The sequence below is a fragment of the Kordiimonas sp. genome, assembly GCF_048264555.1.
GTDB lineage: Bacteria > Pseudomonadota > Alphaproteobacteria > Sphingomonadales > Kordiimonadaceae > Kordiimonas.
In genome coordinates this window covers 1-93,068 of record NZ_JBLXCX010000009.1, presented here as the reverse complement: position 1 = coordinate 93,068, position 93,068 = coordinate 1, and the positions used below count along the sequence as shown (strand labels likewise).

Sequence of the window (93,068 nt, the reverse complement as noted above, 5' to 3'; positions counted from 1 at the left end):
AATGTTGATTCTTTTCTAGTCCTGCCTGCCGTCCACTCAAGCGAACAGCTAAAAAAACGGCGGGCTGTTTCCAGCCCGCCGCCAAGTCAATCAATCCCGAACACCACACGGGATAGACGACTGCTATTCCAAGCCGCCGTCGTTCACGTCGAGCGACGATCCGCCACTGTGCAGCGATCGTTCGAGAACGGCGTTGATCGGATCGCCGTAGGTTCGGGCGATCTCAAGCATGGTTTCCTTCGGGAGCATGATCGCTTTCCCGTCGTCGCCCTTGATCGTCGAGATAGTGGCTTTCGCAAACTCAGTTCCTCTCGAATTGGTCTTGCGTGCCAATCCGATCGAATACGCCAATCGGCGGTAGTCGACACCTTGCTTTCGACACAAACCGTTGAGGAACTTTGTAACGTCACCGAGCGAACCGGAGCCGATGGTCAGCCAGATCGGGAACATTTCGTGTTCCGTCAGCATGAACAGGAATCGGCTTTCCTTCATCCGCTTGCCGACGCCGTTCCTGCCAGAGTCCCATTGTGCATAACTGAGATTTTCGAGCAAATAAGCGTCGCGGCCTTCATCGTCTTTCACCTTGCACTTTTCAAACTCTTTCGGGTCGAGTTCCCCAAAATCCATCGACGCGGGATCGCCGGTCAAATATCCGTATCGCATCGATTTGCCAGCAGGCGAACCGGCGACCAGTACAGGTTTTTCACCGGCCACAGAATCATCGCTCTTGAATAGCACGGCTCGCGATGCATAGCACGCGATGAAGCCGTCAACCGTTTCGACGTGTTTGCTCTCCAGTTCCGATTCGATCGACCACTGAAGATCCTTCGGCAGTTTTCCAGACGGTGCCTTCGCCTGGGTGAACATCGACAACCCCATTTCGTCGTCGTCTTCAGCCATCGCGATGTCATGTACTTCGCTCTGTGTCGACAACATCGGCGCAATGTCGATGATCGCGGACGGCAGATCATCAACCGCCGCTGCGGTCGCAATTTCGTTGCCTTTTGTGGTAGCCAGTTCTTTCTTTTCGGCAGTAGCCATTTGCAAATTCCTTGCATGAAAAATGTGGCGATCATTAAAGCCGGATCGCGAAGCGGCTTACCCGTTTGCTTGCGGGTGTTTCGTTAAATGCCGAATCGCTCCGGCTGTGTTTCGTCTTTCTTTGGCGACTTTGTTTCAATCAGTTTTTCAATGAAGTGAATCGCTTTCTCAAGATCCTGAATTCCGCCCTTATCTTCCCACCGGGTCAGGTACTTGATTGCGTTGCCTTCAAAAAAACCCAAGTTGTTCGCGGCGACATAATCCCAGGGCTGAATACCTCTGTCTTTGTAATGGTCGCCGCCGTGCTGGCGATCGTTTGCGTTAGACACCCTTCCGCCCCTCCGAATACAGATCCCAAGTGCGACCGAACCGCTGTGCAATCAGCGTCGCGACGGCGTCGGCGTAGACGCGGATTTCTTCTTGCGCATCGCTCGCCTGCCGAAGCGTCAGGAACCCTAGCCAGTTGCGGAGGTTTGCGCTTGCTCGCATCCGTGTATATCGAGCAACTGGCATCGGAAGCCGTGCAAGTTCTTTCGGTATGCCGATCGCTATCCCGTCGTCGTAAACTTCCTGTGCGTGCCGGTAGACAGATTCGAGGCTGTATAGCCAATCTTCTGCCTCGTCTTCTGTGAGGAACTTCCCGTTCCCTTGTGCCTGCTTGTTTTTCGTCGGCGTGTTCGCCCCTTCGATCAGCCTTTCGATTGTCGGCATGTAGTTTTCGTTTGGCAGCGGAACGTACCTTGCGCTCATTTCCGCGTAACTTTGCGTTCGGTGCCTCATCCACTCGCGAACGACAAAGATCGGCAACTTCACTTCCACGATCAGCCCCGCCATTTCAAACGGTGTTGCGTGTCGATGCCGGTAGAGGTGTGACAACAAACGTTCGTCACCCGGCTTGTCTTTTGTTCCCCAGCCAAGGAAACCCTTATCGACTGACATCCGGGCGGCTTCGATAACACGTTCGTCGCTCCCCCACCCTTCGACTAGCGACACGTAGCCGCTATCAAGCAGTTCGATCTTGGGAGTTTCTTCGCGTCGGCTGAACATTCGCCGCAATCCACTGAAGGCACCCGTGAGCCCCACCAATCCACAAGCACTCATCGCGACGCCTTTCGCTTCGATACTGAAACTTCCGTCCAAACCTTGACATGCTCCCGCAGCGGCGAAGGAATCGCCGACAGATCCAGTTCACCGTCGTCGGTTTCTTCGATCAATTCACCGAGAATCGATTTCACGCGGGAATGGTGAATCGATTCCTTTGTTTCGATGACGTCTTCAAAACCGGCACGCCGGAACAGTTCAACCGTTTGTGCGGTTCCGCCAGTGACCGACGGGTGACGTTTCGTGACCAGCGAGTAGGTGAACCCTTCCCGCTTTTCAGATTCCTTGCACATCAGCGACCACGATTCGGCCACGTCGGCGACAAGTTTCTTTTCTTTCCGCTTCGCGTCGTCGACCAACGCTTTGACCGCACCATCAAGCCGCTCCATATACTCGCGATGGGCGATCAGGCGTTCTAATTCGTCTTGTGAAGCACAAAACGCAGGCGGCTGCGGTAAATCAGAAGGTTCGGCACGTTCGCCGAACTTCACCGAATCGGTGATATCGTTTTGCATGGTGTTTTCCTTTCGTGGCTCACAACGCTTATTGCAATGGGCGTTGCGTTTCAAAGTGTAAACTAGCCCCGTGGCGCGTCAACCGCAGCCGTAGCAATTTCGATCATAAATCTTTTTCTGCCGCCGCTTTCGCAGTGGTTCTTTCTTTTTACGGTTGATCTTTTTGTTGGGGTGTTTGTTGTAACACGTAACAATTCGCGACTCTTGCACGATGTATATTGTGCCTGTCGCGTCGTCGATGAATTTTTGGGAGTCGCCGCCGCACGAAATCAACCGGGACCGCAGCACTGCTTTCTCGACTTCGTGCCTCTTATCGCACTTAGGATCTACCCGCTGCCGATACCGGTAGAACGCGTGATCCGTCACAGTCAGAATTCGTCGCATCGGTATCCTTCCCCGAAAGTTCAAAGTATCGCGTCAGTTCATCCAGTACGCTCTGTTTCTCTCGCAATGCCGACGCCACGCGGACGTCGACAGTTCCGGTTGCGAGAATCCGGTAGATCGTCGTGTTACTTGTTTGCCCCGGTCGGTAGTTGCGAGCTATCGTTTGTTCGTAGTCGCCGGGGCTGAATGGAAGGTTCAAGAATATCCCGATCGGGGATCTGGTCAAATCGATGCCGCTTCCGCCGCTCTTGATCTGAACCGCCATTGCATCGAGGTGGTCAGGAAATTTGCCGTGCTTCGTCAGCGTCTTCTCGTTTCCGCTCACTTCGCCGTGACGTCTGCCACACTTCTCGAAAATCTCACGCGCCGCTTCGACTTCGCTACTGAATTCGCAATAAACTGTCACCGGTTGGTCGGTCGATTCGATCAGGTCTTGCAACACCTTGAGTTTAGAATCGTCGATTCGCAAGACCGCCCCATCGTCAGAAACGACGTTGCCCGATGCGATCTGCCGAAGTCGGATCGTTCGCGTTAGAACGTTCTCGATCGACAGCGTTTCACTTTCATTCAGTTGCGCAATCGACTCCCGTTTCATCTGGTTATAGATCTTCATCGCCTGGTCGCTGAGCCTTACCGGAATATCAACGATCGATAGCGGCGGCAGATTCAGTGACTCCGTTTCATGGCATCTGTGCGTGAACTTCGCCATGATTTTCCCAAGCTTTTCCTGGTTGCGGAACCTCACGGGCTTGTTGTAAACGGGGTCTAATTCGGCGTATTCGGCCTGGAATGCTGACCAGACCGTTCCGAAGTAGGCTGGATCAAGGAACCGAGCGATGCCGAAGATATCGAGCGGACTATTCGGCGTCGGCGTGCCGCTCAATGCGTACTTCCACCGCGATTGCAAAGCCAGTTTCGCGGACCACTTGCTCACGTTGGTGCTGTGCCCCTTTACCTTCTGGGCTTCATCACAGACCGCCATGAATCGCGAGCCTGTGCAATCAACGATAGCCTTGCCAAGATCGCCAACCCATGCAGATTCGTAATTGACAATCACGATGCGGCATTCGTTGCTTGGCTGGCTATCGCTCCAAAACTGCCGCACGAATTCCGCTTTCCCCGCCGACGTTCGCTTGGCATATTCGCCATCCAGCCGAAGTGTGCGGACGTGGTAGCCGTCGCCGTGATCTTCGGCAAGCATCGCGTCACGAACTTTTGCGGCATCTCGCTTCCGGTTGCTCACGATTTGCGGATCATCCAGGATCTTCCCAGCGTTCCACCACTTTTCAAGTTCGCCGACCCACACGCCGATCACCGCCTGCGGGCACATAATCAGCACGCGACTGGGCCGCTTCGCTAAAATCGTTGCGATCAGTTGAAACGTTTTACCCAGACCCATCCGGTGGTCTAGTAACCCGTCGGCACGCGTCGAAATAAAACCGACGCCATCAACTTGATTCTGTCGAAGCCGTTCAAACTCGACCGGAACCGCTGGCGTGTCGTTCTCGGCAACTTCCGCCATCTTCGCTAGCCGGTCGCACAACTTCGTGCCAACTTCCGCCAGCATCGCCGCCGACTGCGGCGTAGCATCAAACGAAAACGTGTTTTTTACGTGTCGCGTTCCCGGTAGCGTGCGAAGAAAAGCACGGTGCGTGAACGTGTCGCCGGTAACGACGGCACGGGGGAATTTTACGATTTGTGCGGATAGATCCATCTTTGCGGTGTTCCTTTTGTGGGAGGTTCAGCCTATCGCGATTCGGTTCTATTGCAACGGGCGTTGCGTTAGAACAAAAAGGCATCGCCGCTGAAATCCACTGTGGGCGGTTGCAAAGATGCCTTTTTGCTGATTCTGTCGTTTGCTGCGACGGTTTCAGTTTACACGCTACGCGGAATGAGTCAAGCAGTTATTGCTTGCTCCCAAACCCGATACTCCGAAGTCAGCCCGTCAAGCAGCTTGATATTGCACTTTCGCTGCGTCGAAACGATCGCGACCGCTTCATCTATCGGCCTGCCATGAAGTTCCGTCGCCATTTTTGCAACGGTCAAGCTGAGTCGCCGCCAACTCTTTTCGTCTAGCGTTGTTTCGGTCGATGGCCGAACGCGGCGACGATACCGGAACCACTTGCAGTGTTCGTTGATGAGAATCCGAAATTCTTTCGGCTTCAGAGAGAACCCGCAAAGCGTTTCCGCGTTGCGGCGGGCCTGGGTTAGATTCCGCCGATCATACCACCAAGCGAAATCGGAATCGCAGACAACTTTAGTCGCTCGTTCCTTCTGATCTGCGGTTAGTTCGCCGACGCGGAACCATTTGCAGTGTTCGCGGCGGAGTCGCCGCAAATCAGTTGTGGTCAGTTTCACCCACGTCATGTTATAGATACGATCGACCGCACTAGCAGCACTGCATCGCTGCAAATACAGTTCTTTCTCGATCGTTTTTAACGCTTCGGCTGCATATTCGATCTGTTCTTCCGTCAGCCGCTTACCAGCCCTTGTCTTTGTCGCCATCGCTTCGCCCTCCTTAAATGTACAATCGGTCCAAACGGTTCCGATTGTACATCTGGAATGATCTATTGCAATGGCTTTTGCGTTACGATTCGCGTGGCCGACCAAGCACCAACCCTTCGGTTGCAGCCTGCCGCGTTTCACGCCTGCGTATTTTGGCGACGGTCGACCGGGTAACGCTGAACGCTCTTGCCGTCACTGCATCCGAATCGACGCCTACGTAAATCGTAGCAACGTCAGATTCGGAAAGTTTCGTTTTTGCGTTCCGATCGCCGGTGGCGTAATAGCCTGTTCGTTTGGTCATGCCGTCACCTCGGTCGGCGTGGCGTCGCCGCGACCAAGGAATCCGCCGATAACGTCACACGCTTGCTGTGTGCGAGTGAATCGCGGATCAATATATCGCTGCGTCGTTCGGCGGTATTGGTGATCCAGAACCTCCTGCGCATCGAGCCCCGCCGCGTGTGCGACGCTGCCGGTGGTGCGGCGGATTTTGTGGAACTTGTCACGGCGTCCGCTTGGCAGATTTGCCTCTTTCAAGAGCTTGCCAAAGAGCGTCCACAGGTAGCCGTCACAGTACGGCCACGGGAACACATCTTTCCTTGAATAGCCTCGCATATTTTCGAGTTCTGCGGTTGTCTCTGCGTTCAGCCGGTAGAGTCGATCGCGGTGCTTGCCTTTTCGCGACTCGGCAGGGACTTTGACCCATTCGCCATAGAACCAATCCCACTTGGCTGTTCTGACCGCCGTGATCCGTTCGCCGGTATCGAGACATAACAATATGATCGCTCGCCACCACAACGAACGTGGCACTTCGCCGATCTTTCCCTGTTGCGAATCGACCGCTTTTAACAGTCGGTCGAATTCTTCGGGCAGCCAAGCTTCAGGCGTTCGTTCGGGTTCGACAAGTTGCGGCACGTTGGGCCAACTGTCGACCATGCCAAGCCGCGACGCGTGACGCCACAGAGTTAGAAGTTGGCTGCGATCTTTGTTTGCCGTCGCTTTGCTCCGTCCCGCGTCAAGTACTGTTTGCATGTGTCGCGTAACGTTCACGTCGGTAAGGTGCGGAAGTCTTGCGACGGTTCCGAGGGTCTTGCCGAACGACCGGATACTAAGTCTATAGAGTCTGGTTGTCTCGGATGATTTGCCTAGCAATCGCTGCGGCCGGTAATAGTCTGAAAAGAAATCGATAATCTTCATCACGGTGTGCTCCTTTTTGAACACAAAAGGTTAGGTCACATCCGTGCGTTCGTCTCCTTATTCTGGAACGCGTTTTTTACCGCATTAGGTAATGAAACACGCGTTGCGAAATGGGTCACGTTGTGTCAGTTATCGAGCTTAGACCGGGCGTTTTTAGAGTCGAGTGGATTATCCTCCACTCGACATTCGCACCGTCCTGTAACCGCGAGGCCAGGGGAGTTTTTCAAGCAATTTTAGCCTTTTGTGGTGCTTGAAATACTTTTGCTCCGGTGCGGTGTCGATTTTGTAAACAGGTGACTACCGCAGTCGACGGTAGCTTAGCTGCGGGGCGCAGTCAAGTTTCCGTTTTTTATTTAATGCAATGCCCGTTTCAATCAGTTAAGGTGGACAGAATGGTTACAAAGGCGAAGAACACTATCGACGAACGCGTTTACACCCTTTCCGAACTGGCAAAGGATTTTGGCGTCAATCGCACAACGGTCTGGCGGTGGTGCGACCGCGAAGGCATCGGTCGGCAAATATTCCCGTCGAATGTGACGGTTCTAACGAAAGCAGAGGCCGAAAAGGTGCGAGGGCTGATCTACGACGGCCCCGGCAATCCGTGCCGCGATCGCGGGAAGGTTGGCAAAGTCAAAGCCCGGTCTGGCCGTCGCATCATCGCCGACGCGAAACCTACCGGCAGTCGCAAGCCGAAATAAAAACGCATCAAATCTTTGCCCAACGGCTAGTATGTAATTGCAGCGTGCTGGCAATTTACAAAACGAGAGGGACAATGCGTTATACCGCAACAGAAGTTGGGAAGATCATGGGGCGAACCACCGGAACAGTTATCCGGTGGGCGAGAGACAACGATATCGGCGTTTGGGAAGAGGGCGAAATCCAAGCCAAGATTGTTCGCAAGTCGGACATTCCGAAAATCGCCGAACACGTCGGAGCCGAAGCACCCGCCGAAATCATCGAGCATGACAACCGGCACTCTGTCGACTACCTCGCACCGAAGGGTTACGTCACGATCTCGCAAGTCCGCCGCACCCTAGGTACGGCGGTTCGCGTTCGCCAAGCGATCCAAGAATTGGGACTGGCGAAGGAAGCGAAGATTCAGACGCGACGGCTGTTGATGGGGAAGCGTGACGTAAAGGCGTTAGCCCGACTCTACGGCCTGCCGAACCCATTCGACGAGCCGCACGATACGGGCTCTTTGTCGCCGTCACCGGCTGGCTACTATACCGCGAAAGAGATTGCGAAGACGGCGGGGATCAGGCACCGCCGCGTCGTCGATCTTTTGCGTCGCTACAGCGAGGTCATGCCAGACCCGACAAAGAAGAGTCGGTGCCTAACGACAGAGAAGAAGTTCTCTGCGATCGCTGAAATGGAGAAGATGCCGAATCCGTTTGACGGCAAGGCCGCGTTGCCACTGGATGAGTCTGGCAAGGCGTGGACCCGGTATGAAGAGGGCAGCCGCAGGATCTTCGTTGCACTGGTTCACGATGGCCGTGCACGCGATGGCGAGCAAGTCACGCTGCGATGGTGGTGCTGGGAAATCACGCCGACCGACGAATATATCGTGCACGCCCGCGAATACCGGTCTCGCAAAACGTGCATGGAAGATGCGTTGCGGCGAATGGGCAGCACGATGAAAGATCTGCGGATCGCGAGCGACCCGCTCGATCACATCCGAATCAAGGCATGGAATTTCCGGTTGAGCCACGACAAGACCGCCGAACGGCTTGGGATCAGTGCCCGCGTCGCGAGGCGTTTCATTTACGGATGGTCGGTTCGTCGTGCCGCCGAAGCCGCCATCCTTGAATCGATGGAGCAGCCCGCTTAGTTGCCCAGAACCAAGTCGACAGAAAAATTTCAAGTTTCTCTGTTGACTGGTTCGATAGAGAAGTGTAAACTACCACCATGCAGCAGCAAACTGCAAAGGTAAACACCACTCACACAAAGGCAAAGCAATGTCGACTTATTCTTTCGAGTTTGAAGGTCAGCCCGGCGTCGTCTTTTATTGCAACGCACGTTGCGATATCAACTGCTACGAAGGCGATAACTGCGACGTCGATTTTGGAGCCGTAACGGTTGCATCGGTCGTTTCCGAAACGGAAATTCGCGAGCGTGACAGCTTCGACGACGCGGCATTCTGGGCTGAAGTCGACGCGATCGCGGCGAAGCACGTCGAAGAAAACGAATTGAACTTTGCCGAACTGGCGGTTGAGCGAGAGTTTTGTTCGGTGGTTTTGGGGCGGGTGTAGAAAGAAAACGAATCGCTGCGATGTTCCCGAAAATGGTTTCGGGAACATCCACAAAATGCAACGAAAGGCACCACAATGATCGTCAGAGAAATCCTAACCGTCGCAATCCCATTCGATCGGTTCGACTGGTTTAATGATGCGAAAGACACGCGAAACTTTGTTCTCCGCGAGCCACCAAGCGAAGCCCGTGACAGTGCGCTGCGGTTCTTGGAGCTTGGGCAGAGTATGTATGACTTGCATGGCAGCCGTAGGCGTGACCTTCGCGAGATGTTGCCATCGCGGTTTTCGATGTGCAACGGTGTGCTAAGCATCGACAACCAAAACAATCGACTGCTTGAATGCCGTTGTGGTGCGGTCGGCGTTGCTGATCCTAGGCTGCGGATCTGCCCAGACTGCAAGCGACCTCCGATGGTCAATCTGGTCGACTGTGCCCATCCAGACCACAATTCAGAAGATGGGTGCGGTAATCCTGAATGTTTTAAGTATCACGGTGAATGAACCACAACGAAAAGGCAATCCAAGTGACAGACCAACAACGAATACTAAACCAGATCGATCGATGGGGAACGCTGCCGAACGGGCAGCCAGAACCCCACGAAATCAAGTTGATGCGGGCGATCATGCAACTCAGCGCATGCGTCGCCGATCAGAAACGAGTGATTGACGGCGGGCATCCGATCAGGCCGCTCGATTCGTACCCAGATCCGATGGCGTATTTTGAGGAAGAGTGATCGCAATGCCATACAAAGTAACCATCCGCCACGAACAAAAATTCGCCGTATACGGCCCCTGCTGGGTAGCCAGAGACGAAAGCGGCACTTGGCGATCGTATGCCAAGGAACACTTCGCAAGCACGGCAGCCGAAGCGGTCGCCGCAATGTTCCACGCCGACGAAATCGAATCGGTTGATGGTTGCGGGGATTTTGCGGTGGCTACTATCAACGAATAATGCAAACACGAAAACACGAAAACACGAAAACAATGAAAATCGAAGACAACAAAACAGTATGGGTCGCATGGCAAAACACTGACCGCACGGAAGGTCGCGGGCGGGAGTACCCGCTTGCCGTGTGCGAATCTCTTGAAACTGCCGTTCGGATCGGCGAGGGTGGAGGCGTTCAAGGCAGCGATTGCCGCGTCACCGAAGAATTGGCGGTGAAGGCCAATGGGAAATGGCTGTATCCGGGCCGACTGTTCCATGAAACGGCGGATGACAAGAAAAACAGGCAGGTTCGTGAAGCGAGAGAGTCAGCACTGGCCAAGGCAAAAGCTGCTGGCCTGTCGAATGAAGAACTAGCGGCATTGGCAGCAAGGTAACTAGTAAGCAGCCGGAAACTTCCCGAGAAATGAGCCACAATGAAACGATACAATCCAGAAATCAGCCACGGCCCATCGAACGTGGCCTACATGAAGGAATGCGAGAACGGCGAATACGTAAAGGCCGACGAATCCTTGGCTGGCAACGATCGCCGTTACATCCCCGTCATGCTTTCCGGTTTAAGCCGCTGCATCGAGACCGCGTTCGTTCACAGCGAAAGTTTCCTTGACGAATTTTGGCCGAAATGGCGAGAGGGCGGCATCGAAGGATTACACGAGTGCTACATGGCCAGCGAACGAACAAAGATCGTTGTCATGCGAGAGGATGGTGGCTTCATCACCCAAGCCATAAGCACGCAAGATTTTATTTGTTGGGTTGAGAGAACATTAAACGGGATCAAACAATGACAACACGCATCAGGTGGGAACATTACCAGAACGGCGACATCGCAACGCTCCACTCAGAAGAGAGGTTCTGGGATTCGGTGCACGCTTTCATTCACGCGACCGAACTAACCAGCAATCAACAGCGGCTTACCGATGATTTGTTGGCGATACATGGCGTCGTCGAAGCGACATTCAAGATGCACGAAATCCGCATCACGAAGGGCCGTGTCTTCACGTGGGAGGAAATCGCACCGCGTGTCGAGAGCGTGCTTTCCGAATGGTGTGGTCATGAAATCGTGAATGTAGGGCCAGTTCGCGGCAATCCGCAGGCTGACTGACATTTTCCGCGACTAACACTCCACTTCCTAGTGAGTGGATTCCGAAAGTCAGCCCGTTGCTACCGGGCTGGCTTTCATTTTTCAGCGCCCAATATCCCCAAAAAAACAGCCTTTACCCCGTAGGCGGGGAATTTGCTAGAATATCCCGTTTCCACCAAACAACGGGAGTAACGAGCGATGAAGGCAGCAATTTTTGTTCTGGGGTGTGTTCTGGTCGGCGCAAGTGCGGCTGGCGGGATGTACTTGGTCAACCGCGTCGCACCGAAAGAGGTGGCACCACTTCCACAGCCGCCGACGCTGGTTGGAAGTGCAGCAGAAGATATGTGCCAGATGATCGAAGTTGCTAATCAGCGTCGTCGATCTGGCGAAATGAATCAGGCACAATACGAAGAAGCCGTTGCGATGTTTTCCGGCATGTTTGTGCTGATGCAGGACGATGGCGAGTATGACATGAGTTTTATACTCAAAATCTTAGATGCATCCGTTGACGACGAATACAAATTCGACGTCAATGGCAAGGTCCGCGAACTCAAGGCAGCAGGGAAAATATAGTGGCCTAGCGATACCACTGCCACTGTCGCGATCCGTCGGCGTAAAACACCCACTGGCCACGAATCCCGCTAGCGACGCGGCGAACTTGCTTCGCCGTCCCCATGAATCCGGCATCTTGGTAAACGATTCGAGTTCGGCGACCGAACAATCCGCCGCGAACGCGGGTGGCGACTTGCTGCCCGGTGGCATATCCAGCACCGTATGCCGAGCCGGTTGATCCGCCAGCGTAGACGGTTCCGACCGATCCGCTGCCGACCGATCCGCCAGAGGCGTTGCCGTAACTGGAATATGCGCCGTAGTTGACGCTAACCGGTTGTGACCAGTATTGCACGCCTTGGGCGATGGCGACGGGAGCGGTAAGCAGAACGGCGATAATTGCGAGCGTTTTCATTATTTCAAACTTTCGATTGTTAGGGTTTTGAGGGTTGTGGTGGTTCGATCGTTACCGAACCACCGCACGATATTGGCAGTTTCCGCTTGCGCAACTGCCGGGAACGACTTCATAGACGACGCGAGTGCCGCCAGCCTGTACGCGAACCGATGTTCCGGCCTGAACTGCCGGTCGCTGTCGTGCCAGGCAGAACGGGCATCGGCAGCCGTCGTGAACGTATGGCTTCCCGGTTGTCTGGCAAACGCTTGCGACTTGCGTCGACGCGGCGTCGACGCCGCGTCGACGCGGCACACACTCACCATTGATACAATCGCAATCTGCACCGCACGGGCAGTCGGGCCCGCATGTTTCGCATCCGCCACTAAGTGCCGACAAAACACCCTGAATCTCGCTTAACATCGCGTTGCGTTCTTCGCGAATATCCCTTTCACGCTGTGTGATACTTGCGGCGCGGGCTTGCAGCGGGCTGGGTTGCGTCTGTTTCAGCAGTTCACGGCCCATCGTCAGCCATGCCTTTAGCCGGTCGATGTCGCCGGGAAACTGGCTTTGGCGATCAGTCAGCCGTTCCTCTTCTTCAAGGATCGCGGCGGCTTCGTTCAGCAAGATTTGTTCGTCCGCACTTTCGGCGATCGCCTTGGGTGCATCGTCTTGCAGCTCTCGCAAGCGTTGCAGGCGGTCAGAATCTTGAGCGACGGCGACGCCACAAATAAGCGTCAAAAAGATTGCCAGCGATTTCATTTGGTCACCTCGTAAAGTTCGATTTCTTTTGCGATTTTCGCGATCAGGTATTTCAGCCGATCCGATCGCGTTTCCAATTTCGGCTGGTAGATTTCGTGGCATTCAATCCGTTGCCCGTCGTTCATTACGACGACAACGTAAGGCATTCCCGAAAGCAATTCTTCGTCATACGTTCCGATGCGGCAGCCGAACGCCTGTGCAACCTCGAACTCAAAACCGTCTCGGTGCATTGCGACGCACGGCGGGCATTCAGGAATTTTCGTATAGAAAATGATCTCTTGGCAAAGCGGCAACGGTACGTCGGCTTGCTTTTCCGGCTTCGCTGCTACTTCCGGTTCAGACGCCACCGCATCAAGTCGCGGCGGCGATGCTCCAAGATCGATCAGCGGTGCGGGCTTCGGATTATCGAAGCTGCAACCGCCAGCCAGAATCAAAAATGCAATTGCTGCGAATTTCATCGTTCTGAATCCCCCACGATTCCATCGCCGCCAATAATTAGCGAGCGAAGTTTTTCGACTTCAAAAATTACCTGTGCGTTGCGGGTCGGGTCGCCAAGCCCCTCCGACTGCATCCACTGGTGTCGGCTTTTGATTTCCTCGCACGCGACCATCGACATTTTGATGTTCGGGAACCATGCCCGCTCAAACGGCGGTGTTTCGGGGTGAACGTAAGTCGATCGCTTTTGTCCGCCAAAAACCTTCGTTGTCGCTTTCTTCTTTGCCATTTGCTCGCCTTGTGTTGATTGGTCGCTGTTCGACGCCACGGTGATGATTAGCGATGTAACCGCAACGAACGCCAACGTGACCAGGAAATCTGCAAGTAAATTACGGTCGCCCATTAAATCGCCATCGCCTCAGTTACGCTTGTCGTCGCGGTAGATGCCGACGCAACGCGAACGGCGAACGATTCGTCGGGCCGTGCTTTGCTTTCCGCTAGCACCGACGTTCCGCCATCTTCCCATCGCTCCGTCCAACTGTTCATAATCCGAACGCCGAACTTGCCGTTACTGAGGATCACTGGATCGAGTGCATAGACAAGATGCCCCCACCAAAGCAGTCCCATCGTGCAGGGAATGCCGAGAATCAGATAGGTCATTAACCAATCGAAATCGAATTCAGGCAATTCGGTGTATTCGGCGATTGAATGCGTCGCCGCCGCTCGTTTCGTTGGTTCATCAAACCGCGACAGATGCGAAAGGCTGCGAGATTCTTCCGGCCAATCTTTATGTTCGTAGATTTCGCCGAACTTCTGCCACCCTTCGATGCCTTCGCCAGCCCAGCCCCCTTCATTGCGACCGTTTTTGATGCGTGCCGCAATCGATGCCGCAGAAAAGTGAATCGTAGGCAACCCGGCCTTTGCCCGTGCCATCATGTATGCGCCGACCAGCCCAAACATCCAGCAATAGCCGTTGCTGGCCTGATTCAGCACGGGAACCTTCATCTTTCGGTGAAGTTGCGAAAGCAGTGCCCCGTTCTGCTCTCGCTGCTGAATCAATTCGGCCCATTGGCTCCGTGGAATCTTTTGCAGATCCGACGCGATCGAATTGACGCCGCGAAGGCTCCCCAACGGTCGCTCGTTCCACGGGCGACCTGAAAAGCCGGTGCCAAGTCGCCCGTCGGCGTGCGTCGTATCGACCAACTTGCGAAAGTTGTTGTCATCCCAAACCGTTTCGTTGCGTCTGATCTTGCTAACAAACATTCTAGCGACCCTCCAAGATCGACAGTGCGGCGGAAGTGTCGGCTGGCAGTGGTGCCGCCGTGGTCTGTCCGCCATAACTCAAGGCCCACGCTGGTTTCGGCTGCGATTGCAACGCTTGCTGCAATTCAGCCCACTTGCCGGGCAGGTTGTGCAGTTGTGTCTGGTCTTCGTCCAAAACCAGAAGTTCAACACCGTTCTGGTCGCACCAGTCGCGGATTTTGACTGAATCGAGAATCAATCTTTGGTCGAAGGTGAGCGAGTTCCCGGCTTCCGACGGATCGGATTCGCAGACGATTAGCAGCGAATTCGTGACAGGAATGTCCGGCACCGAATCGCCATCTTCGCCACTAGCCAGAAACGACATGCCGACCATGAACACCACGCCGCAAAACGTCGCCCAGCCGAATAGAGCAATCAGCATTCCGCACCCGCTAGGGCGTTTGATTTGTTCTGCCTGTGTCACTTGAGATAACTCCTTCGCGAGTCGGTCGGCACGATCTTTTGGTTTTGCCGTTCCGGGTCGTGCGTCGTGTGCGATTGGATGATGTCGGATGATTGAAAACTTCGCGGTTGGTTGCCACTTGGAATCAAAACCCGCTTGCGACCGATGTAGATGTCTTCAGGTTCGATCCGCAGCCAATCCGCCACAACAAATCCGTGGTGCCGACTCCATCGCCAGAGGATCACTTGCGATATGACCGGCTTCATTTCGTACTTCGTCGCCCAGCCGTTCCAGATCTCTTTGCGACCATAGACGGTATTGATCTCGATACGATCAACAACGATCGCCTCGGATTTTCCGTGCGGCAGAACGCAAGCGATGGCGGCAAGGATCGGAAGCACGTCTATTCCTCCGCCGATTCCGGCTTGTAGCCTTTGCGGATCTCTTCAAGGAATTCGATCAGTTCCGGCATGTGGTTGATCTCTTCCGCGTAGAGCGTTCGCAAGTAGGCTTCACGCATCACGCCTTCGGGCGGAAGCAAACCGCGAATCGTTTTGTCCGCCACCCATCCGCTGAATTCGTCGGCTTGTTTTCCGATCTCGACCGCAATCTCTTTGCCCGCCTCTTCGCCCGTGACGCGACCAATAGCGACCGCCAGCAGCGAAACAACGCCAGGAATTCCGCCGTAGGCTCGCCAAAGATAGACGCCGACGCCGACAAAAAAAATAACGGTCATCGCAGTCGAAAACAGACTAGAAATACCAATCGTCGCCACGTCTTTACTTGTGAGTTCTGCCATTGCAATCGTCATTAGTTACCTCGGAAGCGGTCGTAGGCCGACATGGTGAAGTGAGTAAAGATCCAGCGAGCGAGCGGAACCGCAAGGCGAACAATCCGTTTGTCCGTGAACTCTGGTCCGGGTGGATCGATGCCGCGAACGATCGGTGCAATCTTGGCGTCAAAGAGTGCAAGCACCAACGCTTCGACAACGCTACGCTCGACAGATCGCGACGCGGCATCGGCTGCGTATTTTTCGGCTGACTCGCAGAGATTGACGGCTTCGCGAATTCCGCTAGCCCCAAGATCAGCTTCGAGCGAACCCGCGAAGCGTTGCAGGTGAATGCCCTCACTGGAATGCAGAATATTGCTCATCCGTCCCCCAGTTCTTCAATTGCGGTGTCATAGCACTCAGCAAATTTGCGTTCAAACATCGCTGAAACCTGCTGCTTTCGCATCGCAACGCCTTCGGTGCTGCCCCAGAACAAACTGACCAACTTCGGAATCACGAACCAAGCAACTTGCAGCCAGAAAAGAACGCCGAACTCAAGCCGAACCTGTTTTGACACTGCCGACCGTAGATCTGATTCGGTGCCGGTACACCCTTCGGCAGCAGCAACGCGGCGAATCAGCATGGTCAGAGCCATTTGCCTTTGAGAAGACTTATCCATTGTTGCCCTCCGCGACTCGCCCCGAATCGATGCCGGTCTCAGCCGACAATTGAGCAAGAATTGCGTCGCATTTAACGCGGCCCTTTACCGGCACTTCGTCGGCTTCAAGAAGTTGCCGAAGTTCGATCAACTGCGATTGCAGCGATAGGAGAATTTCGTCAGATCGCGACGCTTTGCCGTGGGCGATGGCGATCGGAATTCCGATCAATGTCCATGTTCTCGCACTTGCCCCGCCTGCCCCGGTGGAATTGCTAAGCAATCCGTCGGTTAGCTTTTTCCACCACGTCGCCATCGTTCCCCTCCCAAGTGAGAAAAGCGGCGAATCCGTTCGCCGTGAATCCGTTCAGATCTCAACGTATCGTAATGCAAGGGGCGTTGCAATAGGCAGGGGGGGTTCGGAACTACGCAGGCATCTCAATCCCGGTATTATACGGCATCACATCAATCACATATTGTGACTTGACGTACCCGACCCGAATCCGCGTTTGCCCCGAAGAAAGTTCATCGCCGTACTCAAACTTACCCTCGGTCGTGACGACAATTTCTTTGGCGATATTCGCCGACAGATCGTCGCCCGTCGTTAATTCACCAAGCGTTATCAACTGCAACCGTTTGCCGCTGACCGAATAGTTGATCGACACGCCAGCAATATCTAACTTGTCTTCATCCTCAGAGTCGGCAAGGTATCCGTCGCTGGTAACGGCACGCCCAGGCGGTATTGTTTCCTGGGAATTAACTTCGCGAAGCGAAGCATCAGATCCGTAGTAAACCGTCGTCGGTGTCAGCGTAAAAGCCATATCTGCGAATCCTTCCTAGCTTAAATCTTCAATCCACGCCGACGATGCGTTTGGCATCGCGACGGTTTTTGACCAGTGGGTGATGCCATTGTGTAGCAGTTTGATTTCGTATTTGCCTGTGCCTGTCGTGAAGTTTTCTTGTCGCACAAGTTCCAATTGAGCATACCCGCTAACATCGGTCGTGGTGGATGTTTTCGACTTACTCAGGATCATCGAATCGGCTGCGCTGTCGACGCCAAGGCTTGCCGTCACGCTCGCCCCTTCGACCGGCGTTCCGTTGAGTGCGAAGTAGACACGGGCAACGCAAAGCGTGGGGTCAGACGGCGTCGGCGGCGTGTTTGCCGTCATCTCATAGGCTTCGGTTGTGTCACCGCTAACCGTTAGCGTTGCCCCGCTAAAACTGTAGTCTTGCTTGGTGATAACCACAGTCCAATTCCCGTCATTCACAACATTAAACGTCGCAACGCCGTCACTGCCGGTCGTGGTTGCGTAGTTTTCGCTGTCTAGTGTGATTCGCACCGCAGCGCCGACAATAGGGTCGTCATCGGAATCGGTCACAGTGATTTCGACAGTCTTTGGCCCGACACCCGCCCCGTTGCTTTCGATCAGTTCGCCAAGTGCCTCCAGGCTTTCCGCTGTGTTGTCGTAAGTCGCCCCGCCGTCCGTCGCGTTAATCTCCGCAAGTGCTGTAGCGTCGGTTGACTTGCCAGCCAGCACACCAAGCAGCGAAGCCATCGATGTAATGCCGTCGAATAGCGTTGACGTGATTCGGCTAACTAGATTGCCAGTGTCGGTCTTAACCGCTGCGATGTCTGCGGCGATGGAGTCACCTGCGGGGGCACCGATGACGTCGGCGACCGCCGACGTCTTTTTGTCAACCACATGCCGAATCGGCCACACGACAAGATCCGAATCGCTCAGCACGATAACAGCTTCGGCCTCGTCAACGGAATCGCTAGCAGCACCAACGGCAGCATCGTTAAAATACAGCCCAGCCGCAGCGTTGACCACGCCGACCGACCCGGTAGCGTGGTTTGATGTGATCGACCCAGCCACAACCGCACCGCCCGGCACAACTGCCGACGCGACGCCGTTTGTGTAGGTGCGGTGGCCCGTGCTGGTGACGCCGGTGTGCAGTAGATCGGTCTTTGGCGATCCGCCCGATGTCGTGACCTGGTAATACAGTCGCGGCAACTGGCCTGGCTTGAGTCGCGGCCCGTGAATCATCGGCGAAAACCCGCCGACAGAACTGCTGTCATCGTCATCCGGTGCGCCGAACAAGTCAGCATAAAAAGCTTCTCCGAGCAACTTCATGCCATCCGCATCGTAGTGTACGTCATCGACCTTTAGAGTCATCTCGTCGGTGTCGATCCATGACATGTTAGGATCGACAGACCCGATGACCTCCTGATACCTTCGCACGCTAGCCACGCCGTCCTCGTTGAAGGTTGGGTCCTCTGCTCGAATCCGAGCGACGCAAAACTTTGCCGTTGCGTCGCCGACTTGCTCGCGGCATTTGTCAACAAAAACCTTCAGGTTTTCGCCGTACTCTGCGCCGTAGGTAGCACTTGTTGCGTCTTGCTCGCCTTGCATCCAGCACACACCCGCCAAATCGGGTCCGACCCCAGCGTTTAGCATGTCGGCTTCGACAGTCCACAGGTTGCGCAGCGCTAAGTTGAAATAGGATGACGCTGGGTCCCTGTCGATCGACCAAGACGTCGAGCCAGGGTCGGCGAGATACGTCGCGCCGATTGCGTATTTTGACAGGTACAGCGAGACGCTGTCGTCTTCCGCCATCCACGCCATCCCCATTTCCGGCCCAAAATCGGTGCTGGGTGCGTCGGTCTGATTGTTTGTGCCCATCACAAGGGGTGCAGTCGTCAGCGTGTTGCGACTGCTAACGTAGACGCCAGCGGGCGACGCATTTGCCTGGTCGGAGGCAGATAGGTTTGCAATTTTTGCACGCCCTTCTGCGTTGCTTTGCCCCCACACCGCCACCAGTTTTGCAGGTGTTGGGCAGTCCCGGTAATCGATGTAAAACGAGCGGGACGCTGACAGTTTACGAGCCATCAAATAGATCCGCTGACGCTCTGCATCTGTAAGCACGTCGCTAAAAGCCGCCGCCCAGGCGACGCCAAATTCCGAGCAACGGCTCGTCGTCGCCGAGTGCCGACCGCCGAGCCCGAGCTTTGTGTTGCTCGCCGTGGCAAGCTCCGCAAACAGCACGTACCAGCCTCCGCGATTCAGGCGATACGCCGACTGTCCGCTCGCTCTCGCATAGATCGGCACAACCCCCCTGCTGCTCGCTGTATGCACGGTGCCGGTTGGTCCAGCATCGGACGCAAGAATCCCGTTGCCTCCCGATCCGCCGTACGACAAGATAAAGCCAGAAGGCTCATCCTTTGCCACCCGGCACAGCATCGCCACAGTGCGAACGCCTGTGATGCTCGGCGTTTGGACAACGCCATCCTCTGTCTCTACACCCTTCGTCGTCCATGTGTAACCAGGGTCGGTAGGCGTGTCTAGGTCGATGTCATGTGCGCCGACTTCGTCCGCGACCGACGTTCCCGACCCCTCGCCGAAATGCCACTCTGCCAAGAGCGACCCGCTCGATGGGGACTCTAGTCTGTAATCTTCCCAGGCCATTGCTCACCTATGCTGCTGTTGACATGGCGTCCTGCGCCATGCTTGTCAGGAACGAACTGTGGAACCCTTCAGGCGATACCATCACGCCGCCGTTCCGATCCGAATGATTCTTAACCGAGCCGCGAGCACATGCAGCAAGTCAAATTCGCTGTTAGCAATATCCCCGCCAGTCGCTTTGACGTCGCGGACGTGCCGCGTATCCGCTCGCAAGATGTCGCGGATTTGCTCAGCGGTCTTTTCTTCCCAGCCGTCGACTGCCTGCCTGGATGGATTCGATTGTTACGTCTGTCATTATTCCGCAACCTCCACCGACTCAATCTTCAACCGCGTCGCGTCATGCCCCGCTTCAATCTTCCCGCCGATGCTAAAGGCCAGCACGACAATCACAATCAAAGCCGCCCCACCGATGCCCCACTTCACCATCTGCGTGCTGTTGTGCGTATTACTTCCGCCGTGGTCGGCGTACTGGCGGTAGTCAGGGCTCATGTTTTTAATCTCCGTTTTCGGCACCATATGAAATTGCATGACGTGGTCGCGGATCTGCCGCATGTCGTCGCGAACTTCGGCGTTCTGTTTCAATAGCGACTCATGCCGCAGTTCAACCTTCTGGTCAACCTTGTCGATGTGGTGAGTTACTTCGTCGATTTTGTCCCACTGGCGTTCGATGACTTCTTTCAGCGAGTTGACGGCGATGGCGATTTTTTCATCCATGCTTCTTTGCTTCCCTCACTGTGCGTTGAACACGATAAAGGACGTGCGCCGAAGTGATGGCACCCACGGAAAACAGTGCCACCCGCAGCGTCGAAGCAATGTTCGGCGTGATGCCGTGGAGCGTCACGATTTTCTGCCCCGCCACAGTGTTTAGCATCGAACACGTTGCAAAAGTCAGCGTGATGATGCCAACCACTGCTTCACCGACTTTGTCGCCAGCTAGTGCTTTGGCCATGTGGTTCTCGCCCCGCAGTCGCAAGAACCTGTACGCAACCCACGACGAAAACCCGACGCAGGCTAGGCCCCACGCGAAGGATGCGTATTGGTAGAAAAGCGTCCAGTCCATCAATCGATTGCCAGTTTGAACTATCCGCCCCCCGTGGCGGGATTGTACCGCGAAACGCGATCCTATTGCAACGCTCCTTGCAATAGCCGCCGCGACTCAATCTTTGCAATTGCAATCCCAACTACCGCCGCCGCTCCGCCGAACCTTGCGGCAGCCGCCGACAACTTGCCGCGATCCTCCGCCGCTTCGATTAACCATGATTCGACGTGTGGAATGTGTGATTTTGCCCAGTCGATTCCTAACCGATCCATGATCGCGGCGCGGTGTTTGCATTTGCAGCCAAACTTCGGCTTGATCCCAATCCTTGCCAGCGATACCGCAATAGTGGTTCCGACGCCCAACGGGTCGGGCTTCGGAACGCTGTAAAATTCGTCGCCGGTCGACTCATGGATCGTGCGCACGCCAAGCGAACCAATAATTTCCGCGTGCTGGCGGTCTGGTTCGATATGCAATTCCACGCGGCGCACGATCAGTGCGTCGGCTTTCCATACGGCAGGATCAAAGCCCGGCCTGTTCGGGGATGGCGGCAGATCGATCATTCGTAGGTGGCAATCATTCGGCTTAGCGTGCCGTCTTCGATGACCCTCAACCGGCTAGGCTTCCCCATCCACTTCTCAAGTTTCTTTTCCGTCACTGGGTCTTGCTTATGCGACTTGCATCGCCCAGCCCGCCAGCGGTAGGGAACCGAAACGATCAGAACGCCAGCGGTCTCCTTTAATCGCCGCACAAACGGCGGGATTGCTTCGTTCCGCAGATGTTCTAGCACTTGGCAGCATGTCACAACGTCGTAGCGTTCGCGGGGCAATTCGATTTCCGGCCACGATCCGACAAACAGTTCCGCTGGGAACGGATCGATCGGCGTCGCGTTCACTGCATGGCGGATTGAAAAGTCGCCAGTTAATACGATATCCGTGCCACCGCATCCAACGTCTAGGATGGATTCGCCGGGGCTGTATCGCAGAATTTCGCCGCGAACCGCCTTGTAGTAGTTCAGATGTTTTCGAGCTTCGGCGTAGCGGTTCCATTTATCAGCCATCTTCTTTTCTTCCTTCAAAAAACTCTCTCACTTCGCGATGCAGATCGGGCTTGTCGCTACACCATTCCAAGATTCCGTTTTCGTTGATTCGCGTATCTTTGCCGTGCTTGTATCGGCGACGTCGCAAAATATCCATTCGCGTATGGTGCTGGCGGTGCTTCTTGTCGCCATGCCATAAATGGATCACGTCAGAGTCGAGACAAGTGGCGTGGCGTTTCATTTTGCGGTAAATATCGGTGTCGCCGCCGCCGACGATTTTATGCACCGGAAACCCGCCAAGTTTTCGCAGCCAATCCGTTTTTGCCAGCCACGCCCCGCCCGGTGCCGATCCTCCCGACGTGGTGCCGTTGGTGATTTTCTTTTCGCCGCTTTGTTCCGGTCGGATGAATCGGCGGAACAATTGCACGGCATGGGTGCGGTCATCCAGCAGGCCGATTGCATTACTGAGCCAATTAGTATCTTGCCAAATCATGTCGTGGTCTGACCAGACAAAGTAAGGAGTCGTGCAATTGGTAAGCAGCAGATTGCAAAGCGGCTCTTTCTGCCACATTAGATTTCGCGACCGCGTACCGCGAACGACGACAGATCCCTCGATTTCGGGTTCATCATCATCAAAAACCAATTCGTAACAGATTGGCTTTTGCGGAAGCGTCGGCAGCCATTCGTAGTAGGTTTCGCGGAGGCGGCGATACTTGCAAGGGTTGTAGTGGATTGTGGTTAGGGTGACGTCGGAATGGGCGTCGGTGGAGCGGAACGTGAGATGATCCCCCACCAGTTTCTTTGGCGACGGAACACTGGCTTTAGCTTCCGCAACAACCTTTTCGATTTCCGACGCGACCGCTTTAGTTTGTTCCGATCGCGTCGCCCCGAACTCTTTCAGTGCGTGCCGGTTTGCGTTTCGCACGATTTGTTTTGCTGCCATTGAGATGTCGACTGCGAGCCCTGCCGAATCCATCGCGGCAACAATCCCACGGCATTCCTCACACCCTCGGTGCATGTCCAGGGCGGGGAACTTTCTGGCGAAGCGAGCGCCGACATGGTGATCGAAGTAAACTGCCATCACCAACTCACAGTGCAAGTCCCGCCGCCGCCAGGCGGGGTGGGGTCTGACGGGAAATGAGGCGGCGCTGCGATCGGATCAAGCGAATGGGATTGAGGGGCTTCGGTTAACTCCCCGTCGATTTCACCTCGCCACGCCCATCGGTACTCAGCGGGGGATTTTTCATCAAACAAAACAAGGATGATTGTCTTGTCTCTGCTGGCATCCCACGACAGAAATACCCGAAAGTCCCAGCTAGTTGAAGATGTTCCGCCAGTCCACGTCGGGGTGTGCGTCGAGCAGTGTTCAGAAAGCCCGCCGTCAAAATCGTGACTCCCGTTCCCGCCGGATATATTCACTGCATCCTGAATCCTATGCAGCCCCTTCTCTGGGCCGACTGGATAAGTTCTGACACTGGTGCTGCCAATCACCCATTCACCGGCGAAATCGTCCCAGTTATAGAATGCGCCATCAAGTTCCGCCCACACCTGAGTGTATTCGTAACTGAACCCAAGCATGGGTGGCGGGATGTCGTTTGTCCCATCATTCAGGTCATCAGAGTACGACCCGACAACCTTGCCTGCGTATCCTGTCAGTGGAACTTTCTTGCCTTCAAGTCCCAGCTCGATATCCATCGTGACCGACCACCCTAACTCCTCAGCCTCGACGAACCCCGAACCCCATGCAGGGGCTTGGTAGCAGAGCTGCGTTATCCGCATTTCGCCAAGCGTTACCGCAGTGTCGCCGGTTTCAATTGAGATCCTGTCGCCGACCAAACCGTAGACGCCAGACTCGGGCGATGCGTCCCAATCGGCGACCTGCTGCCACTCCGACCAATCACTTGGCGTGCCAGGCTTAATCAGCATGTGCGGCCCCCAGGCGTGGCATGACACGCCACCGTTTCGCGATCGAACATCGCCGCTGGCGTCGTATCCGTACCCCTCCGCATCGCTGGCGTATTTGAAAAACTCGCGAGCGATCACGGCCTGCCCTGCGTCGACCGAAACGCTTCGCTTGCGAAATGGATAATCAAGGCGGGATGCCAGCGGGTAATAGAAGTCGGTGAACGGCCCCATCCAGTATTGTTTATTTTCCGGTGCCCAATAGATCCTTGCGCCAAGTTCCATTCCGCTGGGCTTCAATAGCGCGTATTGGCCGGTATCACCAACCAGATCACCGCCACTGTAACCAGAGTTCTCAAACAATATCCTCACGTCGCCAGCAAGTGACGACGGCAAACCAACAACCAAAGCCTCTTCCGATTCGTCAGTCCATTCATAGACACGAGTGAGTCGAGTGTTTGCGTAGATTGTGACAGTGCCGTCTCCGTTAACAAGCAGCGATCCACTTTCGACCGTCCAGCCTACTGCCCCGCCTTCGCCGTCATCGACCCACGGCAGGGTTTCAATGATGCAGTCGTCGGCAGATCCCCCACAACAACACTTCCCCGGCGAATTCCGAAAAACACTCATTCCCCGGCCCCGTCACAATACTCAACATCAATCACCCACCCACCAGGCGTCAACTTCACCTGCATGTATTTGAATTCGTGATCCGCAGCCCCTTCGATCGCCGCCCCGTAGTGCAGTACGTCGATTTCCACCTCTTCCAATTCATCATCTAAATCGATCGCCAGTGCGCCGCCGTCGCCTTGGATGTATTTTTTGCACGCCGTGACGCTTGGCGTTGCGCCGCTATCAGTTGCCGCTGCGATTCCGGCATCGGGGATTTTTACGAAAGCTGAATTTTCAGCAGGAACCCACCAAGTGACAGCGAACGAGTTATGGGTATGAGCCCAGAGTTCGGTACCTTCGGGGATGTATGCGCCGGAGATGTTAAAAACGTACCCGTCGTAATCCTTGGGCGACTTATTGAACGATACGACGTTGGATTCGCCGGGGGCGTCGTCTTCGGTGCTGGCGTGGGCAAACTGGACCCACTTGATGCGATACATATTGGGAGCGTCGCCGATCTCGGGGTAGTCGTCTTCTGCACCTCCCTTTACTGTTTTTGCAAAACGCAAGCCGAAGTTCGTAGGTGTAGTACCGCCCTGCATTGAGTTGAGGATCTGTCGCTCAACATTAAAGCCATCCATGCCGCTGGTGCGCAGCGGCGACCCCGGTTGCAGCATCGGCAGTAACGGGCGACTAGACAGTTCCACGAACCTACCCCTTAGAACTTGATATTAAAAAGAGGGTAGAAGCTATTTGCGAGCGGGTACGACGTGTCGCCGTCAGGAACTTCCGTCAGCAGCCGATCCCAAGTCTTTCCGCTGCCTGGATTCGGTCGATAGATATGGTTCCACCCAATCCCTTCACCCGCTTCGTTCTTCAGCAGTCGTCGGCGGAACGTCAATCCGAGGGTTTGCCGCAGTTCACCCGTAGCGTGCGCCGTGTTTGTTGTGTCGGCACCCACGAATAGAACCGATTCGGCATCGGCACCAGGAAACAGTTTGTTTGTGTCGCTGAACTTGTTTTTATTTACATGACCAGCAAGTTCCGCGATCTTCGCTTCAGGGACCATGCTCTTGCGAATGCGAGGGTACTCGATTCGGTACTCGATAAACGGAACAACTTGGGTAGCTAAAAAGCCGTCTGGCACTGGGTCATTGGGATCTCCCGTCTCCCACTTCATCGCCCAATCTGGCTTTAGCAGAGTGTCTGTCCCGAATGTCCGCGTAATCTTGGCGATCTCAGCGTTACCGGTCTCAGGGTCATCCGGCTCATCTTCGCTTTCGCCACCGTTTCCGCCGTCGCCGTAATCAAGCCGGGCGTAGGATACAGTCGCTTTATATGCTTCGTAAGCCGCGACATCGCCTTCACCGTCGGAACCACAGATCGATCTCGATTCTTCGCCCTGGAACGGCACAATATCAACCGTGTCGACGTAGGCGCGGAACGAGGTGTTAATAAAACGCCCCGGCGTTATTTGGTTGTTCGGGAAGCAATCGCCTAAGAAATCAAAGATCGCCGCGTTTGTCGTATCAATTTCCCCGTCGTCGATATTGGGGATTTTGAACGATCGCGTGAGCGTGATGTTCTTCCGGTCAATCTTAAATTTGAAATCCGTCAACTCTTCCCAGTTGCCAGTTCCTTCTACTGTCACTTTCGCCACTGCTAATCTCCATGAACCGCGACGGGTGTGTTGGCTGCGACAGCATCTCTTACGCCGTTGACTGCCTTGATGTTGTCTTCTGCGAGCTTGTTGTTTTGCTCCATGAGTTTCACTTCTTTGCGAGGCTTTAGCTGCTCTTGGAAATAGCGATTAAGGCCAGCGGTTTCCATGAACTTTGCAGCCAGAGGTTCCTTGGCTTTCGCTGCCTCTTCCTTTTGCTTGATTTCAGGTGCCGGAGGTTCAGGGGTGAGTGGCTTGTCGGCCAGGCCGTCGCCTTTGATTTTGTCAACAACTCGTTCTAACTCCCGCTTGTCCGCCCTTTCGCTAGCTTTATTGGCAATCTCGGCCATGCGGGCAAGGAACTTATCTTCCGCATCCTTCATTCCGCTGACAGTTTTGTTGTCCAGCTTGATCCCTAGTGCCTTCGCGACGCTATCGGCGACGGCCTGTGAGTTATGGGCGATTCGGTCGTTCTGCTGGTTCTCGTATGTGTCTGCGAGGTGTTCACGGAAGTTGGTATTACCAACCACCGCACTAGCGTCTTCTTCGCTGGTCCCGAACGTTGTAAAAACGCCTTTCTGGAAGTCCTTTAGGTAACTGTTGAACTTCCCGGCTGTAGTGAATCCTGCCTTTTCAAGCAGGTTAAGTTTCCAGTTGCCACCAGCGACGAATGAGTCGGCAACCGCGTGCGACGCTCCATCCTTGCCACCTAACGCCATCGGCATCGTCTTCATCGAGACCTTTAATGCTTCAATCAGCCCCTTGCCGATCGCCGTTCCGATTGCAACGCCTGTCTTAATACCCTGAGCAGTCAACATGGAGAACATCCCAGCCGACGCGGCTGTCGCGTATTCCATGGCGGCGGCGAACGCCGTTTTGAAATCGTCTGGCGACTCTGACATGACTTCGAGCCATGCCACGGCGTCGGCGATCGATTCAGATAGGCCGTCGAGGCTGCCGTCTCCGAGTCCGACGAACTTAAGAGCGGCTTCGCCCGCCTTGGTTGCCATCTCGGTTAACAGGCCGACGGTTCGGGATGCAGCGTCGACGATCCGGTCGAAGCCTGCGGTGTCGGTCCACGCGACAAGGTTGGTTAATTTGAGTGTTGCCAGTTCATAGAATGGTTGCCCGATTTTCTTCATGGCGACTTGCCACACGTCGCCCAAAGTCGAAATCAGCCCCTCGTATTTCTTCGACAACTTGTCCATCGAGTTGCCGTACTTCTTATTCATCCCTTGCAGGATCGCATCGAGCACTTGGTCAATCGTCAGTGCACCCGACTCAATCGCCTCATTGATGCCGTCTAGCTCCATCCCGAACGCTTCACGAAGCATCTTCTGTGCGCCAACGTTGTATGTCCCGTCTAGTTGCAGACGCACATCTTGGGCATTGAGTTTTCCAGCCGCCTTGATTTGCCCCATTACCCGCGAGATGCCCTGAACGCTAACCTGCATCCCCTGGCTTGAATTCGCAGCCGCGTTACCGATGGAATTCATCATCGGAATCAACTTCTCGCCCTCGAATCCGTAGTTCTTCAGCATCACTACGGCGTTTGCGAGATTTTGCGTATCGAACGGGGTCTTTGCGGCCATCTTCAGAACACGAGCGTACATCACTTCTGCGTTGTGAATGCTCCCCATCGACGCTTCGAGCTGAACCATCGTGCGGTCGTAGGCGGCCCCGGCTTTGATGAACTGTCCAGGCAAACCCAATACGGCACTCCCGGCGCGATGAATTCCGTTAGCAACCGTATTGAAGAGTGCATTGCCCCCAGCAAATCCGAATCCGAACGTGACGCCCTTGGCAGCAAGCCGGGTCAGTTGCGAGATAATGCTTTTCGATTTCGCAGCAGCCCGTTCTAATCCCGACGTGTCGCCAGTGATGCGGTTAGTGACGACGCGGCCACGAACTGGCGGCAGCGGAATCCGCGGCAGTGCCCGCATTCGTTCGATCCCTCGTGTGTAGTCGACGAACGCACTGCTGACTGCATTCCGAAAACCCGCACGGTTCGCGATGCGAAGATTGACGCCCACCCTGCCATACCGCTGCGAAAACCGCTCAATCATCCGTGCGGCTTCACGCAGTCCAGACCGCAGCCCGCGATTGTCGGTTGCAACGCGAACGCCGCGAGGCCGACCGCTGTCACTTCCCGCAGCCCGATTCAGTGCCGAATTGTTCGCACCGAACTGCACCCGCTGACGGCCATGCCTCTGCATGAATTGCCGGATGATTCGCTCGGCTTCGCTCACTCCACGTTTAACGCCTGAAACGTCGGCACCGATCCTTACTCCTTCCCCTACTTTAAGTCTGGCAGTTGATCGGCGGCGGACTCTATCGTGTTCCGCGACATTCGCAGTCGCCCTAGCACGTTTCTGCGCTGGCGATTCAGATGACCGTCGCTTTGCAAGTGCATCGAATTCCTTCCAGTCGAACTTTGGTTTCGATGCAGCGTGTTTGGTGGCTGAAGCCCCTCCAATCTTGACCGTATGCAACCCGGCTTTCTTGGCGAAGTCAGCCAGGAGTCGCTCGCTCTCCTTCAGGACTCCCTTCAACCCCGAATTATCACCACCAATCTTCAGCGTCTTGCCGGTGAACTTCTGCGCGAACTTGCTAAGCAAACCCTCGCTGCCGCGAATCGTGGCACGAAGCCCCGAATTCTCGCCAGTGATATAGACCACGCTTCGAGCTAAAACGTCGGTCATTTTTGTTTGCTCCGTTGATTCCGTTCACGCAGTTTCTTAGCAACCGCTTCGGGCGACGCTGTGCCGAAGGCTTGGCGTCGCTGCTGTTCCAGTTCGGCGTTGATTCGGCGAAGTTTCGCAGGGTCAGTTTTCGCCGCTCTTTCCTGTGCCTCACTTGTCGGCGTCGGTTCGCCGCTCGACTTCTTACCACGGCGAGCTAGCAAGTCGATGTAGTGGTCGGCTTGCGGTATCGTTAACTTTCCAATATCACTTCGTCGCCACCCGTAGCCACCGCCGCCGAATCCGTCGGGAGGGATGGAGAGGATGTCGTAGTATTGGCTGAGTCGGATTCCGCCGTTCCCGCTTCCGGTCCCGGCGTCACCTCGTTTTTTGTGTCGCCCTCGTCTTCAGATTCTTTGGGCATGTCGCGGATAAAGTCGAAGCCGCTGCGAGCGTAGAACTCCAACAAGTTTTTGTCGCGGAGTTTGCCGCCAAACGAAGTATCCGAAAGGTCCAGCCATTTGCGGACCATGCCGCCGTCGACCGTCGTTCGCTGGGTCGATCGCGGAACTGCCCCTTCCTGAATCGCCAGCACTTGAGCCTTGCGATTCGTCAGGCACCACTGAATAAAACCAGTGGCACCGATAAATGTTGAATCGAGGCGGCGGTTGGCATCTTCGGTCACCCGATAGGCAACTTCGTCTGCCATCCCTTCTGCTGCCATGTACGCCAGTTGCAACTGTGACGCTTTGTAATGCGACAGCAACAGTTCCATTTGATCCAGCGACAGCGGCTTTAGCTCGCACGTCAAAAAATCCTCGCTGTCGCCGATCTGACACACGATCGGCGACGCTTGCTTATCAACTTCTTTCACGCTCCCCACCCTCCGTAGTGATTATGATCCTGCTACCGTCTGATCCCATTCGGGTTCTTCGTTGTCGGCGTCGACGACGATTCCCCAGTCCATTGTCCACGGCTGAACCTCGCCCTCTTCGATATCCGCTTCCAGGTCGATTTTGAGAATCTTGATCGACATTGCGTGATATGTCCCGCCGGTACGGGTGTCGTGGTAAAAATTCATCCGCTGAACGTCGCCAACGTCGATCTGGGTAATGATTGGGTTGTCAGGATCAAAGACCCCCTCAATCGTTCCCGTCACGTCAAGCCGACCGCCCGAGGGCCGCGACTTGTAATCACCCGTCTCGCACGAGGCGTAGGTGATGTCGTTGATTGTTTTGCTGATTGTCCATTTTCGTGTTTCGAGCAGATTGCTTCCGCCGTCCAACTCTGCACACGCGTATCGGCCCGAAATAGCGCCCATTGCTTGGGGTTCCTTTGTTTCTAGGACTCCCCCCCCAAGTCTCGAAATTGTATCTGTTCAAGTTTTTTATTGCAACGAGCGTTGCAATAGCCTAACGGAACGGCTGGCGACGCAAAGAAAATGCAACGGGCGTTGCAATTGGGGCTTGACTGGGTGGCGGTGGAATGTAATATTCGACTGCCTAACGTAGAACGCGTGGGTTAACCTGGAATCAAGAAAGGGAGGTGTGCCATGTGACGCGGAAGAGAGACGACGACGGTCGGGCGGTGCCGTCAACGGATAAGCCGCCAATCTTGCGTCGTTAGCTCAGTGGCAGAACGATGGAAGTTGCAACCGCGATTGGTTGCTGTGTGCCGAAGATCGCGAACATGGCATGTGCAGCCGAATTATCGCGACGGAAACCATAGGCGGATGTTCGATTCATCCACGACGCTTTTAGGTTCTTCAGCGAAAGGAAACAATGAGCAAGCGAAAAGTAAAGGTCGGCGACGAACTCGCATTCCGCAGCGGTTCTGGCTACATCTGGATCCAAAAAGTCGACCGCATCACACCAACGGGGCGGATCGTATGTGGTTCCTATACCCTCAATCCCGATCTGTCGGTGCGTGGATTGAGCCAATGGAGTAGTGGCCCCTATCGCGGCGAAGTCGTCACGGAAGAACTGCGTGCTGAAATGAAGGCGACGGCTGAACGTGCCGAAAACATCAGTATCGTTCGCAACACCGTGTTCCGCCGACTGAGCGATTCACAGCTTGCCACGATCGTCGAGATTTTGCGAAACGGCGATGAAGAGGTGGCAGAATGACCACCAAACCAAAAACCGGCGACTACACAGGCGGCTGGAAACCCGAAGCCGGGCTGAAAAACGACGCTAAGGAACTCTTGCATATCATCTTTGATCCCGACACTTCGCCCAATGACGCAGCGGGCGCAGCGGCGACGCTGGTTGAGATTGTTGATCCGCAGGTGATGTTTGAGGCGACGCGGGGAAGTTGTGCGGAACTGGAACATGCCGAAAAAGTCGAAGATGCCTTGCTTTACCTTCGCGGCGACATTGAAAGGTTCCGACGAATCCTCTCCGACAAAGACGAACTGCTTGCAAAGGTTTGCCGGTATGCGGAATTGGAAGCTGACCATTTAGGCATTGAACCGTGGTCAATCATCGGTCGGATGTTCGGCCACGGCAGCGGTGTTTCTTCCGCGATCTATGATGTTTACAAATCCACGACCGAACCCAAGCACTAGAGAAGGAGTCAGCCACGATGCCCAAATACAAAGTTCACGTTCCCTACATCGCCACCGTAACCGCGACAGTAGAAGCCGACGACGAAGAATCCGCGATCGAAGCCGCGTTGCAGGAATCGCAGCCGTCGCAATTGGTCGGCAACGGCGGGTACGACAAGTTGATCGGTGTTAGCAACACCAACGAAGTCACGCTTTCCATTGAATGCGGCGAAGGCGAGATCGAGGGTGAGATTAAGTTGGCGATTGAGGTTGAGGAAATAAAGGATGCCGAAAGTGCGTAATTCAGTGATCGGCGACGTGATGGGCGAATCCAAGAGCGGTGCATTATTCAGCGAATGCCGGAACTACCGATGGGCGTTGTGGCGGCAGTGGAATCCATCGCTGGCAACATGCGTCTTTATCGGGCTCAATCCGTCGACCGCCGACGAAACAGAAGACGATCCGACGATTCGTCGGTGCATTGGCTTCGCGAAATCGTGGGGCTTGGGGAAGTTGGTAATGCTGAACGCCTACGGCTTCAGCGCAACGCAGCCCAAAGACATGAAAGCGGCAGGTGAGCCGGTCGGAGAGCATAACGATGCCATGATCGGCGCAGTGGCAAGAGCCGCTGTCGACTCTGGCGGAATTGTCATTGCTGCATGGGGGTCGCACTGCGAAGAACAGCGGCAAGTTGCGGTGTGCGAAGCGGTTAATCGCGAAATTCGCTGTCTCGGCACAACCAAATATGGCAGGCCGAAACATCCGCTCTATCTGCGGGCCGATACGAAGCCGGAACCGTTCTTCGATCCAAACTACAAATACATGTACTCCAAAGAAGACAGAGAGTTGATGGGGCTTTGATTTCATGGGCTGCCCCCACAAATACAACCAAGCCGACTTCACCGAAATCGACAAACGTTTTCGAGTGCAATGCGAACTATGCAAGCAGTGGGTTACCGTCGTTCCGTTGCGGCGAGTTGGCTTGCAGTTGATACCAGTGACAGAGACAAAACCAATGAGCAAAAAGAAAAAGTACGACGTCTTTATTTCCCAAGTGAACCGCCAAGTCGTTACGGTCGAGGCGGAATCGGAGGAAGATGCGAGAGAAAAGGGATACCGGAAGTGGCGGAAAGACTTTGCTAATTCCTACGTGGAGGCGGTTGAGGAGGTGGCTGGTGAGTGACAAAAACAATGAAAGCCAGCCCCGCGAAACTAGCCGTGCCGCATCCGCCAGCAGTGTTCTTGCTGCTAACGCAGGCGAAGGCTGCGGCTGCATGATGATCCTGCTAGGTGTCGCTGCGGTGATTCTCGCTACCGGGGCTTGCTCGGTGATGGAAGATCGCGAGTTGATGCTTCGTATCTTTGGAGGGAATTGAGCAAATGACCAACCAACACAAACCCCAATCCGAATCCTCCCTTCGATTCGCAGCCATCGCGGATATCGTCACATCCGACGAATTCGACAAGCGATGCGATCCTGATACGCTTGGCAGTGGCGAAGATCGCCGAAAGTTTCTCACCAACCGGCTTTCGCTGACGCTTGATGAAGGCTTTGAAGCGGGGCGGCGGCTTGAGCGGGAATTGATGCGACAGAGGTTGGCGGAATTATTGGGGTTGGATCGATGAAACACACATGGAACCCAAACGATCCGCAGCGATTTAACCCGCTAGATGACGCAAAGAGCGACGTAATCGATATTGCGATTCTCGAAACGATTGAATCGCTGCGGAAGTTCGTAACTGGCGAAACCAGCGTGAAGAAAATGACAAACGAGGATTTCGCCGCTGTGCTTGTGGTGGCGGTGGGGATGGTTGAGAGAAATGAGTGACAATAAACGCAAAATCCAGCCCGACGATTGCTGCCTTCTGTGCGGCGGCAAAGGGCACATCGCGTACCAAGTAGGCAGAGGAAACGGTGCCGTTTCATTCCGCTTCAAAGACTGTAGTTGCGAACGTGGTAGAGCGTTTGCGGAGGCGGCAAAAAGGGCAGGGCCAGAATGAGCGACGACCACAAGCGACACCCTGAATGGGATCTCGATATGCTGTACGCATTCGAGGCCGCTGCGGAATTGATCGACCAAGAAGAATTCGGCGGCGATAATGCCGACCGACAGAAAGCCGCGTACCAGGAAGTTGCAAAGCGAATCAGAGCAATGGGCAAGCGGTACGAAAAAAAGATGGACGCCAAGGAATGCGACACCTAACAAGCAGCGAACAATCCGAATCTGACAACAAAACCGCCGATCGGCTCAAAATCGCCGCACTCGTAATCCTGGTTCCGGTCCTTGCGTACATCGGCTTCGCAGCCGATCATGCGTACCGAAAGGCGATCGTGATTGATGCGATGGAAGAGATTGAGGCAAGACAAGGAAAGGTTAATCAATGAGCAGTCGAAAACAGTCATCCGGCAAGAAGTACAGAAACAAATACGAAGCCGCCGACGAGTTCAGTGCTGGCGTGAAGAAATCGCTATTCAGTGAATCTCCCGACGGCTTTGACTGGGATGCCGCCAGTGGAATGTTCATGCAGGGCTATGAATGGGGCAGGGTTAGGAAAGGCGACTACATAGCACAACTGAATGCTGCGTTAGAATCAGAGGGCGAGGACACTATGGGTATTGTCACCGTTTGCAATGCCGCCGACCACGCTATGCCGCCCGACAGTTTTGACGACGCAGTAAAGCGGCAAAAGGCAGTTCGATATCTATTGGTAAATGACCCGGTGGTTCGCAACATCGCGGAACGTAGCAGACGGTCGCTTGTCGAGTCGGTCTTGCTAGGGGCCGAACACGGCGGATTGTTAGAAGAAAGGATCGCGGAAACCGCCCAGCAAATGGATGTCAGCGACGCAGAGCGACGGTCCGGCCACAAACCCGCCGACGTTTCGCCAGACTTGTCGACGACAGAATCCGAGTTACTCACCGCCCTCCGAGCCATCGCCAAGCATCAAGAAATCGTCGGCGGATCGATGGCGAAGATGTCGACGACGTGTGTGATCGCGACGCGGGCGATTGAGGCGGCGGGGTTTAGTGTGGATGGCGAGAGCGAGGAACAAGAAAAATGATATTTCAGCACCCTGAGACTGGGCTGCGGGTAGCTGTCGTTCAATCCCAAGAATCCGCAGGATGGAGAACCATCGGCGGAGATTCCGGCGAAGTCATGACCCGCAAAAGCCTCGAAACCGAAGCCGGTCAGCATTGTGTGCCCGCAAGTCACGACGATTACCACGAACTGAGAGCAATTCGGGTTTTTGTGGATGGCGGGGAAGTAGTTTTAGTGAAGGTGGAATAATGGAGATCAAATTCTCGAATTCAAGTGTTGACTGCGAACCTTCCGATATGTAAACTAGCACCGAGCGGGCAGTGTTACGCAAGGCATAACTCCGAAAAATAAACAACAACCACAGAACGGAAGTCGAGAAATGACCGACACTAAAATCGTGAAAACATGGGATGAGCTGCCGCCGGTCACTTCGAGCGGCGGTGAATTCTTCAGCACGCGAGTGCTTGAGCGAAAACACAGAGAAGCCGTCTCCGTAGCGAAAGCACTTCGAGAATATATCGACGCCATTCCACCCGACGTTGAATTCAGCGTCGCAATGCCCGGCGTCGATCGCGACTGGGTTGATAGTGTACTGGATTCGGCGGTATAGACCACGCAACAATCAAAGGAACATGCAGATGGGAAAGCAGATTATCAAGCAACCAGACGGGAGGTTCGCGATATGGTCAAGCATCGTCGACGACTTCGTGGCGACCGATCTTGAAAGCCCAGACGAAATCGTCGGTGCGTTTGTCGAGGAATACCGCCAATTTATTTCAGCCGAAGTAGTGAGGGTGGTTGATGTGACAAATCGCGGCGGGAAGCCGTACCATCGATTCACTAAAACGTTTGACGATTGCGTCAAGACGATACGGGAGGTTCACGGGAGTGAATGGTAGGGATGCGGATGTTCCCACCTACTGCTCAATCCCAACATCAAACCGAACCCTAACCACCCCTCGCCCCGTGGTCTCATCCGGCTTAGATGTTCCGTCGCTGTCGATTTCAACCTTGTTCAGTTCGACGCCCGCTGGCCATGTCCATGCAAGAGTTCCACGCAAGCCATCACTCAGCCAGTCAAGCACGGCCTGCTTTGCCGTGCGGATCTCAACAGTTCCAACGTCATAAACGCGGAACTCGACCAGAACTGACCAGTATTCTGAAACGCTCGTCGTCGACAGCCGAACCGAATCATTGACGAACACAACGGCACGCGGAACGGCACGAGCCTGCCCCGGCTGCGATCGATTCAAGCCATACTCGCCTAGCGATTCCAGCGGTTCGCCCGTGGCGGTCGCTGCAAGCCACTCCGTCTCGATCGTCGACAAGACAACATCGCCAGCGAGTTTAGCCATTCTTAAACGCCCGTCGCATACGTGGCGACGCCTCTTTGAGTGTGCGGACCAAGTGCGGGCGAATCGCTTCGATATTTTGCGAATACTCAACATCGGTTCCCGCGATGTACGTCAGCCCTTGGCGGTTCATTACGCCGGAAATGCTGCGGTAAAGGTCCCCGGTATCAAGCCGTGGATATTCGCCCGGCTTGCTTGGTTCGGGCGACGGCCTGCCGATGTTCGCCTTCAGTTGCTCAACAAAGGTCCGCCCCGCCGCGTAAACCCTTTGCGAGATTTGGCGGTCGAGTGAACGCTGAACAGCGGGGCCATACCAGCGATTTTTGACTATCACGTTCCACCTCGCTTTTGGTCAGCAGTGGCGGCGACGACGACCCAAAGCAGCGTTTCGCCCGGTCGCCCTTCGCTGAATGAACCGACAACATCAATTCGCAAACCCGTTGCCGTTTCGCCGTTTTCGTCGGTCAGTTCGTAGGTTCCCGTCGGTCGGCTACCGTCGTCGCGATCCTTCCAGAAAACGGATAGATCGTTTTCGACGCCAGCGATGCCGGGATCGGATGAAAAGAAAATCTCATACCCAAACGCCAGCCCCGCAGCGTCAAGGATTCCGCTCTCCTTTGACGTGGTTTCTTGCACCAAACAATCGACAGGCAACCCATCGCCGATCGATTCGTCGCGGCTGTAGGTAACACTTCGCCCCATCCCGCCACCGCTTGCGCGAACGAAATAGATAGTGTCGCCGGTTGCGAGGCTTTGGGTACTCACTAGCGGTAACTCACGTCGATGAACGGGGAAAGAAGCTGGTAGGCGTCGGTCGGGACATTGGAGCCAACGGCGGAATAGCCCCAGCCGCCAGCGATATCCGACACATGCTTGCCACTGGTGCTGTACTTGCCGATCGATTCGCCGGTCTTGATGACGCCCGATGCGAACTCTGCCGACGATTCGCGGCGCAGTGCATAGTAGATGTCTTTGAGGATCAGAGCGTAGGCACGCTGCAAATTCCCCCAGTAATTCGCCATCGTTTCCGCCGAAGGTCCGCCCGTGTACGTCACTTTGATCGTTCCAGGTGTCGGCGACCATCGAGCATTGCGATAGAGAATCCCCGTATCGGAGATAAGCACGCCGCCCGATGTTTGCCGTCGGCCATCAAGCCAGAAATCTTCACCGATCGTCAATTCTGTATCGTCGGCAAAATCGTCGTCGCCCTGCCCGGCCTTCGCTTCAGTGTCTTCCCAGACTCGCAAATCCGTGACGATCACCGGTGTATGTTGCAACAACAACGCAGGGATATTTTCGTTCCCTTTGTAGTCGGCGATCGTGTCGTAATTGCTCGGCTGCGAACCGGTATTTGTCGGCAGGTAAACCGTTCGCTCGACTTGTTCGCCGAAGTCAGGAATCCGCACAATCAAAGCAATCGCGGCGATCGTTTGCGACTTCGCAACGGTTATTTGTGCCTGCTCAATCTGGGTAAACTCATTGAACGAGCATTTGCCAAAGAGCGTTGCGATTTCGTCGTCGGTGTAGATCGCCATGGCTATTTTTGAATAAACCTGCCGTTGGTCTTCGTGACAATGTGCCCTTTACCACGGCACTCGGTGCAATGTTTGCCGTTATGCTCAACGCACCGCCCCTTGCACTTCGGGCAAGCGATGTCTTTAACCTTCAGATCGTCCACGTCATGCCCTTTGCAAGTGAGAAAACCCCGCCGACTGAACAAGCCAGTCGGCGGGTCGCCGCGTAGCGGGGGGGGGGTAAACTACTCAGCGAGCGATTACGAGCGGTTGCCCGTGTTCTTGTCATTCGCCTTTACATTTACCGGCACCGCGTCGCGATATCGGTCTTTTGCGTTCCGCTCATCCGCTGGAATCGCGTCGGTCTTTCCAGGCAATGCGGCGATCTCGCTGTAACTTGGGATCTCAACGTATCCTGCCACCGGAACGAGTTTCTTTGACACCACCCCACGCCGCATCCAGTACAGCCACGTTTTGACTGTATCGGCTGCCATTTGCGGGTTCGGGAATTCGCTGTCTGGGCTGTCGTAGGCAAATAATGCCTCATCCATCACGCGGACCTGAGCCCCCGCCAGTTCAGGGTGAGCCTTGCACACCAGTTCGATCCGCCGAAACAACTCGCGACCGCTGGGGGTGCACTGAAGCGGGTCAACCAACCGGCACGCCTGCGTTTTTGTGCACACCTGGATATAGATTCCAGGGATGTCGCCAAGTTTTTCGATCTCATACAACGCGGCCTGCTTCCGACCTGCACCCGATGATTCAGCGATGGCCCATCGCCCTCGCAACGTGTCCTGCGTTGGCGTCCACCGCAGATTACGGTTTCGGCGAATAGCGATCTCGACACAGTGCGTTTTACTTGGCTCAAATAAATCGATACTCAAGTCTTCCCCTCCCAATTCAATCTTCAATCAATGAAAAACTTCGCCAGCGGCTACCGTGCCGCTGGCGTAACTGAACGTCAGTGTTCGTTTACAAGCCGATCGTCGCCGCCAGCGATTGCAAGGCAGGCACGCGGCGGCTTTCTTTGTTCTCGATTCCGTCGATAAACGCCAAGATGCCGCCGACATTGAGCGTCGCCGATTCGGCTTCATTGCCGACCAATTTCACGAACGGCTGGCTGGCCGGAACGCCAAGCTCCTCCAGTTTCGCTTTGACTCGCGGACGGATCGCGTCGCGTGCTGCGTCGTCAAGTTTCAGCACCATGCGACGCAGGGCGTCGGTTCGGCGGTCGAGTGCCTGGGATGGTGCGGTTTCGGCTACAGGCTCGGGCGACGGCGTAGGCTCTTCGGCCTTCGCGGGTTCCGCAGCAGGCTTTTTAGTTTCCGTTTTTGCTTCCGGCTCCACTGCTTCAACTTCCGGCTTCACTTCGGGATCTTCTTTCTTTTTGGCCATGCTCAGCCCCCTGTAAATGTTGTGTTGTCGTGATAAACCAATAGGCCGCGCCGCCGGAAAGGCGAATAAACAGCGACGCGGCCCGTGGCGAAAGGAACGGTTAACAGCTAGCCGAATCGACTAGCTCTTCATGTCGTCGCAAAGTGCGCCAGCGGCAGCCAGTTTCATTTGGCCACCGACACGGGCACGAACGACGATCAATCCCATGTTGCGAGTCACCAAGTCCTTGCCGCGTGTCTCAATCAGCGACTCGAACCCGGCACGGCGATAGACCTTCATTTGGTCCATGCAGAAGAACCCGACTTCGGTGTTGGCAAGCGATTCGTTGATCTTGTGAGGATGACCAGCGGTCATGTAGTCCTCGTAGTTCTTGTGATCGCCAACCAGTAAACGGCGGTCGTCGTTGTCGACGTCGACAGGCATCGAACGACTACGCTGGTAACTCTTCTCGTTCGACAGGAAGATCGACCGATTCTTGCCAGATCGCGTGCGGAACTGCTTAGGAACCGCGAACAACAGCGATTCATAATCCGCCAGTCGGTGCGGGCCAGTCGTGCCGTGAATCGAGTCAACCGAAGTCAAACCGACGGTGTTGATGAGCCCCAAAATTTCATCGGTTCCGTTTCCAGAAGCGATCATGTCATCCATCTTCTTGCCGTAGGCTTCGCCGTATTGCGAAATCATCAGGTCGGCGATGGCGACGGGCGAATCCGAAGCGAAGTCCAGGCCGAATTCAACGGCACCGGTCACAGGGTGAACTTCGGTATCGAACGCGGCGATGAACGACGACGTATCGAACAGCGGAATCGCGGTTCCCTCGGCAGTGCTTCCGAGCGTGAAATTCCCGATCGAAAATCCTTCGATTCGGCGACGGCTGGTCAGCGTTTCGTTGACCAACGGCCACAGTTCATTGGTCAGCAACGGGGTGATGATAACCGCCGAATCGAATTCGATCGGCACGGCTTCCAGACCGCCCGACGTGTTGTCGTCAAGCAACGCTTTGATTTGGAATTCGTTCAGGCGTCCGCCCTTAGCGTGACCTGCAACCGCGTCGCCGTCGTCGCCGCCGATCATGCCGCCGACGGGGCCAACCCACTTCGACTTGTGCAAAGCCTCGTTCCAGATCTGCTGATCCATCTCACTGAACACGCAGTGGGGAGGAACAGGCCGACCGGCTGCCTTCATAGCACGGCTAACCATGCGTTTGGCGGTCACACCAGCGATAGCCTTGTCCCATTCGCTGGGGTGGGTCGCTTCGCGGGATTCAAAGCCGTTGTTCGAGTCGCCCTGGATCTGGAAAGCTCCGCTTGCGTCAAAGCCCTTCAGCGACTTCATCTCACTGCGTTGAACCGCCCGCGACTCAGTGCTGAACCGCTCACGAACACTCTTCACGCGGACATCGCCAGCAGCACTTGCACCGTCACCGCCTTTGACGCCTTGAGTGACGATCGAGTCACCGACGGCTTTGGTTTCGGTCGCGGTTTGCGTTTCCGATGGCGTGCTTTGCTGCCCGCCAAGATTCAGTCCGCCAAGTGCCTTGGTAACAGCAGCAGCGACAGCAGCGTTAAAACGCTCTTCGCTCTCGCTGGCTTCCTTCTTGGTCAATTCGGCCAATTCATCCGCGTTAATCTGCCCTTCGACGATCGCATTCGCAAAGTGCTTGCGAACTTCGTTTTCGTCACGGGTCGCAGCATCCAGGTGCTTTTGATCGAGACCCAGCTTTTCAACTCCATGCTGGACCAATCGGTTTGTTACCGCCAATGCCATAATATCGCTCCATCAGAGGCGCTAGCCTCGGCCAAAAGTCTATAGATCCAGGGCAGAAATTTGCTCTGAATCGGTTTCAATTCCGCGAACGACGCTCGCGGCTTGTTCGATCGCTGGCAACGCTTCCGCGTCGCCCCCGATCGCTTTTGCAACCAATGCCTTGGCGATTTCAGACGCCTTGGCCGTTGCAAAAATCTTGCTGATCTGAATTTCCTCATTCAGCTCAGGACGCCAGGTCTTTGTGAAAAGACCCAGTGAATCGTTTCGAGACTTCTCAACGACAGTGGCTTGCACTTCCACTTCGGAGTAGTCTTTGCCGCCCGTTACTTCGCCGTCGGTGCCGACGGACAGCGGGACGCTGTAGCATTTGCACTTGTCGCCAGCAGATCGCGACCACTTGTGACAGCACACAACGACACGATCGGAATAGGTGCCGATGATCGACAACCAGCCGTTGTCGTCGTCGTAATCGCCGCCGTCTTCAAGCGACTTTTCCGCAGCCTTGCGGGCCTTGCGTTGGATCTCTTCAAAAGAGCCGGGCAGGTAATCCGGCATTCCGCCGCCATAACTCTTTGTGGTCAGTGAGTCCGCGTCGAATGCCTTGATAGCCAGCGGCGTCGCGGCGTCTTTCTTGCCGCACCCGCAGCCAGCGGCTTTTGTTTCGAGTGCGTCGCCGACTGACTTGGTGACTTCATCTTTGCCCAGCGACTCAGTGCCTTTTGGCTTCGCTTTGGCGGGCTTTTTGTCTTCGCCGGAGTTCAAGCCGGAATCAACGACGTCGGGCTTCATCGATTCGTTGTCAGCGGACACTGTGATGTTCCCGCCGCGTGTCACCGTCACGCTAACGCCGCCCTTTACGATCTTCAGATCACCCGATTCGTCGCCTTGCGGCGTCGTGGCTTCGCTCGATTCAGGTTCAGCAGTGAAGCCCTTGCCCTGAACGGGGCGGGCATCGTAAACGCTTTTTGCCCAGCGATTCACGGCGTCAAACTCGAATTCCTTTTGCCCGAACAACGTGCAAACGCCGTCGAATTCCTTTTCATAAAGGGCGATGACTTCAGCCCCAGGGTGTGCTGGAATCGAGACATTGGAAGCCTCGAATACGTCGCAGCCCTTGACGCGGAACCCGGTGGGGACGTCTTGCCCGTTGGCGTTCTTCTGGAAGCCAAGAGCCTCGACAACATCGTTCACGCCCGGCATGAACCCGTGGCTCTTGCGAAGTGCGCCAACTCGCATCAGTGCAGCCGTATCGCGACCAAGATGTGTATCCGCAATGGCGAACTTGCAGACCAAGCGGTCGGCATTCTGTTCTTTGATCTCGACCAGTGCGCCGGTGGGGCTCGCCTGGATGTGCTGCCACAGATCGGGCAGTTTCGTGTCGATCCGCATTCCTTCGGGATGCAGAATGTCGCCGTCGCGGTCTTTGCCCGAAGCGGAAAGGATCGCTTCGTATTCCATGATTGCGCCCGTGCGGATCTCGGCACCGTCGCTGAAACTCTTGGTGAGAATCTCGCTGGCGGGATCATGGAACGTCAGCGTGGTTTTTGCGACTTCAAGAGCCTTGGTCCAGGCGTCCGCTGACTGCAAATCGAACAACTTGACCGGGCATCCACCATCGCCAGCGAGGCAGGCGGCGAAGTCACTGAGATACTTCGATGCAGGGACGGCGTAACGACTTTTGCCGTCGATAACGTATTGCTTGAATGTCGCTAGAGTCATGCACTTGCCCCAAACCAGATAACGAATTGGTTTGACCGTGCGACTCCATGCGATGGTCGTTTGATCGTCGCGATATTCCGTCCGCGTCGATTAAGTAGGCAATTATTACCATTTCGGTAATTCTATTGCAACAGGCATAGTATTAGCCAAACGACGCCAGCCGTGGACACGTCGAAGCGAAACGGGTACAAAATGCAGCACGCATTGCAATGCATGGCCGCCACGGCCAACACATACCCAGCACCCTTAATGGAGCCTCCACAAGTGAAACCGTTAACAGCAATCCTTGCCGTCGCCGTCTTTTGCCTCAGCACATTCGCCGTCGTCGATGACGCGTCGGCGAAATACGGCGGACTTTACGTGTCTGGCGGCGAAACCGCCCAGGCCCTTTCCACCACTGCCGCCAAGATGACCGGCTTCGCAGCCGTTGCAGAATCGGGAGCCGATGACGGCGATCAATCGGTCGTCGCAACGCTTGCCGACGATACCGTCACCTTGCTTGGAGGCGGCACTTACTTGGTCAGCTTCGACATTACCGCTTTGGTCGGCACCGCCGATATCCAAGTCGCTTTCACCCTTCGCAATGGCACTACCGCCATCACGGGCGCAACGTGCGGACTCGAAGCCGAAGCTGCCGACGTGCCTACTAATGCCTCGATGACGTGGATCTACCGCCCCACCGCCGACGCCGTGCTCAGCGTCTACACGGCCAGCGAATCGGGCACGCCAAACTTAACACCCGTCGACGCTCAGTTGTCGGTGGTTCGGATCGACTAACGGCACAACCGCGATCGGCCCGACTAACGAAAACGCAGGTGAAAAACTCACCTGCGTTTTTTTGTGCAAAAAAGTTCCAGAAAGGTGTTGACTGTGACGATACGTTGTGTATCATACGGGCGTTCAAGCAAGCAACACCGCAACAAAAGGAACGACGAAATGACTTCAGCAACGATCAAGATCGCAGGGGCAAAGAAAACTGATATCCGCACTGTTCAGAAGGTCGCTTGCCAGCTCTTGCGAGATCCGGGCTTCGCTTCGTTGCCAACCGAATCGCAGAACCGCCGATTGGCATCGTCGGTCGAGCCGCGACTGCAAACGATCGCATTGCAGATCTTCCGCGACTAGACCGACAGCAGAACGCCCCCCGCCGCAGCAAACGGCGGGGGGCTGATTCTTCACCACTCAACACGAAAGGCAGGCCATGACCAAGATCTACAGCTTCTACGTTCAGCGGCCCGCATCCACCCTTGGCGGATCGGTAAAGATCGACTGGAAGCGAATCGACGATCGGTGCGTCGACACCCGCGAAACGCTGACCGTCTGTATGCAGCGAGTCGAAGAGGATGACGCAATCCTTGCGTTCATCGACAACTACGACGAAATCGCCGACCACTTCCGAAGTGAAGTTGCACGGCTCGCGTGCTGCGACGCAAACGACCTCGCAGGCGTCACCGTCGACGACATCCCCGCCGATCAGTGGGTCGCAGCCGAAGCACTGGATGAGTGCAAAGAGGCGTGGGTTGATGCACGGTTCTGCATTCGGCATGAATCGTTGATGGCCTAACGCCCGTTGCTTCAAGGCAGTAAACTACACTCGTAACGGGCTAACAAAACAAGGTTACATGGAGAGCCAAATGAACACGAAAGACCTAGCAAGCGTACTTGCGGCATGCAATGAGGCTGCGACTGTCGAGCGAGAGCGGTTGGCCAGCATCACGGCAGACGAGATAACCGAAAGCGATATCGAGGCGGTGGAAGACGAAATCGGCATGGGGCGAGGCTCGTGGGATATGGTTGACCACAGGGAACTGATTCTTGCGTGCGTCAAAGTCGCGTGCGGCAAGTCGGCGTAGCGTTAGTGAACACAGGGCATCGGGAGAAAAAGAGAATGAGCGAAGCAAACAAAACGGTAACCACTGATGTTCCCAACGCATCACGTTGCTATCTACCGTATCGGGTATCCATCAGGGCTTTGGAGGGCGCGGACCCTAAGGAGTGGTTGCCGTGGTGTGATTTTGAATCAATCGAGGACGCGAGATTTGCGGTGATGAATGAGAAGGAGCAGGACGCAAAGTTTCCGCCCCAGCGGTACAGATACAAGATTGATCGAATTGACGGCAGTGATCTATTGCCGCCAGAGTGGGAAGGCGACATTCGCGACCCGATGGCAGGCTGCTGGCACGAGACGGACCAAATGCACAATTCAACGTCATTCGGCCCCAACCATTGCCGCAAGCCGTGCGTAATTGGTTCGCGGTACTGTGACGAGCATCAAGCTAGACAGCCCCCGCCGCACGCCTAGCATTCGCCTCAGCGGCCTGTCGCTTCTCATCACCCCGCAGCGTGTCGCTGCCTTCGACTTCGGGGTCTAAGTCAATCTCGCCCGTCGCCAAGTAGTGGCGGCGTTCGCGGCCCGTCATATCGTCGCCAAAGACTTGCGCACGCCGTGCCCTCATCTCCGAATCGTTCGCTACCGCCTCTTCTAGCCAGATCTTGACGGTGTATTCCTCCGTCGACAGCAGTGGGCTAAAGAACTTGTCAAACGCACTTCCGATCAGTTGAATCTGAGGATTGACGGTCATGTCAAAGACGACTTCGTGGGCCACCGTCGCCCCGGCGCGGTTGGCGTTTTGTACCTGTCCGCTAACCACCTCATTGGTGCCGACGCCTTCGCGGATGTGGCTGCTTGAGATTTCTTCGCCGTTCTGGAAGTCCAGGTCTTTGGGCGTCTTGGAAATGTCTTCGATGCTCTTTACCAACGCGTCGAAGATGATCGGCTCACCATGTTTGTAGACGCCAGCGTGGACCGCTTTGACAGCCGCGACAAGTTGGTTCCGCTGGTCCGGCGTCATTGTCATCTGCTGCGAGCCACCGCCCGGCATCGGCAGGTCGCCAGCGATGATCGCGTAGCCTGGACGAATCATGTTCTCCAACGAGTGATAATGGGCGTCGGCGATCTTGCCGCTAGTCGCCACAGCCAGCGAATTGGCTTGCAGCGGCGCAAGCACGCCCAGCGGATCTTCTGGATCTTCCATGTAGCAGTAGATCAACTCGCTCGAATCGATCGTGTGCGATTCACCACCCTGCCGTGGGCGGACAGCCCATTTTGAGAACGGCCCCGGCGAATGAACCGGCTCGCACCAGTGCGACGGGAAGTAAGAGAACGTTGGCCGGGTGTCGGTCAGGTCCATCATGCCAGAACCTAACTGCTTTCCAGCCAACTCAACGAAAGTGAGCGAGAACCCGGTTAGAAAGTTGCTTGCCGCCAAGCTTCCGATCAGGTGGTTCCGTTGCATGTAGGAGTTCGGCGAATCGATCCAATCGTTGAACGGATGCCAGTTCAGCACCTCAAGCCCGCGTGTATCGAATGACTTCTTGATATGCTCGGGCGCATGGTTCCTCGCGAACTTGCGTTCCGAACCCTTCACAAACAGCCGCGATTCGTTGGCATCCGACGACGCAGCTAGATTCAGACCAAGTTGACGACCAAGGCACTTCGTCATCATCTCGCTGCTGGTGTTGCGACCTCGTTTTGGCTCGATGCCAACGCGAAACCCCTGCCTCGCAATCCTCGCAACCAATGGCCGGATCGCCGCATACGCACGCTCGCGATACGCCTTGTATTGTTTGTAGGTCCGGTAGCGATTCATCGACGATGCCGAACCGGCAAGGCCGGAAAGCTGCGTCGACGCGGCGATGGATTCGCCGACGCTCATTGCCTTGACTGCCGACGCGAAGTTGTCAGTGCGGCCCCGTGCTTCGGCTAACTGCGAATTAAAGAAAGACATCCTATGCCCCGTAAATTGCTCGATCCTTCAGCGTCGCCAAGTCCGACGCTTTCATTTGGCCCCCGTGCCCGGTCTTGAGTGTAGCATAGATCGACGATTCCGCTTCTATACGATTTCGATCGCGATCGACAATCAGCGTCAAATGCCTAACCTGATCCTGTAAAAGTTCGATCTCAAGTTTCTGTTTCGCCGCATGTTCCGACGCCTTCACTTCGGCGGCTTCTAACGCTGCGATCTCTGTCTTGAGAGACCCGATCAGCATGTCCTTTTCGTAGGCCACGTCTTCATGTTTCTTGACCGCCAACGACAGCCGCCGCGTGTCTTCATGGCGTTGCAGCCGGGTCGCAGCAACAGAGGCCCAGCGGCCTAGGTGTTGCAATGTCCGCACTGCCCAGCGTGTTCGCCTGTGATATCGCTTCTCTGCGTTAGAGGTTTTCATCTAGTTCGCCTTCCTCGTATGTCGAGAACTGAACATCGCACTTCTCGCACGTAACATATTCCGGCGAACACGCGACGCCGAACTTCCACCAGTCTTCTGGCATCTCTTGCCACGGCTCCAATTCATGGAGTTCGCGATAGATCGATTCCAAGTCGTCGTCGCAAAGGTCCGGCACCTCCGGCAGAACGACATTGACCGCCCCGCACTGGCACGTCCACTGATAAGCCATCCTTAACTCAATACGTTCCATTAATTCACCTCCGTCTCCTTCGCCACCATCTCCCGCAAATCCTCAACCAAGGCCCCATGAAGCCTTGCCCCGATCTTCGCTTGCCACTTCGGGTCACTCTCTAAACGCGACACGATCGCGTTCATTCCATCGGCTCGATCTTCGTCGTTCCGCTTTGCCGCCACGTCCGCAGGGCAGTCCTTCCCAAGCAAACGTCCGATCGTCACCACCGTGTCGAGCATGATCGAATCGCAGCCGCACATTGGCCACGCCGACAATTGCGGCCAAATCTGCGACAGCACCATTAGGATAAAATCGACGTAGCGATCATTGGCAGGTGACACGGCAATCACCTGCGAATCGCCGTACTCTGTGCCCGCCGCCGTTACTGCGTCGCCTTGGCTGTCCGCTTCGACGCTGCCGACGCAGAACGCTGTTTCGCTTGGCTTGGTGTAGATGACGTTGTATTTCACTTGATGGGCTCCGCTTGGCGGATAGGGAGCCACTCATAGCACCGAACGATCTGGTCGGCCATGTACCAATGCCCGCCACGATAGCGGACCTCTGCGACGAAATCCCGACGGCGGTAGTGAACCAACGCCAGTACAGGTTCCCCTTCCACTGGCTTATCCTCCGGGGCTCTCCACGTTCCATGCACCGGCAGTTCAACCGCCAACGTTTCGCCTACCGATCCACTAACCATTCTTCATCGCTCCCTTCATATTCCGATCTTGGCGGTGTAGCCGCCGAACTCATCAATCCTTCGATGTACGAATCGAAGTCAACTTCTACATCCAAAGGATGTTTCGCCTGTTCTGGTTGCTGCGGACCTTCGATGACCTGCGGTTCGTGGTTGCCGAACGCTCTATCGATCGGATGCAGTTCCTTCAGTGCGTCTTGCTGGCTATCCGTAAGCACCGCACCGTCAAGACTTCGCATCTGAGCAAAGATTGAATTCCATTGAGCAAGTTCGCAGACCGCCGCGAACATGCACGTAAACGAATCGCCTTTGTCTGGCGATCGCTTGATTATCTTCTTAATCTCATCTTTGCTCTGCAACTGCCACCTAACAACTTGCTTGTCTGGGATCTTCAGCGGCGTCGTTAGTTCTTCCCGCAACTCGGGGTCGTCTGGTATTGCGAAACGCTTGCCGCCGAATACGCCCCCCGGCTTCAGCCGCTCGCCTAGTAAACAATAAACTTCCGCCCGCCGATTGATATAAACATGAGGCAGCGAGACGGCGCGACCACTGGCGCAGAATTCAATTACCCACACGTTGCAGCGTCGCAACCAATCCCCAACACCTGCGCCGTAGCCGCCTGTGTAGTCGATGCAGACCGGGTTGACGCCTTGCTTTAGATCGATCGCGTAATCGTCTTTGGCGATCCGTAGCACTTCGTTGGCGATCTCGGGATAAGTTGAAAACTTGAACTCGTGTTGCCGTGGTGAACCGAACCGGCTGCCCGGCGTTAAAACACTGCTGTCACCGTTCAAGCTGCGGGCAACATCCAGGCCGAACGAATCGACGGCGATTGCTGCCCCAGCGGCGACGGTGTGAGCCTGGACCCAAGCGGAAAAGATCGCTTGGAACTCAGGATCTTCCTCGGGAAAAATGCCGTCAGCAAAACACGGAATTAACAGCGGATGGTCGACACCATCGCCGGATGAGATAGCGAGGTATCGGCCCAGGTCAATCTGGTTTGGAATCAGCGGACTTACCTGCTTGAAAATCTCATCAGGCAGCGGTTCCCCGTGGTCAAAAAATTGCCCGTCGATCTCGATTCCGCCCTTCGGCCCCACTGGCGAACGCAACCGACGATATTTTGTGTTGGCGCAATCCATGCCGCCGATGGTCATTAGCAGCCGCCGACCGTTCCGCCCCGGCACAACATCGGTAGCGTTGCGGTGGCCGTGCTTCGGTTCAAGTGCGGCGTAGGCGTCGTAAAAGAAACCTTGCTTCGTTCGCGGATTCGACAAGCAGACCACTTTGCGGCAGTTGTTTAGGCAGTTGTTGTAGAAGTGCGACGGAACGCCAGACGACTCATCAAAAAAGAAGACCGTAAAGTCGCTGTGTGCACCGGAGAACGATTCACCGTTGCCGTTCTTGTCCGGCTGCAAGATCGATATGTACCGCGTGTTGGTCTGCTGAATATGCGTAGTCGAAACGCTCGCTCCAGCAGGGTATTTCATTAAGTCAAAGTTTTTGCGGATCTCAGCAAAGAGGAAACTGCGAACGTGATCTAACCGCACGCTTGTAACGTGGATCTTGCATTCCCGGTGAACGTCGAACGCCAAGCACGCAATCAGCGACGACGTGAAGCCCTTGCCTGTACCCGTCGCGCCCTTAAAAAAGATCTCGCTAACCGTGGGATCAAAGAACCCTTGGATTGCCAGCCGTTGCCACCAGTCGAGTCGTAAACACGGGTTGTCTTTGCTGCCGATCTCACCATCAAAAAACTTGGCGGTCTCGGGATCATCGATAATCAGAAACGGCCACTGCAACGCGATCAGCGGAAACGGGTTACCCGCACGACACTTCTGACGTGCCTCTTCTACTTCGGCCTCTTCATCGGAAGGTCCGCCCAAAGTGCCCAGCACCGAACCAATGACAACTTCGCCCAGCCGGTCTACCAGCGGGGTGAATTTGTCGTCGATCAATCCTTCGATCGTTTGGTGGGCGGCGTGGGACATTTAGAGGGTTTTGGCTCCTGCGATAACATCCGCCATCCGATAGCAATCACGAGCACAATCATCGACACTGCCGCACTGGACGTGGTAAGTGCTGTCGTCGGGGCACTGCATCCACGCGTCGACTGGACCGGGGCCGACCGTTGCAAACACCCTGTACCCTTCAGGCAGGCCCCTCAAAGACAGTTCCCTCAGCGGATCGCCAACGGAATAGCCGCTTCGCAAAACGATCTTCGCATTCGAGCGAACCATTGCCGTGATGGCAGATGCCGTCACGAAAGCGACGACGACCACAACGATTAACAAAGCGGCAATGTGCCAAGCATCAACTACCAACATAACAAAACTCCAATCGGGCTATCACTGATGAAACTACCACACCTACGCAGGTGTGGGACATTTAGAAGGGGCTTGGATCATCTGCTGTGTCTTCATTAGCAGCGGATTTCGCTTCGCCCATGACATCCTCGATAGCACTGAGGTAGGCATCCAGTGACACAGTAAACACCGGACCACCAGAATCATCAGCAAGACCGGCAGCGATGACCCCGCCTTTAACTTCGATGCAGTCGTATGGAAGCACCTCGATCGCATCGCAGATCACCCGCCCCGTTCGCAGAACATTGGCGTCGGGCTCGAATCGCTCGAAAACCCAATCCAGCCTGGCACCAACTCGGCACTCGCTATCGTTTCCGGGCTCTGCTGGCACGCCCTCGCTATCCAACCGCAAGTGAACGTATCTCTTGAACCTCTGCAACTTGTCGAGTTCGTCGCCAACTTCGCCCCGCAACCGCAGCAGCGTTTTACATCGCCGTGCCTCATCTTCCGCATCTTTCAGTCGTGTCCGCCAGTCATTGCTCATCCGCGACGTTCGCCACGCGAAGAACGCGACGGCGGCGAAGAATGTGAATTCGAGAATAAAGCAGGCGGTGCGGTAGGTTTCGGCGGTCATTCGGCAGGTTCCTCTATGTACTTATTCGTTTCGCCGTCTTGATGTTCGCGGATGGCCATGACGCACGCCATCGCAGCGGCCATGGCATCCCGTTCGTGTCCGCACGGAATGGGATGCGAACCACACGAGACTTCAACGTCATAACCGCCGTCACTGGAGGTTCTGAATGTGACGTCGTAACCTCTAGGGACTGAAGCCATGGCCACCGCAAGGCAGTCTGATTCGAGCCGCTCCGTTAAGTCTTCGATCTGCTTGGCCAACGCCTCGTTCCGATGGCCCCTGTAGATCGTCAACGCTGTCAGCACCGCCGCACCCGCTACCGGAGCTACTATCAACATGACGGCTATTTGTTCGCTGTTCATTTGGTGGCTCCACGCTCGATAACTTCATCAAGAGCGTCAATTGCTTCGACACACAACCCATGCATGCCATTCGCAACATCTTGGGCTTCATCACGCTCCCGACTCAGCCTCGCAACACGACACCCAAGCACCGCAACAAACACGCCATGAACGACGCACACCACCGACAGGGCTACGGCGACGGTTATTGCTAGATCAATCATTGCTCACCTTTAGTTTTCGATGACTCAAACCTTTCCCTCGACAACCGCCTTAGTCCAGCCAGTTCTGCCTCTGCCAATTCCAGTTTGTCGGCAAGTTCTGCCACTCGCTCGCCCAATGTTGCGTTCAACGCCAGCAACCTTGTGATTACCAACACTGAGGCTAGAGGCAAAAAAACCAACACCGCACAAAGAACGCCTATTGCAGCATGAAGCCCTTCCAATTCAGACATCTTTCCCGCCTTTCATTTCTCTTTTCTTCGCCTCACGAGCTTCCCATTCCTTCCCGACTTTCCGCTCTCGGAAGAACACTTCCCACCACCGCCAAACCTTCCCATCCGCAAACCGAACGCCGTACCGATGACGACCAAAATGATCGTCAAGGAATTCGGCGTTCTCGTATTCGCCGGTTGCTGGGTTCACCGCCTTGCCGAAATAGTTGCTCATCACCCACCTCCCGACAAAAACTCATCCGTCCGCTCCCACTCGCTCTCGTAGAACCGCACTTCCGACGCCATCAAATCCCGCTCCGCACGTATCGACTGGATCTCAGCGATTGCAAACTCCAACGTCTGTCGGCTTCGCTCGGTTTCCACTCGCAGCGATTCGTTTTGCGAAAGCAACTTTGTAATCGGCGAAGCGTCGACCGATGCGAACGCCTGGCGGACCTCGACTGTTTCGGCGGCTGTTTGTTCGGCGGGCTTCGACATGAACACGCCAGCGACGTAGCCGACGTTTAGGGCGATGATGGAGATAAAGATCGCGGTGTTGGTGCGGATCATTTCTTGAACTCCAGTTCGCTAGGTGGGCCAGACGTAGGTACTTGCTCGAACTCAACAACAACCGAACTACGGTAGCCCAACTCAATCGCGTCTCGTAATTTCTGCCTTTGCTCATCAGTGAGCGTTACGCGTATTTCTTTTTGTTCGCTCATTGAATCGCCCCCTCTTCCTCAGCCGCCGGTCGATACCACCGCGACTTAGGCGGGCATTCCGTACCGTTCAACTCATGCCACCGCTCCAAGGTCCACTGCGCAAGATCCGAGATACGGCTAAGCATCGCCTGCGGTGCACGGATCTCAGACAACGGTTCTTCCCTGGACGTAATCAGTTCAATCCGAGCCTGCTTATCGATCACCGCCTGCATCGTGCCTCGCAGCCTCACAAGTTCCTCGTGAGTGTTCACAACCCACGTCGGCGGCTTCAACTCTTCGCCACGGTGGTTCTTCCACGCGGTCAGCATCGTGCCGTACTGGATGTACAGCATGTAGACCATCTGGCAGTCGGCGGCTGCCATGACAACCTCGCCTTTTCCCTTTGTATCACTCATCGCTTTTATCGCTCCTTCGCCCTTTTTCGATCTGTTCTTCCAAACTCGACAACGCGGACACTGCACCGCTGTCGATCGCCATATCCCCCGCATTCATCGCGGCGTTGTTCGCTTCGCGTTGCGCCCGCTCGATCGCCGCGACGTGCTGGCGATTTACCGTCGGCCCAAATACCTTTAACTTTTCTGCGACCCACTGGGCAAACTCAATCCGCCCGGCCTGCGTCGGGATCGCTTCGCGTGCCTGTTCCGCCAACTGCAAATACATGCTGATTGCGTGTTCGGCGGATATCATCAAATTACGATCGCGGTGATTTTTTGCGTCGGCGGCTTTGTAGTTAACCGACCGGTCGAGCATCTCGCATATCTCATCCCATTGATTCCGATCGTTCTCCCCTTCGGTGACGATCTCCGCGATGTCCTGCATAACGGTGAACATGCCCTGCAACGCCGCACCCATCGCGGCGTTGTCGCCTGCCTGCTTGGCTTTCACGAAGTCATTCTTGAGTGCCTGTGATCGCTCGCACTTGTCTTGCAACGTTCGCCATAGATGCCCGCTCTCACCTGTGTTGAGTTGTTCAACCAAGATCGACAACCGGGCAAGCACGAACGAGATTTCAGCATCGAGCGACCATTTGTCGGCGGCTGAATTCGCCGACCGGATGCGGTTTGCCAGCCCGTGGTTGATGTTCCTCGCGAACAACGCACTCAATACGTCAGCACTTGAATGCTCAATGCAGTATTTGCCGGACCCTTCACCGCAGCGACGGCAAGGCTTCCCCGTCTGCGAATCGATCGGCGAACCGGTCGGGTAACTACAATGGTGAGGCTCTAAGGCGTGGACCAGCGACGCAAACTCTTCACGCGTGCCGCGAAAATTAGACGGGATGCGTAACGGCTGTTCTTCCGCGTCAAAATGTAGCCATCGCTTCGCTGCGGGCGGTCGCTTTTGGGGCACAGTGGAATCCTTCCGTGGTTTTTGCTTGCCTTACTATTGCAATGGGCGTTGCATTTGTCAAGTTGAGGAACTACCCGTACACCACCAGCCTAATCCACGCATCGCCAACCCGGCACCAGCAATCGCCCCAGTGGCGAAACAACACGCGGTCGCCCTCAATTCGGATCACTTCACCCGGCATCGTCATCATCGGGTGCTTGCCGCCCCATTCACAGAACACTCGATAGCCACGATCCAACGCATCGGCGACTTCGTGCAGCGTTGCTAGGATGGTGGCAGTGGCGTTGTTCATTCTGTTCCGGCCTCGTCAAGCAACCGTGTTAGCGAATCGCGAAGGTCTCGCAAGTTGTCCCGGTGACGGTCGATCCATTCGCCACTGCCAATGCCTGCCACATCCTCATAAAATAACGCGTTCAGACATATCGCCTTGCCGTCGAACGCTGACAGTCGCACGATGCTGTCAATCGCATCGGACCACCCCTCGATGCAGTCAGCGTGTTCCGCAGTGAATTCCACGATTTTGTACGGGGATTCCATGCCTTGATCCTCTTCCGGCTCACTAAACTCAATCCGAACTTTCATTGCCCCTGCCTTTCAAAAGACGTAATGTTAAACCGGCCTCGCACCGTATCGGGCACACTGCATATCGCCTGTTGGGATACCATATCGGTCGATCCTAGACCGCGCCGTCGTGTCATTGGTCGGCGTGCCGTGATTCGCTCACCCTCCGAAGTGTTCATAGTCTTTGAGCATCTTCGCAAGGTCGTCTGCCACTGGCTGCAAGGTTTCTGCCGCCAGCCCCGCCCGCTTGATGTGAGCGACATACGCTTCCGCTGCGGCCCGGCATGCCCTGGTGTGGTGCATGTTTCGCCCGCCGCCATCAAGCCGCAACACAAAGTACGTTGCGTGGGGGTCGGTTTCTTCACCGCTGTTCTTGCTGACCGTGTAACGCTGATGCAATCCAGCGGGGTTTTCTTCAATGGTCGGTATCTTCGACATGATCGAATCCAGTGCCACAGAACAAAGAAACGCAACGGATCAGTGGCAAGATCCGCTGGCAGTGGACAGCGAACACTCGCCGCCCGGTGATTCTTGTGTTATTGAATATCCAGCGCGGACCTAACCTTGACCTTTGCATCACGTGCGCCGTCAAAAAAACCCCACTGGTACATTTGGCTTGCGACATGCTCTAACTGTTGTTGTGCAGTAGCTAAATTCTTAGGGTCGACGTGCATAATCAGGTCTGTCAGCCGACCGTTGACGCAAAGCTTCAACCACTGCTGACCGTTTGGAATCACTTCACCTACGATAATTTCGATTCTTGGTTTATGCTCTGTCATGTTTGTCCTTCCCCGGTATATTCACACTCTCCACCGCCCCGCTCACGCAGCGTTCGGCGGCTTCAAGCACCCACAGACCCGTCGCCCACGGTGGATTCGCTTTTGAACTGCACCAGTCTTGCAGATCCATTATTTGCTGGCCAGTAAGATCTTTACACGAATAGGCACCATCGGGGCACAACTCAACCGGCGGAATCTCGCCAGTGATGGCTTGCAGGGCTTCACGCAGCGGATTGGCGACGTGGCCCCACATGTACACTTTGTGGTTCATTGATTCGCCTTCGATGTTGACGCAATCTCGTCAATGTCAACAGACTCGGAATAATACCCATTCGATTCGCCGATCCACCGGCTAACGACAGTCGCCCCGTCGACACGAAAGGTAAGATCCGTGCGAGTCCATGAGTCAGGAAACGCGGGAGGCGGATCACCAAACTCTCGTTCATCCTTCGTTGCATCGACAATCACCTTGCCGATAAGTTCGTGCCAACTTCCGTCAGTGCCCTCAATTCGCACGTGCTCGCAGCAATCCTGGTCGTGGTGAATCGTGATCTGGCGGCCAGATGCAGTGGTCAAAAGGATTTCTTCGCCGTTCTCGTCTGCATCGACATGCGTAAGCACTTCGCCGACCAGGGAACCGATTTCGACTCTGCTGGAAAAACTCATTAATTCACCCTCTCAAAAACATGCCAAACAAACGGCGTCATCACGACGGTGCCGATGAACCTGCGAGCGAACCCCATGCTTCGATGCATCGGGTTTCCCGTTCCAACGATCTCGATGCAACGTTCTTCTGTCGCATCCTCGTTTTCGTCGACCATCGCCCACAGGCAGGCATACGCACCTTGCTTGCCGACGCTCAAGATCTTCGCACCCTTGGGCATCGCGACCCGTTGCAGGTCGGTGATTTCTAGTTCGTATTTCCAGATTGTCATTGCACTGCTCCCTTACAGGTAGAAGTTCCACTGAATTTTCCCCGTCAGCCCCGCTTCGTGTTCGATATCCAATTCAATGCCACGGCACCCCGTCATCCCATTCACTTTGGCAGCGGTAACAAACTCGCGAATCTGTTCGCTCGTGAAACGTGCGTCGAAAGTAGGAACTGCAACCATCACCGTACCGTTGCCGCAGTACGATGACATCTTGCACTTCGCCTTAATACCAGCGGCTTTGAGTCGCTTGCGGATGTGGGCAGTGATTTCTTTGTGGCTGCGGGTTGTGGTCGTCATCGTCTCGTTCCCCTTGTGGTGCTTTCTTCCTTGTCGCTTGCTGCGATAACCAAACTTTACACTCCCTAACGCCCGCCGTCAAGCACCATCACCACAGAATCGTAAAACTTTTATTGCAACGCTCGATGCATTAGCCATGCTGCTAATTACACCGCGACTTCGACACCCACTCCATACGCCGCGACGTCTCCGACTCTTTGGCCCGCACTCCTTCAGCGACGACACTGCAAACGCCATGTAACGCAATCCCCGCTGCGATGATCGCGGCGGCGCGTTCGATCGGATCGGCGGCGATGAATACGCCGACAATCAACGCGATCGGAAGAGTGACGATGGCGATTCCTATAGCAACACCCATCGCAGTTGCCGCCTTTTCTTTCATGCCGCTCATTCGTCGTTCTCCCCGTCAATCCGCACCAGCTTCACGCCAAACGCCGCCTCAATCTCGAAAACATCGTAGGCAGCTTTGCCCACCTCAAGTCCGACGTGTCGCTCGAACGCGTGGGCCTGCTCGCCACTCTCAAACACGAGCGTAACGATCGGCTCTAGCGATTCGTCTTCATTACGCCGCTCCGCAGCGTCGCGGCGGCGGGCCTTGAAGTCGTAATCCTTCCACTCGTCGCTGGTCCCTTCGGTGGCGACGTGTTCTTCGCTGGCTTGATAGCGACCATGCGGCGTGTCGTCCGCTTCGTCGTCATCGAACTCATCTTCCCGCCCGTCGGTAGCCACAGGTCCGCGTGCGACGGCGGGCTTAGGATCGGCGGTAAACTTACTCACTTCGCGGATCTCATGCATTAAATCCACGTCTTCGGTTTCCGCCGCGATCTGGTCGCCGATGATCCCGTCGGCGAACAATTCTTCACCGCAGATATTCACAAGGTCATTCGTCGTGAATCCGGTAGCCTCGATGTTAAAGTCCGCGTCGATAATCATGGCGGCGACTTCGCCCAACCTCTCATCATCGAACTCGCCCTGCGAATTCGGGTTGTTGAGCTGGATGTTCAACGCCATCTCTTCGGTTTCCGACAATTCAACGGCGGTTACGTCGATGCTGTAATCGTCGGTTCCCTCCAATTCGTCGATCAGGCTAACGCGTTGATGACCGCCGACGATGTTGCCCGTCGTACGGTTCCACAGCAGCGGACCTGCCAACTTAAAACGCTTCAGGCTCGCCTTGAGTTTGTTACGGGCGTGGGGCTTGATTCGCCGTGGGTTGTAGACGGCGTTTTTTAGCTCTGACCGGTGAACGGTGACGGTTTCGCCGGTTTGGTAGCGGGTGCGTTTTGCTTCGGTTGACATTCAGAGGAATCCTTTCGCGTTGATGTTTCTTCGTATGGGCAGTTAACACATCCATTCCCGCAGCACCGCCCGCGTGACAGCAGGAATTCTTTTGTTAGGGGTGGCATTAGCGAACCCCGTCGTTCGCGATGCACTGCTTCAGCCAGTCACTCGCCCTGCGGTGAACTTTCACATCTGAGGCGTCCATCATCCTCAGATCCCATGCCGTCATAATGTTGACTGTAGCCGCCGGGGCAGTTCCACCAAATTCGTCAACGAACGCTTTGACTGTCGGACCTTCGCGGCAATTGGGATTGTCGCACTCCAGCGATACCCACACGCGTTTGCTGCCAACGTCAGATCCCCACGCGGGCTTGGCTTCGCCGCCGCACCAGTGGCAGTTAAAAATCGTCATCAGCAGCCCCGTCTTTGCTATCTCTTCCAGGTCGCCGAACCGTCACGCCAACCGAACTCTCCGCAGTGAACAAACTCAACCGCGTGCCGTCGTCGAAAAATACGGTGATCGGCTTTTCAGGTCCGCTTACCGCGACCACTTCCTTGCCGACGATCGATTGCAAGTCACCATCCAGGCTCTCCGCTTCTCTTTCGCGGGAGTGGCGACTTGCTGGCGATTCGGTGAAGCAACTCACGTAAACGATAGAACCGAAAACCAAAGTAAGCATAACGCAATCAAAATACGATCTCATTGCGAGCCTCCTTTTAGCGAACGCTTCACCGCCCGCCGAATCCACCACCAGCGGCGCAAACGATGCCAAGCATTTCGGCGACGCTTGCGGAAATCTTCGCCCAACTCAGGATCGATCGAATCAAGGGCAGTTTGGATGTCGGGATAGACGCTGGCGGGTTCGTGCATGGCGTTCCATTTATCAACCAACGATTCTGCCAATTCCGCAACAGCAGTCTCCACGCCATCAGCAGACGCGACGACCGTAACGAACTCTAGTTCAGATTCGCTACCAGTACCCGTGTCGGAAATTCCGACCAGACCGTCGATGTACGCGTTAACGCAGCAGTCGTAATTCTGGCATCCGACCGTTACGTGCCGCTTCCGTTCCGACTTATCGACAGTGACAGAGACAGGAACATTGCACCACGGACATGGCTTCGCCTTCAATGCACCATCCATCAATCAAACCTCCGATTCGACCAAAGCACCTCAACTTTAATTTCCTTCCGCCCCTCATCATCCCGTTTAGAACTGGAACTATTGGGCCTCGGGAATTCGCGGCGATACCAACCATGATCTGACTCATATCGCCGATAAAGCTCATTGTCGTAACCACAAAGAAAGAACGTCCCTTGCATCCCCACATACCCATGAAGCAATTCCTCATGGTCTTTCAAACTCATCTCGAATTCGCCGTAGGCTTCCTTCGCCGTTCGCGTCGACTTAACATACGTCGGATCATCGAAGAACACCGCCGACGGCGAATCAAGCTTCATCAATTCGCGAAAATGACCTTGCCGGACCTCAACCGTTCGCAGCCGATCATGCACTTCGGGTAGCCGCTCCACCGCAGCCAGCCACGCCGACACGTTTTCATTGATTCCGCGTCGCAGCCGACAAGTGGGCGTAGCGAAGCTTTTGCAAAGACCTTGACGGCTTTGCCTCGCAATCACGAAGAAGTCGACGGCACGCTGGACCGGTGACCGGTCGGCGTCGCCGATCGATTTCAACGCGGCTTCAAAGGCAGCATCGCCAAACGGAACACAATTTACTTTCCGTTCAAAGATCCGAAACGCTGTGTCATCCGCCAAGATCCGCCAGAAGTTGGCTAGATCCCCGTTCGCGTCGCCTGCAAACTCCGCGACGCCTTCACCGGGAAGATGAAAAAGCATCGACAGCCCGCCCGCGAAACGTTCGATGTAACGCGGCGAATCGCCCGCACGGAACAAAGCACGGCGGATGATCGGGGCGTATTCAGGGGCAAGGTAGGATTTGCCGCCGTGGTATTTTAGGATGGTTTTCATTGGGGCGGCTCCTTAGTTGCATGGATGCAATCGGGGCCTAGCCATTTTTCGCCGGTGTGGATGCGATGAACGGTCTCGTGATCCAACATCGTGGCGTTGTACGTGACGATAGTCGAGTGCACCACGTCCGCATTCCACCTCCCGTCAGCCATCTTCTCGCCTGGGTCGCCGTTCATCACCAGCATCTCTCTGGTTTCATACGACTTGCCGACAATGCAGCACCGCCGATCGATAAACCACGGCCACTCGGGTTCTTTTTCGACCGGCTCATGCAACGGGTTGCCGTCACCGCGAACAACTTCGTCGCTCTCATCCAGGCGACCGGAGAAATACTTAACGGCATCGGCCAATGCGGCACCGACATGCGGTTCCTCGCAGTCATACGACCGCAACCGCTCACCCGCCCGCTTCAACCTTTCCAACTGAAACGGGTCATCTTCCAACAAATCCAAATCACACCCCGGAACCTCCGGCCCGGCCCATTTGTATGGCGGGTGGTTTTCGGGGAGGGCGGGGCGGTCGAAGGTCAGATTGGAAAGGCGAATTACGTCTGAATGGAACATGCCGTCCGAGAAACAGCCATCGACGTGCTCGAAAGGCTCAATTGGCCACGCATGCCACAACCCCTTAGCCGTCACCGCAATCCACCATCCTTGCGGCACAAACGACGGCCATTTTAGACGTGGTTGCTTCGGTGCTGCACGCTTCACGATCAGTCGCGGCGTTCTGGGCAGCGTTCCACAATTAACCTCCACGCTGTACGGGGCAATCATGTTGCGTGGGTCGGTGCAGTTCACCCACCCATGATCCGACGCAACCGGAATGCGGTATTCTCCGGTTGGCTCCACGCCCTCGGGCAAACTAACCGTCACCGGCACCGTCACTTCTCGAAATGCCATCTATTCGCCTTTCCTTGCCATCTCAAAATACCGATCCTGCAACAACTGCCGCTCGTCACCCAACTTCTTTCGATCGATCCCAAAGAACCGGTCGGCGACAGCAGACAACTCAAGCGAACATGGCTTAACCGGCTTGCAGTGGTCATAGTCCAGCCGAACGCCGTACTCATCATCAAGCCACTGAATGAACGCCAAGCACGTAGAATGCTCTTTGCGTACCACAGCCCACCTGTCGACCTGCGGAAGCCCCGTTCTATTCCCATCCATCACTTTCGCCTTTCCTTTCTGACTCAAAAAACAACTCAATCTTCAGCCGCCCGGCTTTCCGTAATCGCCTCTTTCTTCCGCTTAATATCAAAGCGTATCGCCTGTGCACGCGCAAGAGGGAATTCCTTGCAAACCTTTTCAAAGTCTTCGGGATAGAGGTCTCGCATTCGTGCCATCGGCTCCGCGTGCAAGCTTCCCCAACTGCGAACCTGGCCGCGTCCGCCATATGGCATCAGTTTGTCGAAGTAATCGCTCGGCAGCGGAATGCGGCGATAACTCAAGTAGGATTGCACGTCCTGCGGACGCCACCATGCCAGCGGATGCAGCCGCTTCGACTTCGTATTGAATCCTTGTGTCTGTTTGAATTGTGCGTTACGTTGCAGAGATTCGCACGCCATCTCGCCCGTCGCTATCCACTCAATCCCGAACTTCGCACGAACGAACCGCTCAACGTCTGCGTGAGTCAAGGACGGCACGCTAGTTGACCGCCTCGTATCCGACCGATACGAGGCGTTGCGGTACATCTTCGACTTGCCCCAATGCGGGATCTGCAAAACTTTGATTCCATAGCGTCGCTCTACTTGGTCGATAGTGCGGACCTGAAACGAAATACCTTTGACCAAGTACATAAAGAACGCTTCCACCCGATCAAAATGCTCGTGGCAGATATCGAGCGTCGCTAGTGCATCTTTACCGCACGAAAATGCAACAATCACTTCCTTCACGCCTGCATCTTTGGCGCGACGCATCACAACATGCAGATCTTTCTTGGGTGGGAGATTGGCTTTCTTTACCATTGCCAGCCTCTGAGAAACATTCGCTCCTTGACTTCGCTCGGGTACGCCGCCACAGCCTCGCGAACGGCTTCCGCAGCACGCCTCCGAAGTTTCACTATCCGCTGCGAGCCCGTTGCCCTGTTCATGCCGACGTGGACGCAAGCTGCGTTGATGTTCCAGCCACCACTAACGACCATGCGAACGACACGCCGCGTCTCTGCCGGAATGGTGCGGTAAATCGACAGCAGCACACGCCGAACGTGCTTCTCTGCATCGTCTACTTCAGATTCGATATCACCCGGCACCGATTCCTTAGCGACGTAGGCAGCGTGTTCTACGCTCACCTCTTGTGACAGTCGCTTTGCACAGCGGATCATGTCGCGACCACGAGCCCGCATCTTCCAAGTCAACCAGTTCGCCACGCTCCCGACGCCTGGACCCTTGTAGGTCTTTCTGTCGATCGCGTCGTAGATAGCGACCAGCAACTCCGACTCAACGTCACATCGCTCCAAGCCGTCGATCCTGTAGCGTGACGCATAACGCCTCGCATACGGTTCAACAGCCAAGACAAGTTCTCGTCGTGCATCTTCGTCGTCGTTTTCTTGGAACCGCAACGCAAGTTCAGCGTTGCGATCCATGCGAGCCTGATCTTTCGTTGTGTACTTATCAACAACGGCAATCACGTCAAGTCTACCCCCTGATACCGCGACACTTCCGCCGCGATCAGCTCAGGCGACGACCCGCTAGCAGCAAGCTCACCGATGCGAGCAATGAACTCACTTGGCGTTTCGGCTTCGACGTCAATTACAGATACGGCATCATCGCGGAGAATCCGAACCGTCGGCGGCGCATCAACACCGATCGACACTGAATTGCCAGAGATGCGGCGAACGTGAACCGTGACGTCACCAGCCGTGATAGATTGACCTTCCTTGCGTGTTAAAACGAGCATCCTGCTTTTCCTTTCGTGGTTAAAAATGCCCGGCACTTTGCCGGTGCCGGGCAAAAGAACTTCTCTACGTGCGGACTAGCCGGGCTCAAGCCCCATAGCTAGCCGCTCTGCACGGTACTCACCGCGAGTTCGGGAACGAGACCCGGAACCGACGGCAACCCGGAAGCCACGCGGCTGCCGGTTAAGATCGCGAAACGTTCGCTGTGTTGTATTTGACATTCATTCACTCCGGTAAATCCCCGCCCCATTTCGACTTGGATTGTACCGCAATTGCAACGCGTGTTGCAATTGGATCGCTACGCAATGACAGTCGATTCAACCTGTGGAATCAACGGATTGCGTGTGATATCTTCTTGGATCGTCGCCGATGCAATCGCATCGGGAACGCCACCAGGTATGCCCCACACGTTCAGCCGACCTTTGATCGGGATAACTGTTTCAAGTCTCACCGCGTGGGCGGCTTCCCACATGTATCCACTTCCGCCAGCCCACAGGCGAAACGGGGTCTCAGGTGACGGCCCAATGCCGCAAGGCTTGTCGACGTGATCGATTGACGGCATCTCTTCACCATCGCGAACGGAATCAACATCGCCGTAACGATTGTCTTTCAGGCACCGGCGGAACCAGACCACGCCAATAATCGCAGACGTCGGCATAAGGATCGGCCCATCATCGCTGTCGACGTCGGGATTTTGCCCCTCGAAATTAACGCCGTGGAACGCGTCGACCGCATCAAAGGCTTTTGGGCACTGCTCCCACACCCGTTCCATGTAGTCAAGAGTCGCGTCGTCAGCGGCGACTTTCGACGCCGCGTGAATCGCGATCGGCTCCATCGGTGCGATCTTCTTGGGGATAGGCCAAGATCGACTCTCGATCGTCTTGAACCCCGTCGCTAATAGGTGTGCGTGGGGCTGCCGAACCGTCAACGCGTGCTTCGGTGTGCCACTGAGATTGTGGGCGGCGGCGAATTCTGAGACTTTCATTGCTTTGATTTCCTCTTGCTGATTCTTTCCCATTCCATCTGCCGAACTTCCTCAGCGTGCCGATCGATATCGGCCAGCCTAGACAGCCGCGACATGATAAGCAGTTTTGTGTTCTTTGGCAGATCCGATGCATGGATAGCGTCGAATAGTTTCTTTTCTTCGTTGCTCATGCTCGACTTTCACAATTGCCGTCGGTGGCGGCATTGGCTGACTTCAAGAACTCTAGGAGCACGCTGGCATGCGTTCCCATATCTCGACCCTCAAGTTCTTCGTCGATCGCGATTCCGTCAACCTCGATGCAGTCAACCACGTCTTCGATGTCTTGCAATGATTCCAACCTGCTGCATACCAGCACACGGATCGGCAGAGGCAGGTCAGATTCGGCCAATGCGTTAAAAATCAATTTGTCTTCGTTTGTCATAACTCCGCCCTTTGTTCTGCTGTCAGTTCACTGCACAAAACGCCCCATCGCCATCGCTGAGGCGACTTCGACCAATCGACCGCTCTACACCTCGACCGATTCCTTAACGCTCTCAGGCAACGCCACCAGTGACACCGTAGCACGCGGTGCACATGCCACAGGTTCCGTCGTCGTCAGCGATTCAACCAGATCCTTCGCCAGTGCGATCGCTTCGGCGTTCTTGACCGGATCGACCGTGATACCTTCCTTCGCCGCTGCGGCCAACTTACGGGCGGCGGTCGGCCCCAGTTGCGACAGAAGGAACGCCGCCACGGCATCCGCCGATGGCTTGCTGCTGCTGTTTCGCGTCGAAGGCTTTCCAGTCTTGACGGTTCCGCCGTATTCCATGCGGTGTGCGACGCCATCGACGGAAACCGAAGCGACAACCACGACGTCGTGAACCTGATTCGGCTCAACGTTTTGGATCGCCTTGGGGGCGAGGGTGTCGACGGCTTTTTCGAGAGCTTTGCGGGCGATGGTTGCCAATGTGTTTTTGGTGATGGTCATCTGATAGGTTCCTTTTCGTGGTGGTGTTTAGGTTGCTTGGTGGGAGTTTACACTATTGCAACGGGTGTTGCAATAGGTGGGTTTCGTTTTTTTGTGGCCTAGTATCCGCACGCGGCGACCATGCCTTCGGCCAAGTGCTTCAAGTAATGAAATACATCGCCGTTGCAAAAGTCGATCTTAACGAGCGTGCTTCGGATTGTGGCGTGATATTCGCGAACTTCGCAAATGAAATCAATCAACATCTGGTAGGTCAGACCGAAGTGGCCTTCGACATCGATGCAGTCTTCCAGTTCGACGCCTTTTTCAGTGATGAGATTTTCGAGGTAAGTTCGCATTGCTTCGTTCCTTTGTGGTGTTTAGTATCGTTTGCTTCGACGCTCCAATCTTACACTTGGTATCGGAACACGTCAAGCACCATCACCACAAAAAGGAGAAAAGATTTTTCAGGCCCCTATTTCGCTTCATCCGCAGGCGGCAACCCCGACCAACTATTCCCATGCCCCGCTTCCCCTGCCAACAACATCTGGGCCATATCCATATAGTCGAAGCTAACGAACTGGTAATCCTCGCACCACGCGGCGATGCATTCCTGCATCTTCCGTTCGATCTTCAGTGCTGTGACTTCGCCGACGCCTTGGATCGTTCGCAGGCCGAACTTAATACGATGCGATTCGAGCATCCCAACCTTCGGGAACCGTTGCCGCAGCTGATTCGCCAACCGCATCGAAACGCCGTCGATCGACTCCAATCCAAGATGTGCCGTCGACACTTCCCGCCAGTCGTCCACGCCTACAGTGCCACACAACTCACGATGCAGATCGGGGTGCATCCTCGCGGCGATCGTCAAGATAATTTGACGGTGCTTCAAGGTCCGCACAATCCCCGCCTCGCTCTGTTGGCGAAGATGGTCGAAAACTCGGCAGTCGGATTCGGCGGACCTGTACATCTCCCGCAGCGTCTTGACCGTCTCGGCTATCGCTTCATGCGGCGGCAACGGGCTCTCACGCTCGGCACGCAGCACTGCTTTTGCGACCGCTTCGTAGTCCGCGTCGGTCGGCGAACGCGATGATTCACAGATGCACTTGAAGATCTCGGCAAGTTCCAAGACGACCGGCAGCGGACGTTCAGGATCTTCGCCCTGCATGTCGATGGAGCGGCCCGATGCGCCGTGGTTGCGGTGTTTCACTGGGTAACGCTCCATCGTTCGCACTCAACGGGGAACCCGTGCCGATCCACGCCACCACCGCAGAAGTACACGATAGGATGCTCAAGCAAAACAGCGATCGCATCCCACGGATTCATTTCACCATTGCTAATCGATAGTTCGGCAACGTATTCGCCGACAGCGTTGACGCCCAGTAATTTTAAATCCATCCTTCGCCCTCCATGAATCAAAATAGCCCGGCACGCCACGGATGAAGCACGCGTACCGGGCGCACAAGCTACGCCGCTTGTCTTGCTATTCTTGTCGCTGAAGTTTGCCTTCCATCAGGTCCAAGAGAAAAATATCCCACAAGTCGAGAATCGTTTGAATCTCCGAATCTCCGCGAATCAAGACCGCTTGCATCCCGAGAGCCCGCGACGCCTCAAGATCGCCAAACTTCTCGTTCGCCGTGACCATCAAAACGTTCTCCGGTGCCACATCCAGCACTTCACAGACGGTCATGTAGGCACGCGGATCGGTTTTATAAACCTTGTTCAGTTCCAGCGGAATGATTGCATCCCAGACAATCCCCGCTCGCTTCGACATCTTCGCTTGCAGACCAAGCGGACCATTAGAGCAGGTAACGACGGTGGCGATCTCACGAAGCCGGGCGACGCCTGCCATCGAGTCGGAATGGGCTGGCATCGTCTCCCACGACTTGGGCAACTGAAGCGGCGACCACTCAGGCCGTCGCAACTGGTCGGCATAGTCGCGGACCTCTTCACGAGGAACGTCGGCGAAATCAAAGACGGTGCCGAAAACGTCGAAGGCGATCACTTTTACTTTTGCTGTATCAAACACAGGTTTGCAACTCCGTTTGCTGCGGACCTAATCCCGAAACGAAGCGACCACCGCCCCGCTGTCATCCAAGTAGTCAATCATCCACGTCGGATGATACGGTATCGAAAACTTCCACCCGTCGCGGCGGATCATCAATCTACCATTCTTCGCCGAAGTCACCACGCCGTGAGTTCCTGAATATGCGTCGTAGATCCGCGTTCCTCGCTTGACGGGAATTTTGTAGCGGTCGCGGATGCGTTGCAGTGGGCCGGGTGGTTTAACCATTGTCGTGCTCCTGCGAATAATCACAAGCGTCAACTACCGAGTTCAAATCGCCTGATTCCCAGTCAGTGACATCATCGCCGTCAGGATCTTCAAGATCGCAAGACATTTCCGAATTACTGACGCGGACCTTTAGTTCCCAACCATCCATCAGGTTGCGGCTGCAATAGTCGCCGATCAGATTCAGGGCAGCGGTTAGTTCTTCGGATTGGTTGCGGGTCATGTCGCTTTCCAGCTCCATTGTCGCGGTTCCCGGCGGCTCATCCTGCCTATAGGTAAACGTCACTTTATGCAGCCCTTCCATGACCTCGATGCCGTGACGGCTGACGCACACGCCATAACTCGACCGTGACCCGATCTCAGGCACAGCGGGCGACCTCGAATACCCATCCTGTAATGCGATCAGGAACGAACGCTTGTCCTTCTCGGGTTCCAGCACTTCCGTATCAATGAAACCATCGCTCCACCGGTGGTAAGGTAGAAACTGCAATCCGCACCATGCGTGATTGTCGGCAAGATAGCCGATGATGCAGCACATGATTTCTCCTCGCTGAATCCAGTACGCGGCTGCACCTGGAAGCAACTTCGCAAATGCAACAGAGCCAGCGGACATTTGCGTCGTGATCGATTCCGCCGCCTCTTCATCGCTCAGGCTGTATGTGATCGCGACACGCAACGCACGACGGATCTTCTCTAGTGCGAAGAACCCATCGATCGAATCTTCGTACTTGCGGCCAAGCAACTGACACGCGAGCAACGCATCTTTTTTTATATACTTCTCTTTCACGACCGATACTCCGCAGTCACAAAGAAAATGCCATCGACCGCGACCGGCTTAGCCGTTCGCCGATGACACACCATTCCGCCATACGTATCGCCCTCTTTGGGTACCCGTGGATCGTTCATGGCAGCCTCTTCCGATTCCGCCTTAATGATCGCGGTAAAGTCTTCGGTTCGAGAAGGTCGTGGCTCGCGAATGCCACGCAGCCGGTCAGTCATTCCGCCGTGCCACTTTCCTTCGGTGCTTCCAACGTGCCGCACTATCGACGCATCCCATTGTCGACCAAGCGACGCGTGAACGACTTCGCCAGCGGACATTGCCCATAAGTGAAAGCCCTCGGATCGCCACAGAACCCGCACAACCTCCATCTCTCCGAGAGATTCCTGCACATGGTCAACCAACTTCTGAATGTCTTTGACGCTTGCCATTTATTCGCCTTTCTTCAGTGACTTGGAAACATCCGGCGTCGCACTCGCAATGAACCGCCTCGCCTCTTCAATCTCACGCTTCAGTCGAGGAACGCACGAACAATGCTCTTCGCCTTCATGGACACCGCAATCGGCAGCCATCGCCCCGATGTAGTATTCGTGAAGATCGATGAACGCTCGGGCGATTGTGACGAATCGCGGATCGCCGAACGATACCGAGCCATCCGGTCGGCGGCGGTCCCATTCTTCGACTAGTTTGTATGCTTGTTCAATTGGGGTCATTGCTCGCCTCTATCCTCGCAGCCACACCGCTCCACCAACTTCCCACAGCGTCCGCACTGCAAGACCCGCCAGCGGCCTAAGTTAATCAAATCGTTCGCGTGGGCGCAAGCCTCGGGTGTTAGGATCTTCGCGGCTAGCGGACGGCCTGCGTAACTGCCGAAGTTCATCGGCTGGGCCGTCTCGATCGTGTCGCCGATGCGGCATGGGCGGGTGGTGGTCACTTGTTTGCCTCTCGGCACCCACGGATCGCGGTGCTGCGTTGTAACGTGTAACTATCGCGTTGGTTTAAGCCGTGGGCGTAGCCCGCTTTGAACGGCAGGGAGTAGGATTTCAGTTCGCTGATCGACAGGACCGCACCGCAGATGCCGCGATAGAAACCCGCGTCGTGCCACGCGATTTCAAGATCCTTGCGGGGCATGGCGTGGGTGGGTGCTTGGGTCGGTGGGTCGGGCGATGGGATCGATGGGGCGGGCTCGATGTTCCCCGCAACGCACCCCGAACGCGAAACGTTGGCCTCTCCCCAGGTCGTCGACCAACTGTCGACGTACTGGACCGGGTTCGGCGACCGCTCAAGCGACACTGAGTGGGTCGGGAAGATAGTTGACGGCAACTTCGATGACCCTGCGTCGCTCAATTCGCGGATCTTATCGAGAACGTAGTCGTTCACATCTCCTGCGTCATGGCTTTCAACTTGATCGCCGTCAATGTCAACAACTACGCGAGACTGCACGCTTTGGTAGATATCGTCCAAGACCGCCAGTACGATTCGTTGCACTTCGTTTCCGTTCATTGATTTGCCTTTCAAAAAACAACACTCAAGTCCAATGACAATGCGGACACGGCCCGCTGCGCTCAATCAAACCAGATTCCGTATGCTTCACGCCATCCTCGACGCAGAATTTGCACCGCCAGCATTCATCACAAGTCGGCACCATGCCATCGAGCCCGTACATTCCGCAGTGCTCGCAGCACGTATCCGATTCACACCGCCAATACATCAGTCGCGACGCCGCCATGTCAAAATTGATTCCCCACTCTTTAGCCGATTCGATCACGTCGGATTCGGCAACGAATGAGTGGACTCCAATGTCCCCATCCTCTTCCGGCCACTCTCGCGTCGAATTGCGGGTGCATTCGATGACCATCTTTCGTACCTGCTGAATCGCCTGGTCCGCGTCGTAAGCCGGAACGATCAGCCACGAGCGATCGTCGTCGTATCCGGTGTAAAATAATTCCGCCAGTTCGCCGCCCACGCCGACAGAATGAAACCGCATCTCAGGCACTGCAATCTCCGGCAGCGATGGAGCGGACACGACCGCCAGCATCGTGCCGAGGAATGTTCGGCGGGTGGGGCGGAGGGGTTGTTTTGTTTGGGTCATCGGGATGCCTCGTTATTGTCGACCACCGACTCTATGAACAACGCCGGATCATCCTCCCCAGATTCTTCGTCGCACCAACTGACCCAAGATCCGCTGGGTGAGTCAGTGTCGTCGTCGGGGTCAAACATTTCCAACCCGCCGACATTCGTGTAGTCCGGCTTAACCCGGTTGTCGAATTGGAATTGGTCATAGTTCGCCAGCACCTCCAGCATCTTCACGCCTTCGGCAACCGTGGCGACGTCGACATGGAAGGGTTTCATCGGGACTTGCGGAATCCACCATACTCGGAGTTTCATTAGACTGCCTTTCTTATAACGTTTTATTAACTAGACACAACAGTAAACGCGTCAAGACCACTTTCTCACGCCATGCGGCGCAAGCGGGGTTGCCCTATGGTTGTTAAACGCGAACGCATGGCTATCGCAATGCGTGTTGCGTTAGAACCAAAAAAACACCAGCTACCGCGACACAATCACACCCACCGACAAAACATCTTCCCGTGGGATATACCGCCGACGCTCTGGATCGTCGTCAGTGCGGACCACCACGCAGAGAACCTCTGGCACACCAACCTTCGTGACGGACTCGAACACGCCGCGAATGCTGCGGATCTCGTCTCTATCGTGGTCTTCATACCGCACATTCACCCGACGACCAAACACATCGTCAAGCACTAAATGCTTCGCTTTCCCAGTCATTTCGGCCCTTCCTCGCTTTCGTCACGCAATGTGCGGGTGTAGTCAAATTGAGTACACTGCGCCGAAAAGTTGGCATTTTCGCTAAAACGCAACCGATCCGACGCAATCACGACAATTGTTTTTGCCGCCAATGACAAAGGATCGTCGACAGAATCGACGCCTTTTTGTCGACAAAACGTGTCGTCATTTTGACTACGGCGAGTGTCATCAAAGTGACGACACTGCGGGGCGACCTTAAACCTACACCTCAATGTGCAGATTAGAAGATCCGCCCGCACCGACCACAGCACAACCAAAACGGCCACCATAGCCCCGCCCGCACCGACAAGCCCGCCAACAAATAGGCGTGCCAACCTGCCATCGCTAGCGTCTGATTGTAGCAACGAAGCGAGTGGATAGGAAGGGTTTAATCCGAATCTCGGCACTCACTAACCAACCAAAACAACTGCTCTTGGCTCAACTCCCACACCACTTCCGATTCAGCGTGAACAGCCTGGATTTTGCCGCCGTCGTCGGGGCACATGAACACACAGCCATCACGGCACTCAATCGGCGGCTGGCCAGCGATCTCGATGGTTCGCGTCACGCGGTACGGCTTCGATCCCGTCGGCTTCGTGACAATCTGGCCGCTCGGAACATCACCGACGGCGATCAACAGTTTGAAATTCCTCACGGCCCCACTCCCACACCCAACCCCATCAAATCCCACAACTCAACCCCCGAAACATCATCAGGCACCTTCAGCAGCCCTACCCGATCCCCCCAGCGACTTCGCCGCAGCCGGGCAGGATTCCGCCCGCTCGGCAAGCGTCGCCAGGTGCGGATACGCCGCGACGTATTTTGCGATTGCTTTCTTTTGTGTGTTGGTCATTCGTAATCCTCGCGAATCAACACATCCCGCAACGTCGCGTACATCGACTGCACTGCCACCGAATCATCTAACTGCCCGTCGCTCGCCGAATGCGCGTACTCCATCGCTTTGGTCATCGCCGCACGAAGCCCTGTGACCTCGGCTTGTACATCATTCATCATCGATTGCCGATCCTGCCATGCACGCCATGCCATGTCGGTTTCTCGGCTTTTGTACTCGCTGCCAACTCTTTCCAGATTGGCAGTCGTGCTGACTTGCACCCACGCCTCGAACGTCTGCCGATTACCGCTCGTGACTCCCCCGTCGGCATACCTGCGGCTCGGCATCGACACTGAACCGGCACGCCTGCCACCCAACACCGCCGCCGTTTCGGCACCAGTCATCGTACCGGGTGGCGACTTCGGCGGCTTTGATTCATCGCCCACGACACCTGCCAGCGCGTCGTGAACCGCCTCAGCCACATTTGCAGGAATATCGACCCCGGCATAGGCATCGCAAGCACTGATAGCCCTGTGTATTACCTCCCTCAACCTCACATTCTCCGCCGCCATCACATCGGCTTCCGCCCTCGCTTCCAACACTTCGATCGACGGATCATTCCGGCCACTCTCGGGCGGCGGCAGGTCAACGATACTCTGCCGCTCGGCTGCCTCGCTTGTCACCCATTTAACATCCTCCCAAACGATCCGCTTCTGCGGAATCACGGCGTACCGCACGCCAACTTCGCCATCCGAAAGGATCGCGTCATCTGCGTCAGATTCCGTTTCATACCCATCACGAAACAGCGAACTAGCCCCGCCAAGATCGATAACCATCGGCACCTTCAACTTCCCACCCCGTGACTCTTCGCGGATCGCGTAGGTGGTCTTGATCGTTCGCACTTTCTCTTTCATCGCTTCACCTTCCCAAAGTATTTTTCCCCAAACTCCCTCACCGCCCCCTGCTGATCCTTCCCGATCAGCCCAAAGGCGACAACCAAAAGGCTGCGATACACATGCACCCGCACCCCGCAAATCTGCATCTCGACGTACATAATACGATCGACTACGCCAGTGATCTCAAATCCGCTGACCATTATACACCTTCCGTGGTTTTGTGGTGGCACCGTTTGCTGCGGTGCGTTTGTGTGAACTTGTTACGCCTTCATCCACCAAAGATTCTCTTTGTTAACCCACCACCGCTTGACGGCAAGAAACAATCCGAAGTTACCTCGGTCGACGAAAGCCACTTGCGAACGAGGAATCCACACTCGCTTGGCATGGATACCCGTCATCGACTCTATCAGTACCGCCTTTTCGCGGATTTCAATCAGCTCAATCCCGACTTCCACGAAGTTAGAATCGGCAGGTGCGAGCGTTTTTAAGAACTTCTCGGATTGTTCGCGATCCATGTCTCCATCCTTTGTGGTGTTAAGTGCCGTTCGCTTCGGTGCCCCAATCTTACACTTGGTATCGGAACACGTCAAGCACCATCACCACAAAAAGGAGAAAAGATTTTCACCCGCCATCACCCGCCCCGCTACCGCGACTTCCGCCGCACCCGAAGCCGCCGTGACAGCTCCTTCTTTCGAGCCTTCAACGTCGCCGCATTCGGATTAGAGTAGAGCGGTGGTCGCCCGTGCCGGTTAAACTCAACGCTTCGACCGGCATGCAAGTCTCGCAACTGAGATTCAGACAGTTTCACTATCTGCGTCGCCGTATTCCACCCGCTATCCCTATCAACCAACGCCACCAGCAACTCCCGGCAATCACCACCTTCAGCCCAGCCCCACGCATTGGCGGGGCCGTGCTGATTTCCCCACGCTTCGAGCCCACTTCGATCGTTATCGACCGCGCAACAATCAACGGGCTGGCTAACGCCGTCATCAGGTGAAATGCTACACATCACAAGCCTCAACGATCGCAGTGAATTCAGATTCGCTAAGTACCGCGACGCATCCAAAACACTGCCGCCAGACCGCCGACGAAAAAACAATCGTTGCACCGCCACCACGCCGCGTATCGGCGACACGCTGAAATTTTATTCTTCCGGTATCTACTGAGTATTTCCGCACGATCTCAGGCCGAATTACCTGCCCGTTACGCGACAGAACAACGTCTGCGATTTTGTGATTGCCGCTCGCGATGTCTTCGTCTGCATCGCCGATCAGCATGAAAGCGATCGACAGCTCCGCAGGCTCCGGCATTCGCCACGAGTAATCCTCTGTAGCTAGGTACGGCGACTGGCGTTCGCCTGGATACGCAATATTCAACGAAACCCTTTGCACTTCGACCGCTGCGCCGCCGATGCTGGCAGTAAAGTCGTGTTCACTTAGCCAATTCGCGTTTTTAGTCGTCATCACCGCCCCTCCTTTCTCCGCTTCCGCTCTGCTTTCTTCATCGCCCGCCGCCGCCGCTGCGACGTCATCGCCAGCCGCTTCGGCCCTGGAACTTTCACAGGTGGATTAATTCGCGACTGACCATCGACAGTTAGCCGCGACCACTGCTCTATGCTTTCCACATCGAACCCGCGACACGCCACGCCGTCGCCTAGCAGCAACGCGTTATCTATGATCGCCATCGATACCGCCAAACCAGCGGCTCCCGCCGGGTCACACTTCGCAAGTTCCCCAGCCAGCCGGGCGTTAGCGATAAAGATTCTTCGCCTATTGCTCACTGCTTCGCATCCCAAACCTGATAAATCCGAAATATTCCACCGCCCCGGCTCGACTTGACGATCCGCTGCATTCCCGCCGCCGTCAAGTTCATTTGATCCGCACGCCGTGCCGTCGCCTGCGCCCGCACGATCTCCGCCGCTTCCTCGACACTCTCAGGCCGCGACGACACCACCGCGACGACAACGCCAAGCCAAGACACCCCCGCGACAGCGACCCCGCCGCCACGCTTCCACGCGATGTAATGCGTCAGGCTGTCGTGAATCTCCGCGTCGCGATCGGCAACCGCTTCGGCAATCAGGTCACGGCGAACGTCGGCTTCGGGCATCACGTCGACAGTTTCGGGTTGCTCGCTTTCGACAGCGACTTCCGCCGCTTCGCCGCCGGCTGTCTCCGCTTCGGGCATCACGTCGGCGGCTTTCTTTCGCCGTCGCTTCGGTTTTGCGGTCTCTTCCGAAACGGGATTTCCCGCATCGCTTTCTATCGCAACGTCCGTTGCATTAGCCGCCAAGTTGCTGTTTTGCGAATTCGCCGAAGGGTCCGTCGCGTCGGATGTCGTAGATCGAGTCATCATCGTCCTCTAAATGTGGGAGCAATGTCCCTGGTTCAACGTATAGATACTGGCTGGGGTCGTGACGGCGAACGGCCACTTTCGTCGCCACGCCCCGAGCCTTCAAAATCTCTTCAGCCTCAGCGGCTAAAAACGGATCGTCACCCGCGATGATATCGCGTAGGTCATCATCGGTTAAGTCGGTCGAGTGTTTCGGCACAACTGGTTTCTTCGCAGCCGATTTACCCTTGCTATTCTTTGCCGTCGACCGCTTGCCGTTGGCGACAGCGGCGGCATCTTCGGGGGCGTTGGATTCTTCGGATGTGTCGAATAGGAATGCGTTGGTCATTGGTCGCCCTTCCCCATAGTGAAGTAGTCGCGATCGAATTGGCACATCTTCTTGTCGCCGTGATACGGCATGAACATTCCGCCGCCCTCGCTAACCATCCGCTTTGTATCCAACACTTTCCCATCATCCATGCGTATTACCAGTGGCCCATTTTGTGGTGGCGGAGGGACAACGCAAACCGAGCGAGTCGCAAGATCTACTGCGTTCCAGTTCCCGCACATGCAATGTGCAACAGGATCTTCGATGCCGTGCAAAATCTCTCCACTGACTGTCGATATGTCGTGCGATTCATCTGGCACACCGCCGTCCTGAACGCTATGAAACATGATCGCTTCGCCGCACTCGCAAAAAGCCTTGACGTAGGTGATTTGCGACATCACTTCCCCTCCGCAAATTCATTCGCTTCAACTTTCTTGATCTCATACCCGCATCGCCTCAACGCGGATTCTAAAAAACAAAAACCAACATTGGTTCCGAGCCATTCGATGGTGCTGGCGACAACCGCAACCTCGCGAGGCGTTGCATCACCAATCCCCCATGATGCGAACAGATTCTCAAGCATTGGCGAACCGTAGTTGTCCTGTTCGTGAATCCACTGTTTGTGGAACGCGTTTTCACGCTCACCTGATCTCGAACCATCATGCCTGCGGTTCGGGCTCATCAGGGACTGGTGAACAAAAGTTTGACGCTGCATCACGTTTTGCAATAAACGAATCAGTTCATTCGGCACGCGGTCACCGTTGGCAATGTGTTGCCGAACATGCTCGATCGCGTCAACCGATGTTCGCATCCACACGCTTTCACCGATCCAGTCGATTCCGTCTCGCTGCCGCTCGGGTTCCGGTAAACAACACTCAAAGCAAGCGAAGGCATGGTCTTCATCATGGCACGATTGGAATTCAATATCTGATTCCTTCCCCTTGAATACGCCCATCAATTCCCCTCCGCAAATTCATTCGCTTCGTAAATCATCCGCACCGTTCCGTTATGGCACGGCGACCGCTTGAACGTCTTCAGTTCGCCAGCCCCGCGAAACAACCCCGCTTCGTCGATCTCGTCAAACTTCACGTAGGCTTTCCGCTCGACAAACCACGTCATTGCGCCGCGATACTTGGCATGAACGACAGTTCGCCCCGCCATCTTTTCACGCGTGACATTCTTGGTCGTCGTGAACTGCATCAACTGGCCAGCCTTGCGGCGACCTCGAACAAAGAACACTTTGGGCCGCTCGCTATACTTCACCGCGACGGGAACCCGCCGCGAACGTTTTTTTGCCACGACTAGATCCGCCCTTGCCACTCATGGAACCCGTCAAGGCGATAGCAGAAAAGGTATTCATCGTCGCCATTGCCGTCGCCACGGATCGCCTCGGAAGCGAAACCCAACGCCCGAAAGAACACCTGCGCTGTCACGTTGGTCTCATGCACGAACGCTTCGATCTTGTCGCGTCGCTTTGGGTGCAACTTGTTGTTGATAAGCCGCTGAACCATCGCCAGCCCAACGCCCATACTGGAAAAGTCGGGATGAACTGCCGTGCGGACGATATTGAGTTTTCCGCGATGCAGTTCGTAGATAATGAAACCAACAACGCGGTCTTCATGCTCGGCAACCATTCCGATCGTGTTGTTTCGTCGGCACGTCGTGACCAAATCGGCTTCGCTCCAACATTCGACAAAACTCATTTCGTCGATTTCAAGCACCGCGTCGGTGTCGGCCCGAATCATCCAGCGGATTTCAACATCTGCCAACTGACCGCGATAATCTTCCTCATTCTCGACTGCTTCTTGCATTGTATCCATGTCGTTTCTCCGTTTCCTGTGCGTCTGAAAACTAACTCCGCAGCACCACCGCCAACGCTTCGCTCGCGCGGGTGACTGCCGTATAACGAAAACGTCGCATATCCCAACCGCGAACCACTTCGTCGACCGCCATGCACCGGGGGATCGTCGACCCCTGGGCGGCATGGCAAGTCAACGCGTTGCCGAACTGGAATTTCATCGATCCACGCGGCATATCTTCCTGTAAGAACTTCCGCTCATACAGTGCCGGTAGATAAAGTTGTGCATTGTAAAGCCGCTGGCCGTCGGGAAACTGCGGACTTGGCTCGCCGACCAGATCGACGCTGACCGTATCGCTACCGGCACTCTTAGGCTGTGAATTGACCGCCTCAACAACGAACGATTCCCCATTGAACGCCTCGCGAACCCAATCATTGAGACGACATAGAACCCGGTCGCCAACCTCAATTCCTTCACCCCGGCCAAACTGGCGACGGATCGCACGATTCAGGTTGATCCGCGTCGCGTTGCGAGCACAAACGACCGCATCGTAGTTCTGTTCAACAAAGATTCGGGCAATATCGGCATCCCCGGCACGCCCGACTTTTAGCGTGTCACCGTCGGCATCATCCGGCGTCGGGATGTGGCCGTTACGAACACGATGCGCAAGCCCGATGATCGGCGACCCTTCCGCCTGCCGACGCACCTTTTCCAAGTAGATATCGGCGTTTTGCATAATGCCGGGATCTTGGCCAACGGGTGGTAACTGCCCGTGGTCGCCGACAAACAGGACAGGAACACCGCGACCTACAAGCGTATCGAACGCCCGTTTGTCGACCATCGAGCCTTCATCAACGCCGATCAGACGCGGACGCTCAACGCCCCACCGCCCTTCGTCAATAAATTGCGGCAGTTCGTCGCCTTCGTCGGTCTGCATTAGCCCTGTGAAGCGATACAGCAACTTGTGAAGCGTCACGACGTTGTTCATGCCCTTGCGACGTAGAACGTTGCCCGCCTTCGCCGTGGGCGTCGCGACGACCATTGGCAGCCCCGCAGCCGCCAAACGGTCAAACGTGTGCTTTATTAAGACGGTTTTGCCAGTACCAGCCAGCCCCGCCAGCGTGAAGTGCGAACCGCTGCCAGCGGTTACGGCTCGCCTCGCCCAACTTACGATCGCATCGCTCGCCTCTTGCTGGTCGGGTTCGAGCATGAACTCTTGGATTGCTTGCTGCATCAGAAGTGCCTTTTGTGGCCCCGCTGCCGGTTTGCTGCCGACAGCGGGAACGTGGTGTTTATTGCAACGCGTGTTTCATTTGGATCAGTATTCGTTGTCGCCGATGTTCAGCGTCGCCAGCATCCCGTCGGCCCAGTTCGCACGGCGAGACGGCTGGTTGCGTGCCTTGACTGTTTTCGTGATCGCCTTCGTGCAATCTCGGCAGTTGTTCGCCAGCCCATCGGGCCGCGATGCGTTGCGATAGAACGACGCCAACGGCAGGAACTCGCGACAATGCGAACAACGTTTTTCAGTTTTTTGCTTTGCGGTACTCATCCTGAATGCTCCTTTCAGTAGCCTAGCGAATCACGAATTAAACAGCCAACGGCGTGGATTGTTGCGTCGGTCAGATCGCCGAAGGGTGGCGACACTTGCCAAGAATCGTCATTGTCATCTGAACTAAGGAAGAAACCGCAGTGAACAACAAACCGCCCACCCGAAGCCCTTGCTAGTCCAAAATCGCCAACCCACACGAAAGGAGACAGTATTTCGTGCGGGAACAATTCATCGTCAACCAAAACCATCGCCGCTTCAGTTGGCGTTAGCGGCCTTTCCACAGATTCAACAATCTCAATCGACGGATCAAGCACGTTATGCAATACCTGCCGCACTTCATCCGCCAACATCGCGGGATCGTCGTCGCTAAACGGCACTGGGAACCTCGTTCTGCGATTCCCCTAAATACGACTTGATTGAATTGATATTGCGAATCACAAAGTCAAAACCTTCAAATTCACGAGATAGTTCTTCGAGTCGAGACTTCGCAACATCCGCTGCGTACTCGCTAGTCATCAACGCATCGGCACATTTTTCGCACAGTTCGGCGTCTTGAGATCCGCGACACAAAGCAAACAGGCCGTACTCTCTAGCCCACCCACTTGGATTCCTGAACAGATCCAGCATAGTGTGGGCATCCTCGATTGCGCCTTCATCTTCCAACCAGTCTGCAAAATCCAGCAAGTTACTGTCTGCCTCACGTAACCCAACCGGTATTTCTTCAGTAGTCATCGTTTCGCCTTTCGTGTTGCATTGCTTTGTATTCGTTGCTCGCGACTATCCTACACATCGTATCTATCGCAACCGCCATTGCAATAGCGGCTAGAAACTTTTTTTTAGATTCGATCAAAGCCGCTGCTTTTTGCAGGCCGTGCCGACGCAGAATATCGACAGCCAACGCCATCTCATCGGCTGGATCGATCGCCGATTCCACGATTGACAACGCTTCGTCGACGTCGTGGGCGCAACCCGCTAGCCCGCCATGCTTCGCGACGTCGATCAACCACTGATCCTGTGACGCAGTCGGTTCTTTGCCCGGCGTCTTTACTTCAATCGACGCCAGCAGACCCCCACGCACCGCCAGAACGTCGCCAATGCCGATCCGGCCAAACTGCGACGTGTGAACCTTCCACGCCAGCCAGCCGCGATCCTTGAGACTTGTGAGGATCTTTTTGACGATCTTTGATTCGGGGGTGGCCATCTCAAAACATCCTTGCGACGAAGTAGATAAAACACCCGCCGCCGCTCTCACGGCGACGGGTGGCAGCAAACGCCCGCACCACACGAACGTATTTCATTATTCCCAACTAACACCCAAAACCATATCAACAGCTTTCTGCGCCGCCGACGCCGCTTGAATCACGGCTTTGTTATCCGCTTTCAGTACCTTCCGCCAGCCGTCGATATACGAAGCCGAATTTTCGATCGTCGCCGACTCGATACCGGCATGACCGCAAAGGAAAGCCGCTCCCATCTCAGCTACCAATTCCTCTTTCGAGTACGAAGCCGACCCGAAACTCGAACCATCTTCAAGGCGATCCAGCCGCGTTACGTGGCCGGTGCTGTGAATCAATTCATGGAACAGCGCCGAATAGTACTCTTCGGCGGCATCAAACCGGCCAATCTCTGGCATCGTTACCACGTCGGTCGATCGGCGATAGAAAGCACGGCCACCTTCGGTAACGACTTCAGGCTTGCCAGCCCAGTCGCTCACGATTGCTTCGCACGACTCGATGGCGTCGTGGTCGGTCAATTCGACGTCAACCTTAGCCGCTTCGGGCAACTTACTTTCGTCGAGGTTTTCGCATTGAGCGACATTGAAGACGGTATACGTGCGAAGGATCGCATACGTTCCAGGCTTGCCGGTCTTTTCGTCGATCTCTTTGGTTTCGCCGATCTTCCAGAAGGTGACCGGCGTTCCATTCTCACCTTTCTTGACGTTGCCACCCAAGGTTTTTGCTTGATTGTAGGTCAGCCAAAACGGTGCTTCGTAGCCCATTTCGATGGCAGTGCCCCAAAGAATCACTGTATTGATTCCGCGATACGCCTTGCCAGTGGTCAGGCTGATTGGCTGTTGGTTCGATCCGCCACCCTTCCAAGGCTTGCGCCACGGTACAACGCCGCGATCCAGCAGGGCCAAGATTTTGTCAGTGATGATTTGGTAAGCGTCGACGCGTGGCTTGGTCGATGCCTTGCGGGTGGTGGATTTGCGAGCGGTGCGTTTCTTGGTGGCGACTGGCATTGTGGTGTTCCCTTTGTGGTGGTGTTTTGAGGTGTCGCTTGCTGCGATGCCCCAATATTACACTTATCGGCAAGGCACGTCAACAGCCATCAGGCCGTTTTTGCAAAATCTTTTTCTTCGACACTGCAAACCAGACCACGCTGGCGAAACCATTCAGATTCAGTGCCGAAAGTGTAGGGTTTCCAGTTCACGACGTCGGAACTGCCTAGATGCGTTACGCGTATCCGCTCGCATTCAAATCGTGGGTTAACGTCGTCGCATTCGCGGCGGAATGTATCGATACGCCCGTTGCGTTTGACGGTGAAGATTTGGTTTTGGTGGATCATTGCGGGTGGCTCCTTTTGGGTGGGTAACTGCGATCGCTCGCCATTACATGGCGGCAATCGCTGATCGCAATTCACCGACTGTTGCTGCTTCGATCCTGTTCAAGTCGTCTACCGAAAAGCCCACTACCCTTTGTAGGTACTTGTCGGCGTCTACGTACCACAACAGGTCAGATTGCCTCAACTCTTCGACCGGCTTGTCTGCATACGCAATAAAGTGCAACAGCGACGAAAGTTCTGCACTTCGGCAGTCTTCAAGTCGCACTTCAGCGAACCGCACACTGCATGTTGCCAGTTGCTCAAAAATCAACTCGCTAACTGATTCGATGGGCTGACTTCCCTCTAGCCCCGAAAGGAATCGGCTAGAGACAAATTTCAGCATTTTCTTGCCGGGCTTTGGTAGTGACATTTTCGACTCCGTTTGTGGTGCTACTTTCTTCGATGCCCCAATATTACACTTATCGCCAAATCAAGTCAACAACCATCAACCAAAATCTAGAAAGTTTTTTTAGAACTCACCCCGCCGCCGTTCTTCCGCTCTATCGCTCGCTAGATACCGTTCTAGCTTCTCACTCAATTCCCGACTCGATTCGGCGATGAACGCCAAGTGATCGATTGACAATTCACCCACGGAAACACCGTAGTGTTGGCCGAAAGGAATCGTGAGATTTTCTAGCCCCGCCGCTTCGGTGTAGGTCATGGCGTCGGCGACGGCTTCACTATGAATATCCACGGTCGATATCCTCGCTGTCGTCGCTGCGTAGTCGTTCATTGTCGGCAAGCAATTCGCGACACAAGCGAACCGACGAACGGATAACGAGCTGCTGAAAGATCGCGATAGCGAAGAACGCAGCAGCCAACGCGATCAAAATGTAGTGGCTTGAATCCATTCCGTTTGCAGCATCCTATACAGCAACCACCGCCCCAAGTTTCGGCAGATCAGGCACGCCAAGACTCGGTAGCCTCACAGCCCAATCGCCCTCCCCGTACTCTACCACGTTTTGGCTTTTGATCGACTGCCGAAGCACAATCAATTGCTTTCTCGCCCGCGTGGTGCCAACGTAGCTCACACATGCTTCGGCGCTCAGGCCGGATTCGTTAAAGCAGTAGTCGGACACACGGTCGAGCAACACAACCAAATCGGCTTCCTCGCCTTTAACGCTGTGAATCGTCCCTACACGCAACCCAGGCCGATCGGCGACCGATTCGCCGAACTTCTCGACCGCGTGGGCATACAGGGCCGATTTCGGGAACAGTTCACACCATCCAGCCGACCGCATCGTCGATACAAAATCATTTGTGGCACCATAGCGAATTGTGTCATCGAGTCGGATTAATTCGGGATCGGTCCCGGTCATGTCACCCGGCAACAGGATCTCGCCCGCTCGCATCTTGCTTTTACATCCGCGAACTAACATTTCGTCGCCCGATAGCTTGTGCGGGATCTTGGCAACCAACTTCCGCCATTCGCTCGACTTGATGGCGTCGCCGCTGCGCAACCGCAACATCAACCGACAGATCGCCATCGACGCCTGATGGATATAACCCTGATCGGGATCTTTCGTTGATGCCCACGGCACGCCGCAATCATTGAGCGTTTTGCGTACATCCATCACGTCTTGATTCGTGCGGGCTAAGAACATCGCCGACGCTTCGCCGCGTGGACCGCTGGCTAGATTCGCCCCGCGAAGATATTCGATCACGTCGCCGATCCGCGAACACTCGACCGCTTCGGTGCCGTCGCCTTGGTTCTCACTTGTTACGCCGCGATCGATGTAGTCAGGATGCCGCTTAATGATCCGCTCGCCCACGCCAAGGATCGCTTGCGGACATCGCCACGACTTATGCAGGTTAACCGTTTCGTCGGCGTAGCGGTCGAAGAATAACCGTGGCTCGGAACCCGAAAACCCATAGATCGATTGGAACCCGTCGCCCGCCAAGTAGATCTTTTGTGCTGGCGAATCGTTCACCACCCGATCGACGACGCGATCTAGCAGCGGGTTCATATCCTGGTATTCGTCGAAGAACCACACGACACAATCGGGCAGATCGATCGTCGCCGCTGCGTCTAAGTCGTGGTTGCCGTCGGGTGAGAATTGCACGCCCGCAAGTTTGGCGACGAAATCAGAGAAGTCTAGCCGCCGTGTGTCTCGTTTGGCTCGCTCGAACCTCGCGATCATATCGACGATTTGACTGTCGGCGTAATCGCAGTAATCAAGCACTTTACCCCGTATTTTGCCGAACCCGAACTGTCGGGCAAGTTGAACCGACGGAACGGCCAACCGCAGTCGGCATGAATCCCACATCCGCAGAACCGGCCCCCAGTAATTGTCGTTCGCGTCGCTTTGCAAACCGTCGGTCGCGTAATCTTCCGGCGTGACTGGCTTCATGCCGCAGTTGGCTGCCTCCACATTATCGGTAAACCAAACGTTCCGATCTTTCGCCTCCCACGTCAGCAGCCGCTTCTTTGCATCGCCGTCGTCAAGCTGCCTGTACGCGATGGCATGAATCGTGCGAAACCATGAAGACATTCGCATCCAGTCAGGGGAAACATCGAACGCATCACAAGCACGCTCGATCGCTGTACGGGCTGCGGCGCGGGTGAATGAACAGAACGCGATCTCGGAAATATCGATTCCGTGGTCTCGTAAGTCGGCGATTTCGTTAAGGAGTAGCGTGGTTTTGCCCGCGCCGGGAACGCCAGATATTTTGGTGATCTTTGGCATTTACTGCCCTGCCTTTTGTGTTGTGGTGCAAAACCCACCGCCGTTTGCTGCGGTGGTGGGTTTTGTATGCGGTTGTGATATTTAATGCGTTGCGAACTACTCCATCCACCACAGGCTTTTCATCGCAACCCACTGTCGTTTCACGGCCAACGCTAGGCCAAAGTTCCCTCGATCAACGAACGCCAGTTGTGACTTCGGCAACCAAGACCGTTTTGAGTGTACCCCGGTCATGCCTTCAACCAGAACCGCTTTATCTCGCACTTCGATCAACTCAACGTCGACCGTAACAAAACGGCCAACGGCTGAAGGCAAAGTCTTCAGGAATGTCTCGGTCTGCTCTCGATTCATCGTTTCGTTCCTTTGCTGTGGTGTCGTTTGCTTCGATGCCCTAATATTACACTTATCGGCAAAGCATGTCAACAACCATGAGAACAAAATCATCGAAAAACTTTTGATGGTGCGAGCTGTCAAGGAATCCTTGACAGCTCGGGTTTGGTGACAGTCGGCTACCCACCACCATAAACAACATCCCACACTTCCCTACGAATCGCCGATTCGAGCGAATCGATATCAACGCTGAAAGCATAGCCACCGCCACCGCTTGGGTGTTCGTTTAAAAACGCGTCTTCGACATCGCCGCCTTCGACGTCCAGCTTGACGTACTCCCCACGGTTAAAACCGGGGGATTCTTAAAGGACTAGCTATGCAGACCTTCAAGTTGCTTAACGTTTCTACGAGAATTGCGATCGACGGGTGTAACCGTCTTTCGACTTATGCTCTCTCCACGTTCGTTTCGTCTCTCCGCCCGTCCGGCGGCGAGAATGTTAATTGCCGCGTTGTGATCGCGGTCATGTTGTGCGCCGCATACTTGGCACTTCCATTCACGGATGCTCAAGGGCATCTTTTCAACGACATGCCCACAACCGCTGCAAGTCTTACTGGACGGAAACCACTGGTTGATCTTCACCAGCGTTCGTCCGTACCACTCAGCCTTGTACTCAAGCTGCCGAACAAACTCGAACCAGGAACAATCCGCGATCGACTTAGCCAGCTTTCGGTTCTTCATCATGTTGGAACTTTTCAATGTCTCAACGCAGATAACTTGGTTTTCGTTTATCAATCGCGTTGTGACTTTGTGTGTTCGATCAAGCCTGCTGTTGGCAATCCGCTCTTGGATCTTCGCTACTTTGGTTCGTGCTTTTTCTCTCCGGTTCGATCCTTTCGTTTTTCGAGACAGGGAACGTTGAGCCTTTGCAAGTTTCCTTGCGTATCGATTGGTGTACTTCGAGTTGGTGATTCGTTCGCCATCGCTGGTGACAGCAAGAGTGGTGATTCCAAGATCAATTCCAATCTCGTTGGATGCCTTGGGGGCCACCCGGTTAGCTTCATCAATGCGAATGCTGACGAAATACTTACCACTGGGCGATTTGCTAACTGTGATCGTGGATGGATTGGCTTCAAACTTGCGAGACCATCTGATTCGCAAGCGACCAATCTTTGCTACAGTGAGTCGCTGCTTATCACGATCCCACTTGAAAGCACTGCGAGTAAACTCCGCAGATTGATTTCTCGACTTTCGCTTGAACGATGGGTACTTAGAACGCTTTGCAAAGAAACCGCTGTATGCCGCATTGAGATGTCGGAGCGTCTGCTGCAACGGAACGCAGGATACATCCTTGAGCCAAGAGGTTTCAGGTTCCTTCTTCCACTTGGTCAATTCGGCAGAGGTGTCGCAGAACGACGCACCCTTGCCAGTAGTCTTGTACGTGTCAGCACGGTACTTGAGCGCCCGGTTGTAAACATATCGAACGCAACCGAACGTCTGAGCAAGAATCAATTCCTGTTCGGGTGTTGGGTAGAATCGGTATTTGTACGACTTGACAGACACTCAGATGTTCTTTTGGCTTTCGATGTACTGTTTAATTTTGCTGATCGTCGCACCGCCCGTAGTGCTAACGAAGTAACTGTTCGTCCAAAGAGTCGGCAATCGCTTTCGCAGCGTTTCAAACTCCATGCGAAGCAAGCCGCTCGACCTGCCCTTGATTTGCTTCACCAGTCGATGAATTCCAAATTGGGGGTCGCAGTCTAGCAGCAAATGCACGTGGTCTGGCATCACTTCCATTTCCTGAAGGACGCACCTCCGTTCGTCGCAAACACTTTGAGCGATCTCCTTGAACCGATCATCAACACCATCAATCAAAACATCACGCCGATACTTGGAGCACCAAACAACGTGAAAGTTACAGTCAAAAACGATATTGCTGTTGCTTCGGATAGTCATGCACGTGATTATATGCAAAGCCGCTATATATTCAAGCGACAAATGGGCAACAATCTCGATCCTTGCGGCATCGAGCCACATCGAACCGACTCGCTATCCCTCCCCATGCCTAAAGCCAGGGGTTTCTCGCGAGGAATCACCCGATGAATACTTTTCATCGACCACATGTTGCTGTTTGTTACTCCCAGCACTTCTGCTAGCAGGAAACAGTGGCCACCACACTGGCTACCTCCACCTAGCACTGCATGGAACTCACCCCTTTTGAAATGGGCGCACGACCCGCACTTCGGCGAAGATCCTGATGTAACCCGATCGCCGTCGTTGGGGATTGGAGTTATTTCAGCCAAATCAATTCTCCTTTTACCAGCAACAGCCTTCACACTTCCCGGTTCGGTCCCCGCCATCCCAGTACGTATCGCCAGCATCGACGCAGAACTTGCAGCGGTAGCATTCGCCGCAAGTCGGCACCCGCTGATCCATGCTGTACATTCCGCAGTGCTCGCAACTGATATCGCATTCACACTGCCAATTCATTAGCCTCGCTGCCGCGTCGTCGAAACTCACGTCCCACTCTTTCGCCGACTCGATCACCTCAGATTCGGCAACGCTCGCATGCGTCTCGATCTCCCATTCGTTTTCTGTCGGCCATTCCCGCGACGATCCTGCGATTACCTTGCGGATAGTTGCACGCATCTGCCGAATAGCACCGTCCGCGTCATAGGCTGGCACGATCTCCCAACAACGATCGTCGTCGAACCCATTGTAGAATATCTCCGAAACTTCCCCGCCGATCGACACTGAATGAAACCGCATTTCAGGCACGGCAATCTTCGGTAGCGATGGGGCCGCGACGCAGGCAAACATCGTACCCATGAAGGTTCGGCGGGTGGGGCGGGGTTTTGTCATTGATTCATCCATAGATCACAGTGGAGCCATGCATCGCACTAGGCGGCGGCAAAACGTATTAAAATCAAACTCTTGGATCGCCGCCCGGTGGCTGCTGGCGTCATGACGACATAGCGACAGGAATTGGTACGTCGCACCCGCATGGGTTTTGACCGCTGAAATTCTCGCCGCATCGTTGGCAATGCCACCACTTTGACGCAGATCGGTCTCGGGGGCTTCCGGCAAATGTTGCTTCGTAGGCTTCACGCATCGCCCTAGCCACTTCGCTTGGGCCACACGGTTGATTATCGCCACTGCAACGCCAATCGTAATAGCTGCTGCCTGCGGTGACCTCAATCGTTACCTTTTCGCCATACTTCAACGATTTAACTAGCGTTGCGATGTCTCGCACAACCTCGAAGTCCGTCTGGCTCTGTTGCGAATGCGTCATAACCATCGAATGCACCGGAGCACCGGATGTATCGTTTGTTTGGTCCATAAGTCTCTCACTTGTGTTAATCGTTAACGCCGCCCGGTGGCGGCTGTCCGCAGATCCTATCCATCACTAAACCCATCGCCAAACTCACCAGTCATCGGAGCGACGCCCCCGATTGATGGCTCGCTCGTGAGACGCGGAAACGTGTCGCTACCCGCATCCGCTCGATCAATCTCCCCATCCCCGCCACCGATCCCATATCCCGTCGGAACAACCCACACCGGCGAATCAACGATATGCAGTGCGACTTCACCGGATTTACCGCCGACGTCGACCACAACCCATTCCTTGGTCACTGCGACAACTGTTCCTTCGCCGAATTCAGTGCCGACGCGGATTCCTTTTTTGACGATCATTTATCCCTCGTTCCGCGTGTCTAATTCATCTTCTTTTCCAACTGGATCATATCGGTAGCACGCAACAACGCTAGAAGGCGTTATTGGCCTGCCCAGCGACTTGCAATAGATATTCCGCAATTCGATGCCTTTGTGTTTGCAGTCGTAGCAGTTCGGGGATTGAAGCAAGCGTCGCTTTTCACAGTCGTTCACTACAAAGCCCCCCCGTGGTTCACTTCTTAAACGTCAACTCAAAAACAGAACCGTTTGATTCTGCATGGTCAGCTCCGATGTACTCGCCAAGAAGTTTGTGCATTTTCACTAAATGGCAAGCAGCGACCGATCCCCATGTTGATTCGGAATGCTCCAAATACCAAAGATGCGACCGGTACGAAAAAACGAATCTGCCAGTCACTCCATGGAATCCTGATCGATTGCTGAACAGCACGCCGCCATCAACGATGGTCATTCGATACGGAACCCCACCTAGCGAAACGTTGCGATAGTCGCCAATAGATGCTTGCATGTTATTTCAAACCATTCCATTGTGATTTCCGCCAACCGGTCCCACACCCTCAACAATCACAACCACCTCATAACTCAACAGGTTCCCCATCCGATCCACCTCCACCGCAGGCACCGCCGAACTGCACTCATGTGCGCACCACTCGCCACAGCATCCGCAGTGGTCGCCGCTGTGCGAGAATCGATCGCGTGACGTCTCTCGCCACTTTTGGCCGCAATCATTGCAGTGGAAGTATCGCCAGCCGGGGCGGGTGGCGGGTTTGCCTGAATCGGCCACGGCTCACTCCGCCTCAACATCAAGGAACTCGGGCGAAGCGACAACGTTGATAGTGTATGCCATGCCGTCAAAACTTGCGTTCTTAATGTGTGCGTTCGGAAACGTCATCGTCTCTACCGATTCAACCTGCCGACCAAGGCCAAGCGGTCGGCACCATTCTTCATCACTTGGCTCGTAGGTCACGAAGGGATCGTTGGGGAATTCCCATCGGGTGACGCTTCGCATGTATTTCATGCAGAAAGTTTGCTGCATTGAATAGTTCATCGCTGCCCCTTATCCACGTCAAGAATCTGCCGAAACTCGCTCCACCAGTTCGCGATGCCATCGCCCGCGCCATACAAAACGTGGACCGGAAGGAATGCCAGGAACGAAACCGCAAGGATTGGCATCGGTACACGGCGAAGCATCGGTCGTAGGTTTTCTCTGCTCATTGGGTCGATCTCGCTTTCCGAACTCAAGTAAACTGCTCCCACGACTCAGGCACGCCGCCGACAAGCTCAACCGCCAGTTCGTTCAACATCCGAGTGCACCGTTGCTGCGATTCGATTTCTTCTTTCGTCCGAATCCTGCCCCCTCCAGGGTTTACCGCAATATACAGTGCTTCCAACGCATCCATCCTGAACCTATCGCAACGGTTCTTGCTATAGCGTTCGTCGCACATGCTGAACTTCCAGCCTTCCTTGACGGCATACCCGTCACGCAAAATTGCTTTGTCGCCCACGCTGTTATCCATCACCCCACCACCCACAAAACAAACCGCACAACCAAAACCCACACCGCAGAAAACAAAACGCCGCACGCTACGCCGTTCCAGAATGTTCGACTGTCACGCTGCCGACGTTCGGCGTTCTTTGCCGTCTGGCGAAGGAACGTTTTTGCGGGTTCTAGGAAATTGTTCATTCCGCATCCCGCTCCTGCATCAATTCCTTCAACTCATCCAGCGTTTGCACGCCGACAGTTCGGGAAAAACTGCCAATACGCTCATTCAGTGTGTACGGCGAACCGCAACCACTGCCATCACTCACGCAGACCTTAACCGCTGGCGGCTCACGCTCATTTTCCCGCAACTCGCCAAGCCCTAGCGAGAAACATGCATTAGCGAAAACTTCGCCGTCAACGTCGTGCCTGTCGCCGAACTTTATAAATTGCGAGTGCGACATTTGACCGAATTCGTCTGGGTGGCGTTCGAGAAGTTTCCGCAGCGCTGCAGTAATATCAACATTCGTCATCGTTCATCCTTTCAAAATCAAACTCGACCAAAGCATCGTACTTCCACGTCTTTCGTGCTTTCTTCCCATCGGGAATAAACACAGGAACCAATAAGACGTCGCGTGTTGAATCACACCGGTCTCTTGTCACCTCGTAGATAACGCCGCCAGGGCGACGCCAGCGGGAGCCGATTGGTGCTTTTTGTTCACTCATCGCAATAACGCCTTCCTCAAATACTCATCCACATCCGACTGCCCAAGCAGCCAATCTTTGTAGCTCTGCGGAACCATCGCGATCGGCTCGCCTTTGTGCTTCCCGAATGGCATCACGTCGGGGATGCGTGCCGCTTCGCTGGCTTGCCACAGTTCTTCGATTGTTTCGATGTTGTTTTCCGACGTAACGTAACTGGCAATGATTCTTGCCATCGCAACATCAGCCGCCGCACCATGTGCCCCCGAAACAAGTTCCCGTGAGAAATCATCGTAGCCCATGATTTCGTAGACCAGTGCGCCGAGTTGGTAGGTATCCAGTCCCGGCATGTACTTGCGAGCCAAAGCCAGCGTGCAAATTCGGCGGACGTCTGGCGAACCCATCACCCGCCAATCAAAATCGACGTTGTGCCCAATGAAGTATTCGCAAAGCGGCGGTAGGTGATCGATCGCTTCCGACGATGGCGGACAGTTCGCCACGTCTTGCGGGAAGATGCCATGCACGGCAACGGCTCCGCACTCAAACTTACCATCGGGGCGAAAGCGGTATGTCACTGGAAGTTGGTCGGCGCAAAGTTCGCATTCCAGCAACTCCACTGAAAACCACGAAACTTCAATCGGTTCGGGATCTTCCCGACGATTAGTTTCTGTGTCGATGACGATTGCGATTGGGGGATTGCTCACGCGTTCCTCACTGAACGAAAAAAGCCCGCTGACGAATAAACGCCAACGGGCTTCTGAGAAATTGATGCAACCAAACATCAAAAGGCAGCCATGTAGATTGGTTGCATCACAAAGGTTTCTCACGCCTTGGCGACAAGTGGCTTTGCTGGCCACAAACGAAGTATTGCAACAACCATTGCAATAGGCAAGGGGCTATTTCAGATTTTCACTGCGAGGCTATTGCTTTGCATCGAAACGGCGTTAGGATGCCGAACCATGTCGAACAAAACGCACGATCACAGCCGATTCAACCTTCACGCGGACTCTATGCCGCTGTGCTGTGAACGTGTGTACACTGGTTTGCCGATGATCCTCGATGCGAACAACGCTCGAACCGGCAAAGCGCCTGGTGAAGTTAAAGCACCACCATGCACCCCTCATCTCGTTTCGACAACAAATACGCTTGCAGATCGCGTTTAACGCGACTGCATGTGATATTTTGAAATTCTAAAAACGCCCGCTCGGGAGTTTAGATAGGGAACGAACGTTTTTGTAATGTTGAAAACATCACATGCGCATCGACATACGCGTTTCGCGTGCGTACACGTTACTCAAACGCCCCATAGTAAGATCGGACCACTAACAACTTTATCGCGGGGGATACTTTTTGTTCACTGCTCAAAACACCCATTCCTGACCCCAGTTAACCGCAGTTCCACGGCAAACCCAGCCTTCGCGTGCGATATTCCCGCCGATCCGACAAAAAACTTCGCTCGGAGCATAAAAAAAGCCCCGCAGTAGCGAGGCTTGGCGTCGTCGTCGGTGTTTTGTCTCGGGTTCGCGGTCTTGTGTTGATGCTCCGTGGCGTGTTTTCATGCGTCGGAGTGCGATTCACCAACAAAAACGCTGGCGCATGTGTTTGCCTAGTAACACATGCGCCACGCACGATCAGGGCGCAGGTGTTTGTCTAGTAACACATGCGCCCGCATAATCACCCCTGAATATCAGCCATCTTCACGATCGCAGAACTATCCATTTTCCAGAAGTTGACAGTGTATCCCTTGCTCTGCTCGAATCCCGCCGTTTGAAGCTCCCCGATAATCATCGACCGGATACCGCCGATGATCTGGAAGTCTTGCGATTTGAGGGCAGACACGATCGTCGGCGAATGTGCCAGCAGGTTTAGATTGTGATCCATTGAGAATCCCCGTGGCTTCGATTCGATCGTTGCTGAGGTTTCGTCGTTTGGATCTTGAATCCGTAGGCCCTTCATCGTCGACAATCCCCGTTCGTCAAAATGCCCTTTGCGGACATTGCGAAGCGACGGCAGTTTCTTGCGGGAAAGATCATCCATCCCCGAACTAACATCCCGTGCCCACGCGATGGCATTGGTTATCATCGATTTCACGTACACAATCGGATCTTCATCACGCGGTTCAACAACCGAGCAATTCCGCTCGACAACGTTGCTCATGAACATTTCAAACGCCTTGCCGCGATACCGCAGCGGTAAGAAGTGGCCAGTCAGCCGCAACCACGCGGCATCAAAGGCAATCCACCCGCTGGCACTCCGCAGCGTCTTTAGATCGACCGCAACGAATTCTTTCGGATTGTCGGGAACCCAGATATGCAGCTCAGTTACAACCGACCGCACGACCGAATAGCAGGCGTCGCGGGGATTCATTTTTACGACTTGCATTGTGCCGGGCGGACGCGTCGCATTTACGCCGCCCGGCTCATCATTTCCCGGTGGATCGTCTCGCACAATCTTTAGCGTCGATTTCCGCCGTGCCTCTTCGCCGGTCGTGTATTCGGTCTTTGCGATATGCGAGATTCTTTGCTCGACATAATCGCCCTCCGCTCGCATCTCATCCGCCGCCGTCGTCGGATCTCCGCCAGCGTCGGCGCAAGCCGCTAATATCGCGTCGCGGTCTTCATTGTTGGGAATCGCTTTGCGGCCCGCCTTTTCGTTCGCCGCGTCGCCTCGCTTGATTGCGTCGGCGACGATCTTTTCAGGACTTGCGATCTTTGGTTCGCACTTCGACGCGAATTCCGCGACGATCGGCCCGATGGCTTCGCTGGCCGATCCATCGGCACGCATACCCATTCGGCAAAATAGCGTTTCGGCGGCGATCAATGCGTATTTGGCGTTCTGCCCTTCTTTACGATCGACGCCACCGCTTCGCAGTTTCGCCAATATCCGTTCAGTTCGCTGGGATGAAACAATCTTTCGATCGACTTTACCAACGTTCTCGCTCCCGACCGCTTCAATCAGTCGGTGGGCAATGCGTCCGTCTGTCAGCGTTAACGGTTCGGCATCTTCGATAAACGGCAGATCGACCAGCGGAGCACGCTTTTCGATCTCACGCATTCCGTCGACGAATTCGGCAACCGATAAATCAAAGTCGACAGCCAAACAGCCCATCGCAAAGAATCGCAATTCGGCATCGTCGGTTGTCAGTTCTTCGGCTTCGCTGACAAAATCATTAACGCGTTGCTGGCGGATCTCATCGCTTGTCGAAATCCCCGCCAGATCGCAGCCAACGGGCGTCTCGCCTCGCTCCATTACCGAAGCCAACCGGGCTTCAGGATTAACCGCAGTTGGCGTCGGGAGAATCGACACCGCAGCATCGACGGCAGACATTGCCGCCGCCCCCGTCAAGCCGGTTCCCACCGCGATTCGGCAGTAGGTAACAACCCGGTTCGATCCGTCTTTCTCTTCACCGCTTCGGGCGATCTCGCTAGCCTTGCAGGCGAGCATCCGCGACACTGCCGCCGCGTGTAGAATCTTCGCCGTTCGGCTCTTTGGAGCGTCGCCGTCGTTTATCTCATCCATCCCCGGAAGTTCCGGTGACCGCGACGGAACGGGCTTGGTGATCGATTGCTTGTATGCGGTTGCTGCAAATTCAAATTCGCCGATCTTGTACGGTTCGTCGCGTGTGATGTCGGTTTCGATCTCATATACCGGCAGCGGATCGCCTTTGTGATGAAGCGTTCCCGGCAGCCGTAGAACTCTTGCAAGTTCGCCTGTACGATCCAACTGGTATCCGCACTGTTCCTCGAAAAACGCCGCTAGCCAGTGATCCCAGCCCTTGGCGTATGCCGTCGCTTCGGCGTGATCTTTGATCTCATACGGTTCTGCAAGTTTCCAATAAGCATGACAGCCGACGCCCGAGCGGATCAGTTTGTTGGGCCGCATTTCGGCGGGCAACTTTTCGATCGCTGCAAAGATCTCATCAATCGATCGCGGAACCTTCTTTGTTGCCGTGCTGGTTTTCTTTTCGCCCGATGCGTCGCAGTCGAAGTCGAAACAGAAGGCGGGGATGATCTTTGCATCCGATGCTTTACCGCGACCTTTATCTGTTTTGCCATCGCCCCCTTTGAGAACCGCGACGCGGTAGAACGTATCACCGGTTTTGGCGTCGTTCATAATGAGTCGAGCGGCGGCGGACGGATCGAAGCACCAAGAGTTTTTCTGGAATCCCCGCGAACTAATCACGATCCGATTTTCTGTGTGCACTCCGAATTCGATTCCAGCGTAAAGCCAGTCGAGGAAAGCCTGTGCGGCAGCCTGTGAAACTTCCGTTCCCATGCGTCGATCCGTCTAAAATGTTGATTCTTTTCTAGTCCTGCCTGCCGTCCACTCAAGCGAACAGCTAAAAAAACGGCGGGCTGTTTCCAGCCC

General features: G+C 55.1%; 151 protein-coding genes and 1 tRNA gene. 26 read left to right on the top strand and 126 right to left on the bottom strand.

What is annotated here, in order from left to right:
* Window positions 1-123: 123 nt before the first annotated feature.
* The 8 genes from ACN0XZ_RS17950 to ACN0XZ_RS17915 form a co-directional block, all read right to left on the bottom strand.
* Window positions 124-1,041, bottom strand: a complete 918-nt coding sequence (locus ACN0XZ_RS17950; RefSeq protein ID WP_417459190.1) for a hypothetical protein — start codon at window positions 1,039-1,041, stop codon at window positions 124-126.
* 83 nt (window positions 1,042-1,124) lie between these two features.
* Window positions 1,125-1,370 carry a DUF3310 domain-containing protein gene (locus ACN0XZ_RS17945; RefSeq protein WP_417459189.1) on the bottom strand — a complete coding sequence of 82 codons (246 nt, stop codon included), beginning with the start codon at window positions 1,368-1,370 and terminating at the stop codon, window positions 1,125-1,127.
* Complete coding sequence (gene thyX, locus ACN0XZ_RS17940; protein ID WP_417459188.1) at window positions 1,363-2,181, bottom strand: FAD-dependent thymidylate synthase; 819 nt, start codon at window positions 2,179-2,181, stop codon at window positions 1,363-1,365. The genes ACN0XZ_RS17945 and thyX overlap by 8 nt, the downstream gene beginning before the upstream one ends.
* Window positions 2,139-2,657 (bottom strand): hypothetical protein, encoded by a 519-nt coding sequence (locus ACN0XZ_RS17935; RefSeq protein WP_417459187.1) that lies wholly within the window; start codon window positions 2,655-2,657, stop codon window positions 2,139-2,141. The genes thyX and ACN0XZ_RS17935 overlap by 43 nt, the downstream gene beginning before the upstream one ends.
* A 319-nt stretch (window positions 2,658-2,976) precedes the next feature.
* On the bottom strand, window positions 2,977-4,755 hold the full coding sequence (locus ACN0XZ_RS17930; protein WP_417459186.1) for a DEAD/DEAH box helicase: 1,779 nt from the start codon (window positions 4,753-4,755) through the stop codon (window positions 2,977-2,979).
* A 182-nt stretch (window positions 4,756-4,937) separates the two neighbouring features.
* Window positions 4,938-5,546 carry a hypothetical protein gene (locus ACN0XZ_RS17925; protein ID WP_417459185.1) on the bottom strand — a complete coding sequence of 203 codons (609 nt, stop codon included), beginning with the start codon at window positions 5,544-5,546 and terminating at the stop codon, window positions 4,938-4,940.
* An 82-nt stretch (window positions 5,547-5,628) separates the two neighbouring features.
* Window positions 5,629-5,847: a hypothetical protein gene (locus ACN0XZ_RS17920; RefSeq protein WP_417459184.1), complete on the bottom strand. Its 219-nt coding sequence runs from the start codon at window positions 5,845-5,847 to the stop codon at window positions 5,629-5,631.
* Window positions 5,844-6,740: a tyrosine-type recombinase/integrase gene (locus ACN0XZ_RS17915; RefSeq protein ID WP_417459183.1), complete on the bottom strand. Its 897-nt coding sequence runs from the start codon at window positions 6,738-6,740 to the stop codon at window positions 5,844-5,846. Before ACN0XZ_RS17915 ends, ACN0XZ_RS17920 begins: the two co-directional genes overlap by 4 nt.
* A 392-nt stretch (window positions 6,741-7,132) precedes the next feature.
* On the opposite strand from ACN0XZ_RS17915, the gene ACN0XZ_RS17910 reads away from it, so the two are divergent.
* The 9 genes from ACN0XZ_RS17910 (at window position 7,133) to ACN0XZ_RS17870 (ending at window position 11,583) form a co-directional block, all read left to right on the top strand.
* Window positions 7,133-7,438 (top strand): hypothetical protein, encoded by a 306-nt coding sequence (locus ACN0XZ_RS17910; protein ID WP_417459182.1) that lies wholly within the window; start codon window positions 7,133-7,135, stop codon window positions 7,436-7,438.
* A gap of 74 nt (window positions 7,439-7,512) precedes the next feature.
* Window positions 7,513-8,568, top strand: a complete 1,056-nt coding sequence (locus tag ACN0XZ_RS17905) for a hypothetical protein (protein WP_417459181.1) — start codon at window positions 7,513-7,515, stop codon at window positions 8,566-8,568.
* Between the two features lie 127 nt (window positions 8,569-8,695).
* Window positions 8,696-8,989, top strand: coding sequence for a hypothetical protein (locus tag ACN0XZ_RS17900; protein WP_417459180.1), 294 nt, complete (start codon window positions 8,696-8,698; stop codon window positions 8,987-8,989).
* A gap of 521 nt (window positions 8,990-9,510) precedes the next feature.
* Entirely contained in the window at window positions 9,511-9,720 is a 210-nt protein-coding gene (locus ACN0XZ_RS17895) for a hypothetical protein (RefSeq protein ID WP_417459179.1), read from the top strand.
* Window positions 9,721-9,725: 5 nt separating this feature from the next.
* A complete protein-coding gene (locus ACN0XZ_RS17890; RefSeq protein WP_417459178.1) occupies window positions 9,726-9,938 on the top strand; it encodes a hypothetical protein in 213 nt (70 codons plus the stop codon).
* Window positions 9,939-9,970: 32 nt separating this feature from the next.
* Entirely contained in the window at window positions 9,971-10,306 is a 336-nt protein-coding gene (locus ACN0XZ_RS17885; protein WP_417459177.1) for a hypothetical protein, read from the top strand.
* Window positions 10,307-10,345: 39 nt separating this feature from the next.
* A complete protein-coding gene (locus ACN0XZ_RS17880; protein ID WP_417459176.1) occupies window positions 10,346-10,714 on the top strand; it encodes a hypothetical protein in 369 nt (122 codons plus the stop codon).
* Complete coding sequence (locus ACN0XZ_RS17875) at window positions 10,711-11,031, top strand: hypothetical protein (protein ID WP_417459175.1); 321 nt, start codon at window positions 10,711-10,713, stop codon at window positions 11,029-11,031. Before ACN0XZ_RS17880 ends, ACN0XZ_RS17875 begins: the two co-directional genes overlap by 4 nt.
* A 177-nt stretch (window positions 11,032-11,208) precedes the next feature.
* Complete coding sequence (locus ACN0XZ_RS17870) at window positions 11,209-11,583, top strand: hypothetical protein (protein WP_417459174.1); 375 nt, start codon at window positions 11,209-11,211, stop codon at window positions 11,581-11,583.
* A gap of 4 nt (window positions 11,584-11,587) precedes the next feature.
* On the opposite strand, the gene ACN0XZ_RS17865 is transcribed toward ACN0XZ_RS17870, so the two are convergent.
* The 24 genes from ACN0XZ_RS17865 to ACN0XZ_RS17750 form a co-directional block, all read right to left on the bottom strand.
* A complete protein-coding gene (locus ACN0XZ_RS17865; protein WP_417459173.1) occupies window positions 11,588-11,974 on the bottom strand; it encodes a hypothetical protein in 387 nt (128 codons plus the stop codon).
* Window positions 11,975-12,025: 51 nt separating this feature from the next.
* Window positions 12,026-12,712: a hypothetical protein gene (locus ACN0XZ_RS17860; RefSeq protein ID WP_417459172.1), complete on the bottom strand. Its 687-nt coding sequence runs from the start codon at window positions 12,710-12,712 to the stop codon at window positions 12,026-12,028.
* Window positions 12,709-13,170 (bottom strand): hypothetical protein, encoded by a 462-nt coding sequence (locus ACN0XZ_RS17855; protein WP_417459171.1) that lies wholly within the window; start codon window positions 13,168-13,170, stop codon window positions 12,709-12,711. The genes ACN0XZ_RS17860 and ACN0XZ_RS17855 overlap by 4 nt, the downstream gene beginning before the upstream one ends.
* Window positions 13,167-13,550, bottom strand: coding sequence for a hypothetical protein (locus ACN0XZ_RS17850; protein WP_417459170.1), 384 nt, complete (start codon window positions 13,548-13,550; stop codon window positions 13,167-13,169). Before ACN0XZ_RS17850 ends, ACN0XZ_RS17855 begins: the two co-directional genes overlap by 4 nt.
* Window positions 13,550-14,410, bottom strand: coding sequence for a hypothetical protein (locus ACN0XZ_RS17845; RefSeq protein WP_417459169.1), 861 nt, complete (start codon window positions 14,408-14,410; stop codon window positions 13,550-13,552). Before ACN0XZ_RS17845 ends, ACN0XZ_RS17850 begins: the two co-directional genes overlap by 1 nt.
* Window position 14,411: 1 nt before the next feature.
* Window positions 14,412-14,873, bottom strand: coding sequence for a hypothetical protein (locus ACN0XZ_RS17840; protein WP_417459168.1), 462 nt, complete (start codon window positions 14,871-14,873; stop codon window positions 14,412-14,414).
* Window positions 14,870-15,253, bottom strand: a complete 384-nt coding sequence (locus tag ACN0XZ_RS17835; RefSeq protein ID WP_417459167.1) for a hypothetical protein — start codon at window positions 15,251-15,253, stop codon at window positions 14,870-14,872. Before ACN0XZ_RS17835 ends, ACN0XZ_RS17840 begins: the two co-directional genes overlap by 4 nt.
* 2 nt (window positions 15,254-15,255) lie before the next feature.
* Window positions 15,256-15,663 (bottom strand): hypothetical protein, encoded by a 408-nt coding sequence (locus ACN0XZ_RS17830; RefSeq protein WP_417459166.1) that lies wholly within the window; start codon window positions 15,661-15,663, stop codon window positions 15,256-15,258.
* Complete coding sequence (locus ACN0XZ_RS17825) at window positions 15,663-16,004, bottom strand: hypothetical protein (protein ID WP_417459165.1); 342 nt, start codon at window positions 16,002-16,004, stop codon at window positions 15,663-15,665. Before ACN0XZ_RS17825 ends, ACN0XZ_RS17830 begins: the two co-directional genes overlap by 1 nt.
* A complete protein-coding gene (locus tag ACN0XZ_RS17820; RefSeq protein WP_417459164.1) occupies window positions 16,001-16,300 on the bottom strand; it encodes a hypothetical protein in 300 nt (99 codons plus the stop codon). Before ACN0XZ_RS17820 ends, ACN0XZ_RS17825 begins: the two co-directional genes overlap by 4 nt.
* Window positions 16,293-16,592: a hypothetical protein gene (locus ACN0XZ_RS17815; RefSeq protein ID WP_417459163.1), complete on the bottom strand. Its 300-nt coding sequence runs from the start codon at window positions 16,590-16,592 to the stop codon at window positions 16,293-16,295. The genes ACN0XZ_RS17820 and ACN0XZ_RS17815 overlap by 8 nt, the downstream gene beginning before the upstream one ends.
* Window positions 16,593-16,701: 109 nt before the next feature.
* Entirely contained in the window at window positions 16,702-17,097 is a 396-nt protein-coding gene (locus ACN0XZ_RS17810) for a hypothetical protein (RefSeq protein WP_417459162.1), read from the bottom strand.
* 15 nt (window positions 17,098-17,112) lie between these two features.
* A complete protein-coding gene (locus tag ACN0XZ_RS17805) occupies window positions 17,113-19,695 on the bottom strand; it encodes a sialate O-acetylesterase (RefSeq protein WP_417459161.1) in 2,583 nt (860 codons plus the stop codon).
* Window positions 19,696-20,034: 339 nt separating this feature from the next.
* Window positions 20,035-20,454, bottom strand: coding sequence for a hypothetical protein (locus tag ACN0XZ_RS17800; protein WP_417459160.1), 420 nt, complete (start codon window positions 20,452-20,454; stop codon window positions 20,035-20,037).
* Window positions 20,447-20,689, bottom strand: a complete 243-nt coding sequence (locus ACN0XZ_RS17795) for a hypothetical protein (protein WP_417459159.1) — start codon at window positions 20,687-20,689, stop codon at window positions 20,447-20,449. Before ACN0XZ_RS17795 ends, ACN0XZ_RS17800 begins: the two co-directional genes overlap by 8 nt.
* A gap of 173 nt (window positions 20,690-20,862) precedes the next feature.
* Window positions 20,863-21,339, bottom strand: coding sequence for a hypothetical protein (locus tag ACN0XZ_RS17790; RefSeq protein ID WP_417459158.1), 477 nt, complete (start codon window positions 21,337-21,339; stop codon window positions 20,863-20,865).
* Window positions 21,336-21,854 (bottom strand): class I SAM-dependent methyltransferase, encoded by a 519-nt coding sequence (locus tag ACN0XZ_RS17785; protein ID WP_417459157.1) that lies wholly within the window; start codon window positions 21,852-21,854, stop codon window positions 21,336-21,338. Before ACN0XZ_RS17785 ends, ACN0XZ_RS17790 begins: the two co-directional genes overlap by 4 nt.
* Window positions 21,829-22,896 carry a hypothetical protein gene (locus ACN0XZ_RS17780; RefSeq protein ID WP_417459156.1) on the bottom strand — a complete coding sequence of 356 codons (1,068 nt, stop codon included), beginning with the start codon at window positions 22,894-22,896 and terminating at the stop codon, window positions 21,829-21,831. Before ACN0XZ_RS17780 ends, ACN0XZ_RS17785 begins: the two co-directional genes overlap by 26 nt.
* Entirely contained in the window at window positions 22,896-24,347 is a 1,452-nt protein-coding gene (locus ACN0XZ_RS17775; RefSeq protein ID WP_417459155.1) for a hypothetical protein, read from the bottom strand. Before ACN0XZ_RS17775 ends, ACN0XZ_RS17780 begins: the two co-directional genes overlap by 1 nt.
* The gene (locus tag ACN0XZ_RS17770) at window positions 24,344-25,036 is read right to left on the bottom strand and encodes a hypothetical protein (RefSeq protein WP_417459154.1); all 693 of its coding nucleotides are present in this window, start codon (window positions 25,034-25,036) and stop codon (window positions 24,344-24,346) included. Before ACN0XZ_RS17770 ends, ACN0XZ_RS17775 begins: the two co-directional genes overlap by 4 nt.
* An 11-nt stretch (window positions 25,037-25,047) precedes the next feature.
* A complete protein-coding gene (locus tag ACN0XZ_RS17765; RefSeq protein ID WP_417459153.1) occupies window positions 25,048-25,989 on the bottom strand; it encodes a hypothetical protein in 942 nt (313 codons plus the stop codon).
* 2 nt (window positions 25,990-25,991) lie between these two features.
* Complete coding sequence (locus tag ACN0XZ_RS17760) at window positions 25,992-28,691, bottom strand: tape measure protein (RefSeq protein ID WP_417459152.1); 2,700 nt, start codon at window positions 28,689-28,691, stop codon at window positions 25,992-25,994.
* A 232-nt stretch (window positions 28,692-28,923) separates the two neighbouring features.
* Window positions 28,924-29,544 (bottom strand): hypothetical protein, encoded by a 621-nt coding sequence (locus ACN0XZ_RS17755; protein WP_417459151.1) that lies wholly within the window; start codon window positions 29,542-29,544, stop codon window positions 28,924-28,926.
* Window positions 29,545-29,565: 21 nt separating this feature from the next.
* Complete coding sequence (locus tag ACN0XZ_RS17750; RefSeq protein ID WP_417459150.1) at window positions 29,566-29,991, bottom strand: hypothetical protein; 426 nt, start codon at window positions 29,989-29,991, stop codon at window positions 29,566-29,568.
* A gap of 295 nt (window positions 29,992-30,286) precedes the next feature.
* Between ACN0XZ_RS17750 and ACN0XZ_RS17745 the strand changes: the two genes are divergently transcribed.
* From ACN0XZ_RS17745 to ACN0XZ_RS17685, 13 genes are all read left to right on the top strand, one after another.
* Window positions 30,287-30,425, top strand: a tRNA-OTHER gene (locus tag ACN0XZ_RS17745).
* A gap of 26 nt (window positions 30,426-30,451) precedes the next feature.
* Window positions 30,452-30,796 (top strand): hypothetical protein, encoded by a 345-nt coding sequence (locus tag ACN0XZ_RS17740; RefSeq protein WP_417459149.1) that lies wholly within the window; start codon window positions 30,452-30,454, stop codon window positions 30,794-30,796.
* Window positions 30,793-31,236: a hypothetical protein gene (locus tag ACN0XZ_RS17735; protein ID WP_417459148.1), complete on the top strand. Its 444-nt coding sequence runs from the start codon at window positions 30,793-30,795 to the stop codon at window positions 31,234-31,236. The genes ACN0XZ_RS17740 and ACN0XZ_RS17735 overlap by 4 nt, the downstream gene beginning before the upstream one ends.
* A 17-nt stretch (window positions 31,237-31,253) precedes the next feature.
* Window positions 31,254-31,517, top strand: a complete 264-nt coding sequence (locus ACN0XZ_RS17730) for a hypothetical protein (protein WP_417459147.1) — start codon at window positions 31,254-31,256, stop codon at window positions 31,515-31,517.
* Window positions 31,501-32,076 (top strand): DUF1643 domain-containing protein, encoded by a 576-nt coding sequence (locus ACN0XZ_RS17725; protein WP_417459146.1) that lies wholly within the window; start codon window positions 31,501-31,503, stop codon window positions 32,074-32,076. The genes ACN0XZ_RS17730 and ACN0XZ_RS17725 overlap by 17 nt, the downstream gene beginning before the upstream one ends.
* 154 nt (window positions 32,077-32,230) lie before the next feature.
* Window positions 32,231-32,398, top strand: coding sequence for a hypothetical protein (locus tag ACN0XZ_RS17720; protein ID WP_417459145.1), 168 nt, complete (start codon window positions 32,231-32,233; stop codon window positions 32,396-32,398).
* Window positions 32,391-32,591: a hypothetical protein gene (locus ACN0XZ_RS17715; protein WP_417459144.1), complete on the top strand. Its 201-nt coding sequence runs from the start codon at window positions 32,391-32,393 to the stop codon at window positions 32,589-32,591. The genes ACN0XZ_RS17720 and ACN0XZ_RS17715 overlap by 8 nt, the downstream gene beginning before the upstream one ends.
* Before the next feature lie 4 nt (window positions 32,592-32,595).
* The gene (locus tag ACN0XZ_RS17710; RefSeq protein ID WP_417459143.1) at window positions 32,596-32,841 is read left to right on the top strand and encodes a hypothetical protein; all 246 of its coding nucleotides are present in this window, start codon (window positions 32,596-32,598) and stop codon (window positions 32,839-32,841) included.
* Entirely contained in the window at window positions 32,838-33,044 is a 207-nt protein-coding gene (locus tag ACN0XZ_RS17705; protein WP_417459142.1) for a hypothetical protein, read from the top strand. The genes ACN0XZ_RS17710 and ACN0XZ_RS17705 overlap by 4 nt, the downstream gene beginning before the upstream one ends.
* A gap of 168 nt (window positions 33,045-33,212) precedes the next feature.
* The gene (locus ACN0XZ_RS17700; RefSeq protein ID WP_417459141.1) at window positions 33,213-33,419 is read left to right on the top strand and encodes a hypothetical protein; all 207 of its coding nucleotides are present in this window, start codon (window positions 33,213-33,215) and stop codon (window positions 33,417-33,419) included.
* Window positions 33,420-33,597: 178 nt separating this feature from the next.
* Window positions 33,598-34,278: a hypothetical protein gene (locus tag ACN0XZ_RS17695; RefSeq protein ID WP_417459140.1), complete on the top strand. Its 681-nt coding sequence runs from the start codon at window positions 33,598-33,600 to the stop codon at window positions 34,276-34,278.
* Window positions 34,279-34,635: 357 nt separating this feature from the next.
* Window positions 34,636-34,866 carry a hypothetical protein gene (locus ACN0XZ_RS17690; protein ID WP_417459139.1) on the top strand — a complete coding sequence of 77 codons (231 nt, stop codon included), beginning with the start codon at window positions 34,636-34,638 and terminating at the stop codon, window positions 34,864-34,866.
* 28 nt (window positions 34,867-34,894) lie between these two features.
* Window positions 34,895-35,155 carry a hypothetical protein gene (locus tag ACN0XZ_RS17685; protein WP_417459138.1) on the top strand — a complete coding sequence of 87 codons (261 nt, stop codon included), beginning with the start codon at window positions 34,895-34,897 and terminating at the stop codon, window positions 35,153-35,155.
* 18 nt (window positions 35,156-35,173) lie between these two features.
* Here ACN0XZ_RS17685 and ACN0XZ_RS17680 read toward each other — a convergent pair whose 3' ends face one another.
* The 8 genes from ACN0XZ_RS17680 to ACN0XZ_RS17645 all read right to left on the bottom strand — a co-directional run bounded on the left by ACN0XZ_RS17680 (window position 35,174) and on the right by ACN0XZ_RS17645 (window position 42,003).
* Window positions 35,174-35,611, bottom strand: coding sequence for a hypothetical protein (locus tag ACN0XZ_RS17680; protein WP_417459137.1), 438 nt, complete (start codon window positions 35,609-35,611; stop codon window positions 35,174-35,176).
* Window positions 35,604-35,942: a hypothetical protein gene (locus ACN0XZ_RS17675; RefSeq protein WP_417459136.1), complete on the bottom strand. Its 339-nt coding sequence runs from the start codon at window positions 35,940-35,942 to the stop codon at window positions 35,604-35,606. The genes ACN0XZ_RS17680 and ACN0XZ_RS17675 overlap by 8 nt, the downstream gene beginning before the upstream one ends.
* Window positions 35,939-36,373 carry a hypothetical protein gene (locus tag ACN0XZ_RS17670; RefSeq protein ID WP_417459135.1) on the bottom strand — a complete coding sequence of 145 codons (435 nt, stop codon included), beginning with the start codon at window positions 36,371-36,373 and terminating at the stop codon, window positions 35,939-35,941. The genes ACN0XZ_RS17675 and ACN0XZ_RS17670 overlap by 4 nt, the downstream gene beginning before the upstream one ends.
* Window positions 36,373-37,143, bottom strand: a complete 771-nt coding sequence (locus tag ACN0XZ_RS17665; protein WP_417459134.1) for a hypothetical protein — start codon at window positions 37,141-37,143, stop codon at window positions 36,373-36,375. Before ACN0XZ_RS17665 ends, ACN0XZ_RS17670 begins: the two co-directional genes overlap by 1 nt.
* A gap of 239 nt (window positions 37,144-37,382) precedes the next feature.
* Window positions 37,383-38,006 (bottom strand): hypothetical protein, encoded by a 624-nt coding sequence (locus ACN0XZ_RS17660; protein ID WP_417459133.1) that lies wholly within the window; start codon window positions 38,004-38,006, stop codon window positions 37,383-37,385.
* A gap of 88 nt (window positions 38,007-38,094) precedes the next feature.
* On the bottom strand, window positions 38,095-38,517 hold the full coding sequence (locus tag ACN0XZ_RS17655; protein WP_417459132.1) for a hypothetical protein: 423 nt from the start codon (window positions 38,515-38,517) through the stop codon (window positions 38,095-38,097).
* Window positions 38,518-38,637: 120 nt separating this feature from the next.
* The gene (locus ACN0XZ_RS17650; RefSeq protein WP_417459131.1) at window positions 38,638-40,284 is read right to left on the bottom strand and encodes a phage major capsid protein; all 1,647 of its coding nucleotides are present in this window, start codon (window positions 40,282-40,284) and stop codon (window positions 38,638-38,640) included.
* A gap of 39 nt (window positions 40,285-40,323) precedes the next feature.
* Window positions 40,324-42,003, bottom strand: coding sequence for an HK97 family phage prohead protease (locus tag ACN0XZ_RS17645; RefSeq protein WP_417459130.1), 1,680 nt, complete (start codon window positions 42,001-42,003; stop codon window positions 40,324-40,326).
* A gap of 192 nt (window positions 42,004-42,195) precedes the next feature.
* Between ACN0XZ_RS17645 and ACN0XZ_RS17640 the strand changes: the two genes are divergently transcribed.
* From ACN0XZ_RS17640 to ACN0XZ_RS17625, 4 genes are all read left to right on the top strand, one after another.
* Window positions 42,196-42,780 (top strand): hypothetical protein, encoded by a 585-nt coding sequence (locus ACN0XZ_RS17640; RefSeq protein ID WP_417459129.1) that lies wholly within the window; start codon window positions 42,196-42,198, stop codon window positions 42,778-42,780.
* Window positions 42,781-42,939: 159 nt separating this feature from the next.
* Entirely contained in the window at window positions 42,940-43,128 is a 189-nt protein-coding gene (locus ACN0XZ_RS17635) for a hypothetical protein (protein WP_417459128.1), read from the top strand.
* Between the two features lie 76 nt (window positions 43,129-43,204).
* Window positions 43,205-43,567 (top strand): hypothetical protein, encoded by a 363-nt coding sequence (locus tag ACN0XZ_RS17630; RefSeq protein WP_417459127.1) that lies wholly within the window; start codon window positions 43,205-43,207, stop codon window positions 43,565-43,567.
* Between the two features lie 70 nt (window positions 43,568-43,637).
* Window positions 43,638-43,856, top strand: coding sequence for a hypothetical protein (locus tag ACN0XZ_RS17625; protein ID WP_417459126.1), 219 nt, complete (start codon window positions 43,638-43,640; stop codon window positions 43,854-43,856).
* Window positions 43,857-44,279: 423 nt separating this feature from the next.
* Here the strand turns inward: ACN0XZ_RS17625 and ACN0XZ_RS17620 are convergent, their stop codons facing one another.
* The 86 genes from ACN0XZ_RS17620 to ACN0XZ_RS17195 form a co-directional block, all read right to left on the bottom strand.
* Window positions 44,280-45,791 carry a phage portal protein gene (locus tag ACN0XZ_RS17620; protein ID WP_417459125.1) on the bottom strand — a complete coding sequence of 504 codons (1,512 nt, stop codon included), beginning with the start codon at window positions 45,789-45,791 and terminating at the stop codon, window positions 44,280-44,282.
* Window position 45,792: 1 nt separating this feature from the next.
* The gene (locus tag ACN0XZ_RS17615) at window positions 45,793-46,230 is read right to left on the bottom strand and encodes a hypothetical protein (RefSeq protein ID WP_417459124.1); all 438 of its coding nucleotides are present in this window, start codon (window positions 46,228-46,230) and stop codon (window positions 45,793-45,795) included.
* Window positions 46,217-46,480, bottom strand: a complete 264-nt coding sequence (locus ACN0XZ_RS17610; protein ID WP_417459123.1) for a hypothetical protein — start codon at window positions 46,478-46,480, stop codon at window positions 46,217-46,219. The genes ACN0XZ_RS17615 and ACN0XZ_RS17610 overlap by 14 nt, the downstream gene beginning before the upstream one ends.
* Entirely contained in the window at window positions 46,480-46,932 is a 453-nt protein-coding gene (locus ACN0XZ_RS17605) for a hypothetical protein (RefSeq protein WP_417459122.1), read from the bottom strand. The genes ACN0XZ_RS17610 and ACN0XZ_RS17605 overlap by 1 nt, the downstream gene beginning before the upstream one ends.
* Window positions 46,929-47,162: a hypothetical protein gene (locus ACN0XZ_RS17600; protein WP_417459121.1), complete on the bottom strand. Its 234-nt coding sequence runs from the start codon at window positions 47,160-47,162 to the stop codon at window positions 46,929-46,931. Before ACN0XZ_RS17600 ends, ACN0XZ_RS17605 begins: the two co-directional genes overlap by 4 nt.
* Window positions 47,144-49,117: a hypothetical protein gene (locus tag ACN0XZ_RS17595; RefSeq protein ID WP_417459120.1), complete on the bottom strand. Its 1,974-nt coding sequence runs from the start codon at window positions 49,115-49,117 to the stop codon at window positions 47,144-47,146. Before ACN0XZ_RS17595 ends, ACN0XZ_RS17600 begins: the two co-directional genes overlap by 19 nt.
* 33 nt (window positions 49,118-49,150) lie before the next feature.
* Entirely contained in the window at window positions 49,151-49,486 is a 336-nt protein-coding gene (locus ACN0XZ_RS17590; RefSeq protein WP_417459119.1) for a hypothetical protein, read from the bottom strand.
* A gap of 61 nt (window positions 49,487-49,547) precedes the next feature.
* Window positions 49,548-50,099, bottom strand: coding sequence for a hypothetical protein (locus tag ACN0XZ_RS17585; protein ID WP_417459118.1), 552 nt, complete (start codon window positions 50,097-50,099; stop codon window positions 49,548-49,550).
* Window positions 50,096-50,461: a hypothetical protein gene (locus tag ACN0XZ_RS17580; protein WP_417459117.1), complete on the bottom strand. Its 366-nt coding sequence runs from the start codon at window positions 50,459-50,461 to the stop codon at window positions 50,096-50,098. Before ACN0XZ_RS17580 ends, ACN0XZ_RS17585 begins: the two co-directional genes overlap by 4 nt.
* Entirely contained in the window at window positions 50,458-50,664 is a 207-nt protein-coding gene (locus tag ACN0XZ_RS17575; RefSeq protein WP_417459116.1) for a hypothetical protein, read from the bottom strand. The genes ACN0XZ_RS17580 and ACN0XZ_RS17575 overlap by 4 nt, the downstream gene beginning before the upstream one ends.
* Window positions 50,661-50,894, bottom strand: a complete 234-nt coding sequence (locus ACN0XZ_RS17570; protein ID WP_417459115.1) for a hypothetical protein — start codon at window positions 50,892-50,894, stop codon at window positions 50,661-50,663. Before ACN0XZ_RS17570 ends, ACN0XZ_RS17575 begins: the two co-directional genes overlap by 4 nt.
* Window positions 50,887-51,108 (bottom strand): hypothetical protein, encoded by a 222-nt coding sequence (locus tag ACN0XZ_RS17565; protein WP_417459114.1) that lies wholly within the window; start codon window positions 51,106-51,108, stop codon window positions 50,887-50,889. The genes ACN0XZ_RS17570 and ACN0XZ_RS17565 overlap by 8 nt, the downstream gene beginning before the upstream one ends.
* Window positions 51,108-51,443, bottom strand: coding sequence for a hypothetical protein (locus ACN0XZ_RS17560; RefSeq protein WP_417459113.1), 336 nt, complete (start codon window positions 51,441-51,443; stop codon window positions 51,108-51,110). The genes ACN0XZ_RS17565 and ACN0XZ_RS17560 overlap by 1 nt, the downstream gene beginning before the upstream one ends.
* Entirely contained in the window at window positions 51,440-51,595 is a 156-nt protein-coding gene (locus ACN0XZ_RS17555) for a hypothetical protein (protein ID WP_417459112.1), read from the bottom strand. The genes ACN0XZ_RS17560 and ACN0XZ_RS17555 overlap by 4 nt, the downstream gene beginning before the upstream one ends.
* Window positions 51,592-51,990, bottom strand: coding sequence for a hypothetical protein (locus tag ACN0XZ_RS17550; protein ID WP_417459111.1), 399 nt, complete (start codon window positions 51,988-51,990; stop codon window positions 51,592-51,594). The genes ACN0XZ_RS17555 and ACN0XZ_RS17550 overlap by 4 nt, the downstream gene beginning before the upstream one ends.
* On the bottom strand, window positions 51,983-52,945 hold the full coding sequence (locus tag ACN0XZ_RS17545) for a hypothetical protein (protein ID WP_417459110.1): 963 nt from the start codon (window positions 52,943-52,945) through the stop codon (window positions 51,983-51,985). Before ACN0XZ_RS17545 ends, ACN0XZ_RS17550 begins: the two co-directional genes overlap by 8 nt.
* 70 nt (window positions 52,946-53,015) lie before the next feature.
* On the bottom strand, window positions 53,016-53,237 hold the full coding sequence (locus ACN0XZ_RS17540; RefSeq protein WP_417459109.1) for a hypothetical protein: 222 nt from the start codon (window positions 53,235-53,237) through the stop codon (window positions 53,016-53,018).
* Window positions 53,234-53,527, bottom strand: a complete 294-nt coding sequence (locus tag ACN0XZ_RS17535; protein ID WP_417459108.1) for a hypothetical protein — start codon at window positions 53,525-53,527, stop codon at window positions 53,234-53,236. The genes ACN0XZ_RS17540 and ACN0XZ_RS17535 overlap by 4 nt, the downstream gene beginning before the upstream one ends.
* A 138-nt stretch (window positions 53,528-53,665) precedes the next feature.
* Window positions 53,666-53,944, bottom strand: a complete 279-nt coding sequence (locus tag ACN0XZ_RS17530; RefSeq protein ID WP_417459107.1) for a hypothetical protein — start codon at window positions 53,942-53,944, stop codon at window positions 53,666-53,668.
* A 98-nt stretch (window positions 53,945-54,042) separates the two neighbouring features.
* Entirely contained in the window at window positions 54,043-54,285 is a 243-nt protein-coding gene (locus ACN0XZ_RS17525) for a hypothetical protein (RefSeq protein WP_417459106.1), read from the bottom strand.
* Window positions 54,272-54,556: a hypothetical protein gene (locus tag ACN0XZ_RS17520; protein WP_417459105.1), complete on the bottom strand. Its 285-nt coding sequence runs from the start codon at window positions 54,554-54,556 to the stop codon at window positions 54,272-54,274. The genes ACN0XZ_RS17525 and ACN0XZ_RS17520 overlap by 14 nt, the downstream gene beginning before the upstream one ends.
* On the bottom strand, window positions 54,553-54,951 hold the full coding sequence (locus tag ACN0XZ_RS17515) for a hypothetical protein (protein ID WP_417459104.1): 399 nt from the start codon (window positions 54,949-54,951) through the stop codon (window positions 54,553-54,555). The genes ACN0XZ_RS17520 and ACN0XZ_RS17515 overlap by 4 nt, the downstream gene beginning before the upstream one ends.
* Window positions 54,951-55,220 carry a hypothetical protein gene (locus ACN0XZ_RS17510; RefSeq protein ID WP_417459103.1) on the bottom strand — a complete coding sequence of 90 codons (270 nt, stop codon included), beginning with the start codon at window positions 55,218-55,220 and terminating at the stop codon, window positions 54,951-54,953. The genes ACN0XZ_RS17515 and ACN0XZ_RS17510 overlap by 1 nt, the downstream gene beginning before the upstream one ends.
* A 12-nt stretch (window positions 55,221-55,232) precedes the next feature.
* Window positions 55,233-55,514 (bottom strand): hypothetical protein, encoded by a 282-nt coding sequence (locus ACN0XZ_RS17505; protein WP_417459102.1) that lies wholly within the window; start codon window positions 55,512-55,514, stop codon window positions 55,233-55,235.
* 142 nt (window positions 55,515-55,656) lie between these two features.
* A complete protein-coding gene (locus ACN0XZ_RS17500) occupies window positions 55,657-55,905 on the bottom strand; it encodes a hypothetical protein (protein ID WP_417459101.1) in 249 nt (82 codons plus the stop codon).
* Window positions 55,902-56,813, bottom strand: coding sequence for a hypothetical protein (locus ACN0XZ_RS17495; protein WP_417459100.1), 912 nt, complete (start codon window positions 56,811-56,813; stop codon window positions 55,902-55,904). Before ACN0XZ_RS17495 ends, ACN0XZ_RS17500 begins: the two co-directional genes overlap by 4 nt.
* Window positions 56,744-56,920 carry a DUF5522 domain-containing protein gene (locus tag ACN0XZ_RS17490; RefSeq protein WP_417459099.1) on the bottom strand — a complete coding sequence of 59 codons (177 nt, stop codon included), beginning with the start codon at window positions 56,918-56,920 and terminating at the stop codon, window positions 56,744-56,746. Before ACN0XZ_RS17490 ends, ACN0XZ_RS17495 begins: the two co-directional genes overlap by 70 nt.
* Window positions 56,920-57,207, bottom strand: coding sequence for a hypothetical protein (locus ACN0XZ_RS17485; protein WP_417459098.1), 288 nt, complete (start codon window positions 57,205-57,207; stop codon window positions 56,920-56,922). The genes ACN0XZ_RS17490 and ACN0XZ_RS17485 overlap by 1 nt, the downstream gene beginning before the upstream one ends.
* Complete coding sequence (locus ACN0XZ_RS17480) at window positions 57,194-57,499, bottom strand: hypothetical protein (protein WP_417459096.1); 306 nt, start codon at window positions 57,497-57,499, stop codon at window positions 57,194-57,196. Before ACN0XZ_RS17480 ends, ACN0XZ_RS17485 begins: the two co-directional genes overlap by 14 nt.
* Entirely contained in the window at window positions 57,496-57,939 is a 444-nt protein-coding gene (locus ACN0XZ_RS17475) for a hypothetical protein (protein ID WP_417459095.1), read from the bottom strand. The genes ACN0XZ_RS17480 and ACN0XZ_RS17475 overlap by 4 nt, the downstream gene beginning before the upstream one ends.
* Window positions 57,939-58,784, bottom strand: a complete 846-nt coding sequence (locus ACN0XZ_RS17470; protein ID WP_417459094.1) for a DNA adenine methylase — start codon at window positions 58,782-58,784, stop codon at window positions 57,939-57,941. The genes ACN0XZ_RS17475 and ACN0XZ_RS17470 overlap by 1 nt, the downstream gene beginning before the upstream one ends.
* Window positions 58,781-59,683 carry a hypothetical protein gene (locus ACN0XZ_RS17465; RefSeq protein ID WP_417459093.1) on the bottom strand — a complete coding sequence of 301 codons (903 nt, stop codon included), beginning with the start codon at window positions 59,681-59,683 and terminating at the stop codon, window positions 58,781-58,783. The genes ACN0XZ_RS17470 and ACN0XZ_RS17465 overlap by 4 nt, the downstream gene beginning before the upstream one ends.
* The gene (locus ACN0XZ_RS17460) at window positions 59,684-59,950 is read right to left on the bottom strand and encodes a hypothetical protein (RefSeq protein ID WP_417459092.1); all 267 of its coding nucleotides are present in this window, start codon (window positions 59,948-59,950) and stop codon (window positions 59,684-59,686) included.
* Between the two features lie 35 nt (window positions 59,951-59,985).
* Window positions 59,986-60,747 (bottom strand): phosphoadenosine phosphosulfate reductase family protein, encoded by a 762-nt coding sequence (locus ACN0XZ_RS17455; protein ID WP_417459091.1) that lies wholly within the window; start codon window positions 60,745-60,747, stop codon window positions 59,986-59,988.
* Complete coding sequence (locus ACN0XZ_RS17450) at window positions 60,741-61,409, bottom strand: hypothetical protein (protein ID WP_417459090.1); 669 nt, start codon at window positions 61,407-61,409, stop codon at window positions 60,741-60,743. Before ACN0XZ_RS17450 ends, ACN0XZ_RS17455 begins: the two co-directional genes overlap by 7 nt.
* The gene (locus ACN0XZ_RS17445) at window positions 61,406-61,678 is read right to left on the bottom strand and encodes a carbon storage regulator (RefSeq protein ID WP_417459089.1); all 273 of its coding nucleotides are present in this window, start codon (window positions 61,676-61,678) and stop codon (window positions 61,406-61,408) included. Before ACN0XZ_RS17445 ends, ACN0XZ_RS17450 begins: the two co-directional genes overlap by 4 nt.
* A gap of 296 nt (window positions 61,679-61,974) precedes the next feature.
* A complete protein-coding gene (locus ACN0XZ_RS17440; RefSeq protein WP_417459088.1) occupies window positions 61,975-62,694 on the bottom strand; it encodes a hypothetical protein in 720 nt (239 codons plus the stop codon).
* Between the two features lie 133 nt (window positions 62,695-62,827).
* Entirely contained in the window at window positions 62,828-63,082 is a 255-nt protein-coding gene (locus ACN0XZ_RS17435; protein ID WP_417459087.1) for a hypothetical protein, read from the bottom strand.
* A gap of 84 nt (window positions 63,083-63,166) precedes the next feature.
* On the bottom strand, window positions 63,167-63,628 hold the full coding sequence (locus tag ACN0XZ_RS17430; protein WP_417459086.1) for a hypothetical protein: 462 nt from the start codon (window positions 63,626-63,628) through the stop codon (window positions 63,167-63,169).
* A gap of 98 nt (window positions 63,629-63,726) precedes the next feature.
* Complete coding sequence (locus ACN0XZ_RS17425) at window positions 63,727-63,963, bottom strand: hypothetical protein (RefSeq protein WP_417459085.1); 237 nt, start codon at window positions 63,961-63,963, stop codon at window positions 63,727-63,729.
* Window positions 63,964-64,079: 116 nt separating this feature from the next.
* Window positions 64,080-64,814, bottom strand: a complete 735-nt coding sequence (locus ACN0XZ_RS17420) for a hypothetical protein (protein ID WP_417459084.1) — start codon at window positions 64,812-64,814, stop codon at window positions 64,080-64,082.
* Complete coding sequence (locus ACN0XZ_RS17415; RefSeq protein ID WP_417459083.1) at window positions 64,811-65,002, bottom strand: hypothetical protein; 192 nt, start codon at window positions 65,000-65,002, stop codon at window positions 64,811-64,813. Before ACN0XZ_RS17415 ends, ACN0XZ_RS17420 begins: the two co-directional genes overlap by 4 nt.
* A gap of 85 nt (window positions 65,003-65,087) precedes the next feature.
* Window positions 65,088-65,633, bottom strand: coding sequence for a hypothetical protein (locus ACN0XZ_RS17410; RefSeq protein ID WP_417459082.1), 546 nt, complete (start codon window positions 65,631-65,633; stop codon window positions 65,088-65,090).
* A 27-nt stretch (window positions 65,634-65,660) separates the two neighbouring features.
* Window positions 65,661-65,897 carry a hypothetical protein gene (locus ACN0XZ_RS17405; protein WP_417459080.1) on the bottom strand — a complete coding sequence of 79 codons (237 nt, stop codon included), beginning with the start codon at window positions 65,895-65,897 and terminating at the stop codon, window positions 65,661-65,663.
* Window positions 65,890-66,681 carry a hypothetical protein gene (locus ACN0XZ_RS17400; RefSeq protein WP_417459079.1) on the bottom strand — a complete coding sequence of 264 codons (792 nt, stop codon included), beginning with the start codon at window positions 66,679-66,681 and terminating at the stop codon, window positions 65,890-65,892. Before ACN0XZ_RS17400 ends, ACN0XZ_RS17405 begins: the two co-directional genes overlap by 8 nt.
* Window positions 66,678-67,103 (bottom strand): hypothetical protein, encoded by a 426-nt coding sequence (locus tag ACN0XZ_RS17395; protein WP_417459078.1) that lies wholly within the window; start codon window positions 67,101-67,103, stop codon window positions 66,678-66,680. Before ACN0XZ_RS17395 ends, ACN0XZ_RS17400 begins: the two co-directional genes overlap by 4 nt.
* Window positions 67,104-67,385 (bottom strand): hypothetical protein, encoded by a 282-nt coding sequence (locus tag ACN0XZ_RS17390; RefSeq protein ID WP_417459077.1) that lies wholly within the window; start codon window positions 67,383-67,385, stop codon window positions 67,104-67,106.
* 217 nt (window positions 67,386-67,602) lie between these two features.
* Window positions 67,603-68,175: a hypothetical protein gene (locus ACN0XZ_RS17385; protein WP_417459076.1), complete on the bottom strand. Its 573-nt coding sequence runs from the start codon at window positions 68,173-68,175 to the stop codon at window positions 67,603-67,605.
* 25 nt (window positions 68,176-68,200) lie between these two features.
* Window positions 68,201-68,764 (bottom strand): hypothetical protein, encoded by a 564-nt coding sequence (locus tag ACN0XZ_RS17380; protein ID WP_417459075.1) that lies wholly within the window; start codon window positions 68,762-68,764, stop codon window positions 68,201-68,203.
* On the bottom strand, window positions 68,761-69,060 hold the full coding sequence (locus tag ACN0XZ_RS17375) for a superinfection exclusion protein (RefSeq protein ID WP_417459074.1): 300 nt from the start codon (window positions 69,058-69,060) through the stop codon (window positions 68,761-68,763). The genes ACN0XZ_RS17380 and ACN0XZ_RS17375 overlap by 4 nt, the downstream gene beginning before the upstream one ends.
* A gap of 162 nt (window positions 69,061-69,222) precedes the next feature.
* Complete coding sequence (locus tag ACN0XZ_RS17370; protein ID WP_417459073.1) at window positions 69,223-69,462, bottom strand: hypothetical protein; 240 nt, start codon at window positions 69,460-69,462, stop codon at window positions 69,223-69,225.
* Window positions 69,459-69,815, bottom strand: a complete 357-nt coding sequence (locus ACN0XZ_RS17365; protein WP_417459072.1) for a hypothetical protein — start codon at window positions 69,813-69,815, stop codon at window positions 69,459-69,461. Before ACN0XZ_RS17365 ends, ACN0XZ_RS17370 begins: the two co-directional genes overlap by 4 nt.
* A 53-nt stretch (window positions 69,816-69,868) precedes the next feature.
* Entirely contained in the window at window positions 69,869-70,135 is a 267-nt protein-coding gene (locus tag ACN0XZ_RS17360) for a hypothetical protein (protein WP_417459071.1), read from the bottom strand.
* A gap of 57 nt (window positions 70,136-70,192) precedes the next feature.
* A complete protein-coding gene (locus ACN0XZ_RS17355; RefSeq protein ID WP_417459070.1) occupies window positions 70,193-70,333 on the bottom strand; it encodes a hypothetical protein in 141 nt (46 codons plus the stop codon).
* Window positions 70,330-71,226, bottom strand: a complete 897-nt coding sequence (locus ACN0XZ_RS17350; RefSeq protein ID WP_417459069.1) for a hypothetical protein — start codon at window positions 71,224-71,226, stop codon at window positions 70,330-70,332. The genes ACN0XZ_RS17355 and ACN0XZ_RS17350 overlap by 4 nt, the downstream gene beginning before the upstream one ends.
* Window positions 71,223-71,408 (bottom strand): hypothetical protein, encoded by a 186-nt coding sequence (locus tag ACN0XZ_RS17345; protein WP_417459068.1) that lies wholly within the window; start codon window positions 71,406-71,408, stop codon window positions 71,223-71,225. Before ACN0XZ_RS17345 ends, ACN0XZ_RS17350 begins: the two co-directional genes overlap by 4 nt.
* A gap of 60 nt (window positions 71,409-71,468) precedes the next feature.
* A complete protein-coding gene (locus ACN0XZ_RS17340; protein WP_417459067.1) occupies window positions 71,469-71,723 on the bottom strand; it encodes a hypothetical protein in 255 nt (84 codons plus the stop codon).
* Window positions 71,724-71,851: 128 nt separating this feature from the next.
* Window positions 71,852-72,217, bottom strand: a complete 366-nt coding sequence (locus ACN0XZ_RS17335) for a hypothetical protein (RefSeq protein ID WP_417459066.1) — start codon at window positions 72,215-72,217, stop codon at window positions 71,852-71,854.
* Window positions 72,210-72,671: a hypothetical protein gene (locus ACN0XZ_RS17330; RefSeq protein ID WP_417459065.1), complete on the bottom strand. Its 462-nt coding sequence runs from the start codon at window positions 72,669-72,671 to the stop codon at window positions 72,210-72,212. Before ACN0XZ_RS17330 ends, ACN0XZ_RS17335 begins: the two co-directional genes overlap by 8 nt.
* Window positions 72,672-72,984: 313 nt before the next feature.
* Window positions 72,985-73,497, bottom strand: coding sequence for a hypothetical protein (locus ACN0XZ_RS17325; RefSeq protein ID WP_417459064.1), 513 nt, complete (start codon window positions 73,495-73,497; stop codon window positions 72,985-72,987).
* Window positions 73,487-73,885, bottom strand: coding sequence for a hypothetical protein (locus ACN0XZ_RS17320; RefSeq protein ID WP_417459063.1), 399 nt, complete (start codon window positions 73,883-73,885; stop codon window positions 73,487-73,489). Before ACN0XZ_RS17320 ends, ACN0XZ_RS17325 begins: the two co-directional genes overlap by 11 nt.
* The gene (locus tag ACN0XZ_RS17315) at window positions 73,882-74,262 is read right to left on the bottom strand and encodes a hypothetical protein (RefSeq protein ID WP_417459062.1); all 381 of its coding nucleotides are present in this window, start codon (window positions 74,260-74,262) and stop codon (window positions 73,882-73,884) included. Before ACN0XZ_RS17315 ends, ACN0XZ_RS17320 begins: the two co-directional genes overlap by 4 nt.
* Entirely contained in the window at window positions 74,262-74,819 is a 558-nt protein-coding gene (locus tag ACN0XZ_RS17310) for a hypothetical protein (RefSeq protein ID WP_417459061.1), read from the bottom strand. The genes ACN0XZ_RS17315 and ACN0XZ_RS17310 overlap by 1 nt, the downstream gene beginning before the upstream one ends.
* Window positions 74,819-75,163, bottom strand: a complete 345-nt coding sequence (locus ACN0XZ_RS17305; RefSeq protein WP_417459060.1) for a hypothetical protein — start codon at window positions 75,161-75,163, stop codon at window positions 74,819-74,821. Before ACN0XZ_RS17305 ends, ACN0XZ_RS17310 begins: the two co-directional genes overlap by 1 nt.
* A 2-nt stretch (window positions 75,164-75,165) precedes the next feature.
* Entirely contained in the window at window positions 75,166-75,684 is a 519-nt protein-coding gene (locus ACN0XZ_RS17300) for a GNAT family N-acetyltransferase (protein ID WP_417459059.1), read from the bottom strand.
* A 31-nt stretch (window positions 75,685-75,715) separates the two neighbouring features.
* Window positions 75,716-76,897 carry an ATP-dependent DNA helicase gene (locus ACN0XZ_RS17295; RefSeq protein ID WP_417459058.1) on the bottom strand — a complete coding sequence of 394 codons (1,182 nt, stop codon included), beginning with the start codon at window positions 76,895-76,897 and terminating at the stop codon, window positions 75,716-75,718.
* 84 nt (window positions 76,898-76,981) lie between these two features.
* On the bottom strand, window positions 76,982-77,212 hold the full coding sequence (locus ACN0XZ_RS17290; protein WP_417459057.1) for a hypothetical protein: 231 nt from the start codon (window positions 77,210-77,212) through the stop codon (window positions 76,982-76,984).
* 14 nt (window positions 77,213-77,226) lie between these two features.
* On the bottom strand, window positions 77,227-77,589 hold the full coding sequence (locus ACN0XZ_RS17285; protein WP_417459056.1) for a hypothetical protein: 363 nt from the start codon (window positions 77,587-77,589) through the stop codon (window positions 77,227-77,229).
* Window positions 77,579-77,944, bottom strand: a complete 366-nt coding sequence (locus tag ACN0XZ_RS17280) for a hypothetical protein (protein ID WP_417459055.1) — start codon at window positions 77,942-77,944, stop codon at window positions 77,579-77,581. Before ACN0XZ_RS17280 ends, ACN0XZ_RS17285 begins: the two co-directional genes overlap by 11 nt.
* On the bottom strand, window positions 77,934-78,413 hold the full coding sequence (locus ACN0XZ_RS17275; protein WP_417459054.1) for a hypothetical protein: 480 nt from the start codon (window positions 78,411-78,413) through the stop codon (window positions 77,934-77,936). The genes ACN0XZ_RS17280 and ACN0XZ_RS17275 overlap by 11 nt, the downstream gene beginning before the upstream one ends.
* 96 nt (window positions 78,414-78,509) lie before the next feature.
* On the bottom strand, window positions 78,510-79,454 hold the full coding sequence (locus ACN0XZ_RS17270; protein WP_417459053.1) for an ArdC family protein: 945 nt from the start codon (window positions 79,452-79,454) through the stop codon (window positions 78,510-78,512).
* 89 nt (window positions 79,455-79,543) lie between these two features.
* Entirely contained in the window at window positions 79,544-79,780 is a 237-nt protein-coding gene (locus tag ACN0XZ_RS17265; RefSeq protein ID WP_417459052.1) for a hypothetical protein, read from the bottom strand.
* Window positions 79,781-79,823: 43 nt separating this feature from the next.
* A complete protein-coding gene (locus tag ACN0XZ_RS17260; RefSeq protein ID WP_417459051.1) occupies window positions 79,824-80,186 on the bottom strand; it encodes a hypothetical protein in 363 nt (120 codons plus the stop codon).
* Window positions 80,187-80,285: 99 nt separating this feature from the next.
* The gene (locus ACN0XZ_RS17255; RefSeq protein WP_417459050.1) at window positions 80,286-80,510 is read right to left on the bottom strand and encodes a hypothetical protein; all 225 of its coding nucleotides are present in this window, start codon (window positions 80,508-80,510) and stop codon (window positions 80,286-80,288) included.
* Window positions 80,511-80,682: 172 nt separating this feature from the next.
* Window positions 80,683-82,503 carry a UvrD-helicase domain-containing protein gene (locus ACN0XZ_RS17250; protein WP_417459049.1) on the bottom strand — a complete coding sequence of 607 codons (1,821 nt, stop codon included), beginning with the start codon at window positions 82,501-82,503 and terminating at the stop codon, window positions 80,683-80,685.
* Window positions 82,504-82,599: 96 nt separating this feature from the next.
* Window positions 82,600-82,851, bottom strand: coding sequence for a hypothetical protein (locus ACN0XZ_RS17245; protein WP_417459048.1), 252 nt, complete (start codon window positions 82,849-82,851; stop codon window positions 82,600-82,602).
* 349 nt (window positions 82,852-83,200) lie between these two features.
* Entirely contained in the window at window positions 83,201-84,391 is a 1,191-nt protein-coding gene (locus tag ACN0XZ_RS17240; RefSeq protein ID WP_417459047.1) for an RNA-guided endonuclease TnpB family protein, read from the bottom strand.
* Window positions 84,392-84,784, bottom strand: a complete 393-nt coding sequence (gene tnpA, locus ACN0XZ_RS17235) for an IS200/IS605 family transposase (RefSeq protein WP_417459191.1) — start codon at window positions 84,782-84,784, stop codon at window positions 84,392-84,394.
* 360 nt (window positions 84,785-85,144) lie between these two features.
* Entirely contained in the window at window positions 85,145-85,690 is a 546-nt protein-coding gene (locus tag ACN0XZ_RS17230) for a hypothetical protein (RefSeq protein WP_417459046.1), read from the bottom strand.
* A gap of 534 nt (window positions 85,691-86,224) precedes the next feature.
* On the bottom strand, window positions 86,225-86,521 hold the full coding sequence (locus tag ACN0XZ_RS17225) for a hypothetical protein (protein ID WP_417459045.1): 297 nt from the start codon (window positions 86,519-86,521) through the stop codon (window positions 86,225-86,227).
* A gap of 784 nt (window positions 86,522-87,305) precedes the next feature.
* A complete protein-coding gene (locus ACN0XZ_RS17220; protein ID WP_417459044.1) occupies window positions 87,306-87,566 on the bottom strand; it encodes a hypothetical protein in 261 nt (86 codons plus the stop codon).
* Between the two features lie 190 nt (window positions 87,567-87,756).
* Window positions 87,757-88,101, bottom strand: a complete 345-nt coding sequence (locus ACN0XZ_RS17215) for a hypothetical protein (RefSeq protein ID WP_417459043.1) — start codon at window positions 88,099-88,101, stop codon at window positions 87,757-87,759.
* A gap of 97 nt (window positions 88,102-88,198) precedes the next feature.
* Window positions 88,199-88,531, bottom strand: a complete 333-nt coding sequence (locus tag ACN0XZ_RS17210; protein ID WP_417459042.1) for a hypothetical protein — start codon at window positions 88,529-88,531, stop codon at window positions 88,199-88,201.
* Window positions 88,518-88,724, bottom strand: a complete 207-nt coding sequence (locus ACN0XZ_RS17205) for a hypothetical protein (RefSeq protein ID WP_417459041.1) — start codon at window positions 88,722-88,724, stop codon at window positions 88,518-88,520. The genes ACN0XZ_RS17210 and ACN0XZ_RS17205 overlap by 14 nt, the downstream gene beginning before the upstream one ends.
* Window positions 88,721-89,404: a 3'-5' exonuclease gene (locus ACN0XZ_RS17200; RefSeq protein ID WP_417459040.1), complete on the bottom strand. Its 684-nt coding sequence runs from the start codon at window positions 89,402-89,404 to the stop codon at window positions 88,721-88,723. Before ACN0XZ_RS17200 ends, ACN0XZ_RS17205 begins: the two co-directional genes overlap by 4 nt.
* 970 nt (window positions 89,405-90,374) lie before the next feature.
* A complete protein-coding gene (locus tag ACN0XZ_RS17195; RefSeq protein ID WP_417459039.1) occupies window positions 90,375-92,975 on the bottom strand; it encodes a hypothetical protein in 2,601 nt (866 codons plus the stop codon).
* Window positions 92,976-93,068: the final 93 nt, after the last annotated feature.

Bases quoted from the DNA above. Each gene is read 5' to 3' on its own strand.
- ACN0XZ_RS17740 (WP_417459149.1), top strand. From the start codon at position 30,452: ATGAGCAAGCGAAAAGTAAAGGTCGGCGACGAACTCGCATTCCGCAGC.
- ACN0XZ_RS17390 (WP_417459077.1), bottom strand. From the start codon at position 67,385: ATGACCCCAATTGAACAAGCATACAAACTAGTCGAAGAATGGGACCGC.
- ACN0XZ_RS17345 (WP_417459068.1), bottom strand. From the start codon at position 71,408: ATGGTCAGCGGATTTGAGATCACTGGCGTAGTCGATCGTATTATGTAC.
- ACN0XZ_RS17245 (WP_417459048.1), bottom strand. From the start codon at position 82,851: ATGAATCGAGAGCAGACCGAGACATTCCTGAAGACTTTGCCTTCAGCC.
- ACN0XZ_RS17220 (WP_417459044.1), bottom strand. From the start codon at position 87,566: ATGAACTATTCAATGCAGCAAACTTTCTGCATGAAATACATGCGAAGC.
- ACN0XZ_RS17920 (WP_417459184.1), bottom strand. From the start codon at position 5,847: ATGACCAAACGAACAGGCTATTACGCCACCGGCGATCGGAACGCAAAA.
- ACN0XZ_RS17875 (WP_417459175.1), top strand. From the start codon at position 10,711: ATGACAACACGCATCAGGTGGGAACATTACCAGAACGGCGACATCGCA.
- ACN0XZ_RS17480 (WP_417459096.1), bottom strand. From the start codon at position 57,499: ATGAGATCGTATTTTGATTGCGTTATGCTTACTTTGGTTTTCGGTTCT.
- ACN0XZ_RS17205 (WP_417459041.1), bottom strand. From the start codon at position 88,724: ATGAGTGAACAAAAAGCACCAATCGGCTCCCGCTGGCGTCGCCCTGGC.
- ACN0XZ_RS17815 (WP_417459163.1), bottom strand. From the start codon at position 16,592: ATGGCGACGTGGTGGAAAAAGCTAACCGACGGATTGCTTAGCAATTCC.
- ACN0XZ_RS17795 (WP_417459159.1), bottom strand. From the start codon at position 20,689: ATGGCCAAAGCACTAGCTGGCGACAAAGTCGGTGAAGCAGTGGTTGGC.
- ACN0XZ_RS17640 (WP_417459129.1), top strand. From the start codon at position 42,196: ATGCAGCACGCATTGCAATGCATGGCCGCCACGGCCAACACATACCCA.
- ACN0XZ_RS17380 (WP_417459075.1), bottom strand. From the start codon at position 68,764: ATGACCCAAACAAAACAACCCCTCCGCCCCACCCGCCGAACATTCCTC.
- ACN0XZ_RS17320 (WP_417459063.1), bottom strand. From the start codon at position 73,885: ATGACCAACGCATTCCTATTCGACACATCCGAAGAATCCAACGCCCCC.
- ACN0XZ_RS17265 (WP_417459052.1), bottom strand. From the start codon at position 79,780: ATGATCCACCAAAACCAAATCTTCACCGTCAAACGCAACGGGCGTATC.
- ACN0XZ_RS17195 (WP_417459039.1), bottom strand. From the start codon at position 92,975: ATGGGAACGGAAGTTTCACAGGCTGCCGCACAGGCTTTCCTCGACTGG.
- ACN0XZ_RS17725 (WP_417459146.1), top strand. From the start codon at position 31,501: ATGCCGAAAGTGCGTAATTCAGTGATCGGCGACGTGATGGGCGAATCC.
- ACN0XZ_RS17505 (WP_417459102.1), bottom strand. From the start codon at position 55,514: ATGACGACCACAACCCGCAGCCACAAAGAAATCACTGCCCACATCCGC.
- ACN0XZ_RS17680 (WP_417459137.1), bottom strand. From the start codon at position 35,611: ATGGCTAAACTCGCTGGCGATGTTGTCTTGTCGACGATCGAGACGGAG.
- ACN0XZ_RS17700 (WP_417459141.1), top strand. From the start codon at position 33,213: ATGAGCGACGACCACAAGCGACACCCTGAATGGGATCTCGATATGCTG.
- ACN0XZ_RS17340 (WP_417459067.1), bottom strand. From the start codon at position 71,723: ATGGATCGCGAACAATCCGAGAAGTTCTTAAAAACGCTCGCACCTGCC.
- ACN0XZ_RS17490 (WP_417459099.1), bottom strand. From the start codon at position 56,920: ATGCCACCCCTAACAAAAGAATTCCTGCTGTCACGCGGGCGGTGCTGC.
- ACN0XZ_RS17485 (WP_417459098.1), bottom strand. From the start codon at position 57,207: ATGACGATTTTTAACTGCCACTGGTGCGGCGGCGAAGCCAAGCCCGCG.
- ACN0XZ_RS17525 (WP_417459106.1), bottom strand. From the start codon at position 54,285: ATGACAGAGCATAAACCAAGAATCGAAATTATCGTAGGTGAAGTGATT.
- ACN0XZ_RS17510 (WP_417459103.1), bottom strand. From the start codon at position 55,220: ATGACAATCTGGAAATACGAACTAGAAATCACCGACCTGCAACGGGTC.
- ACN0XZ_RS17570 (WP_417459115.1), bottom strand. From the start codon at position 50,894: ATGTCTGAATTGGAAGGGCTTCATGCTGCAATAGGCGTTCTTTGTGCG.
- ACN0XZ_RS17865 (WP_417459173.1), bottom strand. From the start codon at position 11,974: ATGAAAACGCTCGCAATTATCGCCGTTCTGCTTACCGCTCCCGTCGCC.
- ACN0XZ_RS17460 (WP_417459092.1), bottom strand. From the start codon at position 59,950: ATGGATGGGAATAGAACGGGGCTTCCGCAGGTCGACAGGTGGGCTGTG.
- ACN0XZ_RS17310 (WP_417459061.1), bottom strand. From the start codon at position 74,819: ATGGGCGTATTCAAGGGGAAGGAATCAGATATTGAATTCCAATCGTGC.
- ACN0XZ_RS17905 (WP_417459181.1), top strand. From the start codon at position 7,513: ATGCGTTATACCGCAACAGAAGTTGGGAAGATCATGGGGCGAACCACC.
- ACN0XZ_RS17900 (WP_417459180.1), top strand. From the start codon at position 8,696: ATGTCGACTTATTCTTTCGAGTTTGAAGGTCAGCCCGGCGTCGTCTTT.
- ACN0XZ_RS17575 (WP_417459116.1), bottom strand. From the start codon at position 50,664: ATGATTGATCTAGCAATAACCGTCGCCGTAGCCCTGTCGGTGGTGTGC.
- ACN0XZ_RS17585 (WP_417459118.1), bottom strand. From the start codon at position 50,099: ATGACCGCCGAAACCTACCGCACCGCCTGCTTTATTCTCGAATTCACA.
- ACN0XZ_RS17430 (WP_417459086.1), bottom strand. From the start codon at position 63,628: ATGACCATCACCAAAAACACATTGGCAACCATCGCCCGCAAAGCTCTC.
- ACN0XZ_RS17850 (WP_417459170.1), bottom strand. From the start codon at position 13,550: ATGGGCGACCGTAATTTACTTGCAGATTTCCTGGTCACGTTGGCGTTC.
- ACN0XZ_RS17615 (WP_417459124.1), bottom strand. From the start codon at position 46,230: ATGAAAACCTCTAACGCAGAGAAGCGATATCACAGGCGAACACGCTGG.
- ACN0XZ_RS17625 (WP_417459126.1), top strand. From the start codon at position 43,638: ATGAACACGAAAGACCTAGCAAGCGTACTTGCGGCATGCAATGAGGCT.
- ACN0XZ_RS17555 (WP_417459112.1), bottom strand. From the start codon at position 51,595: ATGAGCGAACAAAAAGAAATACGCGTAACGCTCACTGATGAGCAAAGG.
- ACN0XZ_RS17300 (WP_417459059.1), bottom strand. From the start codon at position 75,684: ATGGATACAATGCAAGAAGCAGTCGAGAATGAGGAAGATTATCGCGGT.
- ACN0XZ_RS17445 (WP_417459089.1), bottom strand. From the start codon at position 61,678: ATGCTCGTTTTAACACGCAAGGAAGGTCAATCTATCACGGCTGGTGAC.
- ACN0XZ_RS17645 (WP_417459130.1), bottom strand. From the start codon at position 42,003: ATGACTCTAGCGACATTCAAGCAATACGTTATCGACGGCAAAAGTCGT.
- ACN0XZ_RS17710 (WP_417459143.1), top strand. From the start codon at position 32,596: ATGACCAACCAACACAAACCCCAATCCGAATCCTCCCTTCGATTCGCA.
- ACN0XZ_RS17665 (WP_417459134.1), bottom strand. From the start codon at position 37,143: ATGGCGATCTACACCGACGACGAAATCGCAACGCTCTTTGGCAAATGC.
- ACN0XZ_RS17650 (WP_417459131.1), bottom strand. From the start codon at position 40,284: ATGGCATTGGCGGTAACAAACCGATTGGTCCAGCATGGAGTTGAAAAG.
- ACN0XZ_RS17260 (WP_417459051.1), bottom strand. From the start codon at position 80,186: ATGTCACTACCAAAGCCCGGCAAGAAAATGCTGAAATTTGTCTCTAGC.
- ACN0XZ_RS17750 (WP_417459150.1), bottom strand. From the start codon at position 29,991: ATGGGCGCTATTTCGGGCCGATACGCGTGTGCAGAGTTGGACGGCGGA.
- ACN0XZ_RS17810 (WP_417459162.1), bottom strand. From the start codon at position 17,097: ATGGCTTTTACGCTGACACCGACGACGGTTTACTACGGATCTGATGCT.
- ACN0XZ_RS17565 (WP_417459114.1), bottom strand. From the start codon at position 51,108: ATGAGCAACTATTTCGGCAAGGCGGTGAACCCAGCAACCGGCGAATAC.
- ACN0XZ_RS17350 (WP_417459069.1), bottom strand. From the start codon at position 71,226: ATGAAAGAGAAAGTGCGAACGATCAAGACCACCTACGCGATCCGCGAA.
- ACN0XZ_RS17270 (WP_417459053.1), bottom strand. From the start codon at position 79,454: ATGCCAGTCGCCACCAAGAAACGCACCGCTCGCAAATCCACCACCCGC.
- ACN0XZ_RS17475 (WP_417459095.1), bottom strand. From the start codon at position 57,939: ATGGATGGTGCATTGAAGGCGAAGCCATGTCCGTGGTGCAATGTTCCT.
- ACN0XZ_RS17440 (WP_417459088.1), bottom strand. From the start codon at position 62,694: ATGGGAAAGAATCAGCAAGAGGAAATCAAAGCAATGAAAGTCTCAGAA.
- ACN0XZ_RS17290 (WP_417459057.1), bottom strand. From the start codon at position 77,212: ATGAGTACCGCAAAGCAAAAAACTGAAAAACGTTGTTCGCATTGTCGC.
- ACN0XZ_RS17535 (WP_417459108.1), bottom strand. From the start codon at position 53,527: ATGAAAGTTCGGATTGAGTTTAGTGAGCCGGAAGAGGATCAAGGCATG.
- ACN0XZ_RS17455 (WP_417459091.1), bottom strand. From the start codon at position 60,747: ATGGTAAAGAAAGCCAATCTCCCACCCAAGAAAGATCTGCATGTTGTG.
- ACN0XZ_RS17375 (WP_417459074.1), bottom strand. From the start codon at position 69,060: ATGAAACTCCGAGTATGGTGGATTCCGCAAGTCCCGATGAAACCCTTC.
- ACN0XZ_RS17775 (WP_417459155.1), bottom strand. From the start codon at position 24,347: ATGAGTGTTTTTCGGAATTCGCCGGGGAAGTGTTGTTGTGGGGGATCT.
- ACN0XZ_RS17705 (WP_417459142.1), top strand. From the start codon at position 32,838: ATGAAACACACATGGAACCCAAACGATCCGCAGCGATTTAACCCGCTA.
- ACN0XZ_RS17415 (WP_417459083.1), bottom strand. From the start codon at position 65,002: ATGGATTTAAAATTACTGGGCGTCAACGCTGTCGGCGAATACGTTGCC.
- ACN0XZ_RS17915 (WP_417459183.1), bottom strand. From the start codon at position 6,740: ATGAAGATTATCGATTTCTTTTCAGACTATTACCGGCCGCAGCGATTG.
- ACN0XZ_RS17610 (WP_417459123.1), bottom strand. From the start codon at position 46,480: ATGGAACGTATTGAGTTAAGGATGGCTTATCAGTGGACGTGCCAGTGC.
- ACN0XZ_RS17580 (WP_417459117.1), bottom strand. From the start codon at position 50,461: ATGAACAGCGAACAAATAGCCGTCATGTTGATAGTAGCTCCGGTAGCG.
- ACN0XZ_RS17560 (WP_417459113.1), bottom strand. From the start codon at position 51,443: ATGATCCGCACCAACACCGCGATCTTTATCTCCATCATCGCCCTAAAC.
- ACN0XZ_RS17230 (WP_417459046.1), bottom strand. From the start codon at position 85,690: ATGACAAAACCCCGCCCCACCCGCCGAACCTTCATGGGTACGATGTTT.
- ACN0XZ_RS17370 (WP_417459073.1), bottom strand. From the start codon at position 69,462: ATGACTGGGAAAGCGAAGCATTTAGTGCTTGACGATGTGTTTGGTCGT.
- ACN0XZ_RS17830 (WP_417459166.1), bottom strand. From the start codon at position 15,663: ATGACGATTGCAATGGCAGAACTCACAAGTAAAGACGTGGCGACGATT.
- ACN0XZ_RS17720 (WP_417459145.1), top strand. From the start codon at position 32,231: ATGAGCAAAAAGAAAAAGTACGACGTCTTTATTTCCCAAGTGAACCGC.
- ACN0XZ_RS17295 (WP_417459058.1), bottom strand. From the start codon at position 76,897: ATGCAGCAAGCAATCCAAGAGTTCATGCTCGAACCCGACCAGCAAGAG.
- ACN0XZ_RS17930 (WP_417459186.1), bottom strand. From the start codon at position 4,755: ATGGATCTATCCGCACAAATCGTAAAATTCCCCCGTGCCGTCGTTACC.
- ACN0XZ_RS17870 (WP_417459174.1), top strand. From the start codon at position 11,209: ATGAAGGCAGCAATTTTTGTTCTGGGGTGTGTTCTGGTCGGCGCAAGT.
- tnpA (WP_417459191.1), bottom strand. From the start codon at position 84,784: ATGACTATCCGAAGCAACAGCAATATCGTTTTTGACTGTAACTTTCAC.
- ACN0XZ_RS17855 (WP_417459171.1), bottom strand. From the start codon at position 13,170: ATGAAATTCGCAGCAATTGCATTTTTGATTCTGGCTGGCGGTTGCAGC.
- ACN0XZ_RS17210 (WP_417459042.1), bottom strand. From the start codon at position 88,531: ATGACGAATGTTGATATTACTGCAGCGCTGCGGAAACTTCTCGAACGC.
- ACN0XZ_RS17540 (WP_417459109.1), bottom strand. From the start codon at position 53,237: ATGAACAACGCCACTGCCACCATCCTAGCAACGCTGCACGAAGTCGCC.
- ACN0XZ_RS17330 (WP_417459065.1), bottom strand. From the start codon at position 72,671: ATGACGACTAAAAACGCGAATTGGCTAAGTGAACACGACTTTACTGCC.
- ACN0XZ_RS17880 (WP_417459176.1), top strand. From the start codon at position 10,346: ATGAAACGATACAATCCAGAAATCAGCCACGGCCCATCGAACGTGGCC.
- ACN0XZ_RS17695 (WP_417459140.1), top strand. From the start codon at position 33,598: ATGAGCAGTCGAAAACAGTCATCCGGCAAGAAGTACAGAAACAAATAC.
- ACN0XZ_RS17845 (WP_417459169.1), bottom strand. From the start codon at position 14,410: ATGTTTGTTAGCAAGATCAGACGCAACGAAACGGTTTGGGATGACAAC.
- ACN0XZ_RS17780 (WP_417459156.1), bottom strand. From the start codon at position 22,896: ATGGCAGTTTACTTCGATCACCATGTCGGCGCTCGCTTCGCCAGAAAG.
- ACN0XZ_RS17275 (WP_417459054.1), bottom strand. From the start codon at position 78,413: ATGGCCACCCCCGAATCAAAGATCGTCAAAAAGATCCTCACAAGTCTC.
- ACN0XZ_RS17685 (WP_417459138.1), top strand. From the start codon at position 34,895: ATGGGAAAGCAGATTATCAAGCAACCAGACGGGAGGTTCGCGATATGG.
- ACN0XZ_RS17335 (WP_417459066.1), bottom strand. From the start codon at position 72,217: ATGTGTAGCATTTCACCTGATGACGGCGTTAGCCAGCCCGTTGATTGT.
- ACN0XZ_RS17435 (WP_417459087.1), bottom strand. From the start codon at position 63,082: ATGACAAACGAAGACAAATTGATTTTTAACGCATTGGCCGAATCTGAC.
- ACN0XZ_RS17820 (WP_417459164.1), bottom strand. From the start codon at position 16,300: ATGGATAAGTCTTCTCAAAGGCAAATGGCTCTGACCATGCTGATTCGC.
- ACN0XZ_RS17635 (WP_417459128.1), top strand. From the start codon at position 42,940: ATGACTTCAGCAACGATCAAGATCGCAGGGGCAAAGAAAACTGATATC.
- ACN0XZ_RS17520 (WP_417459105.1), bottom strand. From the start codon at position 54,556: ATGAACCACAAAGTGTACATGTGGGGCCACGTCGCCAATCCGCTGCGT.
- ACN0XZ_RS17910 (WP_417459182.1), top strand. From the start codon at position 7,133: ATGGTTACAAAGGCGAAGAACACTATCGACGAACGCGTTTACACCCTT.
- ACN0XZ_RS17630 (WP_417459127.1), top strand. From the start codon at position 43,205: ATGACCAAGATCTACAGCTTCTACGTTCAGCGGCCCGCATCCACCCTT.
- ACN0XZ_RS17500 (WP_417459101.1), bottom strand. From the start codon at position 55,905: ATGAGCGGCATGAAAGAAAAGGCGGCAACTGCGATGGGTGTTGCTATA.
- ACN0XZ_RS17690 (WP_417459139.1), top strand. From the start codon at position 34,636: ATGACCGACACTAAAATCGTGAAAACATGGGATGAGCTGCCGCCGGTC.
- ACN0XZ_RS17395 (WP_417459078.1), bottom strand. From the start codon at position 67,103: ATGGCAAGCGTCAAAGACATTCAGAAGTTGGTTGACCATGTGCAGGAA.
- ACN0XZ_RS17860 (WP_417459172.1), bottom strand. From the start codon at position 12,712: ATGAAATCGCTGGCAATCTTTTTGACGCTTATTTGTGGCGTCGCCGTC.
- ACN0XZ_RS17495 (WP_417459100.1), bottom strand. From the start codon at position 56,813: ATGTCAACCGAAGCAAAACGCACCCGCTACCAAACCGGCGAAACCGTC.
- ACN0XZ_RS17885 (WP_417459177.1), top strand. From the start codon at position 9,971: ATGAAAATCGAAGACAACAAAACAGTATGGGTCGCATGGCAAAACACT.
- ACN0XZ_RS17760 (WP_417459152.1), bottom strand. From the start codon at position 28,691: ATGACCGACGTTTTAGCTCGAAGCGTGGTCTATATCACTGGCGAGAAT.
- ACN0XZ_RS17470 (WP_417459094.1), bottom strand. From the start codon at position 58,784: ATGAAAACCATCCTAAAATACCACGGCGGCAAATCCTACCTTGCCCCT.
- ACN0XZ_RS17405 (WP_417459080.1), bottom strand. From the start codon at position 65,897: ATGGTTAAACCACCCGGCCCACTGCAACGCATCCGCGACCGCTACAAA.
- ACN0XZ_RS17825 (WP_417459165.1), bottom strand. From the start codon at position 16,004: ATGAGCAATATTCTGCATTCCAGTGAGGGCATTCACCTGCAACGCTTC.
- ACN0XZ_RS17515 (WP_417459104.1), bottom strand. From the start codon at position 54,951: ATGAGTTTTTCCAGCAGAGTCGAAATCGGTTCCCTGGTCGGCGAAGTG.
- ACN0XZ_RS17465 (WP_417459093.1), bottom strand. From the start codon at position 59,683: ATGGCATTTCGAGAAGTGACGGTGCCGGTGACGGTTAGTTTGCCCGAG.
- ACN0XZ_RS17590 (WP_417459119.1), bottom strand. From the start codon at position 49,486: ATGTTGGTAGTTGATGCTTGGCACATTGCCGCTTTGTTAATCGTTGTG.
- ACN0XZ_RS17530 (WP_417459107.1), bottom strand. From the start codon at position 53,944: ATGTCGAAGATACCGACCATTGAAGAAAACCCCGCTGGATTGCATCAG.
- ACN0XZ_RS17425 (WP_417459085.1), bottom strand. From the start codon at position 63,963: ATGCGAACTTACCTCGAAAATCTCATCACTGAAAAAGGCGTCGAACTG.
- ACN0XZ_RS17315 (WP_417459062.1), bottom strand. From the start codon at position 74,262: ATGTCGCAAATCACCTACGTCAAGGCTTTTTGCGAGTGCGGCGAAGCG.
- ACN0XZ_RS17225 (WP_417459045.1), bottom strand. From the start codon at position 86,521: ATGATCGTCAAAAAAGGAATCCGCGTCGGCACTGAATTCGGCGAAGGA.
- ACN0XZ_RS17935 (WP_417459187.1), bottom strand. From the start codon at position 2,657: ATGCAAAACGATATCACCGATTCGGTGAAGTTCGGCGAACGTGCCGAA.
- ACN0XZ_RS17250 (WP_417459049.1), bottom strand. From the start codon at position 82,503: ATGCCAAAGATCACCAAAATATCTGGCGTTCCCGGCGCGGGCAAAACC.
- ACN0XZ_RS17280 (WP_417459055.1), bottom strand. From the start codon at position 77,944: ATGACTACTGAAGAAATACCGGTTGGGTTACGTGAGGCAGACAGTAAC.
- ACN0XZ_RS17950 (WP_417459190.1), bottom strand. From the start codon at position 1,041: ATGGCTACTGCCGAAAAGAAAGAACTGGCTACCACAAAAGGCAACGAA.
- ACN0XZ_RS17800 (WP_417459160.1), bottom strand. From the start codon at position 20,454: ATGGATGAAAAAATCGCCATCGCCGTCAACTCGCTGAAAGAAGTCATC.
- ACN0XZ_RS17655 (WP_417459132.1), bottom strand. From the start codon at position 38,517: ATGGCCAAAAAGAAAGAAGATCCCGAAGTGAAGCCGGAAGTTGAAGCA.
- ACN0XZ_RS17790 (WP_417459158.1), bottom strand. From the start codon at position 21,339: ATGATCGATCTGCCGCCATCCCCGAACAGGCCGGGCTTTGATCCTGCC.
- ACN0XZ_RS17600 (WP_417459121.1), bottom strand. From the start codon at position 47,162: ATGGTTAGTGGATCGGTAGGCGAAACGTTGGCGGTTGAACTGCCGGTG.
- ACN0XZ_RS17925 (WP_417459185.1), bottom strand. From the start codon at position 5,546: ATGGCGACAAAGACAAGGGCTGGTAAGCGGCTGACGGAAGAACAGATC.
- ACN0XZ_RS17730 (WP_417459147.1), top strand. From the start codon at position 31,254: ATGCCCAAATACAAAGTTCACGTTCCCTACATCGCCACCGTAACCGCG.
- ACN0XZ_RS17385 (WP_417459076.1), bottom strand. From the start codon at position 68,175: ATGAACGGAAACGAAGTGCAACGAATCGTACTGGCGGTCTTGGACGAT.
- ACN0XZ_RS17735 (WP_417459148.1), top strand. From the start codon at position 30,793: ATGACCACCAAACCAAAAACCGGCGACTACACAGGCGGCTGGAAACCC.
- ACN0XZ_RS17550 (WP_417459111.1), bottom strand. From the start codon at position 51,990: ATGAGTGATACAAAGGGAAAAGGCGAGGTTGTCATGGCAGCCGCCGAC.
- ACN0XZ_RS17890 (WP_417459178.1), top strand. From the start codon at position 9,726: ATGCCATACAAAGTAACCATCCGCCACGAACAAAAATTCGCCGTATAC.
- ACN0XZ_RS17620 (WP_417459125.1), bottom strand. From the start codon at position 45,791: ATGTCTTTCTTTAATTCGCAGTTAGCCGAAGCACGGGGCCGCACTGAC.
- ACN0XZ_RS17355 (WP_417459070.1), bottom strand. From the start codon at position 70,333: ATGACCAACACACAAAAGAAAGCAATCGCAAAATACGTCGCGGCGTAT.